The organism is Marinobacter shengliensis (assembly GCF_003007715.1).
GTDB lineage: Bacteria > Pseudomonadota > Gammaproteobacteria > Pseudomonadales > Oleiphilaceae > Marinobacter > Marinobacter shengliensis.
The window spans coordinates 226,754-340,237 of the sequence record NZ_PXNO01000019.1 but is presented as its reverse complement, the minus strand read 5'-3'; the positions used below and the strand labels follow the sequence as shown (position 1 = coordinate 340,237).

The window sequence follows — 113,484 nt, the reverse complement described above, 5'->3', positions numbered from 1 at the left end:
TGTTTCTGTTGGCCGCCGAGGGTGCGGTAGAACCCGTGCCGGAGGTTGCTGACGTTGATATTCAGCCCTGGGTACCGGCTGACGCCAGCGAGCAGGAGCTGTCACAGGCTTTCGGTCTGCTGGTCGATGCTCACTACCGGACAACGCCGGCAGACTTGCGGCAATGGCTGGATGACCCCGGCGCGCAATCCTGGCGCGCAGTGTATCGGGGACAAACGGTGGGTGTGCTTTGGGGTACTGTGGAAGGTGGCATTGAAGCAGGGTTGGCCGAGCAGGTAGCGCAGGGCCGTCGCCGGTTGCGGGGCCACCTGCTGGCACAATCCCTGGCCAGCCATGGTGGCTTTCCGGAAGCGGCCAGCCTGAAAACCCTGAGAGTGGTCCGCATTGCAGTTGTGGAACAGGCCCGCCATCTGGGGATAGGTCGCCAACTGGTGGATGCTGCCGCCGCGGCTTGCCGCGGGCAGGGCCTGGACGCGATCGGTACCAGCTTTGGTGGCAACGACCCGTTGGTCAGATTCTGGCAGGCTTGTGATTTTCGGGTGGTTCGTCTGGGTTTGCGCCAGGAAGCGAGCACCGGCGAGTTTCCGGTGCAGATGATGCGCGGCCTGTCCGATGCCGGAGCCAGTCTGGAAACGCAACTGAGAACCCGGTTTGCCCGCCACTGGCAAGTGTTGGTTCCTCGCCACTGGTCGCAGCTTGAGCCGGTACTGATGGGCACCCTGGGCGCAGACTTGCCGCCAGACACCGGCCCGGATAACAACGACCGGCGTGACCTGAACAGTTTTGCCCATGGTTATCGCGGGTTCGAGCTGAGCTTGCCGATGCTGCAAGCGGTAAGCGCCGCCCCGGGAGTGATGGCCTGGCTTTGCCAGCAACCGGACTTTCCGTTGTGGTGCCGGGCGGTGCTTCAGGGTTGGTCGTGGGCAGCACTGCAGGCTGCGTTACTGTGCAGCGGTCAGCGGGATGGTGAGCAGCGGCTCCGGGGGTTGGCCTGTCAACTTCTGCAAAACGGGCCCGAGTTGTGAACGGTTCGATTTAATTCTTGCCATCGGCTGCTCAGAATAGCTGCAAAAATCACACAAGAGATTGCTCATTATGGCCAGGGAAGCAGGCAAGGTTGTTCTTCTATTCGTCACCGTCACATTAGCGTTGCTGTCTGGCTGCGCGTCAACGGGCGCCGGAAAAGGTGCAGCCGACAATCCCGGAGATCCGGGCCAGCTAATGGCAGCGGTCAAGGCCGATGAAGACCGGGCAGTGCTCAACCTGCTGTCGCAGGGAGTCAGTCCGAATGTTCAGGCTGATGCCGGGGAAAGCCCGCTGATGGTGGCCTCAACTAACGGTAATCGCCGGATTGTGCGCCTGCTTCTGGCGGCGGGTGCAGATGTGAATGCCCGGGATGCCCGTGGTTATACTGCCGTTATTCACGCGGCGGAAAACGGCCACCTGGCGGTGGTCAGGGCCTTGCTGGCGGCCGGAGCCAATGTGAATGTCAGCCAGGACGGGCAATCCCTGTTGATGAAAGTGGTGGAAAGCGGCGACTTGCTGACCGCCGAAATGCTGCTGGCGGCTGGGGCCGATGTTCACTTCCGGAGCGCCGATGGTCGCACCGCCCTGGACCTGGCCCGGGCCAGTAACAACCAGGACCTGGAAATGTTGCTGGTCCAGGCGGGCGCTGCGCGGTAGCCGGGCCAGGTTAGTCGAGGCCCATCGGGTCGTCGGTATCATCCCACACCGGCTGAAAGTGCCGCTCGATAACGTCCTCAGGCACATCCGCTACCGACGGGTAGGACCACACCGGCGACCGGTCTTTATCGACCAGCAGCGCGCGAATGCCTTCCACCAGATCGGGGCGGCGCGTGCACTCCTGTGCCATGGCCAGCTCCATTCGGAAGATGTCCTTCAGCGACATCTGCTGACCTTTTTGCAGTTGGTGCCAAACCAGCCAGGCAGTGACCGGTGAACCCTGCCGGAGGGTTTGCTGACAGGCTTGCCACCAGGGGTCTTCATTGCGGGCAGACAGCAGTTGGTCCACCACGGCTGGCAGCTCATCGCCAGCACTCAGGCGCGCAATGGTCTGTTCGTGCTGCTCCAGGTGGCCGGCCGCCAGACTGCGATAGTCCAGCGCTTCAATCTGACTGAGCAGGCGGAACAGACGGTTGTCGTCTGCCGCCGCTTCACCGGTCCAGCGTTCGTCCTGTAGCCGAGAGAGCAGGGCGCTAGCCTGCTCAGGCTCGATAACCAGGTCGGCCAGGCCCACCCGAAGTGCGTCGCTGACGTTGAGCCGCGCTCCGGTCAGGCCCATGAACAGGCCCAGGCGCCCTGGCAGGCGGTTAAGGAACCAGCTGGCACCGACATCCGGAAACAGACCGATGCTGATCTCGGGCATGGCCAGGGTGACATCCGGGGTTACCAGGCGGTAGCGGCAGGCCGATAACAGGCCCAGCCCACCCCCCATGACAATGCCGTGTGCCAGGCCGATGACCGGTTTTGGAAAACGGTGAACGCTGAAGTCCAGGCGGTATTCACGAGTAAAGAAGCGGGCCGGGGCCTCGGCGTCGCCTTGGCCTTTCAGGGCATCGTAGAGAGTACGGATGTTACCGCCGGCGCAGAATGCGCGGTCACCAGCCCCCCGTAGTACCACCAGGCAGATCCGATCGTCCTCGGCCCAGGCATCCAGGGCCTCCTGAGCCTGAATGATCATCTCTTCGGTCAGTGCATTAAGGGTATCGGGTGAATTCAGTGTCAGCAGGCCAATATGGCCTTCCCGGCAAGGGAGTTCCTGAACCTCTACAGGCATGAAGTGTCTCTCCGGCAATCACATTGTTCTGTTACAGGTCGCAGTTAGCGGTTTGTTCGTACTGTCCTTTACCCGGTCCGAGAGTAAAAGAGGACCATGGTCGCACGAATGTCCTTGATCTATCACATTTGAGGCAGGGGCCGCCTGTGCTATAAGTGAAACCTGAATTACTGTCCGGCATCATCGCCGGTGAGTGAACGTTAAAACGATGAGAGGGTGAACACAATGAATCTGAAGCACTTCGCAGTTGCTGGTCTGTTTGCGCTGGGCGCAGCCGCTCCGTTTGCGGCTGTTGCGGGCGATGCCGCTGCTGGCAAAGCCAAAGCTGCAGTCTGCGCCGCCTGCCACGGGCAAAACGGTATCTCCCAGATCCCGATGTACCCGAACCTGGCCGGTCAGAAAGAACAGTATTTGGTTGCTTCCATGAAGGCTTACAAGAACGGCCAGCGCCAGGGTGGTCAGGCTCCGGTGATGCAGGGTCAGGCTACTGGCCTGAGCGATGAAGACATCGCCAACCTGGCAGCCTACTACGCCAGCCTGCCGGCTGACGGCGGCAAGTAAGACTTTCTGCTCTGAAAGTGGTGCGGCTCAGGCCGCACCACTGACAATCCGGTAGCAGGGCCGATAGGCCGACGTGCCGGGCAGTTTCATCCGGTTCTGCTCCACAAACTGCTCCAGCATGGCCTCCAGGGGCCGGATTAGCGTCGGATCACCGGCGATCTCAAACGGACCCTTCTCCTGGATCTGCCGGATACCACTCTCTTTGACGTTCCCCGCCACAATGCCGCTGAAGGCCTTGCGCAGATTCGCTGCCAGCAGATGCACCGGCTGGTCTCGGTGCAGCTCCAGTGCCCGCATGTTGTCGTGATTCGGTTCAAACGGTAACTGGAACACCGGGTCGATCTTCAGCATCCAGTTGAAATAATAGGCATCCTGCATCGCGCGCCGGAAGGTTTCCACGTCTTTCATGCCCTGCTTCATGGTTTGTGCCACTCGGCCAGGGTCATCAATGATGATCTCGTATTTGTTGGCCGCCTCGTCGCCCAGGGCATTGCGGATGAACTTGTCGATCATCTCGAAGTATTCGGCATTCTCCTTGCGCCCGGTGAAGACGACCGGGAAGGGCAGGTCGGCGTTGTCCGGGTGTAGCAGGATGCCCAGCAGGTACAGAATTTCTTCCGCAGTACCTACGCCACCTGGGAACACGATCACGCCGTGGCCGCAGCGGACAAAGGCCTCCAGGCGTTTTTCAATGTCTGGCATGATCACCAGCTCATTCACAATCGGGTTTGGGGCTTCGGCACCGATAATGCCTGGTTCGGTAATGCCGATGTAGCGGCCGTTCTTCACCCGTTGCTTGGCGTGGCCGATGGTGGCCCCCTTCATCGGCCCCTTCATGGCTCCCGGCCCGCAGCCGGTGCAGATGCTGAGCCCGCGCAGGCCGAGTTGATGGCCTACGTCTTTGCTGTACTGGTACTCATCGTGGCTGATGGAGTGGCCACCCCAGCACACTACCAGATCTGGCTGGCGACCGGCCTCCAGCACCCGGGCGTTGCGTAGGATATGGAACACCAGGTTGGTGATGTCTTCCGGGTTGTCCCGGCGGAACCCCGCGACAGTGTTGGGAATGGAGTGGCTGTACACAATGTCCCGCAGCACCGAAAACAGGTGCTCACGGATTGCCCGCAGCATTTCGCCATCCACGAAAGCGTGGCCGGGCGCGTTGATCAATTCCAGCTTCAGGCCGCGGGGCTGGGGCACCAGGCGAACATCGAAATCGGCATGGGCCTCCATCAATTCCTTACAGTCGTCGGTTTCAACGCCGGTGTTGAGCACGGCCAGGGCGCACTGGCGGAACAGACGGTACAAACCACCCTCGCTCTTGTCCTTGAGCCGATTGACCTCGTGGTTGGAGAGGATTTCGAGGCTGCCCTCCGGGGAAACCAGGGCATTCATGGTGGATTCGGTCATCGTTGATGGAGCTCCTGATGGTTTCGGCAATGACGGATTTTGAGCCACTCTGGCAAAAGGGTACACTAAGGCCTTTCTGCTTATTACGCTACCCGACGTTATTCCGATCAAAGACTTTTTTATGAAACTGCTTATTCGTCCCGCCCCGGAAGTGGCCATCAAGAGTAAACCCGTTCGCCAGCAGCAAATGCGCCAGTTGCGGCAGAATATTCGTAAGTTGCTGTCCCGGCTGGACCCTGAGATTCGGGTGGACGGCAGTTGGGACCGGGTGGATGTGGAGGTTCCCGATGACCGCAGCCTGGAGGGCCCGGTGATCGATGAGCTGACCCGTATACCGGGTATTTCGACCATCCAGGAAATCGGCGTCTTTCCCTTTGTCGACATGGACGACGTCGGCGAAAAGGCGGTGCAGGCCTACGCAGACCGCCTTGCGGGCAAAACCTTCGCCGTGCGGGCCCGGCGCCATGGCAGTCATTCGTTCCGGTCCATTGATCTTGAACGCTCAGTGGGTGCCGCATTGCTCCAGGCTTCGAACGCCCGGGGAGTTGACCTGAAGAATCCGGACCTGGAAGTGCGGATTGAGCTCAATGAGGAACAGTTCCATATCGCCCATCGCCGCCATGAGGGCCTTGGGGGCTATCCTCTGGGTACCGTGGAAACGGTGATGACCTTGGTGTCTGGCGGTTATGACTCCTCTGTTGCTGCCTACCTGATGATGCGCCGAGGTATCCGCAGCCACTTCCTGTTCTTCAATCTGGGCGGCACCGCCCATGAGGTGGGGGTGCGCCAGGTGGTGCATTACCTTTGGCAGCGGTATGGGGCCTCCCATGGCGTGAAGTTTATTTCGGTACCCTTTGAAGGTGTGGTGGCCGAGATCATGCAGTCAGTGAATCACCGGCATTGGGGTGTGGTACTTAAGCGCCAGATGCTCAAAGCCGCGGCGGAAATTGCCCGGGATTATACGGCTACCGGCCTGGTGATGGGCGATGCCGTCGCCCAGGTGTCCAGCCAGACCCTGACCAACCTGAACGTGGTTGACCGGGCCAGTGACGAAGTGGTGTTGCGCCCGCTGATTGCCATGGACAAGCAGGAAATCATCCGCATTGCCAAAGAAATTGGCACCGAGCCCTTCGCCCGGACCATGCCGGAGTACTGCGGGGTTATTTCCAGCAAGCCGGTTACCCGCGCCAAGCTGCACCGGGTTGAGGAAGAAGAAGCCAACATGAACCCGGAGGTGCTGGCGCAGGCCATTGCCAATCAGCAGGGCACCATGGTGAGCCAGTTGCTGGATACCATCACCACACCGGAAGAAGTGGAGTTGGTGCAGACCCCTGCGGTGGAAGACGTGATCATCGATGTACGGCACCCGTCGGAGGAAGAACGTTCACCGCTGACACTGACCAACAATGAAATCCTGAAAATTCCGTTCTACGAACTCAACCAGCAGATGTCTGATCTGCCGGCCAACCGCCAGTACCTGCTGTACTGCGACCGGGGCACCATGAGCCGGATGCACGCCGGTCACCTGAAGGCGGAAGGACATGGCAATGTGAAGGTTTACACGCCTGCGGCCTGAGTCAGCCCGCCAACCCCTTGAAAAACTGCTGGACATTCTCGCTGAGGGTGTCCAGGTCATACCCGCCTTCCTGCACCACCAGCGTCGGCAGGCCCAGCTGGCGGATGTGGGTGCTTAATCTGCAGAAGCCCTCGGATGTTACCGAGACCTTGGCCTGCGGGTCGTTCTTGTAGATATCAAAGCCCAGGGTCAGGATCAGCGCATCGGGCTGGTAAAGCCGAATGGCTGCCAGGGCTTCATCCAGCTTGCCGAAGAAGTCATCTTCGCTGGAGCCATGGGGCATCGGAAGGTTGATGTTGTAGCCATAGCCTTCGCCTTCACCACGTTCATCTTCGAAACCACTGACCACCGGATAGAAATTGGTGGGGTCGCCGTGAATGGAGATGTACAGCACGTCGCTGCGGTCGTAGAAAATCTCCTGAATACCCTGGCCGTGGTGCATATCGGTATCCAGGATGACGGTGCGCGGGAACCGGCTCTTCATGTGTTCAGCGGCAATCGCCGCGTTGTTCAGATAACAGAACCCCCCGGCCGCGTCTTTCCGGGCATGGTGGCCTGGTGGGCGACACACCGCATAGGAGGTGCGTTCCCCCGCAATCAGGGCATCCGCCGCGCCCAGGGCGGTCTGGGCCGACCAGTAGGCCGCTTTCCAGGTGTTCTCGCCAATCGGGCAACTGCCATCCGCCAGATAACAGGCGGCCTCGGCCAGTATGCCGCGCATGGCATTGGGCGAGCGCACAAAGATATTGGACATCACCTCATCGCCCCAGTCCTCGTTTTCCATCCATCGACGATGGGCAGACTCCAGGAAACGAAGATAACCCAGGTCGTGCACCTTCGAAATGGGCGCCGCGCCCTGATCGGCCGGCTGAAGAACCGGAATCCCCATCGCCTTCAAGCCTTCCAGCATCTGGCTGGTGCGGTCGGGAACCTCCTGAGGCTGACGCATCTGGCCACGGGTGAAATACGTTTTGGGAATATGCAGATCCTGCGCCGGATGAAAAAATGCCTTCATTGAACCGCCTCCTCGGGAGTCTGGAAATACTCTTCCGAGTATAGGCAGTGACACTGAGGGGTCAACGAATCGCCGGCCGCGTTTTTTACACGCTGCCTTTACAGGCCGGCGATCAGCATCCACTATGAAAGACGTTCCAATACACCCGCGCCCCGTCGCACCCGGGCGCACCCAGGTTATTGAAGAGGAGCCGAAATGATCGAGTCACCACTGCTGAAAAACCTGACAGGCTACATCGGTGGGCGCTGGACCGACAGTGCTGGCGGCAACACCTTTGATGTGTTCAATCCAGCCACCGGCGAAGTGGTTGCCAAAGTGCCGTCCATGTCAGAGCAGGATGTGCTGGATGCCGTCGAGGCAGGCAAGTCTGCGCTCCGGCTCACCAACCCCTGGCCCATCGAGACCCGGCGCAAGTGGCTGGAAGACATTCGCGATGGTTTGAAAGAACATCGCGAGGAAATTGGCCGAATCCTGTGCATGGAGCACGGCAAGCCGTTGAAGGAAGCCCAGGGCGAGGTGGACTACGCTGCGGGTTTCTTCGATTACTGTGCCAAACACGTCAATGCCCTGGATGCCCATACCATCCCGGAGAAGCCCAAGGATTGCACCTGGACCGTGCATTACCGGCCCGTTGGCGTGACCGGCCTGATCGTACCCTGGAATTTTCCCATTGGCATGATTGCCAAAAAGCTCTCGGCTGCCCTGGCGGCCGGCTGCCCGTCTGTGATCAAGCCGGCCAGTGAAACACCGCTGACGATGGTGGCCTTCTTCAGCGTGATGGACAAGCTCGGGTTGCCGGATGGCATGGTCAATCTGGTTATGGGCAAGGCCAGCATGATCGGCAAGGTGCTGTGCGAGCACAAAGATGTGCCGATGCTCAGCTTTACCGGTTCCACCGAAGTGGGGCGCCGGTTGATTCTCGATACGGCGGAGCAGGTGAAAAAACTGGCGCTGGAGCTGGGCGGTAATGCACCGTTTATCGTCTTTGACGACGCCGACCTGGACGCCGCTGCTGACAACCTGATCGCCAACAAATTCCGTGGTGGCGGCCAGACCTGCGTGTGCGCCAACCGGATTTTCGTGCATGAAAAGGTCGCGGAAGCTTTTGGCCAGAAGCTGGCTGAGCGGGTTAACAAGATGACCGTTGGCGATGGCATGAAAGACGGGGTCGACATTGGCCCGCTGGTTAACCAGGCCGGTTTCGACAAGGTCAAACGCCACCTTGAAGATGCCCTAGAGAAAGGCGGCAAGCTGGTGGCCGGCAAGCAGCCGGCGGAGTTGGGCAAGGGTCTGTTTTTCCCGCCCACCGTGGTCATGGGCGTCAATCGGGACATGTGTTGTTATCAGGAAGAAACCTTCGGCCCATTGGTGCCCATGGCGCTGTTCCGTACTGAGGAAGAAGTCATCGATGCCGGTAATGACACCGAGTTCGGCCTGGCGTCCTACGTGTTCACCGCCGATGCCGAGCGTGCCCAGCGGGTCGCCGCTGGCCTGCGCTTTGGCCACGTTGGCTGGAACACTGGAACCGGCCCCACGCCGGAAGCGCCTTTTGGTGGTATGAAAGCCTCCGGTATTGGCCGTGAAGGTGGTCTGGAAGGCCTGTTTGAGTTTGTGGAAGCGCAGACGGTGCCCAGAGGTTTCTGATCATCAACCTCAAAACGGCAAAAAGGCGAGCCTCGGCTCGCCTTTTTGCATTTCAGAGCCGGAGCTCAGGGCGTCAGGATCACCTTGACGCTGTCATCCACATCGGCGGAGTCGATGTAACCAATGGCACCGGGCGTGGAAGCGACCTGGGCTTTCATGGCGGAGGCATTGCCCGCTTCTTCCGGCGGTTGGCCACGGCCGGTGAACACCTGCTGAGACCAGAAGGCTTTCAGCTGGGCATCGTTACGGCCGGTGACCTTGCTGTGGAACTCGGCGCGGGTAGCGTCGCCTTCCGGCAGCTCGAAGGGGTTGGCACTTTGGCCATCCGGTAGCGCCTGACTGCGGTTCAGGTACAGATCACGAACTTGATTGGAACTGATGCTGTCCGGGCCACTCGGGTGACCAATAATCACCACATCTGCCAAGGCGAGGGGGCTGGCCATCAAGCAGGCCGCTAACAACAGGCTAAGCTTCTTCATGGGGCCTCCTTAAAACGCTGAGTCGATTTTCAGGGTGTAGACGTTGGTGCTGCTGGCGTTGCTTTCCAGCATGTAGGCGGTGTTCAGATTGCCAAAGCCCTTATCGAGCCCACGAACGTGGGTGATGTCTGCTTTGATGGCTACGCCCGGGGTGATGTCCCAGCGAGTACCAACGCTGTATTCATTGCGCTGGTAGTTGAGGATCGACTCCGGCACCACGCCAGGAATAAAGGCACCCGTGCGCTCGTTATCGTCCTTGCTCTCTGTCCAGCCTGTTGCAACATACGGCGTCCAGCTGCCGAAACGGTGACCAACAGACAAGTAAGCGGAGTCGGTATCGGCGAACTTGCCATCGACTTCTACCCGCGTGACTTCACCGATGATCTGCCAGCTGCCGTTGTCATAGCTCGCGCCCAGACCATAGAAGTTCCCTCGATCGCCGTCGGCGAGTTGGGTGATCCCAGCCGGTAATGTAATGCCGCTCTGTGCCGCCAGCGCGCCCAGTCGTGTCGCATCAATATCGGCTTCAGCCGTTGCAGCAACGCCCCGGATGGTCCATACATAGTCGGTCCAGGTCAGGTTCATGCCTGCGATGTTGCGCAGCTGAACGTCGCCGGAATTGCCATCTTCATCGGTAAAGCCGGTAAAGCCGGTCGCGGTCAACGAGGAGTTGTCGAAATTCAGGTTGTAGCTGGCATCGGCACCCACGTAACTGGTCACTGCAATCGGGCCATACACCGCCTGGGGTGGCCTGGCCCAGGGCTGGGCGTAGCCAACTTCCAGAGAATCCGAGTACATGAAGAACGGAATACGCATCTTGCCGGCACGCAGTTGCAGGTTGTTGGTCGGGCGGTGGCTCAGGTAGGCCCACTCGACTTCTGGCTCCCAATCATCGGCGCCACGGCCAACCAGCTGCATCACAATCTGGCTTTTCTGGGTAACGTCAAAGGTACCCTGAAGTGCAAACAGGCTCAGGTCTTTGACTTCGGATTCTTCGGTGATACCAGCGTAGCCAGCGTCGTTACTCGCACGTGCGTAGCCGGTGCTGAAAAAGCCGTTAAACCGGACGCCGGTGTTGCGGGCCGAATTCAACTGCTGCTGCATGGCGTTCAGCTGTTGCTGCATGCGCTCCAGGGTTTGCTCGGTGTCTTGTGCCATGGCGGGTGCGGCGGTGATCGCCAACGCCAGGGGCGCGACGGAGAACAGTCTCTTCATCAGGTACATCCTAGTCTTTGGTTAGGTATTAAACGCGGAACTGGCCGGCAACGCTCTGCAATCCATTACTGACGTCCTGGATCTTGCGGCTGACGTTGTCCAGCTCATCGGTGCTTTCCATCACCGCCTCGGCGTTGCGATGCATATCGCCCATGTGGCCGGTGACTTCGCTGAAGGTGGTGCTCTGCTCATAGGTGGCAGCAGCGATTTGTTCGTTCAGCTCGCTGATCTGCTGAACGTTTTCAAGGATCTTGCTCAGGACCTCGCCGGACTCAGTGGTGGCATCGACGCCCTCACGGGCCATTTCCACGCTGCCCTTCATGGAGGTAACGGCGTTACCTGACAACTTCGACAACTCGGAAATCACCTGCTGGATTTCTTCGGTTGCTTTGTGGGTGCGCACGGCCAGTCCCCGTACTTCGTCTGCCACCACGGCAAAACCTCGGCCGTGCTCGCCGGCTCGGGCAGCTTCGATGGCGGCATTCAGTGCCAGCAGGTTGGTTTGTTCAGCGACGGTTTGAATCGTTTCCAGCAGCCCGCCTACCTTCACGGAGAATTCGTCAAACTGGTTTACCAGGCCTGCAGTCTTTTCGATTTCTGCCATCAATTCCCGGATGGTGCTGATATTGCTGTTGACCTTTTGCTGACCGGCAGTGGCAAATTTTGCAGCGTCTTGAGTCTGGTCAGACGCGGACGAGGCAAAGCCCGCCACTTCTTCAACGCTCTTGACCAGTTCTTCAACGGAGTTTCGGGTTGAGGAGATGGCTTGGGCCTGCTGGCTGATGCGCCCCAGGTTGGTCCGGCTGGTGCCGGCGAGGTGCGAGGCAACACTGTTAAGTTCACCAATATCCTGCTGGATCGTTGCGAAAGACCCGTGAAGTTTCTCAACGAACTTGTTGAATTGGTTCACCAGTGCCCGGAGTTCGTCCTTGCCCTCGTAATGAATACGGGAGGTAAGGTCTCCTTCGCCTGAGGCCATGTTGCGCAGAGAGCTGATGATCTGGTTCAGGCTGCTTGAGATCGAGCGGCCAATAATCAGGCTCAGGGTGACCAGGGCAATCAATGCCACCACCAGAATGACCAGTGACACGGTGCCAGCCTCACTGGAGGCGGCCGTGGTGTTGTCAATGGCCTGGATCAGTCGGGTTTCCATGGCGCTGCGCATGGAGTCCAGGTCATTCCGCAGTTTTTCCAGGCGATTGGCGTTGGCGGAGGCGTCCCGGCCGATGCGGTTGAAGTCGGCGGTGCCCTCAATAATGGCCGTGGCGATGCGCGTCGCATTGCCGTAATAGGTCTCCAGGTCTCGGCTCAGGCTGGTTGCCTGTTGGCTCAAATCCGGATTGAGCGAGGCGATCTTGCGAAGATTGGCTGCAATCTCATCTTTCTGGTCGCTGGTAGCGGCCAGTTGTTGGTCATCCCCGGTGGTGACTGCACTGTTGATCTGAGTCTCGATCAGCTGCAAATGACCCTGATTGATCGTGGACAGTTCAAGCGACGGGTACAGCTGGTCCCGTACTTCGGTCAACCGCTCGGAGTTGCTTCGTTCGGTGATAATCGAAAACGTCTGGCTGACCACAAAGGCGGTAACGGCAACCACAACCAGCAGGGCCAGTTTGTGAGAAATTTTGAGTGATGAGAGCATGTTGTCAGTCCCTGTCGGTCAGTCCTAAGACTTTAGTCGGCCGGCATTCTAGGTTGTTTTTTGAACGCCTGACACAGAATTAATGTGTCAGTGTGTTAAAGGGTGTATCGGCTGAAACGCCACTCTCTTGAAGGTTACTCATTGAAATTTCAGGTGGTATACCCGTTTTTAGGTAGGATCTCAGGACAAAGGACGTAGTTGATCAGGCCTGATACAATGCCCTGTAAATTTAAACAGTGATGAAGTCTATCTCCATGGATGTCTCCCACATTATCGACCCCCTGAACGACGCCCAGCGCGAGGCCGTTACCGCCCAGAACGATCACCTGCTGGTGCTGGCCGGCGCGGGCAGTGGTAAAACCCGTGTACTGGTGCACCGGATTGCCTGGCTGATGACGGTAGACCGGGTGCCGCCCACCGGTATCCTGGCGGTGACCTTTACCAACAAGGCCGCCAAGGAGATGCGCTACCGCATCGAAGAGATGATGAGTATTCCCTCCCGCGGGTTATGGTTCGGCACCTTTCACGGCATTGCCCACCGTTTGCTGCGCTCTCACTGGAAAGACGCCGGCCTGCCGGAGAATTTTCAGGTGCTGGACAGCGACGACCAGCTGCGCATGATCAAGCGAGTGATGCGGGAGTTTCAGATTGATGAAAGCCAGTGGCCGCCCAAACAGGCCCAGTGGTTCATCAACAGCCAGAAAGACGAAGGCCTGCGCGCGGACCACATCCAGGAAAATCCCGGCGACCACTTCACCAGCACCATGCTCAAGATCTACCGTCAATATGAAAAGCTCTGCCAGCAGGGCGGCCTGGTGGATTTTGGTGAGCTGCTGCTGCGCTCCCACGAACTGTGGTTGCATCGGCCGGAATTGCTGAAGCATTACCAGCAGCGTTTCCAGCACATTCTGGTGGACGAGTTCCAGGACACCAACACCATTCAATACGCCTGGTTGCAGGTGCTGGCCAGTAACCGCGTTCCGCTGACCGTGGTGGGTGATGACGACCAGTCCATCTACGGCTGGCGTGGCGCCAAGATCGAGAACATACAGCAGTACCAGCGGGACTTTCCCAATGCCCGGCTGGTCAGACTGGAGCAGAACTACCGATCCACCCAGATGATCCTGAAGGCCGCCAACTCGGTGATCGCCAACAACCAGGGCCGTTTGGGCAAGGAATTGTGGACCGACGGCCCGGATGGCGAGCCCATCAGCCTGTACGCCGCGTTCAACGAGCAGGATGAAGCCAACTACATCGCCGATTCCATCAATGCCTGGGTTAACGACGGCAATCTGCGCAGCGAATCCGCCATCCTGTATCGCTCCAATGCGCAATCCCGTGTGCTGGAAGAGGCGCTGATGCGCCAGGGTATTCCTTACCGGGTATACGGCGGCCTGCGCTTCTATGATCGCCAGGAAATCCGCAACGCCCTGGCATACTTGCGCCTGGTGCAGTACCACCGGGACGACGCCGCCTTTGAACGGGTAGTAAACATTCCCACCCGGGGCATCGGAGCCAAGAGCCTGGCGGAATTGCGGGAATACGCCACCGAGCAAGGCATTTCCCTGTGGGAATCCGCCGAGCGCCTACTGGCGGCGGGCCAGGTCAAGGGCCGGGCGAAAACCGGTTTGCAGTCGTTTATGGAGATCATCAACGGCTTGTCTGAAATGGTTGGTGAGGCGTCATTGCAGGGCCTGATGAAACAGGCCATCGAAGCCAGTGGCCTGAAGGACTACCACGCCAGCGAAAAAGGTGAGAAGGGCCAGGCGAGGGTAGAGAACCTGGAAGAGCTAGTGAACGCGCTGTCGGATTTCGAGGTGGAAGACGGTGTCGACCCGCTGGGGGAGTTCATCGCCCAGGCAGCACTGGATGCGGGCGAGGCCCAGGCCGATGTCCATGAAGACAGCGTGCAGTTGATGACTCTGCACTCGGCCAAGGGCCTGGAATTCCCGCTGGTGTTCCTGGCGGGTGTGGAGGAAGGTTTGTTCCCTCACAGCATGTCGCTGGAAGAGCCGGGGCGCATGGAAGAGGAGCGTCGGCTGGCCTATGTGGGCATTACCCGGGCGATGAAAAAGCTGGTGCTTACTTACGCGGAATCCCGCCGTTTGTACGGGCAGGAGAAGTTCCATGCGTTGTCGCGGTTTGTGCGGGAGATTCCGGCGGATTGCCTGCAGGAAGTGCGGTTGCGCAATACGGTGACGCGCCCGGCGATGGTCGGTCGTCCGAATGAGAGCATGTTCAGCCAGGATTCGGCCCAGCAGTCCGGTTTCAGCCTCGGCCAGCGCGTTCGTCATCCGAAGTTTGGTGAGGGCATCGTGATGAACTCCGAGGGGACCGGGCACCATACTCGCGTGCAGGTGAACTTTGATGAGGGGGCCAAGTGGCTGGTGTTGGCTTATGCTCCGTTGGAAGCCTGCTAGTTCAGGAGTGTCGCACAGGGTTGGGTAGGCCTTTCCAAAACACGCTCCTTCGGCACATCCATGTGACGCTTGGGCTCCGCCATCCATGGCTCCGCACAGTTTTGGAAAGGCCTACCCAACCCTGCGCCCCAAGCAATGTGTTGGCCGCCGTTACATCAGAACCGCGTAAATCACACCCGCCAATGCGATGCGGTAGAGAACATAGGGCCACATGCCTACCTTGTTCAACCACTTCAGGAAGAAATGGATGGCGGTAATCGCCATGACAAAGGCCGTTACACCACCTACCAGAAATCCGGTCCAGTCCACGGTAATATCAGACGTCGCAGCCTCCAGAAGCTTCACCGCCGAAGCCAGTGCCGTAATCGGAATCGCCAGCAGAAAGGAAAACCGGGACGCCGTCTGTCGGCTCATGCCCAGCAGCAGACCGGCGGTGATGGTGGCGCCGGAGCGGGAGGTGCCGGGGATGAGGGCCAGGGCCTGTGCGCAGCCTACCAGCAGGGCATCCTTCCAGGTCAGCGAATCCAGGGTCCGGCCTTTGTTCGGGCGCCAGTCGGCCCAGCCCAGGAGCAGACCAAAGATCAGCGTCGTGAAGAAAATCACTTCCACCGCCCGCAGCTCGTTGTCGATCATGTCCAGCAAGGCCAGCCCCGCCAGGCCAGCGGGGATGGTGCCGATCACTAGGAACCAGGCCATATTGCCTTGGCCAATCATCTGGCGTTTACTCAGGGATAACAGCCCATCCCGGGTGATGGCGAACACGTCTTTGCGGAAGTACAGCACGACCGCCAACAGGGTGCCTACGTGCACGGCCAGGTCAAAGCCGACGCCCTGGTCAGTCCATTCGAAAAAGGCCGGGATCAGTATCAGGTGGCCGGAGCTGGAGATGGGGAGAAACTCTGTCAGCCCCTGAAGAATGCCGAGAAAAAACGCCTGAAAGAAATCCATGTTGTCCTGTCCGTTTGCTGGGAGAGGCCCCTCCCGGTTTGCCAGCGGGCGATAGTATCAGGCGCGGGCGGGGCTGAACAGGCAGTTGAGATTACCCGCAGGACAGGCGTCCTCGCGGGTAAGTTTCCGTTTTCTCAGGCAGGGAAGTGGCTACGGGTCTTATTGGCAATGCGTACCAGCATCAGCATCAAGGGCACTTCCACCAGCACGCCCACCACGGTCGCCAGCGCGGCACCGGACTGCAAGCCGAACAGCGCTATGGCGGCGGCCACCGCCAGTTCAAAGAAGTTGCTGGCACCGATCATGGCGCCGGGTGCAGCAATACAGTGGCGTACCTTCCACAATTTTGCCCAGCCGTAGGCAATAAAGAAGATCAGCACGGTCTGGATGATCAGCGGCACGGCAATCAGGGCAATGTGCAGCGGGTTTTCCAGAATAACCTCGCCCTGGAACGCGAACAGCAGTACCAGTGTGACGATCAGGGCCGCCGGAGTCACCGGGCCGAGCCGTTTCATGAACACCTCGTCGTACCAGCGCTGGCCTTGGCGTGCGATCAGGGTTAGGCGGGTCAGGTAGCCGGCGGTGAGCGGAATCACGATGTACAACACGACTGAGAGAATGACCGTATCCCAGGGCACCTGGATGTCAGAAATACCCAGCAGGAACACGACAATCGGCGCAAAGGCAAACAGCATGATGATGTCGTTCAAGGACACCTGTACCAGGGTGTAGGCGGCGTCACCACGGGTCAGGTAACTCCAGACAAACACCATGGCAGTGCACGGAGCGGCACCCAGCAGGATAGCGCCGGCCAGGTATTCGCTCGCCAGCTCGGGGGCAATGAATGGCTCGAACACCACTATCAGGAAGAACCAGGCGATGGCAAACATGGTGAAAGGCTTGATCAGCCAGTTCACCGTAGTGGTGATAGCCAGCCCCTTGGGCTCTTTGCGCACCCCGACAATGGCGATGAAATCAATCTGGGCCATCATTGGGAAGATCATTGCCCAGATCAGGATAGCGATGGGGATGGATACCTGTGCGTATTCAAACCGGGACAGGGTTTCCGGCACGGAGGGCGCCAGTTGGCCCAGGGCTACGCCGACAACAATCGCCAGGGCTACCCAGACAGACAGGTAGCGCTCGAAAACACCCATGTCGCTGGATGAGGCTTCCGCGGCCAGTTCGTTACTGCTCATTGCACTTCCTTAAATGGAACGTTGGTTCACGCGCTTGGACAATTGTTCTGCACTTTCCCTGCGCTCGGAATAACGATCGGTCAGATAGTCGCTGCGGTCCTGCCGTACTGGGCTGACTGGGGTTTCATGATTCCGGTTTCGTCCTTTACGACATCATCTTGTCACACTATTATGCATAAAATTAGATATTCGTAAAAACGTATATTTGGGGATGTGGATATGAAGCGCCGAGTTCTGTTTATCTGTACCGCAAACAGTGCCCGTTCCATCATGGCAGAGGCCTTGCTGCGGCACATGGCCGGAGACCAGTTTGAAGTGGCCAGCGCCGGCACCCAGCCCACAGAGCCGCATCCGCTGGCGCTGCAGGTATTGTCCGAGGCCGGTATTGCCACCGAAGGGCTGTTTAGCAAACAGCTGGCTGAGCTGAAGGGCCAGTACTGGGACTACGTGATCACCCTGTGTGAAAAAGCTGCCCGGGAATGCACCGCAGCGTGCCAGGGTGCCCAGCAGATTGCCTGGGACTTTCCGGACCCGGCAGAGACCAATCGCCACGCCACCTTTGCCCTGACGTTGAAAGAACTGAAGGAGCGCCTTGGCCTGTTTACCCTGGTGCACCAGAAAGAAACCGGCCTGAAACCCGCCGACTACAGCCCGGTTGCGATCTTCAAGGCCATGGCCGACGACCTGCGCCTGGCCGCGCTGTTACTGATCAAGGATCAGGAAAAACTGTGCGTATGTGAGCTGACCGAAGCCTTCGAGGTGTCGCAACCAAAAGTCAGCCGCCACCTGGCGAGCCTGCGGGATGCCGGGCTTCTGGAAACCGAGCGTCGTGGCCAATGGGTCTATTATTACCTTAACCCCCGGCTACCGGCCTGGGTGGCGAGGGTTCTGGATGAGACCGCTCTGAGTAACGGGGCGTTGATCGAGCGCCCCCTGGCGCAATTGCAGGCCATGGCGGATCGCCCGGTTGTACAGTGCCCCTGATCACTTAATAAGTTTACGGATTGCGAAGGTCGCAAGGAGATCACGATGAGCAAGATCAAAGTAGGTATCAACGGATTTGGACGCATTGGCCGGCTGGCGCTGCGGGCTGCCTGGGGCTGGCCGGAACTGGAGTTCGTTGCCATCAATGACCCGGGAGCAGACGCGGCAAGCCTCGCGCACCTGCTGAATTTCGACAGTGTCCACGGCCGCTGGAGCCATGAAGCCAGTGCCGATGGCGACGACATGGTGATTGAAGGACAGCGCCTGCGCGTTACCCGAAACCGGGCCATTTCGGACACCGACTGGTCGGGCTGTGATCTGGTGATTGAAGCCAGCGGCGTGAACAAGAAAGTCGAGGTTTTGCAGGCCTACCTGGACCAGGGGGTGAAGCGGGTGGTCGTCACCGCGCCGGTAAAGGAAGCGGGCGCCAAGAACATTGTGATGGGGGTGAACGAACACATCTTCGACCCGGCCACCGATCGGATTATCACCGCGGCCTCTTGCACCACCAACTGCCTGGCCCCGGTGGTTAAAGTGATCCATGAGAAATTGGGCATCAAGCACGGTTCCATCACCACCATTCACAGCCTGACCAACACCCAGACCATCATCGATGCGCCCCACAAGGATCTGCGCCGGGCCCGGGCCTGTGGCAGTTCACTGATTCCCACCAGTACCGGTTCCGCCACCGCGATTATCGAGATCTTTCCGGAGCTCAAGGGCCGGCTGGACGGCCACGCGGTGCGGATTCCGCTCACCAACGCGTCACTGACCGACTGTGTTTTCGAAGTGGAAAAGCCCACAGACGTGGAGGCGGTTAACAGGCTGCTGAAAGAAGCCGCCGAGGGAGAGCTGAAAGACATCCTGGGCTATGAAGAGCGTCCATTGGTGTCCATCGATTACAAAACCGATCCCCGTTCATCCATCGTTGATGCGCTGTCCACGTTGGTTATCAACGGCACCCAGGTAAAGGTCTACGCCTGGTACGACAACGAGTGGGGTTATGCCAACCGTACCGCCGAGCTGGCGCGCAAGGTGGGCCTGGCCTGATATGAATGCCGCCATTCGCCAGTACCTGGTCATCACCGGCAACTACTGGGCCTTCACCCTCACGGATGGAGCCCTGCGGATGCTGGTGGTACTGCATTTCCACCAGCTGGGTTACTCACCCCTGGAAATTGCCCTGCTGTTCATCTTCTACGAGTTCTTCGGGGTGGTAACCAACCTGGTGGGCGGTTATCTGGGGGCCCGTATGGGCCTGAACCGCACCATGAACATCGGGCTGTTCCTGCAGATTGTGGCCCTGGCCATGCTGGCGGTGCCGGCGGCCATGCTGACCGTGCCCTGGGTGATGGCGGCACAGGCGTTGTCCGGCATTGCCAAAGACCTGAACAAAATGTCCGCCAAGAGTGGCATCAAGTTGCTGGTGCCGGATGAGCAACAGGGCACCTTGTACAAGTGGGTGGCCATTCTCACCGGCTCCAAGAACACCCTTAAAGGGGTAGGTTTCTTCCTGGGTGGCGTGCTGCTAATGGCGGCCGGCTTTACAGGTGCCGTGGTGATCATGGCGGTGGCTCTGGGGCTGGTATGGCTGGCCAGCCTGTTCCTGCTCAAACAGGAGCTGGGCAAGAGCAAGGCCAAGCCCAAGTTCAGTGAAATACTGTCCAAGAGTCGGGCCATCAACGTGCTGTCTGCCGCGCGGATGTTCCTGTTTGGTGCCCGGGACGTGTGGTTTGTGGTGGCGTTGCCGGTGTACCTGCACACCGTATTTGGCTGGGACCACTGGAAAGTGGGCGGCTTTATGGCCAGCTGGATCATCGGCTATGGCTTTATCCAGACCATAGCCCCCAGGATTACCGGCAATATGGAAGGCAAGAAACCGGCGGTACTCTGGGCGGCGTTTCTGGCGCTTATTCCGGCAGCCATTGCCAGTGGCCTGATGGCGGGCTGGTCGCCACAGGTGGTCATTGTCGGGGGCTTGTTGCTGTTCGGCGTGCTGTTTGCCATCAACTCCTCCCTGCACAGCTACCTGATCGTCAGCTACGCCCGGGGCGATGGCGTCTCACTGGATGTGGGGTTCTATTACATGTCCAACGCTGCCGGCCGGTTGTTAGGTACCATCCTGTCCGGTTGGGTGTATCAGGTGTATGGGTTGGAGGCCTGTTTGTGGATTTCGGCGGGGCTGGTTGCTATGGCGGCTTCGCTATCAATGCTGCTGCCTGAGCGGCGACAGGTGATGGCCTGAGCGGGTACTAAAAACGTACCACCAGGCCAGCACTGGCTTCTACCTGCAGGTATCCGCTGCTGCGGAACTTGAGCTCACATCCCCCGGAGCAGAACACCGAGCCACCGGAATCCAGGGCGGTGTAGACACCCCGCAGGTCCAGTCGCAGGCGCAATTGTTCACTCAGGAAAAACTGGTAGCCGCCGCCGAGCGACAGGGCGGCTCGGTGGTGGGTGTCGTAACTGGAATCGTCCGGCTCTAGCCGGGTAACGCCCAGCACGCCGGAGACAAACCCGCCATAGGTTTTACCGCCCGGAAAGTAGAGCCCGCCAAACTGCAGCTGGTAGATGGTCAGGTCGATGGACCGGGTGCCCGGTGCGAATAACCCGTTGTCCAGCCTGGCCGAGGTGCTTTGTCGGCCAAAGTAGAGCTCGCCCTGTTTGCCGGCTTCCGGCAGGTCAAAGTTGACCACCAGCCCATGGCTGACGGAATCGCGAAAGCGGATCTGGTCATCGGTGCTGGCGCCGGCCGTCTCGATATCCACCGAGCCACCCATGCGATAACCGGCAAACGGTGACAAACCGATGTCTGCCGCTGCCGGTGATGAGGCCAGCGCCAGAGTGAGTGTGACAGCGGTGAGGGTTCGAATGTTCATGGGCGCCGATACTCTGCGGTGGGTTACTGGCAAGATGGTGTGCAATGGTGTAACCATTACAGATTCGGCAGACCCTGCCAATAGGGCTGAACAAACCGTGTAAAAGGGAGGTGTTATGTCTGAACCCCAAGTGGTTGTGATTACCGGTGCCAACCGTGGCATTGGCCTGGAACTGGCCCGGCATTACGCGCGGGAGGGCTGTGAGGTGATCGGCGTATGCCGGCAGTCCTCGGACGAGCTGGCCGCGGTTGCGAATCAGGTGATTGACGGGGTGGATGTCACCACCGATGCCGGTATTGACGCACTCAAAACCGGCCTTGCTGACAAGTCCATCAGCCTGCTGATCAACAACGCCGGGCTGTTGCAGGATGAGCAGCTGGGCAGTATCGATTTCGATTCCATCCGCACTCAGATGGAAATCAACGCCTACGCACCCCTGCGGGTCACCGAAGCTCTGGTGCCGCAAATCCGTGAAGGCGGCAAGATCGCCAACATCACCAGCCGCATGGGTTCCATTGCCGACAACGACTCCGGCGGCCGCTACGGCTATCGTGCCTCCAAGGCGGCCCTCAACGCTTTTGGCAAATCACTGGCAGTAGACCTGAAACCACGGGGCATTGCGGTGGCTCAGTTGCATCCCGGTTATGTGAAGACCCGAATGGTGAATTTTGGTGGTTTGATCACTCCGGAAGAGTCCGCCAAAGGGCTGGCCGAGCGCATTGCCAACCTGAACCTGGAGAACTCCGGTTCGTTCTGGCACAGCAACGGTGAGGAACTGCCCTGGTGATCCGGTTTTGACGGGCCTGTTGCTGGATCAGGTCAGCGTTGGTGCCCTTACCGGGGTGTCACTGGCGGTACCCGCTGGCCGGGTAGTCTGTGTGTCCGGGCCATCCGGCAGTGGTAAAAGTCGGTTATTGCGGGCAGCGGCAGACCTGGAACCCCACGGTGGAGAGATTTCCCTGAATGGCGCCAGCCAGGGCGCGGTGCCGGCCCATCAGTGGCGACGCCAGGTGGTGATGGTGCCGGCGGACAGTCAGTGGTGGTTTGACGAGGTGAGTGCCCACTTTCCCGAAGGGGCTGGCGAACGGCTGCCTGCCGCTTTGGGGTTCCCTGCGGACGTGATGGCCTGGTCGGTCAGCCGGCTGTCATCCGGTGAACGGCAGCGGCTGGCATTGTGGCGGGCATTGGCCCTTAAGCCACAGGCGCTGTTGCTGGATGAGCCGACGGCGAATCTTGATGGCGACAGCACCCTCAACATTGAAAACTGGCTGCTGGACGAGATTCACCGCCAGCAGATTGCAACTTTATGGGTAGCCCACGACCCGGCCCAGATTCGCCGCGTGGCGGATGCCCACTATCGGATTCGCGGAACGGCACTGGAGCCCGAACATGGAAGTGATTGATCTGGCCTGGTGGAAGCTGGGGCTGGCGGCGCTGCTCATCCTGGCGTTGGCATTAACCAGTCATATGGCCCGGCTGGGTGTGTCCCGCAGTCTGTTGATTGCCACTGTCCGCACGGTTATCCAGCTGGCCCTGATTGGGCTGGTACTGGAAGCGCTCTTTGCCTCTTCGGCGTTCTACTGGATTGCCCTGCTGGCGCTGATCATGCTGTTGGTGGCTGGCCGGGAGGTGGTGGCGCGCCAGGGCCGGCGCCTGCGTGGCTGGTGGGCGTTTGGCATCGGTACCGGGGCCATGTTTGTGTCCTCTTTTACTGTGACGGTGCTTGCGCTGACGGTGGTGATAGGCCCCGACCCCTGGTATGCGCCCCAGTACGCCATTCCGTTGCTGGGAATGATGCTGGGCAACACCATGACCGGTGTCAGCCTGGCCCTGGATCGCCTGAATGACTCGGTGTGGCGCCAGCGGGCAGTGATCGAGAACCGGCTAATGTTGGGCCAGACCTGGCAGCAGGCGTTGGAGGATATCCGCCGGGACGCCATGCGCAGTGGCATGATGCCGTCCATCAACGCCATGGCTGCGGCCGGGATTGTCAGCCTGCCGGGCATGATGACCGGTCAGATTCTGGCGGGCAGCCCACCGGCGGTGGCGGTGAAATACCAGATTCTGGTGATGCTGATCATTACCGCCGGCACCGGTTTTGGAGCCGTCATGGCGGTGGGCTGGGGTGGTCGCCGGCTGTTCGATGAGCGGGAGCGGCTGCGGCTGGATCGTTTGATAGAATCCTGACCGGGCACCAAAGTAGCATGGGTACTCGAGCGGCTTTGGGGCTAGGCTTGGGCTTCACCCGCAATAAAGACAACAAGATGATCGGACTACTGCAACGTTATCCCCTGCCAGTGATTGTATTGGCACAACTGTTTGGCACGTCCCTCTGGTTCAGTATCAATGGGGTCTGGTTATCCCTGGCTGGTGAGCTGGGGCTGGCGGAATCGGATCTGGGGCGGCTTACCCTGTCGGTTCAGGCCGGATTTATTGTCGGTACGCTGACCCTGGCGGTTACCGGGCTGGCCGACCGTTTTGGCGCCAGTCGGATTTTTCTGGTCTCCAGCGTCCTGGGCGCCCTGGCCAATGCCGGTTTTGTCCTGGTTGCGGGGGTGTTTCCGGTGGATAGCCTGTTGCGATTCGCCACTGGTCTGTGCCTGGCTGGTATCTACCCTCTGGGCATGAAGCTGGTTATTGCCTGGACGCCCAAGCACGCAGGCGCCGCTTTGGCGTGGTTGGTGGGCATGCTCACGCTGGGGACTGCGCTGCCTCATTTAATGCGGGGTGCAACCCTGGGCCTGCCGTGGGAGTGGCCGTTGCTGGCGGCGTCGGTTCTGGCGCTGGCCGGCGGTTTGCTGGTGTTCCTGCTCGGCGATGGCCCGCACCTGCCCAAAGCCAAGGGTGGGCTACCCATCACTCAGGGCCTGGCAGCCCTGCGAATTCCCCGGTTCCGGGCGGTGGCCGGCGGTTACTTTGGCCACATGTGGGAGCTCTATGCGTTCTGGACCCTGGTGCCGTTACTGATTGCCCGGGAACTAAACCGACTGGGGCAGGGTGAGGCGCTGGTGCCCTGGCTATCGTTCGTGGTGATCGGTATCGGCGCGGCCGGTTGCATTGGCGGTGGCCGGCTCAGTCGGACCCGGGGCAGTGAGTGGGTGGCGCGGCGGGCGCTGATGGTCTCCGGGGCGCTGTGCCTGCTGTACCCCTGGTTGCACGGCCTGTCGCCAATACTGCTGATCGCATTACTGATGATCTGGGGCATTGCCGTGGTGGCGGATTCGCCCCAGTTCTCGGCTCTGGCGGCGGCTACCGCACCGAAAGAAACGGTCGGTTCCTCACTGGCGGTGATGAATGCCGTCGGGTTTGGTCTGACGCTGCCCGCTATCTGGATCACCAGCGGGCTCTGGAGCCCCTGGGGGGTGTGGGTGGCGTTGCTGTTGCTGCCGGGGCCGGTGCTCGGATTGCTATCGCTGGGTCGAGGCAAGGCGCCAGCCTGATACAATAGCCCGATTCAGCCGCCCCATCTGTTACGGATCGCCATGACCCCGCGAATTCTTCTGTTGTCCGCCTACGACGCCGCCAGCCACCAGCGCTGGCGGAACCAGCTGGTGGCGATGTGTCCCGACTATCACTGGCAGACCCTGACGCTTCCTCCCCGGTTCTTCCAGTGGCGCATTCGCGGTAACCCGGTAAGCTGGCTGGCCGAGCCATGCCTGTCACAACCCTGGGACCTGATAGTCGCCACGTCCATGGTGGATCTGGCCACCCTGCGGGGTCTGCATCCCCAGCTGGCAACCACTCCGTGCCTGCTCTACATGCATGAAAACCAGTTTGCCTTTCCGGTGAGCGAACAGCAGCAGGGTCGGCTGGAGCCGCAGATGGTGAATCTATACAGCGCGCTGGCGGCGGACGCGGTAGCGTTCAACAGCGCCTGGAACCGTGACAGTTTCTTGCGGGGCGTTGACGCCTTACTGAACAAAATGCCCGATGCGGTGCCGCCGGGGGTGGTGCAGGCATTAACAGAGAAATCCCGGGTGCTGCCGGTGCCGATTGAAGACCGCCTGTTTGTCGACCAGGGGCGCGCCTTGAACTGGCGGTGCCCACACCTGCTCTGGAACCATCGCTGGGAATACGATAAGGGGCGCGGATCGCTTGCTGACGTTTTTGCAGACGCTGGCGGGCCGGTCCATGCCCTTTCGTTTGAGTGTGGTGGGGGAGGGCTTCCGCCGTTACCCGGAGGCATTTGACCGGATCCACCATCAATTTGCTGGTTACATCGAGCACTGGGGTTATATGGACAGTCGCGATGAGTACGACCGGTTGCTGCGCGAGGCAGACGTTGTTTTGTCCACAGCTTTGCACGACTTCCAGGGCCTGGCGGTGCTGGAAGCCATGGCGTCGGGCTGTGTGGCCCTGGTGCCGGACCGGCTGGCGTACCGGGAGTATGTGCCCGAGCCTTGCCGTTACCGGAGTGATGAATCGAGCCCGGAAGAGGAAGCCAGGGCTGGGGTTAACTGCCTGGAACAGATCATGGTGGATAAACCCGCTTCTACTTCCCCTGATGCCTGGCGGGCGTCTCGGTTGGCGGGGTGTTACCAGGCCCTGCTGGATGACCTGATTGCTGGCCGTTAGGTTGGTCTGGCGCCAACTTGCGGGCCTCACAGGCCCTGCCTAGACTGGATATTATCCCGCCGTTCCAACAAGGATGGTATCCATGGAGTTCCGCACCCTCGACGGCAACGAAGCCGTTGCCTCAGTGGCCTATCGGTTGAGTGAAACCATCGCCATCTATCCGATTACTCCGGCCTCTGTCATGGGGGAGCATGCCGACGACTGGGCAGCCCTGGGCAAAACAAACGTTTGGGGCCAGGTACCGGGTGTGGTGGAAATGCAGTCCGAAGCCGGCGCGGCCGGCGCCATGCACGGCGCCTTACAGGCGGGCTCACTGGTGACTACGTTCACTGCCTCCCAGGGCCTACTGCTGATGTTGCCCAACCTGTACAAAATTGCTGGCGAGCTGACGCCGTTTTGCATGCACGTGGCCGCCCGCAGCCTGGCCACCCACGCCTTGTCGATCTTCTGTGACCATTCCGATGTCATGAGTGCCCGGGGCACCGGCTTCGCCCTGCTGGCCTCCGGTTCAGTGCAGGAAGCCCAGGACATGGCCGCGATCGGGCACGCAGTCACGCTGGAAAGCCGGGTGCCGGTGATGCACTTTTTCGACGGCTTTCGTACCTCCCATGAAATCGCCAAGATTGTCCCGCTCAGGGACGATGAACTGAAAGCATTGGTGCCTTATCAGGGCATCGAAGCTCATCGTAACCGCCGGATGACGCCAGACCACCCGGTGCTGCGGGGCACCTCCCAGAATCCCGACGCCTTTTTCCAGTCCCGGGAAGCGGCCAACCGGTTTTATCAAGCCTTCCCGGACCATCTGGAAGCGGTGATGTCCCGCTTTGCCGACGTCACCGGTCGGCAGTACAAGCTGTTCGACTACGTTGGGCATCCGGAAGCCGAGCGGGTGCTGATCCTGATGGGTTCCGGGGCGGAATGTGCCCATGAAACCGTGGAATGGCTGATGGCCAAAGGCGAAAAAGTGGGTGTGCTCAAAGTGCGCCTGTTCCGGCCGTTCGCCACCGAGCGCTTCCTGAAGGCGCTGCCGGATACCGTGCAACATCTGGCCGTGCTGGACCGCACCAAGGAACCCGGCGCCCAGGGTGAACCCTTGCTGCTGGAAGTCAGTGGCGCGCTAATGGAAGCGTTCAGCCGGGGCGATCGGCCCAATCTGCCCCGGGTGATCGGCGGGTGTTATGGCTTGTCCTCCCGGGAGTTCACCCCGGCCATGGTCTGCGCGGTGTTTGAGCAACTGCAGGAGCCGGCACCAAAAACCCGCTTTACCGTGGGAGTGCGGGATGACGTTACCCATTTGTCGCTGGAGGTGGACAGCGAGCTGGATATCGAATCGCCGGAAACCCGGCGGGCGCTGTTTTTTGGCCTTGGTGCCGATGGCACGGTCAGCAGCAACAAGGCCAGCATCAAGATTCTGGGCGAGGGCACCGATCTGTTCGCCCAGGGGCACTTTGTTTACGATTCCAAGAAATCCGGTGCCACCACCGTCTCCCATCTGCGCTTCGGGCCGCATCCCATTCGTTCCAGTTACCAGATTAGTCAGGCCCAGTTTGTGGCGGTGCACGCGCCGCAGTTTCTGGAGAAGTTTGACGTGCTGGAACACGCTGCGCCCGGGGCGACGGTGCTCTTGAATGTGCCCTGGCCAGCAGAGCAGGCCTGGGACCAATTGTCGGTGGAAGCCCAGCGGGTGCTGGTGGAGCGCAAAGCCAGATTGTTCGTGATCGACGCCGCCAGCGTGGCCGAACAGGCCGGGCTGGACCGGCGAATCAACACGGTGATGCAGGTGTGCTTCTTTGCCCTGGCCGATATCCTGCCCCGTGACGAGGCCATTGCCCATATCAAGGAATCCATTCGCCAGACCTGGGGCCGGCGCGGGCCGGAGGTGGTGCGGCGCAATGTGGAGGCGGTGGATTCCGCCCTGGATAACCTGCATGAAGTGCCGGTGCCCGGTTCAGTAACCGCCACCCGGACCCGGCCCCCGAGAGTACCGGAGCATGCCCCGGACTTCGTGCAGAAAGTTACTCGGCTGCTGATGGATGGCCAGGGCGATAAACTGCCGGTCAGCGCCTTCCCGGTGGATGGCACCTGGCCCACTGGCACCAGCCAGTACGAGAAGCGCGCCATTGCCCAGGAGATTCCGATCTGGGAATCGGACCTGTGCGTGCAGTGTAATTTCTGCACCATGATTTGCCCGCATACCGCCATTATCAGCAAGGTATTCGAGCCGGACAGTGCTAAAGATGCTCCCGATAGCTTCCTCGCGGTGCCGGAAACCCACACGCCGGAGCTGGAAGGGCTGGACTACCGGGTTCAGGTGGCGCCGGAAGACTGCACTGGCTGCGGCTTGTGCGTGGAAGTCTGCCCGGCGAAGGATCGCACCCAGCCCAAGCGCAAGGCCATCAACATGCGCCCCGTTGGGGAACATGTGGATGATGAGGCCACGAATCTGGCCTTCCTGCGAAACCTGCCGGATGTACCCCGAGACCGAATTCCCAGGGACTTCAAATCCTTACCGCTTTTGATCCCCCTGTTCGAATATTCGGGGGCCTGTGCCGGCTGCGGTGAAACCCCTTACATCCGATTGCTCACCCAGTTGCTGGGTGACCGGCTGATGATTGCTAATGCCACCGGCTGCTCCTCCATCTATGGCGGCAACCTGCCGACCACCCCTTACACGGTGAATGCCGATGGCCGGGGACCCACCTGGAACAATTCGCTGTTCGAGGACGCCGCAGAGCTGGGCCTGGGTATGCGTATGGGCCTGGGCAAACTGGCTGGCCGGGCCAGGCAGTTGCTGGAAGATATGAAAGCGCCGCTCCCTGTTGAACTCTACCAGGCCCTGACCAGCCCCTGTGTCACTCTCGACGAGAGCGCCATGGCGGCCCGGCGCGCAGCCGTCGTCCAACTGCGTAACTGGCTCGAAAGCCAACAAGGCTCAGAAGCGCAGGAGCTGGATAACTTGGCGGATGAACTTTGTCCCAAGAGCGTCTGGGTGATTGGTGGCGACGGCTGGGCCTACGACATCGGCTACGGCGGGCTGGACCATGCGCTGGCTTCGGGCCAGAACATCAAGCTGCTGGTACTGGATACCGAAGTCTATTCCAACACCGGTGGCCAGCAATCCAAGGCCACGCCCATGGGGGCGGTGGCCAAGTTTGCGGCGGCGGGCAAGGAAACCCGCAAGAAAGACCTGGGGCTGCTGGCCATGAGTTATGGCCATGTCTACGTGGCCCAGATTGCCATTCAGTCCCACAGCAATCAGGCCACCAAGGCCCTGCAGGAGGCCGAAAGCTTTGACGGCCCGGCGTTGATCATCGCCCACAGCCCCTGTATTGCCCACGGCTACGACCTGGTGCACTCCCCGGCTCAGCAGAAGCGGGCGGTGGACAGCTGGGCCTGGCCACTGTACCGCTTTGATCCAAGGCGGATTGAGGAAGGCCTGCCGCCATTGCAGCTGGATTCCGTGCGCCAGAAGGTGCCGATGAAAGCCTATATGCAGGAAGAGGCTCGTTTCCGCATGCTGGAACTGCGGGACCCTCAGCGCTACGAGTTGCTGGTGGCCAATGCCAGCGATGCCGCGAAAGAACAGCGGGAGCTGTATATGCAGCTGGCCGGTATTCATTTTGAACCCCATGACCCCGTGAATGAAAAAACCGCCGGGGATGGAGAGCGCCATGACTGACCTGATAACCCGCTGGCTGGGCCTGGAGTTGAAGTCGCCCCTGGTGCTGGGCGCCAGCCCGCTGACCGATGAGCTGGATACCCTCAAGGCCTGCGTGCAGGCCGGCGCCGGTGCGGTGGTGATGCACTCGCTGTTTGAAGAGCAGCTGGTGGCGGAGCAGATGGCCGCGCACAAGTTTATCGATTCCCGAATCAACATGGATGCTGAGGCTCGCTCGTTTTTCCCGGAATCCGAGATCTTCGAGATGGGCTCCGGCAGTTACCTTCAACGGCTGCAACAGTTGAAAACGGAGCTGGGGGTGCCGGTGATTGCCTCCCTCAACGGTATTTCCCCCGGCGGCTGGACTCAGCACGCCAGGGAACTGGAGCAGGCCGGGGCCGATGCCATCGAGCTCAACCTGTACGACCTGGCCACCGATGCCGGCGATACCGCCGATACCCTGGAACAGCGCCAGCTGGCGGTGATTCGTTCGGTCGTAGAGCAGGTGTCGGTGCCGGTCAGCGTTAAACTCTCGCCTTTCTACTCGGCATTGCCGGCGTTTGTGGCGGGCGTTGAGGCGGCAGGGGCCAGGGGGCTGGTGCTCTTCAACCGGTTCTATCAGCCGGATATCGACCTGGAACAACTGGCGTTGAGTCGCGAGGTGGTTCTTTCGACCAGTGCTGAGCTGCCACTGCGTCTGCACGCCATGGCCAGGCTGTATAACCGCACCGGCCTGGACATGGCAGCGTCTGGGGGCGTTCACACGGGCGACGATGCCGCCAAAGCGATCCTCTCTGGTGCCACGGTGGTACAGCTGGTTTCGACGGTTCTGCAACACGGCCCTGCCGCCTTCGAGCGGCTGGGGGGTGAACTCACCACGCGCCTGGCCAGCATAGGCTATCAATCCCTGCAGGAGGCTCGTGGCGCCTTGTCACTGGATAATGTGCCGGATGCCGGCACCTGGGAGCGATTGAACTATGCCCGGCTGCTGCACGGATGGCCGTCGTCCTTATAGGGAGCCAGGGCCGGGATGCACACCGGCCCTGAGCCATCAGCGGAACATCAGTGGCTCTGGTCCGGTACTTCCCGGATGCGGCCATGCTCATCAATGGCCACGTACACGAACAGGCCTTCGGTCACCTTGCGCGGGTTTTTAGAGGCGCGGTCGAGGGTCCACACCTCCACATTGATTTTCATGGAGCTGCGGCCGATATCCACCAGCTCGCAGTAACAGCCCACCTGGGAACCCACCCGCAATGGCGAGAGAAATTCCATCCGGTCCATGGCCACGGTGGCATTGCGGCCCTGTGAAATACGCCCGGCCATGGTGGCGGCGGCTATGTCCATCTGCTTGACCAGCCAGCCGGCGAACACATCGCCATTGGGATTAGTGTCTGAGGGCAGGGGTACCACCTGCAGGGTGAGTTCCCCGCGGGGTTTGGGTTTGTCGTCATCGTATGCAGTCATGGGAGTCGCCTGTAGATACTTATGAGTTGTTTTCCCTGCATGGTAACGGGCTGGCGGCGTGCTGCAAGAAAATTTGAACAATGACGTCTATATTTCAAATGCTGTAACAAAGTTGTCACAGACACTCCTTAGGATGCACTCATCGGTAAAGCAGATCCATACACAACGTCCACCGATAATGGAGACTTAACGTGATGAAACTGAAAGCAGCTCTTGCCTCTGTTGCCCTGGCTGGCAGCATTGCGGCGGTATCTACCCCGGCCATGGCCCGCGATACTATCAGTATTGTAGGTTCCTCCACGGTGTATCCTTTCGCTACGGTAGTTGCCGAGCGTTTTGGTCGTAACACTGATTTTCCTACCCCTCGCATGGAGTCTACCGGCTCTGGTGGCGGCCTGAGCATTTTCTGTCAAGGTATCGGTACCCAGCACCCTGATATCACCAACTCCTCTCGTCCGATCAAAAAGAGCGAGTTTGATTTGTGCCAATCCAATGGTGTGGAAGACATTGTAGAGGTGCGTATCGGTAGCGACGGCATCGTGATCGCCCAGTCCGCTCAGAATGAGCCGCTTGATCTGAGCCTTCAGCAGGTTTTCCTGGCTTTGGCGAAAGAAGTGCCAGACCCCAGTGGTGCTGAGAAGCTGGTTCCGAACCCTTATAAAAAATGGAGCGACATCGATTCCAGCCTGCCGGACATGGCCATCAGTGTAATGGGTCCTCCTCCAACTTCCGGTACCCGTGATGCTTTCGTTGAAATTGCGATGGAAGGCGGTTGTTCTGTATACCCCTTTATCAAAGCAATGTCCAAGAACGACTTTCGGGCCACTTGCCGCAGTATTCGTGAAGACGGACCTTTCATTGACGCAGGCGAAAACGACAACCTGATCGTGCAGCGTCTTTCTCGGGATACAGGTACTTATGGTATTTTTGGGTACAGCTTCCTTGCAGAGAATCGCAACGTTATTCAGGCCGTTACCGTTGACGGTGTAGAGCCGACCCAAGAAACCATCGGCAGCGATCAGTACCCGGTAGCGCGGTCATTGTTCTTTTACGTCAAGAAGGCGCACGTGGGTGTTGTTCCTGGTATCCAAGAATACATCGCCGAGTTTACCAGTGAAGGCGCTTGGGGCGACAACGGTTACATGGTGGACGTTGGTCTGATTCCGATGCCTCGCGCTGACCGGATGGAAGTAGCAAAGCGAGCCAAGGAACTGACTCCGATGACTGCGGCTGATTTCTAAGCAAGATAAGTTGCAGAGATGTAAAAGAAACGCGAGCCTAGGCGCTCGCGTTTCGCATGTCAGACTGAAACAGACATTATTCACGCCACGACGCAGAGAACGTTATGCAAACTGCTAATTTGTTGCCCTTGGTGTTGGTGCTGGCCGTGGTGGCCTATTTGCTCGCCTACTCGCGTTCCCGGGCTGTTGCGGAGCCTATCGGCGGCATTCGCAACCTGAAATCGCTTCCCTTTTATTACGCGGCAAGAGCCTCCTTATGGTGTGCCATTCCGGCACTACTGGTGCTTGCGGCATGGGCTGGCTTCGAAGCTAAGGTTATTCAGGCGATTGTTATTAGTTCTCTGCCTTCCGAGCTTGCACCTGATTCCGCCGGAAGAGCAAGTCTTCTGTTATCGCAAATCAGTAATATTGCATCCGGAAGGCTGTCACCCGAGTTTGCTCCGGATGGTGTTGTTGCGGCGGCCGAACTTCTGGAGACGCTGCGCGCCCAAAGCAAAACATTCATGACGATACTCGTGTTGCTGATTGCGGTGCTCGGCGCCAGTTTCGCCTGGACTCGGGTAGCCCCTCATGTCAATGCGCGGGAAAAGGTTGAGAAGACCTTGCTGCGGATTTTCTTTGTATGTGCCGCAATTGCCATTCTGACCACGTTGGGCATTGTTTTTTCCGTAATCATGGAGACCTTCAGGTTCTTCCAGCATATACCGTTCTGGGACTTCATCACTGGAACCAGCTGGAGCCCGCAAATGGCGCTAAGGGCCGACCAGGTTGGAGCTGAAGGCGCCTTCGGTGTTATTCCTCTGTTCACGGGTACATTGCTTATTTCAGTGATTGCGCTTCTGGTGGCGGTGCCGACAGGCCTGCTCTCAGCCATCTATCTGTCGGAGTATGCCAGCAAGCGGGTCCGCTCGGTGGCAAAACCGTTACTGGAAATGCTGGCGGGTGTCCCGACGGTTGTTTACGGGTTTTTTGCTGCGTTAACGGTGGCGCCGTTTATTCGTGAAGTGGCAGAAGCCGTGGGGCTCGCCGCCTCCTCACAGAGCGCGTTGGCGGCAGGTTTGGTCATGGGCATTATGATCATACCGTTTATTTCGTCGTTGTCTGACGATGTCATCAATGCCGTGCCTCAAACCATGCGGGATGGTTCTCTCGCACTGGGTGCTACCCAGTCGGAAACCATGAAAAAGGTTATTTTTCCGGCGGCCTTGCCGGGCATTATGGGCGGTATCCTTCTGGCCGCTTCCCGTGCTATTGGTGAAACGATGATTGTGGTCATGGCTGCGGGCCTCGCTGCAAACCTCACCCTTAACCCTCTTGATACGGTTACAACCGTTACCGTCCAGATCGTGACTTTGCTGGTAGGAGACCAGGAGTTTGACAGCCCCAAAACTTTGTCTGCTTTCGCTTTGGGTATGCTGCTATTTGTGGTGACTTTGTTGTTAAACGTGATCGCCTTGAAAATTGTCCGCAAGTATAGGGAACAATATGACTGACCAACGCTCACAGGCGGACATCGTTCGTCGCTCGTTAAAAAAACGCTACCGTAAAGAACGTCGGTTCCGGGCATACGGTGTGCTCGCAATTTCCATTGCATTGGGCGCTCTGGTTATCCTGTTTGCCGACATTATCGGGAAAGGTTGGACGGGTTTTATCAAAACGACCGTCACCCTTGAGGTGGTGCTGGACAGTCAGTCCATGTATCTGGATGACCCCACCGATGCTGATCAGCGTGCCATGGCCGATTTTGCCGCACCTATCATTGCGGCTCTGCAAAAGCAGGTGCCGGAGGCGGCGAGGTCTCAAGATCTTCGCCAACTCTATAGGCTTGTAGGCACATACGGGAGCAACGATATCAGCGATTTGTTGAGGGCAAACCCCGAGATGCTGAATACCACTCAAACGCTGACATTTCTTGCCAGCGATGCGGTGTCTGTGTACGTCAAGCACAGGGATAACCCCAGTTACAGTGTCCGGTTGTCGGAGCAGCAGCAGCAATGGGTTGACCAGTTGATGGAAAAAGGTGTCATTAAAACGGCATTTAATGATGTATTCTTTACCAGCGGGGATTCTAGGGAACCGTCAAATGCCGGTATTCTGGGAGCGCTCGTGGGCTCTCTCCTGACTCTGGTTGTGACTTTGGCAATCGCCTTCCCGGTTGGTGTGGCTGCGGCCATTTATCTTGAGGAGTTTGCTCCACAGAACAAGATTACCGATTTTATTGAGGTGAATATCAACAACCTTGCTGCAGTGCCATCCATCATATTTGGCCTGCTGGGCTTGGCGGTCATTATCAACACGTTTGGGATGCCCAGATCAGTGCCTGTGGTCGGTGGCCTCGTATTGGCGTTAATGACTCTGCCAACCATCATCATATCCAGCCGTGCTGCCATTAAGAGTGTTCCCCCGTCAATTCGCGAAGCGGCAGAGGGAATTGGCGCGTCGAAAATGCAGGTGGTTTTGCACCATGTGCTGCCACTGGCCATGCCCGGTATGCTCACTGGTTCCATCATTGGAATGGCTCAGGCTCTGGGTGAAACCGCGCCATTGCTGCTGATCGGTATGGTGGCGTTTATTGTGGATGTGCCGGATGGCTTCTTCAGTGCCGCGACCGTATTGCCGGTGCAAATCTATCTCTGGGCCAGCAGTGCTGAGCAGGGATTCATTGAGCTGGCGTCTGCAGGCATTATGATTCTGTTGACTTTTCTGATCAGTATGAATGCATTGGCTATCTGGTTGCGCAAGCGCCTTGAACGCCGGTGGTAAAGGAGATTATCAATGAACACTATGAATCCAACCGTGACCAGCGAAGCAGATATGCCTGAAGAGACCCTTATACCGCTACAGGAAGAACGGCCGGCGGAAACCGTCATTGAGGAAGGTAAAACCGTGGGCATTCCATTTGCGGATGACCCCAAGTTCAGGTTGCGTAACGTCGAGGTGTTCTACGGAGAAGAACGGGCGATCAAGAATATCAGCCTGGACATTGGCCGTAACGAGGTGATTGCGTTTATCGGCCCGTCCGGCTGCGGTAAGTCGACGTTTTTGCGCTGTTTGAACCGGATGAACGACAGCATCGACATCTGCCGCGTCAAGGGGCAGCTTATGCTGGACCAAGACGACATCTACCATACCAAACGGGATGTCGTAGAGCTGCGAGCTCGGGTGGGCATGGTGTTCCAGAAGCCGAACCCGTTCCCCAAGTCGATCTACGATAACGTGGCCTACGGCCCACGAATTCATGGCCTTGCCAATCGAAAGTCCGACCTTGACGAAATCGTCGAAAGCAGTCTGCGCAAGGCTGGTCTGTGGGACGAGGTTAAAGACCGCTTGGATGCAACGGCTACCGGCATGTCAGGTGGTCAGCAACAGCGACTGTGTATCGCTCGGGCGATCGCTGTCAGCCCGGAAGTGATCCTGATGGACGAGCCATGCTCGGCCCTGGACCCGATCGCCACCGCAAAAGTGGAAGAGCTGATTGCCGAGATGTCGGAGAGTTACACCATCGTGATCGTGACCCACTCCATGCAGCAAGCGGCACGAGTCTCCAACCGCACCGCGTATTTCCACCTGGGGCATCTGGTGGAGGTGAACGAGACTGACAAGGTATTCACCTCACCGGAGCACGAGCTGACGGAATCCTACATTACTGGCCGCTTTGGTTAAGGGCACCGGGGAACACTGGAGATATCAGATATGCCGAATAAAAAGGACGATGTATACGGGGATCACATTTCCCACAAGTTCAATGACGAGCTGACCGAGCTGAAAACCCAGTTTCTGAACATGGGTGGTCTGGTGGAAAGCCAGGTTGAGCGTGCGGTTCAGGCGCTGGTCGACGGCGATGGTTACGTTGCGGAGAACGTCCGTGCTGGTGACAAACAGGTCGATAAAATGGAAGTGGAACTGGACGAAGAGGCCACGCTGATCATCGCTCGCCGCCAGCCCACGGCGCGGGATTTGCGGTTGGTGATTGCGGTGATCAAGATGGTGGCGGACCTGGAGCGGGTTGGTGACGAGGCCAAGAAGATCGCCAAGATGGCGATTAAACTGTCCGAAGAAGGCCAGGCGCCCCGTGGCTATGTCGAGATCCGCCATATTGCCAGCCATGTGTTGAGCATGCTGCACGATGCGCTGGATGCGTTTGCCCGGTTGGATTCGGAGCAGGCATTGCGGGTGATGAAGGAAGACAAGCGGGTGGATGAGGAGTATCAGGCTGCTGCCCGTACGCTGTTGACCTTTATGATGGAAGATACCCGCAATATTTCACGGTGTATGTCGGTGATGTGGGTTCTGCGGGCATTGGAGAGGGTGGGTGATCACGCCTGTAACATTGCTGAGAACGTCATCTTCATGGTCAAAGGCGAGGATGTTCGCCATACGCCCGTGGATGAGGCTGAGAAGGTGGTTGGCCGGTAAATCTGCACAATCCCGTTCCCATGCGGGGGCGGGCTTTGGTGGAGGGCTGGCATGCGGGTTGGCTTTACGGGACACGCTCAAGCCGTCCGTGGGCGCTTAGCTTTCGCCATCCCTGGCGAAAGATAGTCCCGTAAAGCCAACCCGCACACCAGCCAGCCGGACCAAGGCATTGGTTTCCCCAAACCCAGACTCAATGCTCTGGAAGGCTTGGCACCAGGCCGGGTGCAGCCGGGCCGGTAGTGCTGTTCGGGAGTATCTTTGGCCATGGATGGCCAAAGCTAAGCGCGCATGGATGCCTTGAGCGTCTCCCGAACAGCACTACTGGCTCGGCTGCCCACTCCTAAGCCGTGTGCCGGAGAAAGAAGGTAGAGAATCAGGCCTGTTTCATTTTGTCAGTATAAGGCGGCCAGCCAAGTGGTTTGCCGGCAAGAACGTGCAGGTGGATATGGAACACTGTCTGCCCCGAATTTTCGCCGCAGTTCATGACAACCCGATAGCCATCGTCGGCAAATCCCTTCTCTTTGGCAATCTTCGCTGCCACCACATACAGATGCCCCACCAGTTCCCGATCATCCTCGGTAATGTCGTTGATCGTGGCGATGGCCTTCTTCGGAATAACCAGGAAATGCACCGGCGCCTGAGGGTTGATGTCGCTGAACGCCAGGGCAAGGTCATCCTCGTAGAGAATGTCGGCGGGGATTTCCCGGTTGATGATCTTGGTGAAAATCGTCTCTGACATGGTGGCTCCTTTTCGATTGTCTTTGGGATTGTTGTTCGGTGTTAAAGCTGATTCAGACCCGGAATCCGGGAAGTGATCTGCCTGACCACGGCCGGCAGCTCTTCATCCAGGCCCATGGCGTAGCGGGCTACACCGTTGCGGGCGAAGGGCAAAGCGCGGGCAGCGCCAAGCCCCAGGTTGCGGGCCAGGTGTACCGGCGGGATGGCGTTGCTGAACAGATGGTAGAACAGGTCCATGGCCAGCATCATGCGGCGGTTGGCGGGCCGGCGTTTCTGTTCGTATAGCGCCAGCCAGTGCTGGCTGGCCAGGTCATCGCCGCTGCGGCGGGCTTCTTTCAGCAGGCCCTGTAGGCATTGGGCGTCCTGAAAGCCCAGGTTCACCCCCTGGCCGGCCAGGGGGTTGATGGTGTGGGCGGAGTCGCCGGCCAGCACCACGCGGTTCTGGACATAGTGCTTGGCGTGCTGGCGGGCGATGGGGAAACTGGCTTTGGCATCGATGTGGTTCAGCGGCGGCAGGCGCGCCGGGAAGGCCTTGCGGATTTCCGTCATCAGGGTGCTGTTGTCCATGGCTTTGAGTTCGGCCAGCCTTGCCGGGCTGTCGTACCACACCAGTGATCCCCAGGTTTCGCCGGGGTATTGCTCACCTGCACTGTGTAACGGCAGGAAGGCTCTGGGGCCGCTGGGGTAAAAGCCCTGCCAGGTAATGTCCTCGGGCTGGCCCAGGTAGCGGACCGAAATCACCATGGCTTGTTGTTCGTACTGGTCACGGGTCACGCCAATGCCGGCCAGTTCCCGCACTCTGGACATGGCGCCGTCCGCCCCGACAATCAGTTGGGCGCTCAGTTCTGTACCATCGTCCAGGGTTATCGTTGCACGCTCGGCATTCTGTGTCAGTGCCTTGAGCCCCTGGCCGGTAATCAGCGTGACGTCGGGTTCGTCCTGTAAGGTTTGCCACAGGGCGTTCTGGGTGATGCTGTTTTCGACGATATGGCCCAGATGGCCTGCGCCGAGATCGGCCGCACTGAATTCCACTTCGGTCAACGAGCCGGGCAGCAGGCGGCTGAGCGGGTGCGGGGTCTCGTCCCACACGGCCAGGCGGCGATAGGGTGTGGCGCGCATGGCCTGAATGCGAGGCCAGGCGCCCAGGCTTTGCAGGTATCGCTCGCTGCCTGCACTGAGCGCCGATACCCGGATATCGGGGCTGGCATCCGCGTCAAAGTCCGAGGGCTCGGCTTTGTCAATCAGGCCGACCTTGATGCCCTGCTGGCCAAGGCCGTTGGCAAGGGCGGCGCCGACCATGCCGGCGCCAACGATGATCATGTCAAATGCTTGGTTCATATCCGGTTCCTGTCTGATGGCATCAGTTTACGCGATGCCACGGGCCAGACAAGCGACCGGGATCAATCCGCCGGGTTTCAGTACCCCGCGAGTCTGGAGACGGTCTTTTCCTCAGTGGTTTCCGGCCGTTGACGGCCTTTCGTCAGCCAGGCCGGTTTCTGGGCGCCTGGCCGAGTGAAGCCCTGGTTGATCACCATGGGGTGAACCAGTTGCAGGAAGTCTGCGGTTTTCATGTGAATGGATTCGGTGTGGGTGCCGGCGGCGAAGGCCAGTTCCGGCTGCTCCGTCAGCACTTCGGCGCAATAGACCGTCATGCCGAACAGGTTGCCGAACGGTGGCATGGCGCCCACCTCGCACTCGGGAAACCGGTCCTGGAATTCCTGTTCGTCGGCAAGATCCACGAAATCGGTGTCCAGCACCCGGGAAAGTCGATCCCAGCGCACCCGCCAGGTAGCAGGCATCACCAGCATGGCCATTTTGCCATCGAGTTCGATGATGACGGTTTTAACAACCCGGTCGCCGGCGATCTTGACGTGGTGGGCCAGCTGCTGGGCCGTGAAGGCAGGGGGATGGGAGAGGCACATGTATTCCACACCTGCCTCGTCCAGGAACTCTGTTAACTGCTTCACCGGCATAGTCACAACCTCCTGACAGCATGGTCGGTGTTGTGGAGCCATCCGCCTTCCCGGGCCTGGCCCCGATGGCAAGAGGGGCGGGCGCCCCTTCTTACCGTCAGCTTAGCCCAGGTTGAGCTGTTTGCGAGTATCCATCTGTATTTGTGTGTAACCGTTCGCGTCATTCGGCCTTGTACATGTGTACATCGCGCTGAGGGAACGGAATGGTGATACCTTCTGCGTCAAAGGCCTTTTTCACTTTCTCCTGCATGTCCCAGTAGTATGGCCAGAGGTCGTCAGTGGCAACCCAGGCACGGAACATGAGGTCGACAGAGCTGTCACCGAGGGCGCCAACACAGATTCGCGGTGCCGGGTCTTTCAGTGAGCGCTCATCTTCGTCAAACAGGCGTTGAAGAATGGCTTTGGCCTTGTCGATGTCGTCGTCATAGTGAATGCCGAAGGTCATGTCGCAGCGGCGTTTGTCATAGATGCTGACGTTAACCAGCGTTGCGTTGGACAGGCTGCCATTAGGGATGACGATACGGCGGTTGTCGAAGGTGTTTACCACGGTGTAGAGAATCTGGATTTCCGCCACGGCGCCAAGGTAGCCCTGGGCTTCAATGGTGTCGCCCACCTTGAAGGGCTTGAAGATCAGGATCAGTACACCACCGGCAAAGTTGGCGAGACTGCCTTGCAGCGCCAGGCCGATGGCCAGACCGGCGGCACCGATAACCGCGATGAACGACGTGGTGGCAATGCCGATCATGGAGGCGACCGAAATCAGCAGCATGATCTTGAGCACGGCGCCAATCAGGCCGCACAGGAATTTGTTCAGGGTGGGGTCTTTTTGGCCCAGTTTCTTGTCAAGAACCGAAACAAAACGGTTGATCAGCCACATACCCACAATCAGGGTTATGATGGCCAGCAACACCTTGGGGGCATAGGCCATGGTCAGGGCGACTGCCTGATCCATCCATTGGGTAGCCTGCCCGTCGGCACTGAAGAGGTCTTCCATAGGGGAGCTCCTTGTTCGTTAGTGTTTTTTGAGGTGTAACTGCCTGGACAATCGATTGCCGCAAGGGAATCTGACTCTACGCAGTATAGAGCACAAATGGATTAAACCTGCATTGCGCGGAGATGTTGTAATCGCTTTATTTCAGGAGCTTGTGGTGGTTTCTGGCGTAGTCGCGAATGGTTTCCGGATTGCCGCGTACAAGAATCCGCCCCTGTTTCTGGCTGAGCTGGTAGTCGTACATCGGGTCGTAGTAGTCGTTGAGCAGGGTTTCGATCCAGGCATGGTGGCGGTCCAGGGTGCCGGTCGCCTGTTGCTGGTCGAGGGCCTGGGTCATCAGGTCTCGGAGCTGCTGGTAGCGTTCACCACCCAGGCGCCGGCGTATCCGGTCCAGGGCGCTGAGCAGGTAATCCCGGAAGTTGAGCCAGCCGGCCTCTTCACCGTCTCTTGAAATGTAGTCCTGCAGCATGGCCTCTACGTAGTCGGCGCGAATGATCGCAACCCGCTCTTCCATGGGTTGTTCCAGAATCATCAACGGCGATTCCGCCATTCGTGCCCGCAGGGACTCAGGCAGGGCGCAGCGGCCGATCAGTCGGCTTTCATCTTCCAGGTAGATCAAACCGCCGGTCAGGTGATGCGCCTTCAGCATGGCAACCGCCACACGGTTCTCGAAGTCTATCTGGGAAGGTTGCGGCGTAACCTGTCGGCCAAAACTGGAGCCTCTGTGGTTGGCCAGTCCTTCAAGGTCGACCGGATTGGGCAGGCCAAGCAGGACGCGGGTTTTGCCAGTGCCGGTGCGTCCGCTGAGAATCCGGTAATCACCGTTGGCAATCAGTTGGTCCAGGCTGTCGATCAGGAAACGCCGAAGCGCCTTGTAACCACCCTTCACCAGGGGGTAGTCAATGCCTGCGTCTTTGATCCATTGCTGGGTCAGCCGTGAGCGTAGCCCGCCACGAAAGCAGAAAAGGTATCCCTCGGGGTGTCTGGCGATGAAGCGGTTCCAGGCTTCTATGCGCTGCGCCTTGATGTCGCCTGAGACCAGTTGGTGGCCCAGCTTGATGGCTTCGTCCTGACCTTTCTCCTTGTAGCAGATACCCACCCGGTGCCGTTCTTCATCGTTCATCAGCGGTGCATTTTCAGCACAGGGAAAACTGCCTTTGGCAAACTCCCCCGGTGCCCGCACATCCATTAACGGGATGTCGTTCAGGAACAGGTTGAGGTAGTCATCGGTGTCGGGTCTGCTGGCCATTTCCATGAATCGCTGTTACTCAGAGTGAGGCGGCAGTATACCGGACTGTTGATATCCCGGCCAAAGGGTACAATGCCGCCTCGGAAACGGCCTGAAAGGACCAGTGATGAATCCGGAAACACTCAATCTGCACCTGCGCAAAACCCTTAGTCGCGGCCGGGTGGCCCAATCGGCGCCGGCCGGCTGCCCGGAGATACCGCTCTACCTGTTTGACCCGTCTGTGCTTGAGGGGCCACTAAGTCATGACGAGGCCCAGGCCGTGGTGGCGGAGCCGGCCTATTGGTCGTTTTGCTGGGCCAGTGGCCAGGTGTTGGCCCAGTGGATTCTGGACCACCCGACGCTGGTGGCAGGCAAAACCGTGCTGGATTTTGGCTCCGGCTCCGGCGTGGTAGCGGTGGCTGCTGCACGGGCGGGTGCGGCCAGAGCCATTGCCTGCGATATTGATCCGGCAGCGCTGGATGCTGCAGCAGCCAACGCTGAGTTGAACGGCGTGCAGGTGGAGCTGTGTGCGGACTGGGCGCAGCGGCCCGGGCACTTGGACCTGATCACCGCGGCTGATGTGCTGTACGACCCGGAAAACCGGCAACTGCTGGAGGCCTTTCGCGGCTCCGCTGAACAGGTGTTGCTGGCAGACTCCAGAATCAGGAACCTGGCCAATCCGGCCTATAAAAAGCAGGCAGTGATTGAGGCCAGAACCTGGCCGGATCTGAATGAATTCGAGGAGTTCAACAAGGTGCGCATTTATTTCGCGCGGGGCAGGGTGTAGCCGCAAGCCGTCAGGCGTGGCAGAAAAAATAAAGGGCAACCCTCGGGCTGCCCTTTGCAGGTACTGAACCGCCATCCTGAGCAGTTCAGATTCGGAACAGGTTGGCGCCTCCGTGCGCGGTGGGCAACTGCCTTGTTGCCAGTCCTTGCGTCCGTTCCCTGGTGCCGGCGTCCGAGCCAGCCATCCAATTCGTTATCCCTTAAGCGAGGCGTCCCTGTGTCCTTGCCTCTCCCCACAATCCATGCAGGGGTGCGTCCGGTGCGTCGTCCTTTTCCCTGTCATCCTTGACGTTGAACATCATACCAATCCCACCTTTACAGACGTGTGAACTGTGCACGATTTGTTGAACACGAAACTGCGGTCATCAATGTTTTTTGTTAAAAATCATAAAGATAGGATGAATTTCTGGGTGAGCGCTCGCGTCTGCGCACGCTACGCGGCTACATGTTCTTACATGCTTGTAGGAAATGTCTCACGCAGAGTCGGGCGAATTTCTCAAATCCACTTCACCGGCATTGCGGATGCCCGGCCAGGGCAGCATGCCGATCGCGATGCCCAGGGCATCCGCCAGAACATCGGCCATGGAAAAATCCCGATAGGGGAGGTTGGCCTGGACCGCTTCGAGCGCCAGGCCGAAGCCCAGCAGGGCAGGGGCGTACCAGAATGCACTCAGGCGAGGCCAGGCCAGCCGGGTGACAATGGTCAATTCAATAAACGCAATAATGTGGTTGACCTTGTCGTTGGCGGCTGCAGGGATGGGGTAGCTGGAGCTGGTTGTGGCCAGGTACAGGATGGCGGCCACCGAGATCAGCAAGACTGCCTGCCAGAGCCGGCGCATGCGCAGAAGGTTAGAGACGGTTTGCTGAAATGGGAGCATCAAGTCATCCGGGTGTGGTTGCAGGCTGTGGGAACGATCCTGACATGATATGCTTTGCGCCCCGTTTTTGTCATGGCAGCGGAGGATCATCAGCGATGCTCAAGGGTAACTTTTTCAGAGGACTGGGTTATCTGGGTGAAGGTTTCAGGCTGATCCGCCTGCCGGGCCTGCGCCTGTTTGTCATCATTCCCCTTGTGATCAACATCCTCCTGTTTGGTTTGATGTTCTATTTCATGGCGGAGCTGTTTTCGGTCTTGATCGCCGGGGCCATGGCCTGGCTGCCGGATTGGGCCTGGTTGCAGGCACTGGACTGGCTGTTCTGGTTACTTTACGGCGTGGTGATTCTGCTGATGCTGGCCTACGGTTTCGTGATTGTTGCCAATCTTATCGGCTCGCCGTTCTACGGTTATCTGGCCGAACTTACCGAAAAGCATCTGACCGGCCAGGAAGTCAATCCGGACGAAGGCTGGGCGGCGCTGCTGAAGGATACCCCACGAATTCTCTGGCGCGAGGTCCAAAAGATCGCCTATTACCTTCCCCGCGCCCTGGGCCTGTTCATCATAGGCCTGATTCCGGTCGTCAACCTGGTGGCGGCCTTACTCTGGTTCCTGTTCAACAGCTGGATGATGGCGTTGCAGTACGTGGATTATCCGGCGGACAACCATAAAGTCAGTTTTGCCCGTCTGCGCCGGGATCTTGCGGCCCAGCGGCTGTCAGCACTGGGTTTCGGCTTGCCGGTGGCCCTGGCGGCCATGGTGCCGGTGCTTAATCTGGTGGTGGTGCCGGCTGCGGTGTGCGGAGCAACCGCCTACTGGGTGCGGGAAAATACATCGAATCAACAGTAATTTGCTTGCGGAGGTTTCTTGGAAACATCGGAATTTGTCATCGGTCAGCGTTGGGTGAGCCACAGCGATACCGCTTTGGGTTTGGGTATCGTTACCGACATCTCGGGGCGCAGAGTTACCCTGGGGTTTCCGGCGGCCGATGAAGAGCGCACCTACGCCATCGATAATGCGCCTTTGTCGCGCATTGTCTATCAGCTGGGTGAGGAGATAGAGACCTACGACGGCGAGCGTTACATTGTTCGCGCCGTTGAGGATCTCCACGGTGTTCTGATGTACCACGCCGATGATGGCGAAAATATCCAGCAGATCTCCGAGGTAAAGCTGGCCGGTTCGGTCAATTTTTCGGCACCGCACCAGCGCCTGTTCGCCGGTCAGTTTGACCGTAACGGTGCCTTCCGGTTACGGGTCTCCACGCTCCAGCATCTCGATCGGCTCAGAGCTTCGCCGGCCCAGGGGTTGATTGGCGCCCGTACCCAGCATTTGCCTCACCAGCTATACATTGCCCACGAAGTGGCGCGCCGCCATGCCCCCAGAGTGTTACTGGCCGATGAGGTGGGTTTGGGCAAAACCATTGAGGCTGGCCTGATCCTGCATTATCAGCTGCACACCGGCCGAGCCCGAAGGGCACTGATTGTGGTGCCGGATTCACTGATTCACCAGTGGCTGGTGGAGATGCTGCGCCGCTTCAATCTGCGCTTCTCGATAGTGGACCAGAGCCGCTACGACGACATCAAAGCCCAGGAAGACGATGTAGACGCCCTGGTAAACCACATCTTCGGCGACGACGACAGCGTCAACCCGTTCGAGGCGGACCAGCTGGTGTTGTGCAGTCTCGATTTTCTGGTGCAGAGCGAACAGGCCCGTGACCATGCCCTGGCGGCGGGTTGGGACCTGATGGTGGTGGACGAAGCCCACCACCTGGCCTGGTCGCCGGAACAGGCCAGCCCGGAATATCAGCTGGTTGAAAGCCTGTCTGAGGCCAGCAAAGGCCTGTTGCTGCTGACCGCTACGCCGGAACAGGTGGGTGTGGCCAGTCATTTCGCCCGTTTGCGCTTGCTGGACCCGGCACGGTTCCACTCCCTGGACGCGTTCCGGGAGGAGGAACAGCAATACGAGGTCATCAACAAAGTGGTGCGCCGGCTGCTTGAAACTCTGGACCGAATTGATCCGGAAGATAAAATCGCCCTTGCTGGCTGGTTGGGTGATGAGCTGGAGGAACTTCTGGCCCGAGATGGCGCCCACCAGGCGGTGATTGATGCGTTGCTGGACCGCCATGGCACCGGCCGGGTGCTGTTCCGCAACACCCGGGCAGCGATTCAGGGCTTCCCGGAGCGCCAGCCGCTGCCGGAACCCCTGCCGTGTCCTGCTCTTTACGATGATTGTCGCTACGGTGATGTTGGCCTGGCGCCTGAACAGACGGCGCCGGAAGAGCAATGGCTGGCGGACGATCCGCGAGTGGCCTGGCTGGAGAAAAAACTGGCCAGCCTGCGCCCGGCCAAAGTGGTGGTGATCTGCGCCCGGGCTGATACGGCCATGGCGCTTGAGCATTACCTGCAGTTGCGGGCCGGCATTCGCAGTGCCGCCTTCCATGAGCACCTGAGCCTGCTGGAGCGGGATCGTGCCGCCGCCTATTTTGCCGACAGCGAGCAGGGCGCCCAGGCGCTGATCTGTTCGGAAATCGGCAGTGAGGGCCGTAACTTCCAGTTTGCCCACCACCTGGTGCTGTTTGATTTGCCCGCCAACGCGGACCTGCTGGAACAGCGGATTGGCCGGCTGGACCGCATCGGCCAGACCGAGGCCATCCGGATTCACATACCCTACCTGCAGGGCACCAGCCAGGAAGTACAGTACCGCTGGTTCCAGGAAGGGCTGAACGCCTTTGCCGAGAGTTGTGCCGTCGGTGTGGCGGTTCACGACCAGGTGGGTGACGAGTGGCAGAAGGCCCTGGACGGCGATGACGCTGCCCTTGAACCCATGCTGGCAAGCAGTGCCGAGGAAACTGCGCGGCTGAAAACCCTGCTGCACAACGGCCGGGATGCCCTGATTGAGCTCAACTCCTGCCGCCGGGATGAAGCCGAAGCCTTGATTGCCAGTATCGAGCAGGAGGAAAGCTCGGCCCAGGTCCGTGATTACATGGTGCAGGCGTTCGATATTCTGGGTGTGGATATAGAAGATCACAGCGAGCATGCCGATGTGCTCAAGCCTGGCGAACAATACCAGGCTGGCCATGTTGCCGAGCTGCCGGAGGACGGCCTGACCGTCACCTGGGAGCGTGAGCAGGCCCTGCAGCGGGAAGATATGGCGTTCATGAGCTGGGAGCACCCGATGGTGACCGGCGTGATGGATTCTGTCACCAGCTCGGGCCTGGGCAAAGCGGCGCTGGCCAATCTGTCCGTGAAGGCACTGCCACCCGGTACCCTGCTGCTGGAGGCCCTGTTTGCCGTACACTGTCCGGCGCCGGAGTCCTTACAGTTGACCCGCTATCTGCCGGTTTCGCCGCTGCGCCTGGTGGTGGATGTGAATGGACGGGACCTGTCCAACGCGTTACCTCATGATCGCCTGAATGAGCTGTGTTCCAACATTCGCCGGCGCACGGCACAGGCCATCGTGCCGAAAATCCGGGCCGAGGTGGAAACCATGGTGGACCACGTTGAGCGCCTGGCCGAGCCGCATCTGGCACAGCTGCAGGCGCAAGCCCTGGCGCAGGTTGAGGCGGGCTTTGTTCCCGAGGTGCGCCGGCTGGAAGCCTTGCAGCGGGTAAACCCGGCCATTCGCAGTGAAGAAATCGATTATCTGCGCGGCCAGCTGGATGCTGCCCGGGAAGCGGTGGGCCACGCCAGTCTTGCGCTGGAAGGTATTCGGGTGATTGTTACCTCCTGAAGTGGACTAACTGGCTGAGTTGCGGGCGTTATCTGGCAACATGGCATCTGATAGAGTAAGTTGAACGTAACGAAGTGTTATAAGGCTTTGGTTATTGTCCAAAGACTCCAATCCACGGAAGACAGAGAGAACCTGTGATGACGTTGATACTGTTTCTGATCGCACTGGGCGGCCTGCTGTTTGTATTGCGCCGTGAATCCGGTGCAAAGCCTGCTATTGGTGTTATGGCCGTGGTGGGTGTGATCGCCCTTTTCTCGGGCTCAGGCTGGCTCGCGCTGGTGTTATTTGTCGGTGCGGCCATTACCGCGATGGCGGGGCTGCCGCAGTTCCGGATCAACTGGCTTACCCCGCGGGTGTTCGCCATGTTCAAGAAGGTGGCGCCCAAGGTCTCGGAAACAGAAAAGGTGGCGCTGGAAGCCGGCACCGTCGGCTGGGACGGCGAGCTGTTTACCGGCCGCCCGGACTGGCACAACCTGCTGATTAACCGGCATACCGGGTTGAGCGACGAAGAGCAGGCGTTCGTTGATAATCAATGTACCCAGGCGATTTCCATGTGCAACGCCTGGGATCTGGCGGTGGAACGGGCTGACCTGCCGAAAGAGTTGTGGGACTTCCTCAAGAAAGAGAAGTTCTTCGGCATGATCATTCCGAAGGAATACGGTGGCCTGGAGTTTTCGGCGAAAGCCCAAACCGCCGTGCTGCAGAAGCTGGCTGCCAACGAAATGCTGATGGTGACCGTAGGTGTTCCCAATTCCCTCGGCCCCGGCGAGTTGCTGGTCAAATACGGCACCGAAGAACAGAAAAACTACTATTTGCCACGCCTTGCCGATGGCCGTGAGGTGCCTTGCTTTGGTCTCACCGGCCCGCGGGCAGGCTCGGATGCAACGTCGCTGCCGGATACCGGCATCGTCTGCAAACAGAAAGTGGATGGCAAGGAAGTGCTGGGCATCCGCCTGAACTTCGAGAAACGCTGGATTACCCTGGCGCCGGTGGCCACCGTGGTGGGTCTGGCGTTCCGAATGTTTGACCCGGACGGTCTGCTGGGTGACACCAAAGACTATGGCATTACCTGTGCGCTGATTCCCCGGGACACCGACGGCATGGAAATCGGTCGTCGCCACTGCCCCATTGGTACTCCGTTCATGAACGGACCGATCAAGGGCAAAGACGTGTTTATCCCGCTGGATTACATCATCGGTGGCCAGGAAATGGCCGGCCAGGGCTGGCGTATGCTGGTTGAGTGTCTGTCTGTCGGCCGTTGTATCACCCTGCCGTCTGGTGCGGCTGGTGCGGCCGCGTACTCCGTGGGCACGGCTGGCGGTTTCACCCGCATTCGCCGTCAGTTCAATACCCCGGTGGCGGATATGGAAGGTGTGCAGGCGCCCCTGGCCCGTATCGCTGCGAAAACCTACATTGCCCAGTCGGCGGTGAACCATACCGCCAACATGATCGACCGGGGCGAAAAACCGGCGGTGCCGTCGGCGATCCTCAAGTACCACCTGACCGAGTTCCAGCGTGAAATCCTGACCGACGCCATGGATGTTCACGGTGGTAAAACGGTTACCCTCGGCCCCCGTAACTATCTGGGGATTGGTTTCAGCGGTGCGGCGGTATCAATCACCGTTGAGGGTGCCAACATTATGACCCGCAGCCTGATGATCTTCGGGCAGGGTGCGATCCGTTGCCATCCGTACGTTCTGAAAGAGCTGGCAGCCAAGGATAATGACGACATCAAGGCGTTCGATGAGGCGTTCTTTGGCCATGCCGGCCTGATCTTTGGTAACGCCGCCCGTGCGTTCACCCAGGCCCTGGGCGTCGGCAAGGCCGATGTGCCGTTTGACAGCGCTTCGCGCAAGTATGCTCAGGCCCTGGCACGGTTCAGCTCCGCCTTCGGGCTGTGTGCCGATGCCGCCATGACCACCCTGGGTGGTGAGCTGAAAATGCGTGAGTTGATCTCCGCCCGTCTCGGCGACATGCTGTCTAATCTCTACCTGGCATCCATGGTGCTGAAAAACTGGCATGAGACCCAGCCAGTGGAAGGCGAGAAAGAACTGATGCAGTACAGCCTGGCATTTTTGCTACACCGTACTGAACAGGCCCTGGATGAGTTCCTGCAGAACCTGCCGAATCGTCCGGTGGCCCTGGCCCTGCGGGCGGTAACCTTGCCGCTGGGATGTCGTTGGGATGCGCCTCACGATGATCTGGCACGCAAGCTGGCGCGGGCGATCTCTACCGATACGCCCATCCGCAACAAGCTGATGGCGGGTGCCTGGACCACCGACGGCGAAGGCACCGTGGAAAATCCGGTAGCCCGCTACAACGGTCTGCTCAAGGATTACGACAAGGCCGAGCAGCTGTACCGCAAAGCCACCAAGGCCTATGCCAAGGGTGAACTGCCGATGACGGCATTGCACCCGGAAGAGCGCTTTGAAGCGGCTCTGGAAGCGGGCATCTACACCAAGGAAGAAGCAGATTTCATGCGCCAGTATGAGCAGGTGGTGCTGGAGATGCTCACCGTGGACGATTTCCCTTTTGATGAGTTTGCCCGCAAAAAGGACACCCTGATTGACCACAACCCGGCCTGACGGAGCAGGATGAGATGTGGCTCTCAGTGGTTGCAGTCAGCGTTGGCGCCGTGATCGGCGCCAACCTGCGTTGGGCGCTCGGCTTATGGCTGAATGCCAGTTACCACGCGGTACCCTGGGGCACTCTGGTGGCCAATCTCAGTGGCGGCTGGCTGGTTGGCTTGTTGATTGGCTTTTTTACCCAGAGTAACGCCCTGGCGCCGGAATGGCGTTTGTTTGCCATCACCGGGTTGTGTGGTGCGCTGACCACCTTCTCGACCTTTTCGCTGGAAATGTTCGGTGCACTGCAGGAAGGCAAGTGGGCCATGGCACTTACCGGCATTATCGCCCATGTGGTGGGGTCTATTCTTATGACTGCCCTGGGCTTTTATACCTTCAGTCTGATCAAGGGCTGAACTTTGCCCAGGCGGCGCCGGCACTGTGTATGAGTACCTACATAAATTATTGAAAAGACCCTTGGCAAGCCGGGAATTCCGGAGTAGAGTGGTTCTCGTAGGAAAGATTAGCCAAGCAGTTCATGAATAAGACGTACCTCCGCAGTTAGTAGTGACCGTCCTGTTTTTGATCCCGCGAGTTCAGTTTTTCCGTCAAACGCTGACCAACACCATGAAGGTGTGTGGCAGCAGATAATATGATTGATTTCAGGAAGTTTAAGTATGTCTACTACTACCGGTACTGTTAAGTTCTTCAACGAAGCAAAAGGCTTTGGCTTTATCACTCGTGAAGGCGGCCCGGACGTATTTGTTCACTACAGCGCCATTCAGGGCTCTGGTTTCAAGACCCTGGCCGAAGGCCAGCAGGTCGAGTTCACCGTAACTCAGGGCCAGAAAGGTCCTCAGGCGGAGAACGTTGTTGCTCTGTAATCCCCACGGGATTCCGCAATAACCAAGAAAAAGGCAGCTTCGGCTGCCTTTTTTGTTGGCATTTCAGGCCATTAGCCCGCAGCGACTGGGTCAGCGGGCGAAGATCTCACTATAGAATTGCATGGTGCCGTTCCATGAACGATTAGCGGCGGCTTCATCGTAGGCGATGGGCATCCCGAACTGTTCGGCAACCTTGTCTGCGCCAGAGTTGGTGAAAGAGTGGGTAACCCCGGGGAAACTCACCAGCGTCAGGTCCACTTCGGCGTTCTGCATCTCCCGAACCAATCCTGCCACCTGCTCTGAAGGCACCATCGGGTCGGCGCCACCGGTGTAAACCTGCACTTTGGCTTTTACCTTGCCGGCCTCTGCCTGAATCGGGCTGGCCAGTGCCCCGTGGTAGCTGACCACCCCCGCCAGATCAACGCCAAGCCGAGCCATGTTCAATACTACGGCTCCGCCGAAACAGTAACCCTGGGCGGCAATACGGCCGGCATCCACGCTTTCGTGGTTCTGCAGCAGCTCTTTGGCCTTCATGAAACGGGCTTTCACCTGATCCATGTTTTTGGTGGCTTCCTGCATGAACTCCTGGGCGGTATCCGGGTGTTCAGCCAGCTTGCCGTCACCGTACATGTCCAGGGCAAAGGCGGTGTAGCCTGCCGCGGCCAGTTTTTCTGCCTGCTCACGGGCGAAGGCATTATGGCCCCACCATTCGTGAACCACCAGAACGCCGGGCCGTTTGCCCTCGTCCTCATCATCCCAGGCCATGTAGCCGCTAAAGGTTTGGCCATCCACTTCATAGGTGACCGTTTCGGTGCGAAGTTCCGCGTTGGCACTGGCGCCGGCAATGGCCAGGGCGAGCGCAGTGAGGTGTGTTGTTTTTCTGATTCCAGGCATGTGGGTCATCTCCTTGTGTGGTTTCGGGTTCCTTGTCATACGAGTGTTCAGACATACCCGATGAATACTGCTTACAGAACCAAATGATCTGAGAACGCCGGATTCGCGAACAAAATGGCATCAGGCGCTGCTTTCAACCTGACCGTTCTTGACTATAGTTAAGAACAGGAACGGTGATAAGTCTGAACTCGTTCAGGCACCGTATCCACCCATACCAATAACATCAATAACGAGGGGGTGGTCTATGCTCCTGTCACACGCGTTTGGTCTGTTTACCCACCCGGACCAAGAGTGGGCATCCATAAAGAAAGAACACGAACATCCAACCCGGCTGTATGTTGCCTATGTGGTTATTCTGGCAGCCATCGCGCCGATCTGTGCTTACATCTCAACCGCGCATTTTGGCTGGTCTGTCGGCAGCGAGCGACTGATCAAGCTGACCGAAATCAGTGCGTTGCAGCTGAGCGTCCTGACATACATTGCGATGCTGGTGGGTGTGTTTGCCCTGGGCTACGCCATCAACTGGATGGCAAAAACCTATGGTGCCAAAGAGGAACACGTACCTTCTAACGGTATCGCCCTTGCGGCTTATTCCTGCACTCCATTGTTCCTGGCCGGCTTCGCGCTGCTGTATCCGGTGCCATGGTTCAACGCGGCAGTGTTTCTGGCGGCAGCCTGTTACGGTGCCTGGCTGATGTATGACGGCCTGCCTATCGTGATGGGGATCGAGAAAGAGCGTGCGGTAATGTACGGCGGCGCCCTGCTGACCGTTGCCCTGGTGATTCTCGTTTCTACTCGTGTAGGCTCCGTCATTCTCTGGAACTTCGGTGTCGGCCCCGTGTTTGTCAGCGGATAGCCGTAACCCCCAATCATCACCCATCAAAGGGGAGCTTCGGCTCCCTTTTTTTGTGAACTGGTGCTGGCCTCTCCCCGCTTGTCGGTATTTGCCACAGCGATGTCGTAATTCAGCAACGCGGTTTTCATCTGAGCAGTCTAGCGTTTGATCTGCGGTCGCAAGTCGTGCGGCTGCCCACAACAGGACAAGCTCGGAATGAATAATAAGGGGAACAGAATGGCACGGTTAACACGCAGGGATTTTCTGAAAGCCTCGGCCTTGGGGATGGGAGCGGTAGCGGTCTCAACCGGATTGGCGGGTTGTGTGTTCGACAGCAGCGACAAGCGCAGTGTGGAATTCACCCATGGTGTCGCCAGCGGCGACCCGTTGCAGGATAGCGTCATACTCTGGACGCGTGCGGTGCCGGATCGGGGTACCTCCGTAGACGTGGGCTGGGAGATTGCCAGGGATGCCGAGTTTGATGAGATCATACACTCCGGCACCGCCGAGGCCAGCGCAGAGCATGATTACACGGTGAAGGTGGATGCCCGGGGCCTATCCGATGGCCAGCGCTACTTCTACCGTTTCCGCTCCGCCAACAGCACATCGCCTGTTGGTACTACCCGAACCCTCCCTGAGGGCAGCATTGATCAAGTGAAGCTGGCTGTTGTCTCGTGCTCCAACTATCCGGCGGGCTATTTCAATGTGTATCGGGAGATTGCCACCCGACAGGATCTGGACGCCCTGGTTCATTTGGGAGACTACATCTACGAATACAGCAGTGAGGCCGACAGCTACGCAGCAGCTGACGCCGAGGCATTGGGGCGCACCTTTCCGGAGGCCAATAATCGGGAGTTGATTACTCTGCAGGATTACCGCCAACGCTACGGCATTTATCGTAAGGACGATGACCTTCAGGAACTGCACCGCGTTATGCCGTTCATCGTGGTATGGGATGACCATGAGGTCACCAACGACACCTGGCGCGAGGGTGCAGAGAATCACAATCCGGAGCTCGGCGAAGGTGATTTCGGGGAACGCAAAATGGCGGCCTTGCGGGCCTTCTTTGAGTGGATGCCGATCCGCCCGGTGATTGAGGGCAGTAACGAAACCATCTATCGGAGTTTTCGGTTTGGTGACCTGGTTGATCTGCATATGCTGGATACCCGCATTATTGGGCGTGACCAGCAGCTGGATTACATGAACTACCTCGGGGAGGGTGGCCTGGATGTGGATGCTTTCCGGTTGGCCGTCGGAGATTCGAACCGCACCCTTCTGGGCGCCGAACAGCTTTTGTGGTTGCAGTCGGCACTTGCGCAGGGGACGGGTACCTGGCAGGTGCTTGGCCAGCAGGTGCTGATGGGGCGCATGAACCTGCCCGCCGAGCTGCTGATGGCCATTGCGACACAGAATCTGGAAAACCTGCCGGCATCACTGGCCGAACTGGCAACGCTGAAAGCCCGGGCGCTGCAGGATGATCCCACACTTACCGAACAGGAGCTGGCGCGGCTTGAACTGGCAGCACCCTATAACCTGGATTCCTGGGATGGCTACCAGTACGAACGGGAAGTGGTTCTCGCCACCGCCCGGCAGCTGGACAGGAACCTGGTGGTGCTGGCCGGTGATACCCACAATGCCTGGGCCAACAACCTCCGGGATGTGGAAGGGCGACAGATTGGAGTGGAGTTTGCCACGGCCTCGGTGACCTCGCCTGGGCTGGAGGGGTATCTGGGGCTGCCGGCCGAGATGATTCCGCAAGCTGAGCAGGGCATCGCGTTACTGGTTGATGATCTGGAGAGCCTCAATATCAGCCAAAGAGGCTATATGTTGGTGACGTTTACCCCGACCGAGGCGCGTTCAGAGTGGCATTTTCTGGATACCGTGAAAAGCCGGAGCTATGAGAGCCTCAGTCAGGCCACGATTTCTCTGCGCACACTGCCTGGTTCCGAAGGGCGCCGCCTGGAGCAATCTGCAGGGTGATATCACGATGGGCCCGGGCATTGCCCGGGTCAGTTCAATCACGGTTGTCGCTCGCGCCCGTGGAAAGGCGGGCGATAATCCACTTCTCCAGCTCTACCACCAAGAGCAGGAAAACCCCAAACGTCAGGCTCAGTAACAGGTTCGTTGCACCGGGCCCCGTGGTGCCAAACAGCAACTGTAAGGGCGGCGCATAGGCAAAGGCGGCTTGCAAAATCACCAGAATGCCAATGGCGATCCAGATAGGAGGACTGCCAAACAGGCCGCGCCAGTTGAGCACCGAGGAATACAGGTGGCGCACATTGAACAGGTAGAAAATCTGCCCGGCTACAAGTGTCATGATGGCTGCCGTGCGGGCCAGTTCAAGATCCGCTCCCTGGCTGGTGAGCCAGTAGAAATGACCGAAAGTGCCCGCCCACAGCAGTAGCCCGACAAACGGTATGCGCCATAGAAACCCACCGGACATCAGGGCCTGGCGAGAACTGCGGGGAGGGCGCGCCATGGTGCCTGGTTCGGTGGGTTCAAAGGCCAGAGCCATGGCCAGCGTGACAGCCGTCACCATATTGACCCAGAGTACCTGAACCGGTGTCAGTGGTAATGACATCGCAAGCAGGACCGCCATGAAAATGGTCAGACCCTGGCCCGCGTTGGTCGGCAACAGGTAAAGAATGGCTTTGCGAATATTGTCGTAAACCGTTCTGCCTTGTTCCACGGCGCGGGCGATGGTGGCGAAGTTGTCATCGGCAAGCACCATCTCGGAGGCCTCTTTGGCAGCTTCGGTGCCTTTCTTGCCCATCGCTACACCGACATCGGCCTGTTTCAGCGCTGGTGCGTCGTTTACGCCATCACCGGTCATGGCCACGACGTCTCCATGGGCCTGGAGCGCACGGACCAGCCGCAGTTTGTGTTCCGGGCTGGTGCGGGCAAAAATGGTTACCCGGGAAACGGCTTCGACCAGTTCTTGCTCCGATAGGGCCTCAAGCTGCTGCCCCGTCATTGCCGGTTCCTCCCCGGCAATTCCGAGTTGGCGGCCGATAGCCTGAGCGGTGCCGCTGTGGTCGCCGGTGATCATCACGACCCGGATTCCCGCTGCCTGACACTGTGACACCGCCTCAATGGCCTCCTGCCTTGGGGGATCCATGATGCCGTACAAGCCCAACAGTACAAGGTCAGACTCGACTTCGTGCCATTCCAGATGAGTCTGGTCGCCTGGCATTTTTCGGCAGGCCACCGCCAGAACTCGCTGGCCTTCGTCGGTGATAGCCTGCATCCGATCATGCCAATAATCGTTGTCCAGTGGCTCCGGTTCAGTTGTGCCCATTTGTGTAGAGCATCTTTCCAGAACTCGTTCGGGTGCGCCCTTGAGAAAGATCCAGTTTCCGGTTCCATGTTCGTCGTCCCTGTTCAGGGTGGCCATGAACTTATGTTCGGAGGCAAACGGTATGCGATCCAGTTGGTGCCAACGATGGTTCAGGTCGTCAGGGTTCAGCCCCGCCTTGCGCGCGACTGCCACCAGAGCGCCTTCTGTCGGCTCTCCATTGAGTATCCAATCGCCGGCCTTTTCTGCAATTTCGGCATCATTACAAAGAAGTCCTGCCCGTAACATCTGGATCACGGCCGGGTCGTCGTTTGGATCGAACGGCTTGCCGGATTCCTCAAACTCCCCGACGGGTTCGTAACCGACACCGCTGACGGTCAGGCTCCGGTGAGCCATTTCTACCGTCTCGACTTTCATCTCATTGCGGGTCAGAGTGCCGGTTTTGTCCGAGCAGATTGTGGTTACGGCACCTAGGGTTTCGACCGCGGGCAATCGTCGGATGATCGCGTTTCGGCGCGCCATTTCCTGCACGCCAATGGCAAGCGTGATGGTGAGGATAGCTGGCATCCCCTCGGGAATGGCCGCAACGGCCAGGCTGGCCGCCGCAAGAAACATCTCTGCGAGCTCGGTTTGGCGAACCCAGTAGCCGACAGCAAACGTCAGGGCTGATACCATCACGATCACAGCACTCAACCATCGTCCGAAGATGGCGACCTGGCGCAGTAAGGGTGTTGTGACAGCTTCTACCGACTTCATCAGCTCACTTATGCGGCCAATCTCTGTTTGCTGGCCGGTGCCCACCACAACGCCGTAGCCATTGCCAAAGGTGACCAGTGTGCTGGAGTAAGCCATATTCGCCCGATCCCCGAGGGGCAGTTTTTCCTCCAGTTCAGCTTCCTCTTTATCTGACGCTTCGGATTCACCGGTCAGGGCTGCTTCTTCGATTCTCAGGTCGGCACTTTCGATCAGCCGAATGTCCGCCGGTACACGATCGCCGGCCTTGAGTCTGACAATGTCGCCAGGCACAAGCATTTCGGCGGCAACCTCCTGGCGCTTGCCGTCACGAATGACCTGGGCGGTCGGTGATAACATGTTGCGAATGGCGCCGAGGGCGCGCTCGGCTTTGCCTTCCTGGAAGAAGCCGACCAGGGCATTGATCAGAACGACACCGAGAATGACACCGGTATCCACCCAGTGCGCAAGCAAGGCTGTGCCGAGCGCAGCCAGAACCAGGATGTAGATCAGAATGTTGTGAAACTGACGCAAGAAGCGGATGAGTGGGCCAGGGCCATCGACCGCAGGCAGCCGGTTATAGCCATAACTGGCAAGGCGTTGGCTGGCCTCGGACTCCGCAAGGCCGCGATGATCGGTTTCAAGGGCGATCAGGGCCTCTTCAGACCCGATGCTATGCCAGGGACGATTCAAGTCAGTGGTGTGGCCTGGTGCTCCTGCCGATGATGGCTGAGTCGGAACTTCGCTCATGTGGGGTCCCTCCGGCGAGATTTTCTTGATTATGCCAAACTCTGCACTGCATCAAATGGGAAATCAGCGCCTCTTGTGGGATTTTGCGCCAGGGATCTCGCCCCCCGGGGTGCTCAGGGCAAGCCCCGGGTTATCACCGAAGGATCTCCGCGACCTTCCACGGCTGCCAGTTCTGCGCTGGACAGCCACTCGCCCGGCGGTTTGTCCATAACGTCGGCACAGGCCGCCAGGGTGTGGCCCCAGGAACACTGGTTGGCGAACAGCATGCCGGCTTCGTTCAGGGTGCCGCCGCGGTTGATGTATCCCAATACCCGTGAATGGGCGGGCTGGGGGAACAGAGTGTGCAGGTGTCCCCGGAATACTTCCGGGCGCATGTGGGTTAGCGCCACTCGCCGCTGCATCCGGTGCGGGAACAGTCGTTCCCGCTCGAACTCGGTCAGGCAGGCTGCCGCTTCAAGGGGATCCCGGGGCTGGCGGAACCGGCCCGGTTCCTGTAAGTAGACCAGACGGAACGGCGTTCCGGTTTCCCGCAAACGTTCGCAGGCGCGAATGGCCTCTGACAGTTGATAGGCACCATTGGCAATCAGCAGCAGGGGCTCCTCACCGGCAGAGGTGTCTTCGTCGACTACCAGGGCACCGTGCCTGGCTAGGCGTTCAGCCTCGTTGGCATTGAACACACAGGGCCGGTCGCGCTTCGGGATCACCATGCAGCTGATTCTTCCGCGTTCGGTGAATACCGACGGCAGAACCGCGAGGGCGCTGTTGTAGTCGGCAGGGAAAAGCACCCGGGATACATCGCTCATTTCACCCAGCATGGCCTCGCAGAATGTGGTGTCCTGATGGGACTGCTCGTTCTTGCCGTTTTCCCAGGTGTGGGAGGTGGCTATGATCGGGAAGCCAAGCCAGCGGGCGGGCCTGCCCACCTCTTTCTGGTGCCTGGCAAAGATCAGCTCCTGCCGCACCGCACCGAGCATTTTTACGCAGAAGGCCTCATAACTGGCGACCAGATTCAGGCCTGCCTTGTTCCCCAGACAGGCAGAGACCACCGCTTCCTCGTTGAGGGCAGTGATGATATGGCCGTGAATGGATTCGTCATCGCTTTCCGGATCGTTTACCCGATGCCTGAGGTCCTTGAGAACACCCGTCAGCCGATTGCTTGCCAGTTCATCCGGATTGCCTACTCTGGGCCGAAGATCCGGATTGCTCTTGGTCAGTGCCCGGAAGAAGGCGTCCACTGCCGTCATCGGTGATGACTTGTCCTGGCTGTAAGGCAATACCGGAACCTGGGGTTCACGTGGGTTGCGCAGTGCCAGGGGGTGATCCCGCTCAAGGGGGCGCTGTTGCTGACGGTGCTCATTAAGCGCAGCGACGGCCCATTCAAGTTCTTCCGGACGTACCCACAGGGGCTGGATGTGCTCGTTGAACAGGTCCCGGGCCCGGGTATCCAGCCGTGGGTTGCCCGGCAGGGGCAGGTTGTGGGCGGAATTCTGGCCGGCACCGTAGAACCCGAAACCCTTTGTGGTTTCGGCGATACCGTAGGGGATACGGACAGGGTAGCTGGCTTCACCCCGGCTGGCGGCGTCGCCGTGGGCCGCCAGTGTCCGTTCCATATCAAGCAGGGTGCAGACAAACGCCGCCGGGTCTTTGCCATCGAAACGTACCGGCTCAAATCCATGTGCCTCAAGCAGCTCGGCGAAGCGTTCCAGCCCTTCCCTGGTGCCCAGCTCGGTGCGCTGTTCAATTCTTCGGCCATTGGCAATCATGATCGGCAGAACTTGCCCGCAATCGTCTGCCCGCCACCAGCGCGGAATCCAGTCGCTGCCTCTCTGTTCCTCGGCGGCGCCGTCCGAGAGGAAGGCCACCAGCGATTCGCCCGGCAGCGGCATGTGGGCGTACTGCAGTTCGGCAAAGCCCAGGTAGCCGCCCTCCAGGATGCCCCCGGCGGTATGCGGATTGACGTGGCTGCCGAGGGGAGAGGCCATGGCACCGTCGGGCTTCTGGCGGTAGCTGTAGAAGTCAGCGGCAAGCCGCGACAAACCTTCAGGTGCCAGGTAGCGCGCCCGCTGTTCCGGATGCAGGTTGCCCGTCAACACGTTGAGGGCGTCGACGGCGGCAACGCAATGGCCCTGGCCCATCAGCCAGCTCCGGGTTTGCCCGGTCAGGTTGTTCAAGGCCAGATAAGCTGCGTAGGCAGGCACCATATTGAGGGCGCCACCGGTATGGCCTTCAGGTGATGCCTTGAAATCCTGGGCAGCCAGAGGCGCCCCGGAAATGTCCACCCGGTTGCAGTAGGTCATGTGCACCACCAGCCAGAGCCCTGCGCTGGTTAGCCGGTCGAGGTACGCCAGTTTCTGGTAGACGGTATCGGTATCGGGCTGCAGGCCATCCGCCACCAGTTTTCGGGCCAGGGCCTGAACCCTGGCTTCGGTGTCTTCCGAGTGGCGGATAACACCATAGCCCTGCTGCCAGCGTTGGTAGGCTGCACTGTTGTATGCAGCAGCCGGCGATGGAGCTTGTACGTTGGGCGATGGCATGGTGCGGCCTCCATGGCTTTCGAGCTTGAGAGTGTGAAAGAAGTGTAAAACGCCCGGCCCGGGGAGCCCTTGATTCAGGTCAGTCGTAATTGCATCTTTTCGGAAGCGTCACAAAGCCACGAGCGATGGGTTGGGTTATCGGTAGAAACGTTATAGGATGTTTCTTTCAAACTTGTCCTGAAAGGAATCAGACAATGAGCAAAGCTATCGTGCTGTTGGGAGATCTTGGTTCAGACCATCAGGGTTTCCCGCCCACCCCGGTTCTCGCCGGTTCTCCCGATGTACTCGTGGATGGCAAGCCGGTTGCCCGTCTGGGCGACCCCCTGGCACCCCATTCCAAGCCCAAGCACTCCAGCCACCCCAGAGTGATTGCAGAAGGGTCATCTTCGGTAATGATCAATGGCAAGCCGGCTGCCATCACTGGTAGCGCCGTATCCTGCGGCGGGGTGACGATCGGCAGCGGCTCAGTGATTATCGGGGGCTGACCAGCGCTGCTCTGACCCTTTCAGGGCGTGCCCAGTAGTAACCCTGGCCGTGCAGGCCGGGGAACTGCTGCAGCCACAGGGCGATGGCTTCATCCTCTACCCCTTCAACAACCACATCAAGGTCCAGCGCCTCGCCTAACTCCAGGGCTGCTCGCAGAATTTTCTGGCGGACCGGGTAAAGCAGTACGTCTTGCAGGAAACTGCGGTCAATCTTCAGTTCATCCAGCGGGAAGCTGGCCAGGTTGCCCAGGGATGAGTGCCCGGAACCGAAGTCGTCAAGGGCAATGCGGAACCCCATGCTGCTCAGGGTGCGGATGGCGCGCCGGGCCACTTCCGGGTCGGCCATGGCGGCGGTTTCGGTAATCTCAAGAATGACTTGGTCGGGGCTGACCCCGTGCCGGCGGGTGATGGCGCCGGCTTCCTCATGGAACAATGGATGGGCAACGTCTTTGGCAGAGATGTTAACCGCAACACCGATGCTATCTCCGTAACGCTGTCGCAAGGCTGTAAAATCCTGGCAGGCCTGGTCCAGTACCCACAAGGTCACGGAATGAATGATACCCACCTGTTCGGCCAGGGGAATCCAGTGATCCGGGGGAATCCGGCCAAATTCCGGATGTTGCCAGCGAATCAGCGCCTCGGTTGAGCGCACCTTGCCATCCCGAATGCTCACCTTGGGCTGGTATTCCAGCCACATGTCGCCGCAGCGCAGGGCATCTTCAACATCCAGCATCAGGATTTGCTGTTGGTACTGCCAGTCGGCAATGGCCGGGTCGTAGATCGCCATCGGGCGGGTTTCATCCAGTGATGCAAAACCGGCGGAGGAGAGCACACTGGCGGCATCGGTACCATGCTCAGGCGCATAGGCGACCCCCATCGATGCCGCCCAGGAGAACGAAAACCGCCCCTCACGGAAGTTCTCTGACAGCCAGTGACTGACGGTTTCCAGTAATTCGCGATCCTGTGCCGGATCACTGCCGCGATCCATGGCGAAGGCGTGGTTGACGGTGTCGAGTGTGGCGATGCCGTAGCCATTGATCATGATCAGCCGATCACCGAGAGTGCGTTTGAGGTAGCGGTTCAATAGACGCAGGTATTGTTTGAGCAGGTCTTCGGCTGTCCGGTAGCCCAGGGCCTGCTCCAGTTCGTTGAACCGCGCCAGGCGTATCAGGCACAACGTGTAGGGGGTTTGCTGACAGTCGATGTTGCCCAGGGCTTCTTCCAGCATCGGCCGGTTCGGTTTGCCGGTAACCCGATGGGTTTTCAGTACCCGGTCATAATCCCGCTCGATGCGGGCTCGCAGTTTCTGTTCCTCCTGCACCCGAATGTCTGAGCTCAGGCGACGCTTACGCTCTTCCAGCAGCAGACGTCCAACACCGCTGGTCAGTATCAGCGATCCGGCGGCTGCCCCCAGAAAGAAGGCGGAGTCGGTCAGCGGTGTGACCGGGAACCAGCCGATGGTCCTCAGGGAACTAATGACGGCACCCAGGACAATGGCAAGCACCGACAGTGCGTAATAGCGGGCGTAAACGTGTTTGCGAAGCTGGCTGAGGACCAGGGCCAGGATGAAGGCGCCACCGGCGGCGCTGATGATCAGAAAAACGTCTTGTCCGAGTAATGGCAGTGGTAACGGGGCGGCCAGCAAATGCAGCCCGGCAGCCATGCTGAAGCCCCGGAGAATTCTGCGGCCCGTGCGGTGGATGGCCATGAAATGGGGGGTGAATTCGCACAGCGCGATCAGGCACAGCGACAGGCTGACCGAGAGCAGTGAGTTGAGCTCTGGCATGCCCGGCCAGAATAACCATAGCCCGAGGCCATCCATAACCAGCTGGCTGTAAATGACGCCGATCATCAGCACACTGAGCCAGGCAAGCCCGGGGCGTTTCAGCTTGGCGACGATGCTCAGGTTGAGCAAAAGGGCGAACACCAGCAATCCGGTAACAAACGATTTCCACGCGGTGCTGAAGGTACCTTCGCTGACGACCTCATTGCCTCCTGCAACAGACAGCGGCAACATCACCGGGCCGCTGTTCCTCACCTCCATCAGCAACACGGTTTCGCCGGGCTGAAGAGTGACGGGCCAGATCCACTGGGGCAGGGCCACATAGCGGTTATCAAACGGGTATTGGTCACCCATCACCGGGAGCGTCTCGATGGTACCGTCCGGATGAATCAGAGCCGGCTGGAGGTGATCCAGATAGGGGGCCGGTACCACCAGTTGGCTGTCGACCGGTTCCTGTCCCTCGGTTGTCAGAGTCATCCGGAAAGTGGCGGGCATTCTCGGATAGCCGATGCCGGCACGGTCCTTTGACAGTGGTTCCCAGTTCCCGGAATGCCAGCGTTGCTGTTCAAGTACCTCGGCCATTGGCGCGAGCAGGTAGTGGGACTGCGGGTGCAACCTGACTGGAGAAGCACTGCCAATGGTTGCCGTCAGGGTCTGGTCGGGGGCGGCGGAAGGTGCATTGAGGAGCGCAGCGGTTAGGCCGTAGCCGGCGGCCAGAAACAGGATGAGGAAGGGGAGCCAGCGATTCAGTGATTGCAAAAAAGGCAGCCTGGTCAGCGGGGGGCGGCTGGTCTGGTTTGCGGGTTCGGAATCCATTCGGTGAACATCCTGGCAACGTGGTCGGCTGAAGATTACCTAAAATTACAACCGTTAACGCGTTGTAACAATATGAATTTCAACAAATTTTAATGTATTTGATCGTATTTTGCATTTGCTGTTTAAAACGCATGATTAAAATGAGACCTGCGCAACAGATGGTTGGCGCTGGTATAGTAGGCGTTTCGGCGAGGCGACAGGATAAGGTTCGGGAGTGCAACGCAGTATGATTTTCATCAAGCGGTTATTCATCATGCCGGTGCTGCTGGCGGTCACGTTGTTGTCGGCAAACCCGGTACTGGCGGGGAGTCAGGGAATGCCGGCACTGGCATCGGTCAATGCCGCCGCCGCGGTTGCCGGAGAAGGCGCGCTGCTGTTTGGCAAGAATGCCGATCGGCCGGTTCCGATTGCGTCAATCACCAAGCTGATGACCGCCCTGGTGGTTGTGGAATCCGGCCAGGACATGAATGAATGGCTGACCTTCGAAGAGCGCCACGTGCCCGCAGCGGCAAACGCCTGGACCCGTATTCGCGTGGGCTCTCGATTGAAGCGGAGTGACGTGCTGAGAATTGCCCTGATGTCGTCGGAGAATTTTGCCGCCTACACCCTGGCGAGATCCTATCCCGATGGTTTCGATGGCTTTGTCGCGGCGATGAACGCCAAGGCTGCCGAACTGGGTATGGATAACACCCGGTTTGTTGATCCTACCGGGCTGTCTGTCGAGAATGTCTCCAGCGCCTCTGATCTGGTACGTCTTGCCAATGCGGCACTGGCGTATCCGCTGATTGGCGAATACTCGACCACTGGCTATTACCGTGCTGAATTCAGGGGTCCCAGGTACAGCCTGTCGTTTGGTAACACCAATGCCTTGGTGCATCGTCAAAGCTGGGGAGTAGGGCTGAGCAAGACGGGCTACCTGACGGAGGCTGGCCGTTGCCTGATCATGGTGTCCGAAATGGACAGCAAGCCGGTGATTACGGTGCTGCTGGATTCGTTGGGCACCCGATCGCCGATGGGTGATGCCGGCCGAATCAAACGTTGGCTGACGAGTGGCGATCCCGGGTCTGTGGCGGCTGCCGCCAAGCGGTACGAGCGGGAGAGAAACGCTGCCTGGGCGGCGACCGAGGGAAGCCAGACAGCGCGTATCAACCAATAACAGGGTTCAGCTGACGATGATCCAGATACTGACGACCGGCGGCACCATCGACAAGGTGTACTTTGATGCCAACAGCAAGTTTGAAATTGGTGAGAGCCTGCTCCCGGAGTTGCTCCGGGAGTCCAATATCCACGATGGCTACATCATCCGCGAGCTGATGCGCAAGGACAGCCTGGAGCTCACTGACGATGACCGGGCGACCATTCTGGAGGCTGTTCGTACCTCGGACTGCTCCAGAATCCTGATTACCCATGGTACCGATACCATGGCCCAAACCGCCCAGGTTCTGAAGCCGTTGGCTGATCGCACCATTGTGCTGACCGGTGCCATGCAGCCCGCCCGTATGCGCCGCACCGATGCCATCTTCAACATCGGTTTTGCCTGGGCGGCGGCGCAGCTTCTGCCACCGGGTGTCTATATCGCCATGAATGGTGAAGTCTTTGAGGCGGGCGTGGTGCGCAAAAACCTGGAAGCCCAGAAGTTCGAGCGTATTGCCACTGACTAATCGGGCTCTGCCACGGACTGGATTTCCTGCGCGGTCAATGAGCGGTAGTGTCCGGGTACCAGGGCCGGGTCGAGAATGATATCGCCAATGCTCTGTCGGTGCAGTGCCACAACGTGGTTGCCCACCGCGGCCAGCATGCGCTTTACCTGATGGTACTTGCCTTCCCGGATGGTCAGTTCGATCTCGGTTGCCGAGTGTTGCAGCACCTGGGCGGGTAGCGTCGGTTTTTGCTCGCCCTTCAGTTCGATACCTTGCTCAAGTGCCAGGCAGGCATGTTCGTCCAGCGGTTCGGCCAGGGTGACCCGGTAGGTTTTCGGGCAAGCCCGGCGTGGTGACGTTACCTGATGAGACCACTGGCCGTCGCTGGTCAGTAGTAGCAGTCCGGTGGTGTCTTTGTCGAGCCGGCCAGCGATATGAACCTGTCGGGCCAGTTCAGGGGGCAGAAGATCAACAGCGGTAGGCTGGCTGCTGTCGTTGGTGGCACTGATAACGCCAGCCGGTTTGTTCATCATCAGGTACAGGCCCCCGGGCAGAGTCAGCGCCTGGTTGTCCAATGTCACCTTTGCGTGCTCCGGCACCCGGCTGTTGGCACTCTTGGTCATTTTCCCATCCACCCGGACCCGCCCGGCCGAAATCGCTCGCTTGCTGTCCTTGCGGGAAAGCCCGCTGCTGTTACTGACAAACTGATCCAGTCGCATCAGCAGCTGTGCCCTTGCGGAGGCGCAGACAAGGTTGCCAGGCAGAGCACCGGCGTTCGCCCCGTCAGTCTTGACCAGAGCAGTGGCAGGGCGTCTCGGTTAACCGAAGGCCGCGGCATCCGGCCGCTGGGGATGGGGGTTACGCCGGATTCGGAGGTTTCCGCCAGAATGAAGGTAAACGGGTGAGCGCCGGGAATGCCCAGGCGAATGTCTGTGGCGGTGATCTGGTTGCCGGCTAGCCGGTAGTCCAGAAAGCCTCGGGTAAACCATTCAAGACGGCGGGCTTCCGGCAAGGAGGCAACCGATTGCGCCAGTTCGGGCCGGCGGGGGAAGTGCTCCAGGGTCAGTTCATCGCTGCCATCAAGAAACCCGGTGACTATTTCAACCCTATGTTCGTCCGTGATGGCGGTTACCCGCCATAAAATCGTGTTGAATGGCATCGGCTGAACCAGCAAGGACGCCTCCTTCATACCAACCTCCGCCAACGCCGGCTGAACCCTGTCGGTGATCCACTGCTGGGCAACCAGGGTCCAGCCGAGGTACAGGGTCGACAGCACCAGGCCCGCGGTAACGGCGTTTGTTGCCGGGGGGCGAATCAGGAAGGCCAGGCAGCCTGCCAATAGGGGCAGGGTATACAAAGGGTCGATAATAAAAATGCTGTGGAGGGCTACCGGGTCCCCCAGGGGCCAGAACAGTTGGGTGCCATAGGTGGTAAAGGCATCCAGCAGGGGGTGGGTGACGAGGATCAAGCCCACCAGGGCCAGCCACCGTTGATAGGAAAGCTGGGGTTTCCAGCGCCACAAGCCCCAGGCAATCAGAAACGACAGCGGGATCAGGATAAACAGGGAATGGCTGAAGCCCCGGTGTTGGGTGAAATTGGCCACGGCACTGCCGTAATCGATGACCACGTCGAGGTCAGGCAGGGTGCCCAGCAGTGCGCCGGTGAGCAGAACAGAGCGACCGAGTGTTTTGCCGGCAACCGCACCGGCAATCGATGCGCCGAGAGCGGCTTGGGTAATGGAATCCATGAATCTCCGCGACAATATCGTGAGGGGTATGGCAGATATTATGCGCTGATTCCGGAATCAGATCACTGGTTGGGAGGAAAGACACCGGCGGGCAGGCCGCCGGTGTGGGAGCATCAGACTTTACGGCGACGGGCCAGGCCAAGACCAGCCAGACCAAGGCCGAGTAGGGCGAGGGTGCCGGGCTCTGGCACGGAGCGAACGTTCAGTTTCGCCAGCAGGTTAACCGAGGTAGCCTTGCCTTCCGCGGTATAAATCTCATCAACGCCACCCTCAAAGCCCAGCAGGGTCAGCGAGTAGATGCTGGAGCCGAACTCGAACTCTGAGCTCTCAATCATGTTTTCCAGGCGCACAATGTCATCAACGTCTTTGGTTGAACAACCGAAGATAAAGGACAGTGGGCCACAATAGACATTTGGCGTTTCGTTATGGGAAAACTGGAACGTATAGGGGCCAGTGACATTGCCGTTATCAGGAGTTGTCGAGAAGGTTGCATAAACGTCCAGATCTACAGCAGTAATGCTGTCGCCCGTAATCCGGTTGTTGAAGTGGGTGAAGCTGCCAAGAACAAACGGGTCGCTGGAAGTAATGGTTTCAGGCAGGTTGGTGGCACCCTCAAACCCGTACCCGCTTTGCGGCCCTTGTGAACATTCTTTCCACCAAAGTTTGCCGGAACAGGTAACCAGACCTTCTCCCCAGCGCAAATTATCAGTTCCCACGCCCTGGATATTGCTGCCGCCAGTGGGACTTCCCCAGGCACCGGTCACGCTTTCCAAGTCAACCGGGAATGCTGCTGCTGTCGCCGCAAAGCCCATGGCTGCAGTTGCAACGAGTCCTTTCATCAATGTGTTCATGATCTTCACCTTGTTACCAGCTAGTCAGTTTCTCCCGTCGGCTCCGGGAATCGCTGGAACATGTAGCCAGATCTGTGCCAGGTGTATAACTGCCTGTTAATAGGGGATTAGTAGTCTGGCCAATGGAGGACGTGTAAAAAAAGCCGACGCAATGGGCGTCAGCTTTCATTGATCACGTTCAGTTTCTCTAGCAGGAGTTCCGACGGCATGCCGTCGGCAATCAGGCCCTGGGATTTCTGGAACTCGCGAATGGCCTTACGGGTGTTTGAGCCGAGGATGCCATCAGGGTTGCCGCTGGCAAAACCCTTGGTGTTGAGGTTCTCCTGAAGCTGGATGATCTGGTCACGGGACAGGGTGGGCTGATCTTCCGGCGGTGGATTCTGAAGCCCGCCGGCGCCAGCAATTCGATCGGCCAGGTGGCCAACGGACACGGCATAGAACTCCGAACGGTTCCAGCCCATGATGACCCGGAAGTTGCTGTAAACCAGGAACGCCGGGCCCCGATGGCCGCTGGGCACCACCAGTGCCGCTTCAATCGGTTCGTTTGCCAGGGCGTTGCCAAAGGCATCTGTGATGCCCATACCACGCCATTCGGCCAATGGTAAACGGCGGCCATCGGACAGGCTGAAGTCAAAGTTGGCTGGCAGAAGGACCTCCCGGCCCCAGCGATACTCGCCGTCCCAGCCCATGGATTGGAGGAACTTACCCGCAGACATCATGGCATCCGGCAGGCTGTTCCAAAGGTCCCGGCGGCCGTCGCCATCGGCATCGACCGCATGTTGCAGGAACACAGTGGGCATGAACTGGACGTGGCCCATGGCGCCGGCCCAGGAGCCTTCCATCTGTTCCGCGGGAATGGCCCCTTCGTCAATGATTTTCAGGGCCGCAACGAACTGCTCGGTAAAAAAAGTGCTGCGGCGCTGGTCGCAGGCCAGGGTTGCCAGTGAGCTGGGCACCGGCATCTTGCCGAAGTAGCTGCCATAGTTAGTCTCAAGGCCCCAGAACGCCAGCAGGTAGGGCGCCGGGACTCCGGTTTCACGGGTAACCCGGTTGAGCAGATCCCGATGCGTTTCGAGTAACTCCCGGCCTTTGGTAATTCGGGACTCATTCACGCGGCGGTTGAAGTAATCGGCAAACGTGGTTGTAAACTCCGGTTGCCGGCGGTCGAGCTCAATCACGCGCTCAATATAGTTAACGTTGGCCAGCACGTCCCGGGCGGTAGCCTCGCTGACGCCGGCACCGACAGCCCTGGCCTCGAGGGTTTGTTTGCACTCGGCAAATTGCTCGTCAGTCATGACCGGTATGCTCTGGCCCTGAGCGCTAAAGGCCAGGGCCGATAGTGACAGGGCAGCCAGGGTACGGCGGATGTTCGGCCGTGTAATCAGATGAGCCACAGTAAACCTCTCGGGACGAAGGTAAGCGATCGATGTCGCCATGTTAGCCTGTTTTCCAGCCGGGAAAACACTGCATGAGGGCCTGGTGTGTGACAATTCTTTAATGCCTGATGGCATCTGTCGTGTTTGTCGTCTTTTTGTTGCGGGTGGGTCACGCTGAGCCCGCGATGTTCTATAGTTTACGGATGCACGCAAGCCCGGAGTGGATGGTTTTATGGCAACACTGAAAGCGCTGGTGGTGGACGACGCCAGTTTTGTGAGGGATCTGGTAAAACGCACCGTACGCCAGCGATTCCCGGTGATCGAGACTACCGATGCCCAGAATGGTCGCCGGGCCCAGTCGCTGATGTCCCGGAGCAATTTTGATCTGGTTCTGTGTGACTGGGAAATGCCCGAGATGTCCGGGCTGGAACTGCTGCAGTGGATGCGCCAGCAGCCTCAGTACGAGAAAGTGCCATTCATCATGATTACCAGCCGGGGCGATAAGGACCATGTGATTGAGGCGGTCAAGGAAGGGGTGTCCGAGTACCTGGGCAAGCCATTCAGTCCTGAGGGGTTGAGCAAGAAAATTATCAAGGTTATGGGGCGGCGCCTGAAAGACGCTATGGAGAAAGGCGGCAAATCCATGGAGGGGCCGGCGGATGCCTTCAAGGAATCAGCGGCGCTACTAACCCAGAAGCGGGATGCTCCTGAGCCTCGAAAAGAACCGGCCGCTGGTGCCGAGGAACAGGACAATCCGCTGTTGGCGGGAGGGCGTCGAGAAGCCACGTCCAGACCGGCCGCTCGCGGGCCCATGAGCCTGGCCTCGGTCAGGTTTTCCGACAGCACGCTGAAATCTGTGGTGAAAGATGTCAACTTGATGGAAGTTCGGGTGGTTGCCAAGCGGGACCAGGAGTTTCCCGGCATCCTGGATCAGGCGGTGGTGGATATTGATATTGGCGACGGGCAGATGGCTCGCCTGAATGGCTATGTGCACCAGTTGCAGGCAGTCGACAAACGACAGGATACCGACTTTGTCAGCGTCACCATCCGGTTTGTCGACGAGGATCCGAAAAAACTGGAAGATCTGTCACGATTTGTGGCGCGATTCCGTGCAGGTAGCCGCTAGGTCGCCCTGGTGTCGGGCGAATCAGCGGTCGTTGGTTTCCGGAACCCGTTCCACCAGTCGTTCCCGGGGGAAGTGGCAAATGAATTCGCTGCCTTCGCCAACCTTACTGCGAATTTCGAGATTGCCGTCGTGGTTGATCAGTACATGCTTGACGATGGCCAGGCCCAGACCAGTCCCGCCGGTATCTTTGTGTCGGCTCGGGTCGGCCCGGTAAAAACGCTCGGTCAGTCGGGGGATATGAACCGGGTCAATACCGATGCCGGTGTCCTTTACCCGCAGGTGAGCGCCGTCCCGGTTGGTACTCCAGGAGACTTCAATGTTGCCGTTGGCCGGGGTGTATTTGACGGCATTGAAGATCAGGTTTGAAAAGGCGCTCCTTAGCTGACTCTCGTCGCCCCGTAACAGACGGTGGTCTGTGACCTCTACCAGAATTCTGTGATTTCTCTCGCCACTGAGCGCCCTGGCATCGTGGCAGATCTGCTCGATCAGCTGTTCGACATCGGTCAGGGCATCGTCGCTGGTGTGTTCCCCGGTCTCAATTTTTGACAGCAGGATCAAGTCGGTTATCAGGGCCTCCATGCGGGAGGACTGCGCCGCCATGGTGTTGATGGCCCGTCGCCACTTCGGGGGCAGTTCGTCACCGTGATCAACCAGGGTTTCCAGATATCCGCTGATGACGGTCAGCGGGGTACGCATTTCATGGGAGACGTTGCCGACAAAATCCCTGCGCATCTGTTCCAGTTGGTAAAGCCGGGTGACGTCCTTGGCGACGATCAGCCGGTCGTCATCGCCAAACAGGCTGATCTGGATCTGCAGGTGGATGTGGGGCCGGGCTGGTGAGTGGATTTCCAGTGGCTCCCGGTAATCCCGGGCGTCGAAGTAGGCTTTGAAGGTCGGGGTGCGAATCAGGTTGTGAATGTATTGCCCCTGGTCGGTGCTGCGCCGGAATCCGAGCAGGTATTCCGCCGAGCCGTTCCACCACTCCATGGCGCCCCGGGCGTCGGTCATGATGACCCCGTCACGCATGGCGTTGGTGGATTCCTGCACACGGTTGATCCGGGCGCGTAGCCGGTCCTGGGTCAGCAGGTGCCCCTGGTGAAGTTTGTGAAGGTTGTCAAAGATGTCACCCCACAGGCCGATACTTTTGGGTGGCTCGCCAGTGGCGCTGGGGTTGGCCAGCCATTGGTAGAGGTGGCGGGCCTGGCCCAGTGTCCACCAGAGGTAGGCCATCAGTCCCGCGAGCAGGCCATACAATGGGTAGCCGAAATACCAGCCCACCAGGGTGGCGCCGGCAAGGCCGGCGAAGATCAGGCGCAGATATCTTGACCAGTTGTGTTGCATCAAAGTCTGCCTTGTTGTGTGTCCGGCGCTGATGCGTGACGGCCGGTATGGATCAGGCGGCTCGTGTTGAGAAGCGGTATCCGGTGCCCCGTACCGTCTGAATCAGGTGATCGTACTTGTCGCCGAGCGCCTTGCGCAAGCGCCGTATGTGCACGTCAACGGTGCGTTCTTCAACATACACATTGCCGCCCCAGACCTGGTCCAGCAACTGGGAGCGGGTATACACCCGTTCCTGGTGAGTCATGAAAAACTGCAACAGCCGGTATTCGGTGGGTCCCATGGTCAGTGCGCCCTCAGGGGAAGTGACCCGGTGGCCGACCGGGTCCAGGGTCAGGCCTTCCACTTCAATGGGGCTGTCAACGCCGGCCGGCGTTGCCCGGCGGAGCACGGCCTTCAGACGTGCCACCAGTTCCCTGGGGCTGAAAGGCTTGGTGATGTAATCGTCGGCACCCACTTCAAGGCCCTGGATCTTGTTGTCTTCCTCAACCTTGGCGGTCAGCATGATGATCGGAATATCCGCCGTGGCCTCTTCTTTTTTCAGCCTTCGGGCCAGTTCAACCCCGCTGGTGCCAGGCAGCATCCAATCCAGAAGAATCAGGTCGGGCTGTTTATCAACGATCAGGGCATGCGCTTCTCGGGCATCCGCTGCCTCCAGGTAGTCATAATCAGCCATTTCGAGCGCGACCGCGATCATCTCGCGGATAGGTGCTTCGTCATCGACGATCAGGACAGTTTTTCCAGTCATGAGCATTAACCTGTGTCAGACCCTGGGAGCAATAATTGCTCCCCAGTAATGTTGCTGAGTCATTACAACGCGTCTTTGTTACAAGTATATGACATGGTTGGATGGTCAGATCATCAAATCCAGCGCCAGGCCGGCGAACACTGCAAAGCCCGCCCAGTTATTGTTGAGAAAGGCCTTGAAGCAGCCGTCCCGGGAGCGCTCCCGTGCCAGGTATTGTTGGTAGACAAACAGGCTGGCCATGGCGACCACTCCCAGATAATAGAAGCTGCCAAGTTCGGCCTGGTTGCCCACCATGATCAAGATGATAATCACCATCGCCTGCAAGCTACCGATAATGGCCCGGTCGGCCTCTCCAAACAGGATGGCGGTCGATTTGATGCCTACCTTGACGTCATCATCCCGGTCAACCATGGCGTAGAGAGTGTCGTAGGCGACGGTCCAGAGCACGTTGGCGGTGAACAGCAGCCAGGTGAGCTGGCTCAGTTCATTGGCCTCGGCGGCCCAGGCCATGGGGATGGCCCAGGAGAAAGCGGCGCCCAGGAACAGCTGGGGCAGGTGGGTATAGCGCTTCATGAACGGATAAATGAAGGCCAGCAGGGCACCGCCGAATGACAGGTACAGGGTCAGCGAGTTGGTGAACAGCACGACCATCAGGAACGACACCAGGCACAGGCCGGCAAACAGGGCGACGGCTTCCCAGGCCCGGATGCGGCCAGTGGTCAGGGGGCGGTCTTTGGTGCGTTTGACGTGGCGGTCCCAGTCCCGGTCAGCGAAGTCGTTAATGGCGCAGCCCGCCGCCCGCATGAAGAACACGCCCAGGGTGAAGATCACAACGTTGGCCAGGGACGGCATTCCACCGGCGGCCAGCCAGAGTGCCCACCAGGTGGGCCAGAGTAACAGCAGGCTGCCAATAGGCCGGTCGATGCGCAGCAGCTTCGCGTAATCGGCCAGACGGCTCTGGACGTGTTCTGGCAGGGCGTTCTGCAGCATGGCAAGGGTCTTCCATCGGTCGGGTACGTGGGCAGTGGCTGATTATAGCCAGCCTGGCGGCGCCGGTTAAACCCGTGTTTACCGCTGGTAGAGTGTGGGCAGCAGGTACTCGCCCACCATCAGGGCCTCGTTGCCTCGGTGAAACAGGGAGCGCCGGGCCAATTGCGGCTGCTGGCCATCGGTGTTCTGGCATAGTCCGGTTTCCAGTGGGCCGCGCAGCCATTCAGGACGGCTGAAGAGATAGGCACCAAGAGGCTTGTTGCCAAGGTTGCGAAGGCGTCGGCCGTTGCCTTCGAGGCAGGCCAGGGGAATGACGGTGCGGGCAAGAACCCAGGGTTGGCTATCGCCGCACAGGCGTACTTCCCTGATCCAGGCCCGCTGCCGGGGCGCGAGGCCGAGGCGCCGTGCTTCCTCAAGTGTTGGCACGGCGAAGCCCTCGTTGCAGACTTCCACGTGAAAGCGGTAACGGCACTGTTGTTGGAGCGCCCGGGTAAACGAGCCCTCCACCTGGAGCCAGTGCCGGGCCGGGCCGTGTACCGCCGGATTGTGAAGCCCGGCGGCAGCAAGAGAACGGTACCAGCGCGTGGGGGGAATGATCGGCCCGTTGCGGTGGTCAGAGTCCTTTGACGGCATAGATTCCGGGCGCGTTGCGCCAGTATCCCTTGTAGTCCATGCCATAACCGAACAGGAATCGGTCTTCGACATACAGGCCGGTGAAGTCTGCTTTCAGGCCAGGGCGGGCCTTGCGATCGTGCTCCTTGTCGACCAGAACTGCGGTCAGGACTTCTTGGGCACCATGAGCCAGGCAGTAATCCGCAATGGCGCAGAGGGTCGTACCCTCGTCGAGGATATCGTCGACAATCAATACCGTGCGGCCTTTCATGTCGGCCTCAGGCTGGAGCTTCCATTCCAGGATACCGCCAGTGGTTTCCTGGCGGTAGCGGGTTGCGTGCAGGTACTCCGCCTGGACCGGGAACAGAAGCCTGGGCAGCAGTTGCCCGGTCAGTATAAGACCGCCGTTCATCACACAGAACAGCAGTGGGTTGCTGTCTTTAAGGCGCTCGGTAATGGCAGTGGCCATTGTGTCGATGGCGGCACTCACCTGCTGCTCATTCACCAGGCAGTCGGCTTCGGCCATGACCTGGTTCATGTCGGCGACGGTATCGGTCATAACGGTCGGATCCTGTCGTAAAACCGGCGATTATACCGAAGTGGGGCCATTGAAGGGAGGGGGTGGCGCCCGGTAGCTATCTGTAGTTACTGCTATTGGCACAAATATACCGGGATGAGCGTCCGTGCTGGCATTGGTCATCGGCAATGGTACGAGTATTATGGCCCTTTGCGGTTGTCTGGCCTGTCCGGACAAATCTTTAAAGTGATGCTTGATTGTTGCATTGTCAGACAATAATATTCCGCCAACATTGATGGGAGAGATAGCATGAAGAAGTGGCAGTGTGTGGTTTGTGGCCTGATCTACGATGAGGCCGAGGGTTGGCCGGAAGATGGAATCGAGCCGGGTACAAAATGGGAAGACGTGCCCGAGGATTGGGTTTGCCCGGATTGCGGCGTTGGCAAAGAAGACTTCGAGATGATCGAAATCGGCTGATAAACGGAGCAGATGAATGACCAACCAGGCACCGATTGTGATTGTAGGCACCGGGTTGTCGGGCTACTCGCTGGTACGCGAATTCCGCAAGCTGGACAAAGACACCCCGATCGTTATGGTCACCGCCGATGATGGCGTCAGCTATTCCAAGCCGATGCTGTCTACCGGGTTTACCAAAGATAAAGACGCCCAGGGGCTGGCCCAGGCCGATACCGAAGCCATGGCTGAGCAGCTTGGGGTGGAAGTACGCACCTACACCACGGTGACCGGTATAGACACCGGCAAGCACGAGTTGATCCTGGGTGATGAACGGCTAGGTTACAGCAAGCTGGTGCTGGCCTGGGGGGCTGACGTGATCCGCCTTGGTCTGGCTGGTAATGGCCTGGACCGTGTGTACTCCATTAACGACCTGCTGGACTACCGGGCATTCCGCAAAGCGCTGGAAGGCGGTAAGCGGGTAGCGATCATGGGGGCCGGGTTGATTGGTTGTGAGTTTGCCAACGATCTTCGCAATGGTGGTTATGAGGTCGACGTGATTGCACCGGACGCCACGGTGATGCCCAGCCTGTTGCCGGAGCCCGCCGCTGAGGCTGTTCGCCATGAGCTGACGGAGCTTGGGGTTCGTTTCCACCTGGGAACCGTTGTCGAGCGGGTTGATGAGGACGGAGACGGCGTCCGGCTGACGCTGGGTAACGGTGAAACACTGCAGGCCGACCTGGTGATTTCAGCGGTTGGTTTGCGGCCGCGAACCGAGCTGGCGAAAGCCGCGGGGCTGGACACCGGGCGGGGCATACAGGTGAACCGTGCGCTGGAAACCTCGGCAGAGGATGTCTATGCCCTGGGCGACTGCGCTGAAGTGGACGGCCAGGTGCTGCTGTATGTACTGCCGTTGATGGCCTGCGCCCGTGCTCTGGCGAAAACCCTTACGGGCGAACGCACCGAGGTCCGCTATGGCACCATGCCAATCATGGTCAAGACACCTTGCTGCCCGACAGCCGTGTGCCCGCCACCGATCGGCGCCGAAGGGAACTGGCAGATTGAACAGGAAGCATCAGACGTGAAAGCGTTGTTCAAGTCGCCTGCCGGTGAAACACTCGGGTTTGCGGTGACCGGACGGTTTGCCGTTGAAAAACAGGCGCTGGCGCGGGAAGTGCCGCCTCTTCACCAGGATTGACCAGCCTGCCATCGGGGCCATCCGGCCCCGATATTCTTCCTTGCCTTGTTGTTGTCGTTGCGAAATTTTGCTGTCTGGGGTAGAAAACCCGTTCGTGAGCTAACAAAACACAGGAGCAGGCATGCTAGAGGTAACCCGTAAGCTGGTGGAGCTGTTGGACTTGTCCCCCATCGGTGATGATCATTTTCAGGGTGAAAGCGAAGACCTGGGATTCCCCCATGTGTTTGGTGGTCAGGTACTGGGGCAGGCCCTGATGGCAGCCAGTCGCACCGTCGAGGACCGGCTGTGCCATTCGTTGCATGCCTATTTTCTGCGCCCGGGCAACCACAGCATGCCGATTGATTATGAGGTGCAGAGGGTGCGTGATGGCGGCACCTTCTCGGTGCGTCGTGTGATTGCCCGCCAGGATGGCAAGGAAATTCTGACCGGCTCCATGTCGTTCCAGGTGACCGAACCGGGGCTGGATCACCAGTTGGAGATGCCTGAGGCACCAGAACCTGAGTCACTGCGTTCCGAGCAGGACTGGGGCAAGATGATCGCAGAAAAGTTACCGGAAAAACTGCGGGATGTGATGACCAAGGATCGTCCGATTGAAATCCGCCCGGTCAATCCAATGAATCCGTTCAAGCCAGAGAAACGCCCGCCCCATCGGCAGAACTGGTTCCGGGCGGCAGGGCCCCTTCCGGACGATCCGGTGTTGCACCGGTGCCTGTTGACCTACGCCTCCGATTTCACCTTTCTCGGTACGTCGCTGAACCCCCATGGCCGAACGTTTATGAGCAAGGGGATGCAGGTGGCCAGCCTGGACCACGCTATCTGGTTCCACCGGGATTTTCGCATGGACGACTGGCTGCTGTATGACAAGGACAGCCCCAGCGCGTCCGGTGCGCGGGGGTTTAACCGGGGCAACTTCTTTACCCGGGACGGCCTGCTGGTGGCGTCAACGACTCAGGAAGCGCTGATTCGCGAGCGCCTGGGCTGACCAGACATCCAGTCAATCATCCCGTCAAAGGGCAGCGGCCTGGTCAGAATGTACCCCTGAATCAGGTCGCAGCCCATGTCTTCCAGCAGGCGCAGCGTTTCGTCATCCTCAACCCCCTCCGCAACCACCGTGTAGCCCAGGCTGTGACACATATCGATGGTGGTCCGCACGATCACCCGGTCTTCCTCCCGATGCGACAGTTCGGTAATCAGTGACCGGTCGATTTTGATCTCACTGGCCGGCAGCTGTTTGATGTACGACAGTGAAGAGTACCCGGAGCCGAAGTCGTCGATGGACAGGGGGATGCCCGCCGCGTTCAGGGCATTGAGTGCTTTCAGAGAGTTCACAGGGTCTTGCATCATCGAGGTTTCCGTTACCTCAAAGGTAATGGCACCCATATGGGAGTGAAAGCTCTGCATCAGGCGCTGAACGAATACCGCGAAATCCGGCTCCCGGAGGTTGTTGGGCGAGATATTAACCGCTATGCCTGCGTCGAAGCCCAGCTCCAGCAACCGGCTGCGCATGTGCAGGGCTTCCTGCAGTACCCAGCGGGTCAGGGGTTTGATCAGTCCGCTTTGCTCCGCCAGGGCAATGAGCTCGTCCGGTGCGACCGGTTGTTCGCGGTCTGGCCAGCGGATCAGGGCTTCATATCCGACGATCTGGCCGGACTTGAGCGACAACTTGGGTTGTAGATACAGCGCCAGCGTGTTGTTGTCGATGGCGTGTCGGAGTTCCGATACCAGGGTTAGTCGTTCTGCACTGTAGGAATCCCGGGACGGCTTATAGTAGGCAATCCCCCGGTCCCGGGCACGGTCAGAGCCTTCGGCAATCACCGCACGCCGAATAAGAGTGTTGGCGTCTGTGCCGTGTTCGGGATAGATCGCCACCCCAAGTTGCGGCGCTAGTGGCACCTGCATACCCAGGAAATCAACCGGGTAACGGACTTCCTCAATGCTTCGCAGCACCGCCCGGGTGGCAGCTTCGGCTTCGCTGGCATCAACCAGGAAGGCAAAGGTTTGCGGGTCCAGGCTGGCCACGTAAAAGTTTCGGACGTCGCTCTGCTCAATGGCAATGGCGCCCGGTACATCCCGAATCACCGCATTGTAATGCTTGGACGCGAGCTCCAGGATGCGATCGCTGTTGCGATGGCCCAGGGTCTTGGTCACCGAGTTCAGGTTGTTGAGGTGAATAATCACCACGCCATAGCGTTTGCGGTCATTCGAGTGGGTGAGCTCACTCAGTTTCATTTCGAAGCTGCTGCGATTGGGGAGGCCTGTCAGTGGGTGGTGCAGGGCCTGGTCCATCAGCCGCAGCTCGGCTGATCGCCGGGCTTCCAGTGCCCTCAACTCGGCTTCCCGGGCCAGAACCTTGTCTTGGCGTTCCCGGTAAATACGTACCGCCAGTGCCAGGCTTAGCAGAATGGCCTCCAGTGCGGAGCCTATTTGCATGCCGTAGGCGGTGATGAAGTTGGTGGGGATCAGGCCATACTTGTTGGCTGCGGTAATGGCGCTGCCCAGGGTTAGAGCGCCCCAGGCCAGGGTGTAGTAGACCGCCTGGGGATTGCCGCGAACCCATTGGAGCGGTCCCACCACCGTCAACAGCAGGCAGCTGGGAATGGCGAGTGCAACCGTCAGGCGGCTGCCGGTGCTGTAATCGGTGAAGAAGGTGATGACCGCCATCAGAACATTGAGGGTAATGGTTAGCAGAATCAGCCGGTCAAGCCCTGGGCTGGACCGTTTCAGTCTCAGGAACGAGCGTGAGAACAGGAGGGTGAAGACCATAGCAAACGGCACGGTCAGCAGCATGGCCCGGTTCTGTATGGCTGGGAGGTTTGGCCACAGTAACTGATAGGTGATGCCGTTCAGGCTGCCTACAAGGATCAGGTAACCGAGGGTGGATAACACATAAAGTAGGTAGACCGGTTCCCTCAGTGCCAGAAACACAAACAGATTGAAGCAGATAACGGTAATCAGAATGCCGTAGTAACCGGCGTGCAGCTGGCTTGCGACAGAGGCTTTCTCGAAATAACTGCGGCTGTTCCAGAGCTTCAGGGGAATCTGCATGGCGCCCTGGGTCTCTACACGTAGCAGGATCTGGTAGGCGCTCTCCGGTTGCAGCTGGAACGGGAACAGGAAGTGAGGGTGCTGAACTGGCCGCTCCCGGAACGGTTTCTGATCGCCGGTGCTGTCATGGCGGACGATATCGCCGTCTTGGATCAGGTAAAAATCAATGTGATCAAGCTGTGGGTAGCTGATTTCCAGCAGGGTGATGAGTTCCGGATTGCTGACTGGAAAGCGAAGCCAGATGTGGTCTCGGATGTAGCCGAAATTGGGCGTTTTCTCCGGCAATACCTGCCAATCGTCCGAGGCCAGGGCCTGTTGGGGGGACAGACTGGTGTCTGGCGTCAGCCGCAGGTATTCCATGTCTGGGATGTACGAGGGCTCGGCCGGCTGGGCGTTCAGCGGCATCGTTACCAACAGAAACAGCAGGGCCAGAAGCTTAGCCGGGTTCATCAGAGTCACAGGTTACCGTTATTGTCGTTATGCTGACGAGTATGGCCTGTCGCCGGAGGCGGCTCAAGCATCACGGTTCGTAGATTTGGTAACTTGTGTAAAGATTGGTCAAATCCCGTTAACCCAGTTTTTTGCCCAGGGCACGGCCTCGGATTCCGGCTCCATGGTTTCCAGGGCATCCACTCTCAGGGAATCGCCTACCTTGCGGGCGCCGGTTTCGTAAAACGCTTCTTCGATCAAATCGCCGGCACCGCAGAAAGTGTCTCCGTAGGAACTGTCGCCCAGCACAATGATACCGAACGGCCGGCCGGGCTGCTGAGGCAGTTGTTCCCTCAGGGCCAGGTAAAAGGGCAGCAGGTTGGCCGGTATCTCGCCTTGCCCGGTGGTGGAGGTGCAAACCAGAAGGGCGTCGTCATTGTTGGTGATGTCATCAAGCTGAGGGTTTTCCAGCACGACCACCTGGTGCCCGTCGGTTTCCAGTTCCTCGCGAATCTTGCGGGCCGTCAGCAGGGCGCCACCATAAACACTGCCCACCAGAACTCGAATTGCTGCCATGTCACCACCTATATTTGTCAGGACTTCGGCCCCCTGGCCAACCGGGGCTGATCATAGCGATGGTGTCCCGCAGGCTCAAGCCCGGGTTTCTGTTGACTCCGTGATGCCCTGGCTTCTTACCCGGGGCGCGATACGGTTCCTGCCCGCATCTTTGGCGTTGTACAACTGGATATCAGCCTGTTTGAGTAATTCATTCACCGAACCCGCCTTGGAAATGGAACAGACTCCGGCACTGATGGTGACTGGCAGCGTCTCGCCCTGATATTGGAACTGTGTGCTGGCTACCTCTGCCCGAAGCCGCTCGGCCAATGCCAGGGCTTGCAGCAGGCTGGTGTCTGGAAGTAGCAGGAGAAATTCTTCCCCGCCCCAGCGGGCGGCCAGGTCGGATTGTCGCACCACGGTATGGGTAAGGTCGGCGAACTGACGGAGCACCGCGTCGCCAGCGTTGTGGCCATGGTCGTCGTTGATGCGTTTGAACAGGTCCAGGTCAATCAGCACCACAGAGAAATGGTGGCCAGCGCGTTTGAAACGGGAGAACTCGGTATCCAGCCGGTTCTGCATTTCCCGACGGTTGGCCAGTCCGGTCAGCTCGTCGGTGCGGGCTGCACGTTCATGGGTTTTGGCCAGCGCCAGGAGCCTGTTCCGGGCCCGCAGGCGCCCCGCTTCCAGTACAAAGCAGAAAATGGATTCAAAGGTCAGGGTGGCAAAGAAGCGAATTTTGAAGTCGGTGGAGTATTCCGCGGTCACCAGGGGTAGCCCCGGAAACTGGAAGACGATGATCGCCAAGAGATAACAGAACAGCAGAATAGCAGTCCCGCCTTTCAGACTGGTCAGGTAAAAAAGCAGCGGAGGGAATACATAGAACCACAAAGGCCCGGTGTTGCCCTCGCCGCCTGACGCCAGGAGGTAGGCGAACAGGAGCCCGACGGTGGTCAGCAGGCCGGCCTTCTGAACAACCCGATCCCGCGTCCAGGCGTACCAGATCATGTTGAACGCAACAGGAACAATGAACAGCCAGAGCACCCAGGCATGAACCGGGTGCTCCGCATACCAGGCCTTGGTGCCAATACCCGCCAGAAACACGACGGCCATCACGGACAGGCCATTGAGCAAGCGGGAGATTTGCCGCTCTTCCTGTTCCCGGGAGCTGGCGTGGTCGGCTAGGGTGTCGTGGGTCATGGGCGTTTTTATCGTTTTTTGACGCTCTTTCCGGAAGTATGCGCCAAATTATGTAGCATTTGCAGTCCCTCTTTACGGGAATGTGACGCCTGCCTTGCGTGTCAGTTTTGTTTCAATTTTATGGCAAAAATTTTATAGTTTGCCCCCCGTGGCATGACTGCCCGATGTTCATTCAGCTCACAAGAGATGACATTGATTATGGCCCGCTCCAGCAACTTTCTGGATACCCTCCTCACCAGCCCCGCCACGGAACGGTATCGGGTCGGCCTGAGTGTTCTGTTTCTGCTTATCGTCTGGCTTGTGGTTGGCTCCTTTAGCCAGGGCCTGCCCAATAATATGCTGTTGATGGCGGCGGCTGTTATTGGCGGTTACATGGCCATCAACATCGGCGCCAATGACGTCGCCAACAACGTCGGCCCGGCGGTCGGTTCGGGTGCCCTGTCGCTCGGCGGCGCTGTTTTGCTTGCGGCGGTGTTTGAAGCCGGTGGCGCGATCATTGCCGGGGGCGATGTGGTTTCAACCATTAAGGGCGGCATCATTGATCCCACCAACCTCGATGACCCGAGAGCCTTTGTCTGGCTGATGACCGCAGCCTTGCTGGCTGGCGCCCTGTGGCTGAACCTGGCCACCTGGATGGGCGCGCCCGTGTCCACCACCCACTCGATAGTTGGAGGCGTTCTGGGGGCCGGTATTGCCGCTGGCGGCTGGGCCATCGCCGACTGGTCGGTGATGGGCAAGATCGCTGCGAGTTGGGTGATTTCCCCGGTACTGGGTGGCGCCCTGGCGGCCTTGTTCCTGTTTGTGATCAAAAAGACCGTGCTGTACCAGAAGAACCTGGTGTCAGCGGCCCGCACCTTTGTGCCCTGGCTGGTGGCCATCATGGCGTGGGCCTTCGGCACTTACCTGATGATCAAAGGTGTGAGCAAGCTGGTGAAGCTGGACTTCACCCAGTCCGCCTTGATTGGTCTGGCATTGGCGGCAGTGGTGTTTTTCGCCATGAGAACCCTGGTCGGCCGCAAGGCGGCGACGATGGAGAACAGCACCGATGGTGTGAATATGCTGTTCACCTGGCCGTTGATCTTTGCCGCTGCGCTGCTGAGCTTTGCCCACGGCGCCAACGATGTGGCCAATGCCATTGGTCCGCTGGCGGCCATTAATGATGCCATCCAGGCCGGTGGCGGTGTGGTCACCTCGGCCAGCATCCCGCTTTGGGTGATGTTGGTCGGTGCTCTGGGTCTTGCGGTGGGCCTGATGCTGTTTGGCCCACGCCTGATCAAGACGGTCGGCAGCGAAATCACCGAGCTGGATAAAACCCGTGCGTTCTGTATTGCCTTGTCTGCAGCACTCACCGTTATCCTTGCTTCCCAGTTGGGGCTGCCGGTCAGCTCCACCCATATTGCCATTGGTGGCGTATTCGGGGTTGGTTTCCTGCGGGAATACCTGAAATCCAACTATGCCACCCAGTTGCACAAGATCATGGAGCACCATGATCCGGCGGAGCAGGAGCGACTGAAGCCGTTCCTGGAAGATTTCCGCAATGCCTCTGTCGAGGAAATGGAGAATCTGCTGAAGCAGGCCAAGAAAAAGAAGGATCAGGTGCCGCTGTCCAAGTCTGAACGCAAGCGCCTGAAGAAGATCTACAAGGAAGAAATGGTCAAGCGCTCGCACCTGTTCCGGATTGCTGCCGCGTGGATCATCACTGTGCCGGCGTCTGCCCTGATGGCGGCGTTCCTGTTCTTCGCCCTGCGTGGTTTGATGATCTGATGGTTTATGCGGGGCTGGTTACCGCCCTGCGGATTGGCCATACTATGGGCATCAGGCCCTGAACGGGCCGCTTTGCTTTAACGCTATCCATAATCGGGGAGTCAGGAATGAGTTCATCTTCCGAGAGCCGTCAGGCCAAGATGATTGAAGAGTTGCGGGTGTTCATCAAGAAGGTGATGAGCGAGCCGACCATTGCGGTCAAATCCATGGATATTGCCCGCAAATACAAGGGACAGCCGAATTCCGATGAGTTGATCGCTCGCGAGATCAGTGCCAACACCACCATCCGGATTCCGGAGAACTGGAGCGAGGCAGACAAGATGTTTCTGGAGATCCTGCACGAGGTGCTGGATGACGAAGAGGCGCTTTACTGATTCTAGCTTTGGCGTGGGCCGCTTTTTGGCTTCGGGCTTTGGAGTAGGTTGGGGCTTGTGGGAGCCCTTTCCAAAACACGCTGTGAATACTTCCCTGTACGCTCTGCTCCGCCATCCATGGCTCCGCAAGGTTTTGGAAAGGGCTCCCACAAGCCCCGCCCCATAACTTTGAGAGGGTTTCGCTAAGCTCAGGCCTGTTTGGCTTCTTTCTGGTTTTGATTTAAAACCGCTTCCGCCATCTGGTGCAGGATGGCAATCTCATCGGCAATGCCATCCTCGTTCGACAGTTCCCGCTGTTCCTTGAGAATATCTTCCAGAATTTCCGGTGTTGTTAACGGGTTGGCCAGGACCACCCGGAAGACGATGCACGGGAAGTGGTAGTAACGGGCCGGCTCCAGTCGGGTTCGGGAGACGAATGCCTTGCCTCGCTCCCGCTGGGTTTTCTGGATGAATTTGGTGATGCGGTTCAGGCAGGTGTTCATTTTCTCTGCCTGCAGTTCGTCGGCCATGGCCAGTGCCTGGCGTACGTCTTCCGGGCAATAGCGGTAGGTCAGGATGTTCAGTTCCGGGCGGGTGACCAACTCGAAATCCGGTTGTTCATCGATCATGTTGGCAAAGGTTTTGGCTTTGTCGATGCCCTGGTCGATGAGGATTTCGTAGCCTTCTCTGGCGAGGATTTTCAGGCCGGAGTGGATCAGCATGGCCATGCCCGGGCGGGAGCCTTCGAGGGTGGTGCTGCCGAGGTCTCTTGAGCCTTTCCGGATGATGTACTGGGCGTGGTGTTCTACCGCGCTGGCCAGGCTGGGGTCTTTGAAGACCACCAGGCCGGCGCCCATGGGTACGTAGAGCTGTTTGTGGGCGTCGAAGGTGACCGAGTCGGCTTTCTCGATGCCGCGCAGCAGGTGTTTGTGGGTGCGGGAGAACAGGGTTGGCCCGCCCCAGGCGGCGTCGACGTGGAAGTGGGCGCCGAATTCCCGGGCGATGTCGGCCATGGCGTCCAGCGGGTCGACGTTGCCGGTTTCGGTGGTGCCGGCCACGCCGCAGATGGCCATGACTTTGATTTTCTGTTTCTGCAGTTCCAGGCATTTATCCCGCAGGGCATCGGGCTGGATGCGGTTGAATTCGTCGGTTTCCACCGGCACCAGGGCGTCGCGGCCCAGGCCGAGTACGTCGGCGGCTTTGCGCAGGGAATAGTGGCCGCGCTTGGAGACAACGATGGCGGCGCCTTCGCAGCCGTAATACCTCAGTGCCCGGAACAGGCCTTCTTCGTGCAGGCCGCGGAAGCTGCCTTCGGCGGGGAAGGCGCGGTTGCGGGCGACCCACAGGGCGGTGAGGTTGGCAACGGTGCCGCCGGAGCACATGGCGCCCAGGGCGTGCCGGGGGTCGTGCATCCATTTGCGGTAGAAGGAGCCGTCCTGCTGGTACACCAGCCGGTGAATCATGCCCAGTACCTGGCGCTCCAGCGGGGTGAAGGCTTTGGAGGTTTCGGTTTTTACCAGGTTCTGGTTCAGGGCAATCATGATTTTGGACAACGGCAGCATGAAATAGGGCAGTGCCGAGGTCATGTGGCCGATGAATGCCGGTGAGGCGGTGTGCACCGAGTTGGCGACCAGTTTGTCGAGCAGGAATTGGGCCTGTTCGGAGACGAATACCGGCTTTTCCGGAATCACGGAGTCGGCGAAGTTTTTTTCGACATCGCTCAGGTCGCGTTCAACGGCGACGATGTGTTCCTGGAGGAAGCCCGCCAGGTTCCGGGAGATGTTCTGGTCGATGCGGCTCAGGGTGGATTCCGGCGCCTCGGGCACCGTGAATACGCGATACATGGCCTCAACGGAGGCCTGGGCGGATTTTTTCTTTCCGGTCATAGAGCCACACACTTCTTTCAGTGGTTATCCGCAAGGTCGGTTCCGGAAACCCGGCGGACGAAGCCGGGCGTTGCCCGACACTCGTAGTATAGCCTGCGTGCTTGCAGGTCATGTATTCCCTGAGGGGCGGTAGTATAAGGCCTGAACAGGAATGACGCTATGCCTCGAGGGCCATGGGGATTTTGGCCTCTGTTGGGGTCAGAGGATTTCCCGGTGGACGTCGAGGATGGCGGCGTCGATGCGGTCCTGGATGTCTTTTTCAATCTGGTCGAGGCGCTGGGTGATTTGCTGGGCGCTGGCGCCGAGGGCGGCGATGGTCCAGGTGGCGCAGTCGAGGGCGTCGTGGTCGGCGGTTTCGGCGACGGCGAGGTCGGGTTCTTTGCCCCAGATGGCTTTCATGGCGGTGAAGGCTTTGCGTTTGGCTTTGAGGTCTTCGCAGGCGTAGAGCTGGAAGTGTAGGGTGAGGACGCCTACGTGGGGGGTGATGTCCTGGTGCTGTTGTGGGTTTTTGCCTTCTTTGAGCAGTTTTCTCAGGGCTTCTGACATGTCTGGTTTGGCTCGTTTGGTGCAGGAACCGGTGAGGGTGGGCTGTTCAAAACACGCTGTGGATACGTCCTTGTACGCTCTGCTCCGCCATCCATGGCTCCGCAAGGTTTTGAACAGCCCACCCTCACCGCTTCCCGAACGGTATACGGGGAGTCGCTTCAGCCGGTTGCCCTGGCTTTCGGGACAGGCTGTCTGGGTTTCCCCTAGCCTACTACAGGCGTCCCCCGTTTGATAATCGCCGCCGGGTTGGTGCCGGAGGGCAGGTTGCCGTAGTTCATGCCGCCGCTGGATTGCAGTCTTGAGGCGCAGAAGGCGTCTGCGACGTCTTTATCGCCGAAGCGCAGCAGCAGGGAGCCTTGCATGGTCAGGGCCATGCGGTCGACGAGGTTGCGGGCACGGTACTGGAAGTCGCTGATGTCGGCGAAGTCGTGCTGGAGCTGTGCCAGGAACTGGTCGAAGCGGCGGTCGGTGCCACGGGCTTCGGCGGCTTCTTTGAAGAAGGCGTCCAGGGTTTCGGGTTCTTTCTGCAGGGCGCGGAGGGTGTCGAGGCACTGGACGTTGCCGCTGCCTTCCCAGATGGCGTTGACCGGAGACTCCCGGAACAGTCGGGGCATGATGCAGTCTTCCATCACGCCGCTGCCGCCGATGCATTCCATGGCTTCGTAGGCGTGGTTGGGGGTGCGTTTGCAGATCCAGTATTTGCCTACGGGGGTGGCCAGGCGGGCCAGCAGGCGTTCGTGCTCGTTGCCCTGGTTGTCCATCGCCCGGGCCACGCGCATGGTGTAGGCGAGGGCGGCTTCGTTTTCGATGATCAGGTCGGCCAGTACGTTCTGCATCAGCGGCTGGTCGCTCAGGCGGGCGCCGAAGGCGCTGCGGTTGTGGCAGTGGTGGCTGGCCTGGGCGACGGCCTGGCGCATGCCGGCGGCGCTGCCGATCATGCAGTCGAAGCGGGTCATGGCGACCATTTCGATGATGGTTCTGACGCCGCGGCCTTCTTCACCGACCATCCACGCCAGGGCGCCGGGGATTTCCACTTCGCTGGAGGCGTTGGCAACGTTGCCCATTTTGTTTTTCAGCTGCTGTACCTGCCAGGGGTTCTTTGTGCCGTCCGGGCGCCATCTGGGCATCAGGAAGCAGGACAGGCCGCTGGTGGTCTGGGCCAGGACCAGGAAAGCGTCGCACATGGGGGCAGAGACAAACCATTTGTGGCCGACCAGTTCGTAGGGCTGGCCCGGGCCTTCCTGGCCTGTCGGGTAGGCCACGGTGGTGTTGGCACGTACGTCACTGCCGCCCTGTTTCTCGGTCATGGCCATGCCGATGGTCACGGAGGTTTTGTCGGTGTCTGGTACGTTGCGGCTGTCGTATTCGTTGGCCAGGATTTTCGGGGCCCAGAGCTTGGCCAGGTCAGGCTGGTTCTGGATCGACGGGATGGCCGCGAAAGTCATGGTGATCGGGCAGCAGTGCGCCGCTTCTACCTGGGAGTGCAGGTAGTATTTGGCGGCGCGGGCGACGTGGGCACCCTTGCCGGGGTTGGTCCAGGGTGAGCTGTGCAGGCCATTTTCCAGGGCCACTCGCATGAGTTCGTGGTAGGCCGGGTGGAACGTAACTTCGTCTACCCGATGGCCGTATCGATCGTGAGTGCGAAAGGTGGGCTTGTTGGCGTTGGCCTGGTTGCCCAGGTCAATGGTATCCGCCTGGCCGGCCCAGGCGCCAAACTGACTCAGGTCGTCGTTGGCGAAGCCGGCGCCCTCTCGCAGTACCGCCTCCCGCAGCGCGGTGTCCTGTTCGTAGAGGTTGTAGTTCTCCAGCGGTCGTGGCTGGTTGATCACCTCGTGGGTGGCCGACAGGTAGCGGTTGTCGGCGGTGGACTCAGTCTTGCGCTGCGGGCTGTTCATGGTTAGCTCCTGGTGCCGGTCAACCCCCGTATGCAGAAGCAGACGATGGTGTTGACCAGCTCATCTTCGTTGTTGTCTTGCCCCGGCGGTATGTCTGTCTGGGTTGGTGACAGTGGCCCCACCAGGGATTCTGATATTGCGCCCACCAGGCAGGTACTGGCGAGCCGGGCGTTCTGGTCCGGTATGCAGCCCTCGGCTATGCCGTCCCGGATCGCTTGTTCAAAGAGGCTGGCGTAGGCCTTTCGGTAAACCAGTCGCTCTTCTTCTACCTTTGGATCCACCGGTTCGGCGATCAGGGCCCAGGCTTTCATGGGGCCTTTGAGGGCCCTCTGGGCAAATTTCCTCAAGGCGTTGTCGAGGCGTTCAACGGCGTTCCCGTATACGTTGAGCGCTTCGGCCACCTTGTCGACTTCCCGCTGGGTGGCCAACCGGAAGATTTCGGCAAAAAGGTCCTCGCGGGACTCGAAATGCCGATAGATGGTGCCGGTGGCGACGCCGGCCAGGCCGGCAATCCTGGTGATACGGGCACTTCGGAAGCCACCTTCAGCGACACATTCCCAGGTGCGCTCGATGATGTTCTGGCGTGCCCGGGCTTTCCGTTCGCGCATCTTTTCGGTTTCACGATAGGCCATGCCGGCTCCTTACAAGTAGTGAATCATGGTTCATTCTTTGTGTCAATTTGCAGTCGTTTGTTTTGTCATGCAAGACATCTTTAAAATCATGGGCTTGAGATTGGATACAAAAAGTTACAAAAAAGTGGTTGTCAGGAAATAGCGTCGTCACCAAAACCGGATTATAAAGACGCCAAGACGGGGCCGCAGGCGGCCGGCGGTCGAGACGGGGTGCTGTCAGGCGTAGAGCCAACAGTACTTGTAGTTCTGTTTTCGTTGATGGAGAAAATACCATGAGTGAATTCGACGAAAGCAATCTGGAGCAGTCCGGTAACTGGACCAGCGACAGTGACGATAACCATTCCATTGCCGGCAGGGCACGGGTCAGGGCCCAGTTGCAGGCTGATATCGAAGCATTCCTGCAAAGTGGCGGTCGGATACAGGAGGTGGACACCACCTTCCGTGCGGACTCCCCACGCAAGGTGGAAGTAGGGTTTAACAACCGATCCATCTGATTCCCTTCGTTGGCGGGCGGCGACTGTCATCCTGAGGCAGGGCCGTCCGTTTTTTGTCACTGGATTGTCATCGGTCAACGGCACACTGGGCTCAAACCTGCAATGCGTGGCCTCTGGGGTGTATGATGTCATCACTTTCCAAAGCCATCCATATTCAGGAGGTTATCCGTGTCCAAACAGCGCCCGCCGATATCAAGCCGAGCCTATCCGTCGACCCGTTTGCGTCGTAACCGCGCCAGTGATTTTTCCCGCCGACTGGTTCGGGAAAGTCAGCTGTCGCCTGATAACCTGATCTACCCGGTGTTTGTGCTTGAAGGCGAGAACCAGCGTGAGGCGGTGCCGTCCATGCCGGGGGTGGAGCGCCTGAGCGTCGATCTTCTGGTGGAGCAGGCTGCGGAACTGGTGGAGCTGGGCATTCCGGCGGTGGCGCTGTTTCCGGTCGTCCCTGCTGAGAGGAAGAATCTGTCTGGCTCGGGTGCCTGGGATTCGGACGGTCTGGCTCAGCGGGCGGTTCGTGCCTTGAAGAAAGCTCAGCCGGAACTGGGCGTGATCACCGACGTTGCCCTGGACCCGTTCACCACCCATGGCCAGGATGGCATTATTGATCATAACGGTTATGTGTTGAACGATGTCACCGTTGAAGCTCTGGTGAACCAGGCGTTGTCCCATGCCGATGCGGGGGCTGATGTGGTTGCCCCTTCAGATATGATGGACGGTCGCGTGGCGGCTATCCGCGATGCCCTGGAAGGTGCCGGTTATGTGAATACCCGGATTCTGGCCTACTCTGCCAAGTATGCCTCCAGCTATTACGGCCCGTTCCGGGATGCGGTCGGTTCTGCCGCCAACCTGGGCAAGGCCGACAAGGCGACGTATCAGATGGATCCGGCCAACAGTGACGAAGCCATTCATGAAGTGGCGATGGATCTGGCCGAGGGTGCCGATATGGTGATGATTAAACCGGGCATGCCTTATCTGGATATTGTGCACCGGGTGAAAACCGAACTGCAGGTGCCCACGTTTGTCTATCAGGTGAGCGGCGAGTACGCCATGCATATGGCCGCTGCGCAGAACGGCTGGCTGGATGGCGATGCGGTGATGATGGAGAGCCTGATGGCCATGCGCCGTGCCGGTGCTGACGGCATCCTGACCTATTTTGCAGTGCGCGCGGCGAGACTGATGAGGGATCGTTCGCGGGCATAGAGGGGCTTGAAGGCGCCCGAAATAACCATGGATATAAAGAGTAATGACAACCGAGAATGCGCAAACCGCAGAGATCAGTGACCAGAGTGTGCCTGCGCCGGTAGATGTACCGCCGGTGGGTGAAGACATCAATCTGGACGCCAGTGAAAACTATTTCAACCGCGAGCTGAGTCAGCTTCAGTTCAACTACCGGGTGTTGAAGCAGGCGCTGGATACCACTCATCCGCTGATCAACCGGTTGATCTTCTGCTGCATTTTTAGCAGCAACATGGACGAGTTCTTTGAAATCCGGGTGGCGGGCCTGCGCCAGCAAATGAAGTACGGTCGGGAGACCGTGGGCGTGGACGGCATGCAGCCAGACCAGGTGCTGGCGGAGATCAGCCGGGTGGCCCACGACTACATCCACGAGCAGTACGACATCATCAATAACGTGCTGATCCCCGAGCTGGAGAAAGAGAACATTCACTTTGTCCGGCGCCGTGAGTGGACGCCGGCCCAGGCAGAGTGGGTGCGGAACTACTTCGAGGAAGAGATATTACCGGTGGTCAGCCCCATCGGGCTGGATCCGTCGCACCCGTTCCCACGCCTGGTGAACAAGAGCCTCAACTTCATCGTTGAACTCGATGGCAAAGACGCCTTCGGTCGGGAAACCGGCATGGCCATTGTGCCCGCCCCCCGCTCCTTGCCTCGCCTGGTTCGGCTGCCGGATGACGTCTGTGACGGCGGCGACAACCTGGTGTTTCTGTCATCAATGATCCATGCCCATGCGGACGAGTTGTTCCCGGGCATGGAAGTGAAAGGCTGCTACCAGTTTCGGTTGACCCGTAACGCTGACCTTGAGCTGGAAGACGACCTGGAAGACCTGGCCTCGGCCCTGCGCGGCGAATTGTTGAGTCGCCGGTTTGGTGACGGAGTGCGTTTGGAGGTGGCCGACAACTGCCCGGAGGAGTTGGTGCAGTTTCTGTTGCGGGAGTTCGGTCTGACCGAGCGGGACCTGTATCAGGTGCATGGGCCGGTCAACCTGACCCGTCTGATGGCCGTTGGCAGCCTGGTGGATCGCCCCGACCTGACCTATTCCAGTTTTTCACCCTCGATTCCGCGCCAGATTCGCAGCAAGGAATCCATGTTTGATGCCATCCGCAAGCGGCCCTTGCTGTTATTGCATCCCTATGAAAACTTCAGCCCGGTGGTCGACCTGCTGCGTCAGGCGGCGAAAGATCCCCATGTGCTGGCGATCCGCCAGACCCTGTACCGCACCGGAGCCGACTCCGAAATTGTCGAGGCGTTGGCGGATGCCGCCCGACGGGGCAAGGAAGTGACTGCCGTTATTGAGCTGCGGGCCCGGTTCAGCGAGGCAGAAAACCTGGAGCTGGCAAGCCGTCTGCAGGAGGCGGGGGTTATTGTGGTATACGGCGTGGTGGGCTACAAAACCCACGCCAAGATGATCCTGATTGTGCGCCGGGAAGAAGGCCGGCTGCGCCGTTATGTGCACCTGGGTACCGGTAACTACCATGCCGGTAACGCCCGGCTGTACACCGATTACAGCTTCATGACCTGCGACGAATCCATCGGTGACGATGTCAACAAGCTGTTCCAGCAGCTGACCGGCATGGGCAAGGCATTGAAGATCAAGAAGTTGTTTCACGCCCCCTTCACCCTGCACAATCGCCTGATCAGTCTGATAGAGCGGGAAGCCGGGCTTGGGGAGAACGGGCGGATTATCTTCAAGTTCAACGCCCTGACCGAGCCGCAGGTGATCAAAGCCCTGTACCGGGCGTCCCAGGCCGGTGCCAGTATTGATCTGATCATTCGTGGTATCTGCTGCTTGCGTCCCCAGGTGCCGGGCCTGTCAGAAAATATCCGGGTGCGGTCCATCATCGGGCGCTTTCTTGAGCATACCCGGGTATATTATTTCGGCAACAACGGCAAACCCGACGTTTACTGTTCCAGCGCCGATGGTATGGAGCGGAACCTGCTGAGCCGGGTTGAGACCGCCTTCCCGATCGAAGAGCCGGCGCTGATTGAGCGGGTGACCGAGGATCTGGATACCTATCTTTCAGATAACTGCCAGTCCTGGGTATTGCAGTCTGATGGCAGTTATCTACAGAATCAGCCAGAAGAAGGTGAGGAGCGCCTGGCTTCGCAGCTGGTGTTGCTGGACCGGTTAACCTCTAAACCGAATTAATACGCTGGCCCCGGCCAGCAGGAAATAAAAACACAACAGGATTGGAACCTTGAATCTTAAACGTTGGACCATCGCCGGCACGGCGATACTGGTAGTGGCTGGCGTAGCCCCCTGGGGCGTGGGCTATCTGACTGAGCAACATTGGCTGAATGCGACCGAGGAAGTCAACAATGCCCAGCCATTCCTGCGCATGGAAACCGATCGGTACCGGCGCGGTGTGATGAGCTCCGAAGTGTCTGGCACAGCCACCTTTCTGGACCCGGCCACGGGCGAGAGTAACCGCATAGATTTTGAGGTTCAGGTTTCTCACGGCATTACTGGCAGCCACTTGAATTTCAGACCTACGGAAGGCTGGCAGCCGGAGGGGGCAGGCTGGTTCCCCAACGACGAACCAAAACTGACACTGGAAACCCGGCTTTGGGGTTCCGCCACGCTGGAATTGCAGGCCCCTGCTATCGAGATCAGCGAGCCACACGGTGGTGGTGTTTTGCGCAGCAGCGGTGGTCTGGCACGGATTGATATTGGCCGTTTGGGTGAAAAAGCCGACATGCTGGTTGTCTGGCCGGCGGTGGTGCTGTCCGGGCCGGAGATGAATGTCACCATTGAAAACGTGCACATGGAGCAGAGCCTTGCCTGGTTATCCGGTGATATCTGGATCGGCGCCGGTGCGGTCACGATTGATGCCTTGACCATGCAGGGTCCTCAGGTGCCACCCGTGGCGTTTAACGGTATCGCCCTGAGCAGTCATAGCGAGGCAGACCGAAAAGGCGAGCGACTGGATTCCTCGATTGCCCTGGAGCTGGACTCCGTTGTCTTTGATGACGGTACCTTCGGCCCGCACCGGATAGAGTTCGCTGTAGATGGTCTTGATGTTGCCAGCTGGAATGAGTTCAGTTCGGTGATGACCGACATGCAGCTGATGGCGGCGCAGGCCAGTCAATCCCCGCAGGCGGCGTTCGAGCAGCAGATGGCCCTGATGCAGCGGTTTAACGACTCGGTTCGCGGGCTAGCGGCCGCCGGATTTTCCGCAGGCATCCGGGAGTTGAGCCTGGATACGCCAGAGGGAGCCGTACAGGGAAGCCTGGACCTGTCCCACCCGGAGTTGTCTGAGAGTGAGCGGGCCAACATGCTGATGGTGATGCAGGGGTTAACCGGGGCGCTGGACTTCCGTATGCCGTTGGCCCTGGCTGAGAACTATCCGGCCGTGCGCATGCAGGTGGCACCCTTGATCAAACAGGGGTTACTGGTGGATGCCGGCGACCAATTGGTCATGACTGGCCGTCTGCGGGATCTGGTTCTGGATATCAATGGCATCGAGATTCCGATGCCGCCACTGCTTTAATCCCTTCTTGAAAAAGCCCAGCCGATGGTTGCCGCCGGCTGGGCTTTTTTATCGGTTTCCGCTCAGGACTTGCTGAACTTCTCTTGCAGGGCATTTGCCACTGCGGGGTCGACGAATTCGGAGATGTCGCCACCGAGCGAGGCGATTTCCCGGATCAGGGTCGATGAGATGTACGACAGGTGGTTGGCGGGTGTCAGGAACACGCTCTCCACTTCTGGTGCCAGGCGGCGGTTCATGTCGGCGAGCTGGAATTCGTACTCGAAGTCGGAGACTGCGCGCAGGCCGCGGAGTATGACGGTGGCGTTCTGTTCCCGTACGAAGTCGGCGAGCAGGTTGCTGAAGCCGGTGACGCTGACGTTCGGGAGGTGGGCGGTGGCTTGCCGGACCAGTTCGCAGCGTTCTTCGAGGTTGAGCAGGGGCTGTTTCTTCGGGTTGTAGGCGACGGCGACGACGATTTCATCGAACATGCGGCCGGCGCGTTCTATGAGGTCGGTGTGGCCGTTGGTGATGGGGTCGAAGGTGCCTGGATAGATGACTTTGGGCATGCACAGCTCCTTTTGTTGATGGGCCGTAGGATAGCAGGAACCTTTGGTGGGCTGTAGTCCAGAGCCCTGTTCAACGCTGTCTTAGTTGTGTGCCATGCATATGCAGCGCCTCCCCTCCCGGGAAACGCTACAAGCACATCCATGTGCGCTTGACTCAGGCCATCCCTGGCCTTCGACATTCCCGGGAGGGGAGGCACTGCATATGCGAGCTGACAATCCGCATGCCGCTCCGGCAATCCAATTATGCCCCGCTCAACTTCTGCGCCAACCGGTTACTGTTCCTTGCCGCCAATGCATACACCGACAACTGCGGATTCGCACCGATGCTGGTGGGGAAGATGGACGCGTCGTGGATGCTCAGGTTGGCTACCTGGTGGTGTTCGCCGAAGCCGTTGACCACGGAGTTTTTCGGGTCGGCGCCCATGCCGCAGCCGCCCATCTGGTGTGCGGTGAACAGGCGGGCGCGGTGGGGTTTCATGGGGAGTTGGTTGATGGCGTCTTTGGCTTGGGTCCAGCTGGTGTACCAGCCGGAGTCCAGGTGCACGGCCTGGACGGCTTCGGCGCCGGCGGCGAACTGGATTTCGGCCATGTCCAGGTAGGCCTGGCGAATGCCTTGCCAGAGGTAGTCTGTGATGGGGTAGTCCAGTACCGGGCTGCCGTCGTCCCGCAGGCTGACGGTGCCGCCGGGGCTGTCTTCGTGGAAGCCGTCGCGCAGCAGGGCGATGACGGATTGCATCCAGGGCAGTTGGCCGAGGTTGTCTCTCTGTTCCTGGCCGTGGCCGGGGACGACGCCGGCGGCCATGGCCGGGTGTAGCGGCGGCACTTCCAGTTTGTAGCCTACCGGGCCGTCGACGCCGTGTTTGAAGTTGAATTCGTCGGAGTAGATCGACTGCGGCGCACCGTAGAAGGGATCAACCTTGGCGGGCATACGGGCGACGGTGGCGTTGACCGGGTGAATGAATGAGCGTTTGCCGACGCGCTTGTAGGGGTCCGGCAGTTCTGAGCGCAGCAGCAACCCGGGGGAGCCGATGGCGCTGGCGGCGACTACGAAGTGGCGGGCTTTGAGGGTGACGGTGACGCCGGAGGGCGTGACACCGTTCGGGCCCATGGCGCTGGCCTGCAGGTGGTCGATGCGGTCCTGGTTCATCACCAGCCGGTCGGCGCGCAGGCCGTGGAACAGTTGGGCGTTGTTGTCCAGGGCGCCAGGGATGGTAGTCATCAGCGCGCCCTGTTTGGCGTTGGTGGGGCAACCGACGCCGCAGTAGCCCAGGTTCCAGCAGCCTTTGACGTTCCGGGGGATCACCTGCCAGGAGTAGCCGAGCTTTTCACAGCCTTGCTTGAGGATGTCGTTGTTCAGGTTTGGTGGTGTTACCCATGGCGCCATGGTGTGGCGTTCTTCCCGGCCCTGGAACCACGGGGCCATGGTGTCCGGGGCCAGGTCGCTCAGGCCCAGGTTCTGGCTCCAGTAATTGAGGGTTTCATCCGGCGTGCGGAAGCTGCTGGTCCAGTTCACGGTCGTCGAACCGCCCACGCAGCGGCCCTGCAGAATGGCGATAGCGCCGTCGGCGGTGACCCGGCTCATGCCTTCCTGATACAGGCTGGCATAGGACGTCAGCTCATCCATCTTGAAGTCTTTCTGGTAATACAGCCGGCCTTCTTCCACCAGAATCACCGACAATCCCTGCCGGGCCAGAATCTCCGCTGTGGTGCCGCCACCGGCACCGGTGCCGATGACCACCACATCCGCTTCCACGGTTTGATCGGTGGTCAGTTTGCTGGCATCAGTAACATTCCAGCCAGAAGCCAGGCCCCGGGCGATAGGATCGTTCATGGACATACTGCTCTCCGTAATCTGCGATGGGGTCAGGCGTTGTGGAACTGGGGCAGGGCATCAACCGCCCAGGCGGGTGGCCCGGGGTAGCCAGACAAGTGCCAGTGCGCGTCGTGGCCATAAAACGCCACGTTACTGATCTTGGTCAGCGCGATGTAGCCGTTGTTCAGCAGACCAATCCGGCTATCCCGCCACCGGTTGAGAAACGCCTCGGCACTCTCGGTACTGACTGACGGCCAGTCCGACCACACCCGCGCCAGGGTTATCCGGGTGGGCGCGAAATTCAGCAGATCAAACAGCTTGCGCAGCTCCTTCTGATTCGCCGGCCCGAACATCACAATGCCCTGATCAATCCGCTCAATGGTCCCGGCAATCGCATGTTGCCGCTGATTCGGCTCCTCCGGCAGCGCACCGGCAAACATCGCCGGCAACAGCGCCTCGAACAGGGCAATATCATCCCGGCTCAAAAACTCGAACTGGTAACTGGCGTCCATACGGGAATCAACGGCACTTACCCGCCCGGCGGGGGCCGTAGCACAGCCTGTGAGGCCGGCGGTCATACTGACGGTGCTCAGGAACATGGCGCCGCCGAGGCCGGTTTTCAGGAAACTGCGTCGGCTAAGCTCCGGTCGATCTTCAGGGCAGTATTTCGGGGAAGGCGTGGTCATTGTTGAGGCTTCTTTTAACGTTATTGTTATAGGGCGGCAGGCACTGTGCCGGTGGCTGGGGTGTGGTGCGTCTTTCCAAGACTGTGCAAAACAGGGATGTTTTGCTCAAGCCTACATGGGTCAGTTCGAGCGATTATGAAGCGAAGCTTCATGCGACAAACTGACGACGGCAATCTATGATTGCCGGCCGGACCCCGCAGGGGTATTTACGGCGTGTCCCGGAAAGGCATCTCACCTCCCGGCCCGCACCCAACCCGAAGGCTGGGGCGAGCGGGGCTTCAGCGAATAAACAGCTTATAAACCATCCGATGGGCAGCCGTTCCGTGCGGCGCATAGACAAACTTACCGCTGTTGAACTTCTGCTTGGTAAAGATCGCCCGATGATGGGAGAAGGTCAGGAACCCTTCCTTACCATGGTAATGGCCCATACCGGAATCACCGATGCCACCAAACGGCAGATCATCCTGCGCCACATGCATCAACGCATCGTTGATACACATACCGCCAGACAGCGTGTTATCCACCACAAACTGCTGATGCGACTTGTCATAGCCAAAGAAATACAGCGCCAGCGGACGCGGCCGATCATTGATGTAATGAACGGCTTCCTCCAGACCGCCGTAACTCACCACCGGCAGAATCGGACCGAAAATCTCATCCTGCATCACCTTCATATCCGGCGTGGTTTTCAATACCAGCGTCAGCGGAATCTTCCGGGTGCCGTCCTTCATGTTCTCATTGGCCGGATTGATCTCCACCAACTCGGCACCCTTGGCCCGGGCGTCCTCCAGATAGCTCTGCAGGCGATCGTACTGGCGCTCATTGATGATCGCCGTGAAATCATCGTTATCCCGCAGGCTTGGATACATCTCCGCAAACTTCGCGCGGAACTCATCCACAAACCCCTGAACCCGATCCGCCGGGCATAGAACGTAATCCGGCGCCACACAGGTCTGGCCCGCATTAAATGCCTTACCGAAAGCAATCCGCTGGGCCGCGTCTTCCATCGGCACATCCGGAGACACAATCGCAGGCGACTTGCCGCCCAGTTCCAGGGTCACCGGCGTCAGGTTTTCTGCGGCCGCGCGCATCACCAGTTTGCCTACCGAGGTGGAACCGGTGAACAGCAGGTGATCAAAGGGGCGCTGGGAGAAGTCAGCGGCCACGTCCGCCTCGCCGGTAATCACCGACACCAGGTCCTCCGGGAACATGGATTCAATGATTTCCTTGAACAGTGCGGAGGTGTGCGGAGTGAATTCCGACATCTTGATCATGGTGCGATTGCCGGCAGCCAGAGACGCCACCAGTGGGCCGACAGCCAGATACAACGGATAGTTCCAGGGCACGATCACACCTACCACACCCTTGGGCTGGTAATGCACCTTGTTGCTGGCGGGCTGGAACAGCACCGAAACGTGCCGCTTGGACGGTTTCATCCACTCGTTCAGATGTTTGATCGTGTAGTTGATACCCTGGATGGATGGCATTACCTCGGCAATCAGGGTTTCATCTTTGGAACGGCAGCTGAAGTCCCTGTCAATGGCCTCTACCAGGCGGTCCTGATGGCTTAGCAAGGCACGCTTGAGCCGTTTCAGATTCTCCTTGCGTTCGGTCAGAGACGGCATCGGGTTGTTCCGGAACGCCTTCTTCTGGTCCTCAAACACGCGATGGGTGTGCTGAATCTGCTTTTTGCTCTCGGTGAGCTGGACGACAGTGGCTCCCATGTTTCTCTCCCCATTGGCTGCCGGGCGATACCCTGAGCCTGTTGTTTTTGGTTGGCTAAAATCTGGACGATTTGCACTTGAGGCTATTATTAGAGTATATACTCTAGGCAGTCAAGAAATGACGGTTGGCTCATCGGGCCATCCGTGATGCAGATAACAACAATCACTGGCGGGACGATGAAAACCAGAGACAAGATTCTGCTATCCAGTCTGGAGTTGTTTAACGAGCGGGGTGAAAGGAACATCACCACCAATCACATTGCCGCGCACCTGGCGATTTCTCCGGGCAACCTGTATTACCACTTCCGGAACAAGTCCGACATCATCTACGAGATCTTCCAGGAGTATGAAAAACTGGTGGATTATTACCTCGATATTCCGGAGGATCGGCTGCTGACGCTCGACGACCTGACCTTTTACCTGGAATCGGTGTTTGACGGTTTGTGGAGTTACCGCTTCTTTCACCGGGACCTGGAATATCTACTGGACAGCGATACCCGGCTGCGCCAGGACTACCGGGAATTCACCAATCGATGCCTTGCTGCCATCAATCGGATCTTCGGCAAGCTGGCGGAGGCGGGTATCATCGAGCCGCAGCCGGAAGATCTACGTTCGGCCATGTCGCTCAACGTCTGGCTGGTGATCACCAACTGGATGGCTTTTCTGAAGACAGCCCACGCCAGTGACGAGCCTGCCAGTCTCACCCTGACCGAACTCAAGCAGGGTATTTATCAGGTGCTGACTCTGGAATTGCCTTATCTGACTCCGGATTATCGCGAGCAGGTGCTGGCGTTACGTGAAAAGTATCGGCCAACGCTGCCGGAAAATCCGGAGCAGAACGGCGAGTCCTCACGGGCTGAAACCGGGGTTTCTGTCGGGATTGGTTAAAAATTGAACTTTTTTCCGCGATCGCGTTCAAAGGTAGTGACGTGGGAAACCGGACATTTCCTGCGTCTCCTGAGTGAGTTCTCAGGTACGTCGCAAACCCTGACGTTTCACCGGCCTGTCTGATGGCAGGCCGGTTTTTTCATCAGGGGGTTTCCGATTCCGGCGCTTCCAGCCAGTCTGTCAATGCTTCCCGGCATTCATCCACGCCTCGTTTTGAGGTGGCGGAAAACATAATCAGGTGTGCAACGCACGCAAAGGGTTTCAGTTTCTGGGCAATGCCCAGCATGGCCGTTTTCGCTTGCCCGAATTTCAGCTTGTCGGCTTTGGTGGCAAGAATCATCAACGGCAGGTTGTTATGCTCGCACCATTCCACCATCATTTGGTCGAAGTCGGTGAGTGGGTGCCGGATATCCATCACCAACACCAGGCCTCGCAGGCAGCGGCGATCATTCAGGTAATGCCCCAGATGCTGTTGCCAGTCGTCTTTCATGTCCCGGGAGACCTTGGCGTAGCCGTAACCGGGCAGGTCGACCAGGCGCATGTTTTCTTTATTGAGTGTAAAAAAGTTTATCAGCCGGGTGCGGCCGGGTGTTTTACTGGTCCGGGCCAGTTTGCCGTTGGCAGTAATGGCGTTCAGCGCGCTGGACTTGCCGGCATTGGAACGCCCGGCGAAGGCAACTTCGGCACCGATGTCTGGCGGGCACTCGTCCAGTTTGGACGCGCTGATCAGAAAACGGGCACTGTTGAACGAAACGCTTTTTTGAGTCAGATCAGGGTCCACGATGGTTGGTATTCCTTTGGATTTCAGTTATCGGCGATTAATGTATAATGCTACACCAATTTCCGGCGGGACGCTGCGCGTTGCCGCTGTCAGCCCCGGTGAAAAGCCAGACAGATTGGCGCCTGCCGGCTGCACAACGAAGAATACTTTCAAGATGCAAAGATGAGAGAAGCGGAGCGAGCATGAAAAGACTGATCGCAGGAGTTGTTCTCGGAGTTGGCCTGACGGCAATGGCTCACGGGGCAGGAGATCCGGCAGCGGGTGAACAGAACGCAGCGGTATGTGCCAGCTGTCACGGCCAGGGCGGCGCCAAGCCGATCATGGCGGTGTATCCGAAGTTGTCCGGATTGGGCGAGAAATATCTGTATCGCCAGCTGGTCGATATTAAAACCGGAGATCGTCCGATTCCGGAAATGACCGGTTTGCTGGACAACATGTCTGACCAGGATCTGTGGGATTTGGCTGCCTACTATAACGATCAGGAGATGGTTGTTGGTCAGGCAGATCCAGATCTGGTTGAGCGTGGCCAGGCGCTGTTCCGTGGCGGTAACATGGCCTCCGGCGTTGCCGCATGTGCCGGTTGCCATAGTCCGAACGGTGCTGGCAACGAGCCAGCGGGCTACCCCCGCTTGGGCGGCCAGACCGCCGAGTACGTAGAGAAGCAGCTGAAAGCCTACCGTGACGGCGAGCGTGCAGGCACCACCAACGCCAACATCATGGTGGACGTGGCTACTCGTCTGACCGATGCTGAGATCAAGGCCTTGGCAAACTACGTTTCCGGCCTTAACTGAGTCCGGCTTCTGTAGCGAGTTGTAAAAACCCCGCCAAGGCGGGGTTTTTGCTGCTTACCTTTCCGTAACCATTCCCTTCTGGCCAGCAGTGGAACTTTCCCGGTTTGCTGGGTCATAATCGTGGTCACATCAGAACATCGAACTCGGAGATTCCCGATGATAAGAACACTAGGCACAGTTGTTGTTTTCGCGCTGTCTATGGCGGTTGGTGCTGTTGCGCAGGCTCAGTCATGGGTTGAGAACACCCATTACCGCACCCTGGATAATCCGGTTCGCACCGCATCCGACGAAGGCGTAGAAGTTGCTGAAGTGTTCTGGTATGGCTGCCCCCACTGCTATACCTTCAAGCCGTTGGTTGAGTCCTGGGCTGACCAGGCGCCGGACTACGTGAATTTCGTGAAGCTGCCGGCAGCACTGGGTCAAAGTTGGGAGCCTCACGCTTACGCCTTTTATGCTTTGGAGGCCATGGGCGAGCTGGACAAGGTGCATGACGCCCTGTTTACGGCACTGGCTGGCGAGCGTCGCCCCCTGAATTCCCCCGAAGCTCTGGCGGATTTCGTTAGCGGGCACGGTGTTGATGCCGAGGAGTTCCTCAACAACTACCGCAGCTTCGGTGTTCGTGCACGGGTTCAGCAGGCCCAGGCCAAGATCCGCGGCGCGCGCATCACCGGTACACCGACTATGCTGGTAAATGGCAAGTACGTGGTCAGCGCCTCCATGGCAGGTGGTCATGAGGCCGTGCTGTCTGTGGTTGACTACCTGGTCGAGCAGGAACGTGCTGCGGCAGAATGAGCCGCCGGTATTGAGGGGCGCGTTCAGGTTCAGCGTGGGAATCCCCTGTTATGTATAAGCGTCTGCGCAATCAGATTAATGGTATTCTCCGGGGACCGGAAGGTCCCCGGGGGGCCTGTTCTGGTAGCGAGCATGTGCCTGAGTTTGAGCCCCATCGTCATATCCGGCTGCTCACCTTCAATATCCAGGTGGGCATCAATACCTCGTCTTACCATCACTACCTGACCCGCAGCTGGCAGCACTTTCTGCCTCATCGTCGCCGCATCGAGAATCTCGATCGTATTGCCACCCTGTTGCGGCAATACGACGTGGTGGCGTTGCAGGAATGCGACGGTGGCAGTTTGCGCAGTGGCTATATCAATCAGGTCCAGTATCTGGCAGAAGCCGCCGGTATTCCCTACTGGTATCAGCAATTAAATCGCAATCTTGGTCAGATCGCGCAGCACAGCAACGGTCTGTTGAGTCGGTATCGGCCTCTGGATGTCACTGAGCACAAACTGCCCGGCCTGATTCCCGGCCGTGGGGCTATCATTGCCCGGTATGGTTCGGAAGACGATCCGCTCATACTGGTACAAATGCACCTGTCCCTCAGCAAGGCGGCACAGCAGCGGCAGCTGGGTTACGTGCGGGATCTCATTGCCGACTACCGGCATGTAGTCCTGATGGGGGATATGAATGCTCATGCAGAGCAGCTGCTGACCCAAACGCCCCTGAAAGAGACGGATCTGATACCCCTGCCGGGCACGGCTCACAGCTTCCCCAGTTGGCGGCCCGAAAAGGCCCTGGACCACATTATGGTCAGTCCTTCCCTGGAAATTCGGCGTGCCGAGGTGATTAGTTATCCGGTATCGGACCATTTGCCCATCGCCATGGATGTGGCATTGCCGAAGGGGTATCTGGAAACCTTTTAAGGTCTGCGAGACCCTTTCGGTGCAGGGGTGTTTTGCTCAGGTATAAAAAAACCCGGCTCGCTGGCCGGGTTTTTTTGTGGAGGCAGGATCAATTACTTGATCTTGGCTTCCTTGTACGCAACGTGCTTGCGGACAACCGGATCGTACTTTTTGATCTCGATTTTTTCCGGAGTGTTACGCTTGTTCTTTTTGGTCGTGTAGAAGTGACCAGTGCCTGCTGATGAAACCAGCTTGATTTTCTCGCGCATGATGCGGCTCCTTAAACTTTCTCGCCGCGGGCACGAAGATCGGCCAGCACAGCGTCAATGCCTTTTTTGTCGATGATGCGCATGCCCTTGGTGGATACGCGCAGCTTCACGAAACGCTTCTCGGTCTCAACCCAGAAACGGTGGTTCTGCAGATTCGGCAGAAAACGACGACGAGTGTGGTTCATCGCGTGGGATACATTGTTACCGGTAACCGGACGCTTACCGGTAACCTGACAAACTCTGGACATACTTGCCTCCGACCTGAGCAATGGTCTATCAATACGAATTCGTTTTTTAATGCGTCTCTGGTTGCTCCGGAGCAATAACTGCCACCGGTTCGCGCCTCTAAACTGAACGCTGCTCGCCAGACGCCGCCAGAAAGGGACGCTTTTATACCAGAACTGGCCGACCAACGCAAAAAATTGTTGGGAATTTGGCCAGTTTTCCGGAAGCGACCCTGCTGCAGCTACATCAACCCTCGTTCAGCCAGGGATATTACCTCACCGTGGCCGATAACCATATGGTCAAGAACCCTGATATCCACCAGTCCGAGCGCTTCTTTCAGTCTGCGGGTCAGGGAAATGTCCGCCTGGCTGGGCTCGGCGACGCCAGAGGGGTGATTGTGGGCAAAAATGACAGCGGCGGCGTTGTCTTCGAGGGCCTGGCGAACCACTTCCCGGGGATACACGGCAGCACCGTCAATGGTGCCGCGAAACAGCTCCCGGTACTGAATTACCCGGTGGCGGTTATCCAGGAACAGGCCGGCGAACACTTCGTGGGGGTAAGTGCCCAGCCGGCTGGTGAGAAAGCGGCGGGTGTCGGCTGGTGAGCGCAGCGGATCTCCCTGGCGCAGTGGTTCGTCCATCACCCGGCGGGCCATCTCCATGGCCGCCTGAACCTGGGCGTATTTGGCCGTGCCCAGGCCTTTGACCTCACAGAACTGCCTGCGGGAGGCAGTCATCAAGCCCCGCAGGCCGGAAAATTCAGAGATCAGATGGCGGGCCAGGTCCATCACCGGCATGCCAGTGGTGCCGGTGCGCAGGAAAATGGCCAGGAGTTCGGCGTCAGACAGGGCTTCCGGGCCGTGGGCCAGAAGGCGCTCACGGGGCCGTTCATCAGTTGGCCAGGCAGGGTTGTTCATGCTGTGCGTCCTTGCGTGTCAGATTGTGATGCATCCTGCATCGGTTCTCAGAATTACAAAGGTTACTCCAAAAAGTAACATTTGGTAAACGAACGGGTGCTCTTGCAGGCTGCCTGCCGGGCCCGGGCGTGCTATCTTATAACCCTTTCATTTTACGGGATTACGGAGCCCTTCATGGCTGCCAAACGAATTCTGCTGGGAATCACCGGTGGCATTGCTGCCTATAAAAGCGCCGAACTGGTCCGGCTGCTCAAGAAAGCGGGCCTTGAAGTGCGGGTGGTGATGACCCGGGGTGCCGAGGCATTTGTGACGCCGCTGACGTTTCAGGCCCTCAGCGGCGAGCCGGTGCGCACATCGCTGCTCGACCCGGAGGCCGAGGCCGGCATGGGCCATATTGAGCTGGCCAAATGGGCCGATCAGGTGGTGGTGGCGCCCGCGTCTGCGGATTTTCTGGCCCGTCTGGCCCAGGGCATGGCGGATGACCTGCTGACCACGGTCTGTTGTGCCACTGAGGCGCCCATTGCAGTGGCCCCCGCCATGAATCAGGCCATGTGGAAGAATGTCCGGACCCAGAGAAACATGTCCCTGCTGGCGGAAGACCCGCAGATTACCGTCTGGGGGCCGGATCAGGGCGAGCAGGCTTGTGGTGATACAGGCCCTGGCCGGATGCTGGAGCCGGACGCCCTTGCCAGCCGGATTCTGGCTGATGCAACCCGGGCCACTGTCGGAGCGCTGGCGGGAAAACGGGTGGTGATCACTGCCGGCCCTACCCGTGAACCCATTGATCCGGTGCGTTATATCTCCAACCACAGCTCCGGCAAAATGGGTTATGCCCTGGCTCGGGCGGCAGCAGATGCGGGCGCCCAGGTGGTGCTGGTGAGTGGCCCGGTTAACCTGCCGGTGCCGGATGGCGTGGCAGTCCGGCCGGTGATGACGGCGCAAGACATGTTGCAGGAAGCTGAGCGGGTAGTGGCGGAGGGCTGCGACATTTTTATCGCCACGGCGGCGGTGGCTGATTACCGGCCTGCTGCCTGTGCCGGCGACAAGATCAAGAAAACGGACGAAGCGATGACACTGTCGCTGGTGCGCAATCCGGATACGCTGGCGACCATTGCCGCCCGCAAGAATCCTCCGTTTACCGTGGGCTTCGCCGCGGAAACCACAGATGTCGCCCGCTATGCCAACGATAAAATGCAACGCAAGAAGCTCAGCATGATCGTGGCCAACGACGTGTCCGTCCCGGGGCTGGGCTTTAACAGCGATCAGAATGCCGTCACGGTATTCTGGCCGAGCGGGGAGCAGGCGATTGGCCCGGACAGCAAGCAGGCCATCGCAGACACATTGGTGGCGTTGATCGCCGAACACAGCAACAAGGTCGGGAACTCATGACGCAAAAGAAACTGCAGGTACGAATCCTGGACGATCGAATTGGCACCGACATACCGTTTCCGGAGTATGCAACGCCGGGCTCGGCCGGCCTGGATCTGCGTGCTTGCCTGAATGCGCCATTAACGGTCGAGCCGGGCGAGACACACCTGATTCCGACCGGCCTATCCGTGCACATTGCCGACCCGTCGCTGGCGGCAATGATCCTGCCGCGCAGCGGTCTTGGCCACAAGCACGGCATCGTGCTGGGCAACCTGGTGGGGTTAATCGATTCCGATTACCAGGGTGAACTGATGGTGTCATGCTGGAACCGGGGCCGAACCGCTTTCACCATCGCCATCGGTGAACGTATTGCCCAGCTGGTTCTGGTGCCGGTTGTACAGGCAGACTTTGAAGTGGTGCCTGAATTCGGCGCCAGTACCCGCGGCGAGGGCGGGTTTGGTTCAACCGGAACGCACTGAGTCGGTTACCGGAGGCTGGCAGCGTTTATGCAGGTCGGCGTCTATACTTTGCTGGTAACTGATTGTCCGGGACGTAAAAATCATTGCGGGAAGCACTATGAAACTCGGTAAAAAGAAAATCAAAGAGCCGTCGGTGGATGACAATCCCGAAAAGAAGCCGGGAAAGAAAAACAAGCGAAAAGCAGAATCTTCAGGGTCAGGCCTCAAGCGACTCAATACCGTAGCACTCAACCAGGCGCTGGTGGTGGTTCTGGCCGGCGTGGTTGCGGTGGCCCTGCTTCATTTCCTGGTCATTGTGCCCGCCGGTGAGCGCAGTTACCAGCAGGCCCGGGTGGTTGAGGCCGACGGCGCCCAACAGAGGCTGAACCAGTATTTTAGCGCCCAGCAGGAACAAGTGCGTGCCCTGGCCAATCAGCGCTATGTGAGCAATCAGCTTGCCGAACAAGGTGACCGGGACGAGCTGGCGCGCCAGCTGCAGGCGGCGTTGCCGGGAGCCCAGGCGGTTTTTGTCTTCCGTTACCGCGATATTCCCCGCACCGGCAGCAGCGACAGCCTGCTCGGATTTGCCGGCCTGGAGCTGGCCCGGCGGGCAGAGAACGGGCAGTCACTATTGCCGGACGCCTTTCCCCGTAACGATCAGTGGTATCTTCAGTACGCCGCGCCAGTTCGACATCCGGTCAGCAATGCAGTGCAGGGCAGTGTGCTTGTGGTTTACGGCGCGGATCAGCTCCAGCCGCTTCTGACCGTTGGCAACCGCCAGTTGGGAGGCCAGTTGTCGCTGGTGCAGGCGGCATCGGGTTCCCAGCGCACCGTGGTCAGCGCCGGCCGGGGGGCGGGCCCTTCTGAAGCCAGAACCCTGACGAATCCGGACTGGTCGGTGGTGTTCCAGCCGGCCCGGGCGCCAGAGGCGCCGGTCAATACCATTGTGGCTGCCGTGCTGGTCGGCATTCCGGCACTGGCGGCCGCGATTGTTGTCTGGGTGTTGTTGGGCGGCGCCCAGCGAGGCATTCGCCAGGATGTAACGGCCCTGATCCAGTGGTCGCACAAGGTGTTTGGTGGCGAGCGGGTGAAACTGCCGACCTTCCGTTGGGATATGGTGGCCTCTACTGGCGAGGTGCTGTTCCGCCTGTCGCAGATGGTTGATAAACGGCTGGCAAAGGCCGCCGAGAGCGCAAAACCGCAGCCATCGGCAGCTGGTGCCAGAAAGCCCGCCTCCGGTGAAGAAGAACCCCTGTTCCAGGACAAGGACATGCCCGACATCGATATGCTCGATGGCGACGAGGATGTGCTTGGTTTTGGCAGTGGCGATGATGCCCTGTTTGATGACGATATCCCCGAGGTAGTGGAAGCCGAGCTGCCGTCGGTCGAGGTTGCCCCTGAAATCTTCAGGGCCTATGACATCCGGGGCATTGTTGGCGAGACCCTGTCGCCCGACGTGGTGAGGGTGATTGGTCTTGCCATTGGTTCCGAGGCCTCGGCCCGTGGAGTTACCTCTATCTGCGTTGGTTACGACGGTCGCCATTCCAGCCCGGACCTGGCCGATGCGCTGGCCAGTGGCATCATGGCCACCGGCTGCAATGTGATCCATGTCGGAGCAGTACCCACGCCGGTGCTCTATTTCGCAACACACCAGCTGGAGACAGGCTCCGGTGTGATGGTGACCGGTAGCCACAACCCCGCCAACTATAATGGCCTGAAAATCATGCTGGGCGGTGAAACCCTGTCTGGCGAGGCGATTCAGAAACTTTACCAGCGTATTCAGACCGCCGACTTCACCTCTGGTCAGGGCGCCCAGTCCCGGGAAGATGTGCGCCGGGCCTATCTGGACCGGATTGTCGGTGACATCGCCGTGGCTGCCCCGCTCAAAGTCGTGGTGGATGCCGGCAATGGTATCGCGGGCGAACTCGGCCCCATGCTGATCGAGGAACTTGGCTGTGAGGTAACCCCGCTGTATTGCGAGGTAGATGGCGACTTCCCCAATCACCACCCGGACCCCGGCAAGCCAGCCAATCTGCAGGATCTGATCGCCAAAGTGCAGGAAACCGGCGCCGATATCGGCTTGGCCTTCGACGGTGACGGCGACCGCCTGGGCGTGGTGACCAACACTGGCAAAATCATCTGGCCAGACCGGTTACTGATGCTGTTCGCCCGGGATGTGGTGTCCCGTAACCCGGGCGCGGACGTACTGTACGATGTGAAATGCAGCCGCCGCCTGGCGGGCGTGATTTCCGAAGCTGGCGGCCGGCCCATCATGTGGAAATCCGGCCACTCCCTGATGAAAGCGAAAATGAAAGAAAGCGGTGCCCTGTTGGCTGGTGAAATGAGCGGCCACGTGTTCTTTGGTGAGCGTTGGTACGGTTTCGATGACGGCCTGTATTCGGCAGCCCGGTTGCTGGAAATCCTGGGTATTGAGGATCGTCACAGTGACGATGTCTTTGCCGATTTCCCTGAGGATATCAGCACGCCTGAGCTGAATGTCGAGGTGACGGAAAGCGAGAAGTTCGCGATCATTGAGCGCCTCGGCGAACTGGGTGAATTTGGTGACGGCAACATCAGTACCATCGACGGCATTCGGGTAGATTATACCGATGGCTGGGGGCTGTGCCGGGCATCCAACACCACGCCGGTTCTGGTACTCAGGTTCGAAGCTGAAACCGACGAGGCGCTTGAACGAATCAAAGCCGTCTTCCGCGAACAATTACAGAAGGCCGCACCCGACCTGGTTGCGGACTTCTGACAAGACACATTCTCTGACAGTAAGGAATGCACATCACCATGGCGCTGGATCGTGAAACAGCAATGCAGGTGGCCTCGGTACTGAGCCGGGGCCTGCCCTATATCCAAAGATTTACTGGCAAGACCGTTGTGATCAAATACGGCGGTAATGCCATGGAAAACGAAGAGCTCAAAAGCAGCTTTGCCCGGGACGTGGTGCTGATGAAACTGGTGGGTATCAACCCCATCGTGGTTCACGGCGGCGGCCCCCAGATTGGCGAGCTGCTGGAGCGTTTGAACATCAAATCCCGCTTTGTGAACGGCATGCGCGTGACCGATGCTGAAACCATGGATGTGGTGGAAATGGTGCTGGGTGGCCAGGTAAACAAGGAAATTGTATCCCTGATCAACGCCCAGGGAGGCACCGCCGTGGGCCTGACCGGTAAAGACGCCAACCTGATTCGTGCCCGCAAGCTGGAGGTGGTTGACCGTTCACCGGAACTGGAACGACCGGAGATCATCGACATTGGCCACGTGGGCGAGGTTGCCAGTGTTAATGTCGACGTGATCGACATGCTCACCCGCAGCAACGTGATTCCGGTGATCGCCCCGATCGGTGTGGGCCCGGATGGCGCCTCCTACAACATCAACGCCGACCTGGTGGCCGGTAAGGTGGCGGAAGCCATGAAGGCGGAAAAGCTGATTCTGCTGACCAATGTCTCCGGCCTGAAGAGCAAGGAAGACAAGGTGCTGACCGGCCTGACCGCCCAGCAGGTCAACGATCTGATTGATGATGGCACCATCCACGGCGGCATGCTGCCGAAGATTCGCTGCGCGCTCAGTGCGGTGGAAAACGGCGTGCGCACCTCGCACATCATTGATGGCCGTGTTGCCCATGCCTGTCTGCTGGAAATCTTTACCGACGAAGGCGTTGGTACCCTGATTTCCCGGAACTAAACAACCTGACCCGGGAGCAACCGGATGAAGCGCCTGTTGTCATTTCTGATCACGTTGGGAATCGTGGCTTTTGTCGGTTTCAAGGCCGGCGTCTGGTGGCTGACGGATCAGCGCATGGCACAAGCGCGGTCGGAGCTCTCCGGCTATGGTGTGCTGGAGCGAGGCCAGATTGGCTCCGCGCTGGACGGCCGGGTGACCCTGAGGCAATCCCGCTGGGAAGATTTCCGACTGACTCAGCCGTTGCAGCTGGGTCTGATTGAGTTTGATGCCGGTTCCCCGGTGACCCTGCTGACCACCCTGGCCAACCCGTCACCGCTGCCGGCGACCTGGTCGCTGGCGGCAGAGCAGGCCAGCATGGCTCTGGAGCCTACCATGTTCCGGAACTGGCTGACCGCGGGTACCGAGACACAATCGCGGCTGCCGCCGCTGGTGTCACTGGCCTGTGCACCTGATCCCCGGCAGCAGTTGGGCAGTGGCGACCTGATGCGCATGGGCATTTCCGCTATTCGCGGTGATGTGCACCTGAAGCAGAGCTCTGAGGGAGTGCGGTTGGAGATCAACAGTGCAGAAACCGGCAGCCTGGAGGCGGAATGGCCGGGCGCCCGGGTTCATCTCTCCGGCCTGGCGGCCACCCTGGAGAGCAGCGCTGAACCGGTTCGTATTACTTTTCGTGATGCTGGCCTGATGCGCCGCCTGTCGGCTTACTGTGCCCGGGAAACCGGGCAGGACGTGAACCAATGGGCCCGTAACGCTGTCTCGGTGATGGAGGCAGGCCTGAAAGCCCGCGGCTACGATGGTAGCGATCAGTTGCTCGCGCTCTATCGACAGTGGCTGATGGAAGGTGGCGAGTTGCAATTAGCCATTGACCTCGGCGCCAAAACGTTTGGCATACCCGTGCGTTCCGAATCGGCGCCCGAAGCGGCCTGGTCGGTTGACTACAATGGTGCCGGGGTCCCCGACATCTACCTGACCGAAATGGTAGTCCCTGAGCCACAGTTGCCCCTGGAGGCGCTGGAACCGGTGATTCCCCGGGAGGAGCCCGGCGTTCAGCAATGGTACCCGGCGGACCTGGAAGGGGCGAAGAGCTGGCTGGGGCGGCAGGTCAGGGTGACGCTGTCTAACGGCAATCAGGTAGAAGGTCGCCTGGTCAGCGTGGGTGAGCGCGAGCTGGAAGTGTCACGCACCGTCGCCGGCGGAGAGGTGGCTTATCCAATATTGATTCGGGCCATCACCCAATTTGATGTCTGGCGGCGGGGCAGGGCAGACTGAGATCAACGGCCGGGAGGCTACCATGGCGCACAGCACTGACAAGTTACAGACCGTACCGGACATCCGGGACATGCTGACCCGGCTGATTTCGCTGCCCTCCATCAGCAGCGCATCGCCAGACTGGGACCACAGCAACGAGGCGGTGGTAAGAACCCTGGCCGAATGGCTGGAGCCCATGGGGTTTGCGGTGGAAATCCTGGAAGTGCCGGGCATGCCGGGCAAATACAACCTGATTGCCATCCTGGGGAGCGGTCCGGGTGGGTTGGTGCTGTCTGGCCACACCGATACCGTTCCGTTCGATGACAAGCGCTGGCAAAGTGATCCGTTCACGCTGACCGAAAAGGACAATCGCTGGTACGGCCTGGGCACCTGCGATATGAAAGGCTTCTTTCCGCTGGCCATTGAAGCGGCCAAAGCCTTTGTCGACCAGCCGCTTCAGCAACCGCTGATCATCCTGGCCACCGCAGACGAAGAGAGTTCCATGAACGGCGCCCGGGCCCTGGCTGAGGCCGGCAAACCGAAGGCCCGGTACGCGGTGATCGGCGAGCCGACCAATCTCAAGCCGGTGCGGATGCACAAGGGCATCATGATGGAGCGGCTGCGCTTTGATGGTCAGTCCGGCCATTCCTCCAACCCGGACCTTGGTCGTAATGCCCTGGAGGGAATGCACGAGGCCCTGGGGGAACTGCTGAGTCTGCGCACGGAATGGCAGGAGAAATACCGAAACCCCAATTTCAAGGTGCAGGTGCCGACGCTGAACCTCGGCTGTATTCACGGGGGCGACAACCCGAACCGGATCTGCGCCCAGTGCGAACTGCATTTTGACTTGCGCCCGCTGCCCGGGATGAACATGGAAACGCTGCGCCAGGCAATCCTCAACCGGATGCAGCCACTGGCCGAGCGCCGGCAGTTGAATCTCACCTTCGAGCCCTTGTTCGATGGTGTGCCGCCGTTCGAAACGCCGGCCGACGCCGCCCTGGTCAAGGCCTGTGAAGCGCTGACCGGCCATACCGCCCATGCGGTTGCCTTCGCCACCGAGGCGCCCTGGTTGCAGAAGCTGGGCCTGGAAACCCTGGTGATGGGGCCTGGTTCCATCGACCAGGCCCATCAGCCGGATGAGTTTCTCGAGATGTCGCAATTACAACCAACCGTGGATATTCTGCGCGGGCTGATCAAGCAGTTTTGTCTGTGATGGAAGGGGAGAAAGGTTTGAAATCGAACGAATGGCTGCACGGATTCCGCCACTCATCTCCGTACATCAACGCTCATCGCGGCCGAACCGTTGTGCTGACCATGCCTGGCGATGCCATCGAGCACCGGAACTTCATCAATATCATCCACGATATTGCCTTGCTCAGCAGCCTGGGTGTGCGCCTGGTGGTGGCCTTCGGTGGTCGCCCGCAGATTCAGTCCCGGCTGGACGACGCCGGCCTGGAGTCCGCCTTTGCCCGTGGCCTGCGCATCACCCCGGATAACCACCTGCCCCTGGTTATGGAGGCTATTGGCGGATTGCGGGCCTACCTGGAGAGCCAGTTATCCATGGGCCTGGTCAACTCGCCCATGCACAATGCCAGAATCCGGGTCACCAGTGGAAACTATGTCACCGCCAAGCCCGTGGGCGTGCTGGATGGCGTGGATTTCGGCTACACCGGGAAAGTGCGCCGGGTGGATACCCGTGGCATCGAACAGCTGCTGGAACAGGGCCACATCGTTCTACTGCCGCCCATGGGGTACTCGCCCACCGGCGATGCCTTCAACTTGTCCTACGAGGACGTTGGCAGCCAGGTAGCGGCTGCGTTGCAGGCAGAAAAACTGATCGTGTTCATCGATGACGAAGGCCTGCTTGAAGAAGACGGCTCGCTGATTCGGGAACTGTCGGCTCGCCAGGCGTCGGAGCGCCTCAATACCAATGTGGTGACCGGCCACGACGCGGCATTGCTCAAAGCAGCCTGTGATGCCTGTGTGAAAGGCGTGCGCCGGGCCCACATCATCAGCTACGTGGAAGATGGCGCACTGCTCGAGGAACTGTTCACCCGGGATGGCTCTGGTACCCTGGTCAGCGGCGATAACTACGAGCAGATCCGCCAGGCCAGGGTGGAAGACATCGGGGGTATTCTGGAGTTGATCCAGCCCCTTGAAGAGCAGGGCATTTTGGTGCGCCGCTCCCGGGAAATGCTGGAAACCGAAGTGGACCGCTTCGTCGTGGCCGAGCGGGATGGCACCATCGTTGGCTGTGCTGCCCTGTATCATTACCCGGACGAAGGCACCGGTGAACTGTCCTGTTTTGCGGTCGACCCCTCCTACCGGCGTGCCGGGCGTGGTGACGACATTCTGGCGATGATTGAAAAGCTGGCGAAGGGGCAGGGCATTCGCAAACTGTTCGTACTCACCACCCAGACCGAGCACTGGTTCCGGGAGCGGGGTTTTCTGCCCACGGCGGTGCAGGATTTGCCCGGGCCAAAGCTGGCCTCCTACAACACCCAGCGCAACTCAAAGGTGTTCTACAAACCTCTGTGACAGCGCACTGAGCTCGAGCTCTCGTTCTTCCTGCGTGGCCCTGGACAGGGCCTCAACCGCTCCATAGAACTGCCCGAAATCGTAGCGATGATCTCGCAACAGTTGGCGGAACGCTGGCACATGCTGGTTGTACTGCTGGAACAGGGCCAGGTTGGCGTTGTTCAGGCGTACCGGTGGCGCGCCGAAGGGACCAGGCTCCGGGTAGTGTTCTGCCAGCTCGGCGTAGGCGTTGGCCAGTTCCTCCATCAGGGTTGCTTTACGTTCCCGGAGTACATCGGTGTTCAGCACCTGCTGTTGCTGGTAGAGCTGCCGCAGTTGTGCGCTGGTCTTGTTGACCAGGTCCAGGGTCTGATTACGGTGCTCCAGCCGTTGCAGGGCACGCTCAAAGCCGGCCTCGGATGCCTGCTGCTCCAGCCAGATCCTCAGACCTTCCAGTTCAACGGCGGTGGCAAAGCTTTCGTTAAACGCGGTGTCTTCCTTGATGTACACCACCTGATGGGCCAGTTCGTGGAACATCAGCGCCACCATGCGGTCATCCGGCAGGCTGGTAAAGCCGGTGTGGAGCGGGTCATTAAACCAGCCCAGGGTGGAATAGGCGGTGACGGCGCCAATAAAGGTGTCGTAATCCTGTGCGTTGAACCGGGCCTGCTCCTTGCGCGCCCGCTCCAGATTGAAGTAGCCTCGGTAGGCCTGGCAGCCCACCACGGGATAACACCACTGGTGAGGCTCGAGGGAGAATTCTGGAACAGCAACCAGGTTGACCACCACCCAGGGCTGGTCCAGTTCCACGTATTTGGTAAAAGCCTTGCCTACCGGCAGCTGAAGTGTGTCCCTGGCGAACGTGCGTGCTGACTGTGCAACGGCCAGTTTGCGTTTCAGCTCCGGGTCGGTTTGTGGGTCATGGGCGACCGATTCAACGGTTTGGCCACGCAGCATCAGTGAAAGATGGCCGCCCACTGCCTGGCCATAGTAGCCAATGGTCGAACACCCCTGGAGCCCTGTTAACAGTAGCAAAAGAAGATAGATCTGACTAAGCTGTCTCATGTATCCGTACGTTGTGATTGATGGTCTTTCCGGCTCCGCCCTGGTGCTCGTCGTGACAGGCTCGCTGGCTGTTTTCCGGGGCTGGCTATACTCTTTTTATCATAACAGCAGATCACAGCCACTAACTCAGGGATGTTCGCCAGGGCGACGGTCATTGGCGACCAGGCCGGCTTATCAATTGGTCAGGTAGTTCATGGATCCGAGAGAACGTCGTAGCAGTACCCGACAGCCCATTAAACTCGCGGCACAGATCGACGCAGGTGGCGGTAATACCTGGCCCTGCCAGATTGCTGATTTTTGCGCCGAAGGCCTGTTCATCCGCTATTCCGGTGAAACCTCCCGAAAACTGGACCGGGTGTTCGATCAAAGCCAGCCGTCCGAGCTGGTGGTTCGGTTTCGCGGTGTGGACGGCCAGCGCCGATATGAATTGCATGTCAGCCCCGTGCGGCGCATAGATGGCGCTATGGGGGTGAACTTCACCCGCTCCAATCCGGACGCCCTGAATGCCATGCTGCAGCTTTGCGGCAGCAGTGGTGATCAGGCCAGGTCGTCGTTGCGGGCGCCGAGTGAGCGTGTGCAGTTTGTGCTGCATCAGTCTGCCAAAACCGTGACCAGTTTCATCGAACCGCTGATGGATGCCTGTTTCGTGCAGATGGTCGATGCGCTCCGCAAGGCC

At 59.1% G+C, this 113,484-nt stretch carries 100 protein-coding genes and 1 pseudogene (2 of these 101 only partly in view); 55 read left to right on the top strand and 46 right to left on the bottom strand.

The window, feature by feature from the left end; genetic code table 11:
• Positions 1-1,025, top strand: the final stretch of a protein-coding gene (locus C7H10_RS05300; protein ID WP_106694028.1) for a tRNA(Met) cytidine acetyltransferase TmcA. Its footprint begins 1,120 nt before the window's first position; the window shows 1,025 of its 2,145 coding nt (coding positions 1,121-2,145); its start codon lies beyond the left edge, outside the window; its stop codon occupies positions 1,023-1,025.
• Between the two features lie 70 nt (positions 1,026-1,095).
• A complete protein-coding gene (locus tag C7H10_RS05295; protein ID WP_061330894.1) occupies positions 1,096-1,683 on the top strand; it encodes an ankyrin repeat domain-containing protein in 588 nt (195 codons plus the stop codon).
• A gap of 10 nt (positions 1,684-1,693) precedes the next feature.
• On the opposite strand, the gene C7H10_RS05290 is transcribed toward C7H10_RS05295, so the two are convergent.
• The gene (locus C7H10_RS05290; RefSeq protein WP_106694027.1) at positions 1,694-2,797 is read right to left on the bottom strand and encodes an enoyl-CoA hydratase/isomerase family protein; all 1,104 of its coding nucleotides are present in this window, start codon (positions 2,795-2,797) and stop codon (positions 1,694-1,696) included.
• A gap of 225 nt (positions 2,798-3,022) precedes the next feature.
• Between C7H10_RS05290 and C7H10_RS05285 the strand changes: the two genes are divergently transcribed.
• Positions 3,023-3,358: a c-type cytochrome gene (locus tag C7H10_RS05285; protein ID WP_061330892.1), complete on the top strand. Its 336-nt coding sequence runs from the start codon at positions 3,023-3,025 to the stop codon at positions 3,356-3,358.
• A 27-nt stretch (positions 3,359-3,385) separates the two neighbouring features.
• On the opposite strand, the gene ppnN is transcribed toward C7H10_RS05285, so the two are convergent.
• The gene (ppnN, locus tag C7H10_RS05280; protein ID WP_072676079.1) at positions 3,386-4,768 is read right to left on the bottom strand and encodes a nucleotide 5'-monophosphate nucleosidase PpnN; all 1,383 of its coding nucleotides are present in this window, start codon (positions 4,766-4,768) and stop codon (positions 3,386-3,388) included.
• A 121-nt stretch (positions 4,769-4,889) separates the two neighbouring features.
• Between ppnN and thiI the strand changes: the two genes are divergently transcribed.
• Positions 4,890-6,344, top strand: a complete 1,455-nt coding sequence (thiI, locus tag C7H10_RS05275; RefSeq protein ID WP_106694026.1) for a tRNA uracil 4-sulfurtransferase ThiI — start codon at positions 4,890-4,892, stop codon at positions 6,342-6,344.
• A 1-nt stretch (position 6,345) separates the two neighbouring features.
• On the opposite strand, the gene C7H10_RS05270 is transcribed toward thiI, so the two are convergent.
• Complete coding sequence (locus C7H10_RS05270; RefSeq protein WP_106694025.1) at positions 6,346-7,359, bottom strand: histone deacetylase family protein; 1,014 nt, start codon at positions 7,357-7,359, stop codon at positions 6,346-6,348.
• 195 nt (positions 7,360-7,554) lie between these two features.
• On the opposite strand from C7H10_RS05270, the gene C7H10_RS05265 reads away from it, so the two are divergent.
• Positions 7,555-9,003: an NAD-dependent succinate-semialdehyde dehydrogenase gene (locus tag C7H10_RS05265; protein WP_061330888.1), complete on the top strand. Its 1,449-nt coding sequence runs from the start codon at positions 7,555-7,557 to the stop codon at positions 9,001-9,003.
• Positions 9,004-9,068: 65 nt separating this feature from the next.
• Here C7H10_RS05265 and C7H10_RS05260 read toward each other — a convergent pair whose 3' ends face one another.
• From C7H10_RS05260 to C7H10_RS05250, 3 genes are read right to left on the bottom strand one after another with little or no spacing between them, the layout of a single operon-like run.
• The gene (locus C7H10_RS05260; RefSeq protein ID WP_061330887.1) at positions 9,069-9,482 is read right to left on the bottom strand and encodes a substrate-binding domain-containing protein; all 414 of its coding nucleotides are present in this window, start codon (positions 9,480-9,482) and stop codon (positions 9,069-9,071) included.
• 9 nt (positions 9,483-9,491) lie between these two features.
• The gene (locus C7H10_RS05255; RefSeq protein WP_106694083.1) at positions 9,492-10,697 is read right to left on the bottom strand and encodes a hypothetical protein; all 1,206 of its coding nucleotides are present in this window, start codon (positions 10,695-10,697) and stop codon (positions 9,492-9,494) included.
• A 28-nt stretch (positions 10,698-10,725) separates the two neighbouring features.
• A complete protein-coding gene (locus C7H10_RS05250; RefSeq protein WP_167392878.1) occupies positions 10,726-12,339 on the bottom strand; it encodes a methyl-accepting chemotaxis protein in 1,614 nt (537 codons plus the stop codon).
• 254 nt (positions 12,340-12,593) lie between these two features.
• On the opposite strand from C7H10_RS05250, the gene uvrD reads away from it, so the two are divergent.
• Positions 12,594-14,759 carry a DNA helicase II gene (gene uvrD, locus C7H10_RS05245; RefSeq protein ID WP_106694024.1) on the top strand — a complete coding sequence of 722 codons (2,166 nt, stop codon included), beginning with the start codon at positions 12,594-12,596 and terminating at the stop codon, positions 14,757-14,759.
• A gap of 150 nt (positions 14,760-14,909) precedes the next feature.
• Here uvrD and C7H10_RS05240 read toward each other — a convergent pair whose 3' ends face one another.
• From C7H10_RS05240 to C7H10_RS19465, 3 genes and pseudogenes are all read right to left on the bottom strand, one after another.
• Positions 14,910-15,707, bottom strand: a complete 798-nt coding sequence (locus C7H10_RS05240) for an undecaprenyl-diphosphate phosphatase (protein WP_106694023.1) — start codon at positions 15,705-15,707, stop codon at positions 14,910-14,912.
• A gap of 134 nt (positions 15,708-15,841) precedes the next feature.
• Positions 15,842-16,906 carry an ACR3 family arsenite efflux transporter gene (gene arsB, locus C7H10_RS05235; protein WP_106694022.1) on the bottom strand — a complete coding sequence of 355 codons (1,065 nt, stop codon included), beginning with the start codon at positions 16,904-16,906 and terminating at the stop codon, positions 15,842-15,844.
• Positions 16,907-16,915: 9 nt separating this feature from the next.
• Positions 16,916-17,008, bottom strand: a pseudogene (locus tag C7H10_RS19465) (arsenical resistance protein ArsH); the annotation flags it as partial.
• 117 nt (positions 17,009-17,125) lie between these two features.
• On the opposite strand from C7H10_RS19465, the gene C7H10_RS05230 reads away from it, so the two are divergent.
• From C7H10_RS05230 to arsJ, 3 genes are read left to right on the top strand one after another with little or no spacing between them, the layout of a single operon-like run.
• Entirely contained in the window at positions 17,126-17,890 is a 765-nt protein-coding gene (locus C7H10_RS05230; RefSeq protein WP_106694021.1) for a metalloregulator ArsR/SmtB family transcription factor, read from the top strand.
• A gap of 45 nt (positions 17,891-17,935) precedes the next feature.
• On the top strand, positions 17,936-18,940 hold the full coding sequence (locus C7H10_RS05225) for an ArsJ-associated glyceraldehyde-3-phosphate dehydrogenase (RefSeq protein WP_106694020.1): 1,005 nt from the start codon (positions 17,936-17,938) through the stop codon (positions 18,938-18,940).
• Position 18,941: 1 nt separating this feature from the next.
• Positions 18,942-20,135: an organoarsenical effux MFS transporter ArsJ gene (gene arsJ, locus C7H10_RS05220; RefSeq protein WP_106694019.1), complete on the top strand. Its 1,194-nt coding sequence runs from the start codon at positions 18,942-18,944 to the stop codon at positions 20,133-20,135.
• Between the two features lie 7 nt (positions 20,136-20,142).
• Here the strand turns inward: arsJ and C7H10_RS05215 are convergent, their stop codons facing one another.
• A complete protein-coding gene (locus tag C7H10_RS05215; protein ID WP_058091567.1) occupies positions 20,143-20,769 on the bottom strand; it encodes an outer membrane beta-barrel protein in 627 nt (208 codons plus the stop codon).
• A gap of 115 nt (positions 20,770-20,884) precedes the next feature.
• On the opposite strand from C7H10_RS05215, the gene C7H10_RS05210 reads away from it, so the two are divergent.
• The 8 genes from C7H10_RS05210 (at position 20,885) to C7H10_RS05180 (ending at position 30,017) form a co-directional block, all read left to right on the top strand.
• Entirely contained in the window at positions 20,885-21,556 is a 672-nt protein-coding gene (locus C7H10_RS05210) for an SDR family oxidoreductase (protein WP_106694018.1), read from the top strand.
• 7 nt (positions 21,557-21,563) lie between these two features.
• Positions 21,564-22,172, top strand: coding sequence for an ABC transporter ATP-binding protein (locus tag C7H10_RS05205; protein ID WP_106694017.1), 609 nt, complete (start codon positions 21,564-21,566; stop codon positions 22,170-22,172).
• Positions 22,159-22,956 (top strand): ABC transporter permease, encoded by a 798-nt coding sequence (locus C7H10_RS05200; RefSeq protein WP_106694016.1) that lies wholly within the window; start codon positions 22,159-22,161, stop codon positions 22,954-22,956. The genes C7H10_RS05205 and C7H10_RS05200 overlap by 14 nt, the downstream gene beginning before the upstream one ends.
• Before the next feature lie 17 nt (positions 22,957-22,973).
• Positions 22,974-24,209 carry an MFS transporter gene (locus C7H10_RS05195; protein ID WP_244178184.1) on the top strand — a complete coding sequence of 412 codons (1,236 nt, stop codon included), beginning with the start codon at positions 22,974-22,976 and terminating at the stop codon, positions 24,207-24,209.
• A 42-nt stretch (positions 24,210-24,251) separates the two neighbouring features.
• Positions 24,252-24,959: a tRNA-queuosine alpha-mannosyltransferase domain-containing protein gene (locus C7H10_RS19300; protein ID WP_244178183.1), complete on the top strand. Its 708-nt coding sequence runs from the start codon at positions 24,252-24,254 to the stop codon at positions 24,957-24,959.
• Positions 24,901-25,344: a glycosyltransferase gene (locus tag C7H10_RS19295; protein ID WP_244178182.1), complete on the top strand. Its 444-nt coding sequence runs from the start codon at positions 24,901-24,903 to the stop codon at positions 25,342-25,344. Before C7H10_RS19300 ends, C7H10_RS19295 begins: the two co-directional genes overlap by 59 nt.
• An 82-nt stretch (positions 25,345-25,426) precedes the next feature.
• Positions 25,427-29,023 carry a pyruvate:ferredoxin (flavodoxin) oxidoreductase gene (gene nifJ, locus C7H10_RS05185; protein WP_106694015.1) on the top strand — a complete coding sequence of 1,199 codons (3,597 nt, stop codon included), beginning with the start codon at positions 25,427-25,429 and terminating at the stop codon, positions 29,021-29,023.
• Positions 29,016-30,017 (top strand): dihydroorotate dehydrogenase-like protein, encoded by a 1,002-nt coding sequence (locus C7H10_RS05180; protein WP_106694014.1) that lies wholly within the window; start codon positions 29,016-29,018, stop codon positions 30,015-30,017. Before nifJ ends, C7H10_RS05180 begins: the two co-directional genes overlap by 8 nt.
• A 47-nt stretch (positions 30,018-30,064) precedes the next feature.
• Here C7H10_RS05180 and C7H10_RS05175 read toward each other — a convergent pair whose 3' ends face one another.
• On the bottom strand, positions 30,065-30,469 hold the full coding sequence (locus tag C7H10_RS05175; RefSeq protein WP_106694013.1) for an acyl-CoA thioesterase: 405 nt from the start codon (positions 30,467-30,469) through the stop codon (positions 30,065-30,067).
• 194 nt (positions 30,470-30,663) lie between these two features.
• Here C7H10_RS05175 and C7H10_RS05170 point away from each other — a divergent pair, with 194 nt between their 5' ends.
• The 5 genes from C7H10_RS05170 (at position 30,664) to phoU (ending at position 36,126) form a co-directional block, all read left to right on the top strand.
• Positions 30,664-31,710 carry a substrate-binding domain-containing protein gene (locus C7H10_RS05170; RefSeq protein WP_425269117.1) on the top strand — a complete coding sequence of 349 codons (1,047 nt, stop codon included), beginning with the start codon at positions 30,664-30,666 and terminating at the stop codon, positions 31,708-31,710.
• Positions 31,711-31,814: 104 nt separating this feature from the next.
• Entirely contained in the window at positions 31,815-33,203 is a 1,389-nt protein-coding gene (gene pstC / locus C7H10_RS05165; RefSeq protein WP_106694011.1) for a phosphate ABC transporter permease subunit PstC, read from the top strand.
• Entirely contained in the window at positions 33,196-34,473 is a 1,278-nt protein-coding gene (pstA, locus tag C7H10_RS05160) for a phosphate ABC transporter permease PstA (RefSeq protein WP_106694010.1), read from the top strand. The genes pstC and pstA overlap by 8 nt, the downstream gene beginning before the upstream one ends.
• Before the next feature lie 12 nt (positions 34,474-34,485).
• Entirely contained in the window at positions 34,486-35,373 is an 888-nt protein-coding gene (gene pstB / locus C7H10_RS05155) for a phosphate ABC transporter ATP-binding protein PstB (RefSeq protein WP_106694009.1), read from the top strand.
• A gap of 30 nt (positions 35,374-35,403) precedes the next feature.
• Entirely contained in the window at positions 35,404-36,126 is a 723-nt protein-coding gene (gene phoU, locus C7H10_RS05150) for a phosphate signaling complex protein PhoU (RefSeq protein ID WP_106694008.1), read from the top strand.
• A gap of 373 nt (positions 36,127-36,499) precedes the next feature.
• On the opposite strand, the gene C7H10_RS05145 is transcribed toward phoU, so the two are convergent.
• From C7H10_RS05145 to mnmH, 5 genes are all read right to left on the bottom strand, one after another.
• Positions 36,500-36,865, bottom strand: coding sequence for a histidine triad nucleotide-binding protein (locus tag C7H10_RS05145; RefSeq protein ID WP_061330868.1), 366 nt, complete (start codon positions 36,863-36,865; stop codon positions 36,500-36,502).
• 41 nt (positions 36,866-36,906) lie between these two features.
• Complete coding sequence (locus C7H10_RS05140; protein ID WP_106694007.1) at positions 36,907-38,202, bottom strand: FAD-dependent monooxygenase; 1,296 nt, start codon at positions 38,200-38,202, stop codon at positions 36,907-36,909.
• Positions 38,203-38,279: 77 nt separating this feature from the next.
• Positions 38,280-38,837 carry an aminoacyl-tRNA deacylase gene (locus C7H10_RS05135; protein ID WP_072676099.1) on the bottom strand — a complete coding sequence of 186 codons (558 nt, stop codon included), beginning with the start codon at positions 38,835-38,837 and terminating at the stop codon, positions 38,280-38,282.
• A gap of 160 nt (positions 38,838-38,997) precedes the next feature.
• On the bottom strand, positions 38,998-39,831 hold the full coding sequence (locus C7H10_RS05130; protein WP_072676100.1) for a mechanosensitive ion channel family protein: 834 nt from the start codon (positions 39,829-39,831) through the stop codon (positions 38,998-39,000).
• Positions 39,832-39,967: 136 nt separating this feature from the next.
• Positions 39,968-41,077, bottom strand: a complete 1,110-nt coding sequence (gene mnmH, locus C7H10_RS05125) for a tRNA 2-selenouridine(34) synthase MnmH (protein ID WP_106694080.1) — start codon at positions 41,075-41,077, stop codon at positions 39,968-39,970.
• Between the two features lie 106 nt (positions 41,078-41,183).
• Between mnmH and C7H10_RS05120 the strand changes: the two genes are divergently transcribed.
• Entirely contained in the window at positions 41,184-41,843 is a 660-nt protein-coding gene (locus C7H10_RS05120; RefSeq protein WP_106694006.1) for a 50S ribosomal protein L11 methyltransferase, read from the top strand.
• Positions 41,844-42,315: 472 nt separating this feature from the next.
• Here C7H10_RS05120 and C7H10_RS05115 read toward each other — a convergent pair whose 3' ends face one another.
• On the bottom strand, positions 42,316-42,720 hold the full coding sequence (locus tag C7H10_RS05115; protein WP_106694005.1) for a VanZ family protein: 405 nt from the start codon (positions 42,718-42,720) through the stop codon (positions 42,316-42,318).
• Positions 42,721-42,815: 95 nt separating this feature from the next.
• On the opposite strand from C7H10_RS05115, the gene cysZ reads away from it, so the two are divergent.
• The 5 genes from cysZ to C7H10_RS05090 all read left to right on the top strand — a co-directional run bounded on the left by cysZ (position 42,816) and on the right by C7H10_RS05090 (position 49,893).
• Positions 42,816-43,565 carry a sulfate transporter CysZ gene (cysZ, locus tag C7H10_RS05110; protein ID WP_106694004.1) on the top strand — a complete coding sequence of 250 codons (750 nt, stop codon included), beginning with the start codon at positions 42,816-42,818 and terminating at the stop codon, positions 43,563-43,565.
• A gap of 18 nt (positions 43,566-43,583) precedes the next feature.
• On the top strand, positions 43,584-46,445 hold the full coding sequence (rapA, locus tag C7H10_RS05105) for an RNA polymerase-associated protein RapA (protein ID WP_106694003.1): 2,862 nt from the start codon (positions 43,584-43,586) through the stop codon (positions 46,443-46,445).
• Positions 46,446-46,582: 137 nt separating this feature from the next.
• A complete protein-coding gene (locus tag C7H10_RS05100; RefSeq protein WP_208622799.1) occupies positions 46,583-49,030 on the top strand; it encodes an acyl-CoA dehydrogenase in 2,448 nt (815 codons plus the stop codon).
• Between the two features lie 14 nt (positions 49,031-49,044).
• Positions 49,045-49,425, top strand: coding sequence for a fluoride efflux transporter CrcB (crcB, locus tag C7H10_RS05095; protein ID WP_061330859.1), 381 nt, complete (start codon positions 49,045-49,047; stop codon positions 49,423-49,425).
• Between the two features lie 261 nt (positions 49,426-49,686).
• Positions 49,687-49,893 carry a cold-shock protein gene (locus C7H10_RS05090; protein ID WP_008172950.1) on the top strand — a complete coding sequence of 69 codons (207 nt, stop codon included), beginning with the start codon at positions 49,687-49,689 and terminating at the stop codon, positions 49,891-49,893.
• A 90-nt stretch (positions 49,894-49,983) separates the two neighbouring features.
• Here the strand turns inward: C7H10_RS05090 and C7H10_RS05085 are convergent, their stop codons facing one another.
• Positions 49,984-50,787: a dienelactone hydrolase family protein gene (locus tag C7H10_RS05085; protein WP_106694001.1), complete on the bottom strand. Its 804-nt coding sequence runs from the start codon at positions 50,785-50,787 to the stop codon at positions 49,984-49,986.
• A 244-nt stretch (positions 50,788-51,031) separates the two neighbouring features.
• On the opposite strand from C7H10_RS05085, the gene C7H10_RS05080 reads away from it, so the two are divergent.
• Complete coding sequence (locus C7H10_RS05080) at positions 51,032-51,643, top strand: Yip1 family protein (protein ID WP_106694000.1); 612 nt, start codon at positions 51,032-51,034, stop codon at positions 51,641-51,643.
• 216 nt (positions 51,644-51,859) lie between these two features.
• Positions 51,860-53,602, top strand: coding sequence for an alkaline phosphatase D family protein (locus C7H10_RS05075; protein ID WP_106693999.1), 1,743 nt, complete (start codon positions 51,860-51,862; stop codon positions 53,600-53,602).
• A 34-nt stretch (positions 53,603-53,636) separates the two neighbouring features.
• Here C7H10_RS05075 and C7H10_RS05070 read toward each other — a convergent pair whose 3' ends face one another.
• Positions 53,637-56,399, bottom strand: a complete 2,763-nt coding sequence (locus C7H10_RS05070; protein ID WP_106693998.1) for a cation-transporting P-type ATPase — start codon at positions 56,397-56,399, stop codon at positions 53,637-53,639.
• Positions 56,400-56,512: 113 nt separating this feature from the next.
• Positions 56,513-58,933, bottom strand: a complete 2,421-nt coding sequence (locus C7H10_RS05065; RefSeq protein WP_106693997.1) for a phosphoketolase family protein — start codon at positions 58,931-58,933, stop codon at positions 56,513-56,515.
• Positions 58,934-59,127: 194 nt separating this feature from the next.
• Here C7H10_RS05065 and C7H10_RS05060 point away from each other — a divergent pair, with 194 nt between their 5' ends.
• The gene (locus C7H10_RS05060; RefSeq protein WP_061330853.1) at positions 59,128-59,418 is read left to right on the top strand and encodes a type VI secretion system PAAR protein; all 291 of its coding nucleotides are present in this window, start codon (positions 59,128-59,130) and stop codon (positions 59,416-59,418) included.
• Here the strand turns inward: C7H10_RS05060 and C7H10_RS05055 are convergent.
• On the bottom strand, positions 59,405-62,017 hold the full coding sequence (locus C7H10_RS05055) for an EAL domain-containing protein (protein ID WP_106693996.1): 2,613 nt from the start codon (positions 62,015-62,017) through the stop codon (positions 59,405-59,407). The genes C7H10_RS05060 and C7H10_RS05055 overlap by 14 nt on opposite strands.
• A gap of 226 nt (positions 62,018-62,243) precedes the next feature.
• Between C7H10_RS05055 and pbpG the strand changes: the two genes are divergently transcribed.
• Positions 62,244-63,173: a D-alanyl-D-alanine endopeptidase gene (gene pbpG, locus C7H10_RS05050; RefSeq protein WP_244178181.1), complete on the top strand. Its 930-nt coding sequence runs from the start codon at positions 62,244-62,246 to the stop codon at positions 63,171-63,173.
• A gap of 16 nt (positions 63,174-63,189) precedes the next feature.
• Positions 63,190-63,678: an asparaginase domain-containing protein gene (locus C7H10_RS05045; RefSeq protein WP_106693995.1), complete on the top strand. Its 489-nt coding sequence runs from the start codon at positions 63,190-63,192 to the stop codon at positions 63,676-63,678.
• Here the strand turns inward: C7H10_RS05045 and C7H10_RS05040 are convergent.
• The 4 genes from C7H10_RS05040 to C7H10_RS05025 all read right to left on the bottom strand — a co-directional run bounded on the left by C7H10_RS05040 (position 63,675) and on the right by C7H10_RS05025 (position 67,550).
• Positions 63,675-64,376, bottom strand: coding sequence for a pseudouridine synthase (locus C7H10_RS05040; RefSeq protein WP_106693994.1), 702 nt, complete (start codon positions 64,374-64,376; stop codon positions 63,675-63,677). The two genes, C7H10_RS05045 and C7H10_RS05040, sit on opposite strands and share 4 nt — an antisense overlap.
• Positions 64,376-65,404, bottom strand: a complete 1,029-nt coding sequence (locus C7H10_RS05035; protein WP_106693993.1) for a metal-dependent hydrolase — start codon at positions 65,402-65,404, stop codon at positions 64,376-64,378. Before C7H10_RS05035 ends, C7H10_RS05040 begins: the two co-directional genes overlap by 1 nt.
• 113 nt (positions 65,405-65,517) lie before the next feature.
• Positions 65,518-66,255, bottom strand: coding sequence for a THxN family PEP-CTERM protein (locus tag C7H10_RS05030; RefSeq protein WP_106693992.1), 738 nt, complete (start codon positions 66,253-66,255; stop codon positions 65,518-65,520).
• A gap of 158 nt (positions 66,256-66,413) precedes the next feature.
• Entirely contained in the window at positions 66,414-67,550 is a 1,137-nt protein-coding gene (locus C7H10_RS05025; protein ID WP_425269116.1) for a lytic murein transglycosylase, read from the bottom strand.
• 313 nt (positions 67,551-67,863) lie between these two features.
• On the opposite strand from C7H10_RS05025, the gene C7H10_RS05020 reads away from it, so the two are divergent.
• Complete coding sequence (locus C7H10_RS05020; protein ID WP_106693990.1) at positions 67,864-68,757, top strand: response regulator; 894 nt, start codon at positions 67,864-67,866, stop codon at positions 68,755-68,757.
• Positions 68,758-68,778: 21 nt separating this feature from the next.
• Here C7H10_RS05020 and phoR read toward each other — a convergent pair whose 3' ends face one another.
• The 5 genes from phoR to C7H10_RS04995 form a co-directional block, all read right to left on the bottom strand.
• Positions 68,779-70,098: a phosphate regulon sensor histidine kinase PhoR gene (gene phoR / locus C7H10_RS05015; RefSeq protein ID WP_106693989.1), complete on the bottom strand. Its 1,320-nt coding sequence runs from the start codon at positions 70,096-70,098 to the stop codon at positions 68,779-68,781.
• 52 nt (positions 70,099-70,150) lie between these two features.
• Positions 70,151-70,843 (bottom strand): phosphate regulon transcriptional regulator PhoB, encoded by a 693-nt coding sequence (gene phoB / locus C7H10_RS05010; protein ID WP_058091532.1) that lies wholly within the window; start codon positions 70,841-70,843, stop codon positions 70,151-70,153.
• 105 nt (positions 70,844-70,948) lie between these two features.
• The gene (ubiA, locus tag C7H10_RS05005; protein ID WP_106693988.1) at positions 70,949-71,833 is read right to left on the bottom strand and encodes a 4-hydroxybenzoate octaprenyltransferase; all 885 of its coding nucleotides are present in this window, start codon (positions 71,831-71,833) and stop codon (positions 70,949-70,951) included.
• A 78-nt stretch (positions 71,834-71,911) separates the two neighbouring features.
• Entirely contained in the window at positions 71,912-72,466 is a 555-nt protein-coding gene (locus C7H10_RS05000; RefSeq protein WP_106693987.1) for a chorismate--pyruvate lyase family protein, read from the bottom strand.
• Entirely contained in the window at positions 72,447-73,004 is a 558-nt protein-coding gene (locus C7H10_RS04995) for a hypoxanthine-guanine phosphoribosyltransferase (protein ID WP_061330843.1), read from the bottom strand. The genes C7H10_RS05000 and C7H10_RS04995 overlap by 20 nt, the downstream gene beginning before the upstream one ends.
• A gap of 267 nt (positions 73,005-73,271) precedes the next feature.
• Between C7H10_RS04995 and C7H10_RS04990 the strand changes: the two genes are divergently transcribed.
• The 3 genes from C7H10_RS04990 (at position 73,272) to tesB (ending at position 75,595) form a co-directional block, all read left to right on the top strand.
• Positions 73,272-73,439, top strand: coding sequence for a rubredoxin (locus tag C7H10_RS04990; protein ID WP_008173532.1), 168 nt, complete (start codon positions 73,272-73,274; stop codon positions 73,437-73,439).
• A 16-nt stretch (positions 73,440-73,455) separates the two neighbouring features.
• On the top strand, positions 73,456-74,613 hold the full coding sequence (locus C7H10_RS04985) for an NAD(P)/FAD-dependent oxidoreductase (protein ID WP_061330842.1): 1,158 nt from the start codon (positions 73,456-73,458) through the stop codon (positions 74,611-74,613).
• A 121-nt stretch (positions 74,614-74,734) separates the two neighbouring features.
• A complete protein-coding gene (tesB, locus tag C7H10_RS04980) occupies positions 74,735-75,595 on the top strand; it encodes an acyl-CoA thioesterase II (protein WP_106693986.1) in 861 nt (286 codons plus the stop codon).
• Here tesB and C7H10_RS04975 read toward each other — a convergent pair.
• The 3 genes from C7H10_RS04975 to C7H10_RS04965 form a co-directional block, all read right to left on the bottom strand.
• Positions 75,562-78,108 (bottom strand): EAL domain-containing protein, encoded by a 2,547-nt coding sequence (locus C7H10_RS04975; protein WP_106693985.1) that lies wholly within the window; start codon positions 78,106-78,108, stop codon positions 75,562-75,564. The two genes, tesB and C7H10_RS04975, sit on opposite strands and share 34 nt — an antisense overlap.
• A 108-nt stretch (positions 78,109-78,216) precedes the next feature.
• Positions 78,217-78,663 (bottom strand): flavodoxin, encoded by a 447-nt coding sequence (locus C7H10_RS04970; protein ID WP_106693984.1) that lies wholly within the window; start codon positions 78,661-78,663, stop codon positions 78,217-78,219.
• Positions 78,664-78,738: 75 nt separating this feature from the next.
• Positions 78,739-79,842 (bottom strand): GGDEF domain-containing protein, encoded by a 1,104-nt coding sequence (locus tag C7H10_RS04965; protein WP_106693983.1) that lies wholly within the window; start codon positions 79,840-79,842, stop codon positions 78,739-78,741.
• Positions 79,843-80,040: 198 nt separating this feature from the next.
• Here C7H10_RS04965 and C7H10_RS04960 point away from each other — a divergent pair, with 198 nt between their 5' ends.
• Together C7H10_RS04960 and C7H10_RS04955 are read left to right on the top strand one after the other, a co-directional pair.
• Positions 80,041-81,606 carry an inorganic phosphate transporter gene (locus C7H10_RS04960; RefSeq protein WP_106693982.1) on the top strand — a complete coding sequence of 522 codons (1,566 nt, stop codon included), beginning with the start codon at positions 80,041-80,043 and terminating at the stop codon, positions 81,604-81,606.
• Positions 81,607-81,713: 107 nt separating this feature from the next.
• Complete coding sequence (locus C7H10_RS04955; RefSeq protein WP_058091522.1) at positions 81,714-81,980, top strand: hypothetical protein; 267 nt, start codon at positions 81,714-81,716, stop codon at positions 81,978-81,980.
• A gap of 188 nt (positions 81,981-82,168) precedes the next feature.
• On the opposite strand, the gene panP is transcribed toward C7H10_RS04955, so the two are convergent.
• From panP to C7H10_RS04935, 4 genes are all read right to left on the bottom strand, one after another.
• Complete coding sequence (gene panP / locus C7H10_RS04950) at positions 82,169-83,845, bottom strand: pyridoxal-dependent aspartate 1-decarboxylase PanP (RefSeq protein ID WP_106693981.1); 1,677 nt, start codon at positions 83,843-83,845, stop codon at positions 82,169-82,171.
• A gap of 198 nt (positions 83,846-84,043) precedes the next feature.
• The gene (locus C7H10_RS04945; protein ID WP_061330836.1) at positions 84,044-84,391 is read right to left on the bottom strand and encodes a DUF503 domain-containing protein; all 348 of its coding nucleotides are present in this window, start codon (positions 84,389-84,391) and stop codon (positions 84,044-84,046) included.
• Between the two features lie 203 nt (positions 84,392-84,594).
• Positions 84,595-86,286 (bottom strand): isovaleryl-CoA dehydrogenase, encoded by a 1,692-nt coding sequence (locus C7H10_RS04940; protein ID WP_106693980.1) that lies wholly within the window; start codon positions 86,284-86,286, stop codon positions 84,595-84,597.
• Positions 86,287-86,288: 2 nt separating this feature from the next.
• Complete coding sequence (locus C7H10_RS04935; protein WP_106693979.1) at positions 86,289-86,918, bottom strand: TetR/AcrR family transcriptional regulator; 630 nt, start codon at positions 86,916-86,918, stop codon at positions 86,289-86,291.
• 272 nt (positions 86,919-87,190) lie between these two features.
• On the opposite strand from C7H10_RS04935, the gene C7H10_RS04930 reads away from it, so the two are divergent.
• The 4 genes from C7H10_RS04930 (at position 87,191) to C7H10_RS04915 (ending at position 92,139) form a co-directional block, all read left to right on the top strand.
• Positions 87,191-87,412 (top strand): hypothetical protein, encoded by a 222-nt coding sequence (locus C7H10_RS04930; RefSeq protein WP_061330833.1) that lies wholly within the window; start codon positions 87,191-87,193, stop codon positions 87,410-87,412.
• Between the two features lie 168 nt (positions 87,413-87,580).
• Complete coding sequence (gene hemB, locus C7H10_RS04925) at positions 87,581-88,612, top strand: porphobilinogen synthase (RefSeq protein WP_171039992.1); 1,032 nt, start codon at positions 87,581-87,583, stop codon at positions 88,610-88,612.
• Positions 88,613-88,655: 43 nt separating this feature from the next.
• Positions 88,656-90,797, top strand: coding sequence for a polyphosphate kinase 1 (ppk1, locus tag C7H10_RS04920; RefSeq protein WP_061330832.1), 2,142 nt, complete (start codon positions 88,656-88,658; stop codon positions 90,795-90,797).
• 49 nt (positions 90,798-90,846) lie between these two features.
• Positions 90,847-92,139, top strand: coding sequence for a DUF945 family protein (locus tag C7H10_RS04915; RefSeq protein WP_106693978.1), 1,293 nt, complete (start codon positions 90,847-90,849; stop codon positions 92,137-92,139).
• A 62-nt stretch (positions 92,140-92,201) separates the two neighbouring features.
• Here C7H10_RS04915 and coaD read toward each other — a convergent pair whose 3' ends face one another.
• From coaD to C7H10_RS04895, 4 genes are all read right to left on the bottom strand, one after another.
• Positions 92,202-92,684: a pantetheine-phosphate adenylyltransferase gene (gene coaD, locus C7H10_RS04910; RefSeq protein WP_106693977.1), complete on the bottom strand. Its 483-nt coding sequence runs from the start codon at positions 92,682-92,684 to the stop codon at positions 92,202-92,204.
• 241 nt (positions 92,685-92,925) lie between these two features.
• Positions 92,926-94,521 (bottom strand): GMC family oxidoreductase, encoded by a 1,596-nt coding sequence (locus C7H10_RS04905; RefSeq protein WP_106693976.1) that lies wholly within the window; start codon positions 94,519-94,521, stop codon positions 92,926-92,928.
• Positions 94,522-94,547: 26 nt separating this feature from the next.
• The gene (locus C7H10_RS04900; protein ID WP_106693975.1) at positions 94,548-95,183 is read right to left on the bottom strand and encodes a hypothetical protein; all 636 of its coding nucleotides are present in this window, start codon (positions 95,181-95,183) and stop codon (positions 94,548-94,550) included.
• 278 nt (positions 95,184-95,461) lie between these two features.
• A complete protein-coding gene (locus C7H10_RS04895) occupies positions 95,462-96,907 on the bottom strand; it encodes a coniferyl aldehyde dehydrogenase (protein ID WP_106693974.1) in 1,446 nt (481 codons plus the stop codon).
• A gap of 177 nt (positions 96,908-97,084) precedes the next feature.
• Here C7H10_RS04895 and C7H10_RS04890 point away from each other — a divergent pair, with 177 nt between their 5' ends.
• Complete coding sequence (locus tag C7H10_RS04890) at positions 97,085-97,795, top strand: TetR/AcrR family transcriptional regulator (protein WP_072676133.1); 711 nt, start codon at positions 97,085-97,087, stop codon at positions 97,793-97,795.
• A gap of 142 nt (positions 97,796-97,937) precedes the next feature.
• On the opposite strand, the gene yihA is transcribed toward C7H10_RS04890, so the two are convergent.
• Complete coding sequence (gene yihA, locus C7H10_RS04885; protein ID WP_061330825.1) at positions 97,938-98,576, bottom strand: ribosome biogenesis GTP-binding protein YihA/YsxC; 639 nt, start codon at positions 98,574-98,576, stop codon at positions 97,938-97,940.
• 182 nt (positions 98,577-98,758) lie between these two features.
• Between yihA and C7H10_RS04880 the strand changes: the two genes are divergently transcribed.
• From C7H10_RS04880 to C7H10_RS04870, 3 genes are all read left to right on the top strand, one after another.
• Positions 98,759-99,367: a c-type cytochrome gene (locus tag C7H10_RS04880; RefSeq protein WP_106693973.1), complete on the top strand. Its 609-nt coding sequence runs from the start codon at positions 98,759-98,761 to the stop codon at positions 99,365-99,367.
• Positions 99,368-99,523: 156 nt separating this feature from the next.
• Complete coding sequence (locus tag C7H10_RS04875) at positions 99,524-100,159, top strand: thiol:disulfide interchange protein DsbA/DsbL (RefSeq protein ID WP_106693972.1); 636 nt, start codon at positions 99,524-99,526, stop codon at positions 100,157-100,159.
• Between the two features lie 50 nt (positions 100,160-100,209).
• Complete coding sequence (locus tag C7H10_RS04870) at positions 100,210-101,070, top strand: endonuclease/exonuclease/phosphatase family protein (protein ID WP_061330822.1); 861 nt, start codon at positions 100,210-100,212, stop codon at positions 101,068-101,070.
• Between the two features lie 92 nt (positions 101,071-101,162).
• On the opposite strand, the gene rpmG is transcribed toward C7H10_RS04870, so the two are convergent.
• The 3 genes from rpmG to radC form a co-directional block, all read right to left on the bottom strand.
• The gene (gene rpmG / locus C7H10_RS04865; RefSeq protein ID WP_008173465.1) at positions 101,163-101,318 is read right to left on the bottom strand and encodes a 50S ribosomal protein L33; all 156 of its coding nucleotides are present in this window, start codon (positions 101,316-101,318) and stop codon (positions 101,163-101,165) included.
• A gap of 11 nt (positions 101,319-101,329) precedes the next feature.
• Positions 101,330-101,566 (bottom strand): 50S ribosomal protein L28, encoded by a 237-nt coding sequence (gene rpmB / locus C7H10_RS04860; protein WP_058091504.1) that lies wholly within the window; start codon positions 101,564-101,566, stop codon positions 101,330-101,332.
• A 218-nt stretch (positions 101,567-101,784) separates the two neighbouring features.
• Positions 101,785-102,459, bottom strand: coding sequence for a RadC family protein (radC, locus tag C7H10_RS04855; protein ID WP_106693971.1), 675 nt, complete (start codon positions 102,457-102,459; stop codon positions 101,785-101,787).
• Between the two features lie 174 nt (positions 102,460-102,633).
• Here radC and coaBC point away from each other — a divergent pair, with 174 nt between their 5' ends.
• The 7 genes from coaBC to argA all read left to right on the top strand — a co-directional run bounded on the left by coaBC (position 102,634) and on the right by argA (position 111,764).
• A complete protein-coding gene (gene coaBC / locus C7H10_RS04850) occupies positions 102,634-103,848 on the top strand; it encodes a bifunctional phosphopantothenoylcysteine decarboxylase/phosphopantothenate--cysteine ligase CoaBC (RefSeq protein WP_106693970.1) in 1,215 nt (404 codons plus the stop codon).
• Positions 103,845-104,306 (top strand): dUTP diphosphatase, encoded by a 462-nt coding sequence (dut, locus tag C7H10_RS04845; RefSeq protein WP_106693969.1) that lies wholly within the window; start codon positions 103,845-103,847, stop codon positions 104,304-104,306. Before coaBC ends, dut begins: the two co-directional genes overlap by 4 nt.
• A 97-nt stretch (positions 104,307-104,403) precedes the next feature.
• Positions 104,404-107,043, top strand: a complete 2,640-nt coding sequence (locus C7H10_RS19410) for a phosphomannomutase/phosphoglucomutase (protein ID WP_106693968.1) — start codon at positions 104,404-104,406, stop codon at positions 107,041-107,043.
• A gap of 38 nt (positions 107,044-107,081) precedes the next feature.
• Positions 107,082-107,978, top strand: coding sequence for an acetylglutamate kinase (gene argB, locus C7H10_RS04835; RefSeq protein WP_058091499.1), 897 nt, complete (start codon positions 107,082-107,084; stop codon positions 107,976-107,978).
• Positions 107,979-108,002: 24 nt separating this feature from the next.
• A complete protein-coding gene (locus C7H10_RS04830; RefSeq protein WP_106693967.1) occupies positions 108,003-109,247 on the top strand; it encodes an acetylornithine deacetylase in 1,245 nt (414 codons plus the stop codon).
• Positions 109,248-109,269: 22 nt separating this feature from the next.
• A complete protein-coding gene (gene argE, locus C7H10_RS04825; RefSeq protein ID WP_106693966.1) occupies positions 109,270-110,439 on the top strand; it encodes an acetylornithine deacetylase in 1,170 nt (389 codons plus the stop codon).
• A gap of 17 nt (positions 110,440-110,456) precedes the next feature.
• Positions 110,457-111,764: an amino-acid N-acetyltransferase gene (gene argA / locus C7H10_RS04820; RefSeq protein ID WP_072678107.1), complete on the top strand. Its 1,308-nt coding sequence runs from the start codon at positions 110,457-110,459 to the stop codon at positions 111,762-111,764.
• On the opposite strand, the gene C7H10_RS04815 is transcribed toward argA, so the two are convergent.
• Positions 111,738-112,808, bottom strand: a complete 1,071-nt coding sequence (locus C7H10_RS04815) for an aminopeptidase (protein WP_106693965.1) — start codon at positions 112,806-112,808, stop codon at positions 111,738-111,740. The genes argA and C7H10_RS04815 overlap by 27 nt on opposite strands.
• Before the next feature lie 193 nt (positions 112,809-113,001).
• On the opposite strand from C7H10_RS04815, the gene C7H10_RS04810 reads away from it, so the two are divergent.
• Positions 113,002-113,484, top strand: partial view of a DUF1631 family protein gene (locus tag C7H10_RS04810; RefSeq protein ID WP_106693964.1) — the 5' end (the start) only. It continues 3,270 nt past the right edge of the window; 483 of the gene's 3,753 nt are visible here — the first part of the coding sequence; the start codon lies at positions 113,002-113,004; its stop codon lies off the right edge, out of view.

Excerpts from the sequence above, each read along its gene's own strand:
- C7H10_RS04880 (WP_106693973.1), top strand. The coding sequence starts at position 98,759 with ATGAAAAGACTGATCGCAGGAGTTGTTCTCGGAGTTGGCCTGACGGCA.
- C7H10_RS05290 (WP_106694027.1), bottom strand. The coding sequence starts at position 2,797 with ATGCCTGTAGAGGTTCAGGAACTCCCTTGCCGGGAAGGCCATATTGGC.
- C7H10_RS04940 (WP_106693980.1), bottom strand. The coding sequence starts at position 86,286 with ATGAACAGCCCGCAGCGCAAGACTGAGTCCACCGCCGACAACCGCTAC.
- C7H10_RS05120 (WP_106694006.1), top strand. The coding sequence starts at position 41,184 with ATGAATCCGGAAACACTCAATCTGCACCTGCGCAAAACCCTTAGTCGC.
- C7H10_RS05270 (WP_106694025.1), bottom strand. The coding sequence starts at position 7,359 with ATGAAGGCATTTTTTCATCCGGCGCAGGATCTGCATATTCCCAAAACG.
- coaBC (WP_106693970.1), top strand. The coding sequence starts at position 102,634 with ATGGCTGCCAAACGAATTCTGCTGGGAATCACCGGTGGCATTGCTGCC.
- C7H10_RS05070 (WP_106693998.1), bottom strand. The coding sequence starts at position 56,399 with ATGAGCGAAGTTCCGACTCAGCCATCATCGGCAGGAGCACCAGGCCAC.
- phoR (WP_106693989.1), bottom strand. The coding sequence starts at position 70,098 with ATGCAACACAACTGGTCAAGATATCTGCGCCTGATCTTCGCCGGCCTT.
- C7H10_RS19295 (WP_244178182.1), top strand. The coding sequence starts at position 24,901 with ATGCCCTTTCGTTTGAGTGTGGTGGGGGAGGGCTTCCGCCGTTACCCG.
- C7H10_RS05285 (WP_061330892.1), top strand. The coding sequence starts at position 3,023 with ATGAATCTGAAGCACTTCGCAGTTGCTGGTCTGTTTGCGCTGGGCGCA.
- C7H10_RS05135 (WP_072676099.1), bottom strand. The coding sequence starts at position 38,837 with ATGCCGGTGAAGCAGTTAACAGAGTTCCTGGACGAGGCAGGTGTGGAA.
- thiI (WP_106694026.1), top strand. The coding sequence starts at position 4,890 with ATGAAACTGCTTATTCGTCCCGCCCCGGAAGTGGCCATCAAGAGTAAA.
- C7H10_RS04960 (WP_106693982.1), top strand. The coding sequence starts at position 80,041 with ATGGCCCGCTCCAGCAACTTTCTGGATACCCTCCTCACCAGCCCCGCC.
- C7H10_RS05180 (WP_106694014.1), top strand. The coding sequence starts at position 29,016 with ATGACTGACCTGATAACCCGCTGGCTGGGCCTGGAGTTGAAGTCGCCC.
- C7H10_RS04995 (WP_061330843.1), bottom strand. The coding sequence starts at position 73,004 with ATGACCGATACCGTCGCCGACATGAACCAGGTCATGGCCGAAGCCGAC.
- C7H10_RS19300 (WP_244178183.1), top strand. The coding sequence starts at position 24,252 with ATGACCCCGCGAATTCTTCTGTTGTCCGCCTACGACGCCGCCAGCCAC.
- C7H10_RS05260 (WP_061330887.1), bottom strand. The coding sequence starts at position 9,482 with ATGAAGAAGCTTAGCCTGTTGTTAGCGGCCTGCTTGATGGCCAGCCCC.
- C7H10_RS05115 (WP_106694005.1), bottom strand. The coding sequence starts at position 42,720 with ATGCTCCCATTTCAGCAAACCGTCTCTAACCTTCTGCGCATGCGCCGG.
- C7H10_RS05045 (WP_106693995.1), top strand. The coding sequence starts at position 63,190 with ATGATCCAGATACTGACGACCGGCGGCACCATCGACAAGGTGTACTTT.
- C7H10_RS04905 (WP_106693976.1), bottom strand. The coding sequence starts at position 94,521 with ATGTCCATGAACGATCCTATCGCCCGGGGCCTGGCTTCTGGCTGGAAT.
- dut (WP_106693969.1), top strand. The coding sequence starts at position 103,845 with ATGACGCAAAAGAAACTGCAGGTACGAATCCTGGACGATCGAATTGGC.
- C7H10_RS04900 (WP_106693975.1), bottom strand. The coding sequence starts at position 95,183 with ATGACCACGCCTTCCCCGAAATACTGCCCTGAAGATCGACCGGAGCTT.
- C7H10_RS05000 (WP_106693987.1), bottom strand. The coding sequence starts at position 72,466 with ATGCCGTCAAAGGACTCTGACCACCGCAACGGGCCGATCATTCCCCCC.
- C7H10_RS05240 (WP_106694023.1), bottom strand. The coding sequence starts at position 15,707 with ATGGATTTCTTTCAGGCGTTTTTTCTCGGCATTCTTCAGGGGCTGACA.
- uvrD (WP_106694024.1), top strand. The coding sequence starts at position 12,594 with ATGGATGTCTCCCACATTATCGACCCCCTGAACGACGCCCAGCGCGAG.
- pbpG (WP_244178181.1), top strand. The coding sequence starts at position 62,244 with ATGATTTTCATCAAGCGGTTATTCATCATGCCGGTGCTGCTGGCGGTC.
- C7H10_RS04935 (WP_106693979.1), bottom strand. The coding sequence starts at position 86,918 with ATGGCCTATCGTGAAACCGAAAAGATGCGCGAACGGAAAGCCCGGGCA.
- ppk1 (WP_061330832.1), top strand. The coding sequence starts at position 88,656 with ATGACAACCGAGAATGCGCAAACCGCAGAGATCAGTGACCAGAGTGTG.
- C7H10_RS04955 (WP_058091522.1), top strand. The coding sequence starts at position 81,714 with ATGAGTTCATCTTCCGAGAGCCGTCAGGCCAAGATGATTGAAGAGTTG.
- panP (WP_106693981.1), bottom strand. The coding sequence starts at position 83,845 with ATGACCGGAAAGAAAAAATCCGCCCAGGCCTCCGTTGAGGCCATGTAT.
- argB (WP_058091499.1), top strand. The coding sequence starts at position 107,082 with ATGGCGCTGGATCGTGAAACAGCAATGCAGGTGGCCTCGGTACTGAGC.
- C7H10_RS05085 (WP_106694001.1), bottom strand. The coding sequence starts at position 50,787 with ATGCCTGGAATCAGAAAAACAACACACCTCACTGCGCTCGCCCTGGCC.
- C7H10_RS05215 (WP_058091567.1), bottom strand. The coding sequence starts at position 20,769 with ATGAACATTCGAACCCTCACCGCTGTCACACTCACTCTGGCGCTGGCC.
- argE (WP_106693966.1), top strand. The coding sequence starts at position 109,270 with ATGGCGCACAGCACTGACAAGTTACAGACCGTACCGGACATCCGGGAC.
- C7H10_RS05025 (WP_425269116.1), bottom strand. The coding sequence starts at position 67,550 with ATGACTGACGAGCAATTTGCCGAGTGCAAACAAACCCTCGAGGCCAGG.
- C7H10_RS04815 (WP_106693965.1), bottom strand. The coding sequence starts at position 112,808 with ATGAGACAGCTTAGTCAGATCTATCTTCTTTTGCTACTGTTAACAGGG.
- C7H10_RS04870 (WP_061330822.1), top strand. The coding sequence starts at position 100,210 with ATGTATAAGCGTCTGCGCAATCAGATTAATGGTATTCTCCGGGGACCG.
- coaD (WP_106693977.1), bottom strand. The coding sequence starts at position 92,684 with ATGCCCAAAGTCATCTATCCAGGCACCTTCGACCCCATCACCAACGGC.
- C7H10_RS05175 (WP_106694013.1), bottom strand. The coding sequence starts at position 30,469 with ATGACTGCATACGATGACGACAAACCCAAACCCCGCGGGGAACTCACC.
- C7H10_RS05090 (WP_008172950.1), top strand. The coding sequence starts at position 49,687 with ATGTCTACTACTACCGGTACTGTTAAGTTCTTCAACGAAGCAAAAGGC.
- pstB (WP_106694009.1), top strand. The coding sequence starts at position 34,486 with ATGAACACTATGAATCCAACCGTGACCAGCGAAGCAGATATGCCTGAA.
- C7H10_RS04875 (WP_106693972.1), top strand. The coding sequence starts at position 99,524 with ATGATAAGAACACTAGGCACAGTTGTTGTTTTCGCGCTGTCTATGGCG.
- tesB (WP_106693986.1), top strand. The coding sequence starts at position 74,735 with ATGCTAGAGGTAACCCGTAAGCTGGTGGAGCTGTTGGACTTGTCCCCC.
- C7H10_RS04930 (WP_061330833.1), top strand. The coding sequence starts at position 87,191 with ATGAGTGAATTCGACGAAAGCAATCTGGAGCAGTCCGGTAACTGGACC.
- C7H10_RS05035 (WP_106693993.1), bottom strand. The coding sequence starts at position 65,404 with ATGGATTCCATTACCCAAGCCGCTCTCGGCGCATCGATTGCCGGTGCG.
- C7H10_RS05255 (WP_106694083.1), bottom strand. The coding sequence starts at position 10,697 with ATGAAGAGACTGTTCTCCGTCGCGCCCCTGGCGTTGGCGATCACCGCC.
- C7H10_RS05225 (WP_106694020.1), top strand. The coding sequence starts at position 17,936 with ATGAGCAAGATCAAAGTAGGTATCAACGGATTTGGACGCATTGGCCGG.
- arsJ (WP_106694019.1), top strand. The coding sequence starts at position 18,942 with ATGAATGCCGCCATTCGCCAGTACCTGGTCATCACCGGCAACTACTGG.
- C7H10_RS05065 (WP_106693997.1), bottom strand. The coding sequence starts at position 58,933 with ATGCCATCGCCCAACGTACAAGCTCCATCGCCGGCTGCTGCATACAAC.
- C7H10_RS05250 (WP_167392878.1), bottom strand. The coding sequence starts at position 12,339 with ATGCTCTCATCACTCAAAATTTCTCACAAACTGGCCCTGCTGGTTGTG.
- C7H10_RS05230 (WP_106694021.1), top strand. The coding sequence starts at position 17,126 with ATGAAGCGCCGAGTTCTGTTTATCTGTACCGCAAACAGTGCCCGTTCC.
- C7H10_RS05295 (WP_061330894.1), top strand. The coding sequence starts at position 1,096 with ATGGCCAGGGAAGCAGGCAAGGTTGTTCTTCTATTCGTCACCGTCACA.
- pstC (WP_106694011.1), top strand. The coding sequence starts at position 31,815 with ATGCAAACTGCTAATTTGTTGCCCTTGGTGTTGGTGCTGGCCGTGGTG.
- crcB (WP_061330859.1), top strand. The coding sequence starts at position 49,045 with ATGTGGCTCTCAGTGGTTGCAGTCAGCGTTGGCGCCGTGATCGGCGCC.
- C7H10_RS05040 (WP_106693994.1), bottom strand. The coding sequence starts at position 64,376 with ATGCGACTGGATCAGTTTGTCAGTAACAGCAGCGGGCTTTCCCGCAAG.
- C7H10_RS05195 (WP_244178184.1), top strand. The coding sequence starts at position 22,974 with ATGGGTACTCGAGCGGCTTTGGGGCTAGGCTTGGGCTTCACCCGCAAT.
- C7H10_RS19410 (WP_106693968.1), top strand. The coding sequence starts at position 104,404 with ATGAAACTCGGTAAAAAGAAAATCAAAGAGCCGTCGGTGGATGACAAT.
- C7H10_RS05100 (WP_208622799.1), top strand. The coding sequence starts at position 46,583 with ATGACGTTGATACTGTTTCTGATCGCACTGGGCGGCCTGCTGTTTGTA.
- nifJ (WP_106694015.1), top strand. The coding sequence starts at position 25,427 with ATGGAGTTCCGCACCCTCGACGGCAACGAAGCCGTTGCCTCAGTGGCC.
- rpmB (WP_058091504.1), bottom strand. The coding sequence starts at position 101,566 with ATGTCCAGAGTTTGTCAGGTTACCGGTAAGCGTCCGGTTACCGGTAAC.
- C7H10_RS04990 (WP_008173532.1), top strand. The coding sequence starts at position 73,272 with ATGAAGAAGTGGCAGTGTGTGGTTTGTGGCCTGATCTACGATGAGGCC.
- C7H10_RS05265 (WP_061330888.1), top strand. The coding sequence starts at position 7,555 with ATGATCGAGTCACCACTGCTGAAAAACCTGACAGGCTACATCGGTGGG.
- mnmH (WP_106694080.1), bottom strand. The coding sequence starts at position 41,077 with ATGGCCAGCAGACCCGACACCGATGACTACCTCAACCTGTTCCTGAAC.
- C7H10_RS05210 (WP_106694018.1), top strand. The coding sequence starts at position 20,885 with ATGTCTGAACCCCAAGTGGTTGTGATTACCGGTGCCAACCGTGGCATT.
- phoU (WP_106694008.1), top strand. The coding sequence starts at position 35,404 with ATGCCGAATAAAAAGGACGATGTATACGGGGATCACATTTCCCACAAG.
- C7H10_RS04945 (WP_061330836.1), bottom strand. The coding sequence starts at position 84,391 with ATGTCAGAAGCCCTGAGAAAACTGCTCAAAGAAGGCAAAAACCCACAA.
- C7H10_RS04890 (WP_072676133.1), top strand. The coding sequence starts at position 97,085 with ATGAAAACCAGAGACAAGATTCTGCTATCCAGTCTGGAGTTGTTTAAC.
- C7H10_RS05145 (WP_061330868.1), bottom strand. The coding sequence starts at position 36,865 with ATGTCAGAGACGATTTTCACCAAGATCATCAACCGGGAAATCCCCGCC.
- C7H10_RS05075 (WP_106693999.1), top strand. The coding sequence starts at position 51,860 with ATGGCACGGTTAACACGCAGGGATTTTCTGAAAGCCTCGGCCTTGGGG.
- pstA (WP_106694010.1), top strand. The coding sequence starts at position 33,196 with ATGACTGACCAACGCTCACAGGCGGACATCGTTCGTCGCTCGTTAAAA.
- C7H10_RS05080 (WP_106694000.1), top strand. The coding sequence starts at position 51,032 with ATGCTCCTGTCACACGCGTTTGGTCTGTTTACCCACCCGGACCAAGAG.
- C7H10_RS05200 (WP_106694016.1), top strand. The coding sequence starts at position 22,159 with ATGGAAGTGATTGATCTGGCCTGGTGGAAGCTGGGGCTGGCGGCGCTG.
- C7H10_RS05030 (WP_106693992.1), bottom strand. The coding sequence starts at position 66,255 with ATGAACACATTGATGAAAGGACTCGTTGCAACTGCAGCCATGGGCTTT.
- C7H10_RS05060 (WP_061330853.1), top strand. The coding sequence starts at position 59,128 with ATGAGCAAAGCTATCGTGCTGTTGGGAGATCTTGGTTCAGACCATCAG.
- ubiA (WP_106693988.1), bottom strand. The coding sequence starts at position 71,833 with ATGCTGCAGAACGCCCTGCCAGAACACGTCCAGAGCCGTCTGGCCGAT.
- C7H10_RS05170 (WP_425269117.1), top strand. The coding sequence starts at position 30,664 with ATGAAACTGAAAGCAGCTCTTGCCTCTGTTGCCCTGGCTGGCAGCATT.
- C7H10_RS04965 (WP_106693983.1), bottom strand. The coding sequence starts at position 79,842 with ATGACCCACGACACCCTAGCCGACCACGCCAGCTCCCGGGAACAGGAA.
- C7H10_RS05055 (WP_106693996.1), bottom strand. The coding sequence starts at position 62,017 with ATGGATTCCGAACCCGCAAACCAGACCAGCCGCCCCCCGCTGACCAGG.
- C7H10_RS04895 (WP_106693974.1), bottom strand. The coding sequence starts at position 96,907 with ATGGGAGCCACTGTCGTCCAGCTCACCGAGAGCAAAAAGCAGATTCAG.
- radC (WP_106693971.1), bottom strand. The coding sequence starts at position 102,459 with ATGAACAACCCTGCCTGGCCAACTGATGAACGGCCCCGTGAGCGCCTT.
- C7H10_RS04985 (WP_061330842.1), top strand. The coding sequence starts at position 73,456 with ATGACCAACCAGGCACCGATTGTGATTGTAGGCACCGGGTTGTCGGGC.
- C7H10_RS05020 (WP_106693990.1), top strand. The coding sequence starts at position 67,864 with ATGGCAACACTGAAAGCGCTGGTGGTGGACGACGCCAGTTTTGTGAGG.
- C7H10_RS05130 (WP_072676100.1), bottom strand. The coding sequence starts at position 39,831 with ATGGAAGACCTCTTCAGTGCCGACGGGCAGGCTACCCAATGGATGGAT.
- C7H10_RS05140 (WP_106694007.1), bottom strand. The coding sequence starts at position 38,202 with ATGAACCAAGCATTTGACATGATCATCGTTGGCGCCGGCATGGTCGGC.
- C7H10_RS04970 (WP_106693984.1), bottom strand. The coding sequence starts at position 78,663 with ATGGCAGCAATTCGAGTTCTGGTGGGCAGTGTTTATGGTGGCGCCCTG.
- C7H10_RS04830 (WP_106693967.1), top strand. The coding sequence starts at position 108,003 with ATGAAGCGCCTGTTGTCATTTCTGATCACGTTGGGAATCGTGGCTTTT.
- rpmG (WP_008173465.1), bottom strand. The coding sequence starts at position 101,318 with ATGCGCGAGAAAATCAAGCTGGTTTCATCAGCAGGCACTGGTCACTTC.
- arsB (WP_106694022.1), bottom strand. The coding sequence starts at position 16,906 with ATGAGCAGTAACGAACTGGCCGCGGAAGCCTCATCCAGCGACATGGGT.
- cysZ (WP_106694004.1), top strand. The coding sequence starts at position 42,816 with ATGCTCAAGGGTAACTTTTTCAGAGGACTGGGTTATCTGGGTGAAGGT.
- ppnN (WP_072676079.1), bottom strand. The coding sequence starts at position 4,768 with ATGACCGAATCCACCATGAATGCCCTGGTTTCCCCGGAGGGCAGCCTC.
- phoB (WP_058091532.1), bottom strand. The coding sequence starts at position 70,843 with ATGACTGGAAAAACTGTCCTGATCGTCGATGACGAAGCACCTATCCGC.
- C7H10_RS04975 (WP_106693985.1), bottom strand. The coding sequence starts at position 78,108 with ATGAACCCGGCTAAGCTTCTGGCCCTGCTGTTTCTGTTGGTAACGATG.